Raw genomic sequence first — 115343 nt, 5'->3', positions numbered from 1 at the left:
GGAAAATATCACAATCAATGGTGTGCAATGGCCAAGTAATAGGAACAATCCAGATGGCACACGAATTATGCACCAAACTCAATTTACCCGCGGTAGAGGGCAAATGGAGGCGATACCTTTCCGTTATGCTGCAGAGTTACCTGATGAAGAATATCCACTTATTTTGACGACTGGGCGCGTGTTAGAGCAATTTCATACAGGGACTATGACGCGAAAAACTAAGGGGCTAGATAACTTAGCGGGACCTAAAGCAATGATCAGCGTATTTGATGCTGAAAGGTTAGAGTTATCAAATGGTCAGATGGTTAAGGTATCAACAAGACGCGGTCAGATAGAGATTGCTGCGTTTGTAACCAAGCGAATGCAGAAAGGAGTGATATTTATTCCGTTCCACTTTGTTGAATCACCGGTAAATAAGCTGACAACAACCGCAACGGATCCACATGCAAAGATTCCAGAGTTTAAAGTGGCAGCGGTTAGGGTTGAGGCATTACTGACGGAGTCTCAGGTTCTGTAGTCCAAGTTTCGAGTAACCAATGACCAAGTATCAGTATCATGGTTATTACATTTGGCTGTTTTACTACTTTGATAGATAAAATTAAACCGCATATCTGCCTGACTATTTCTAGTTCAAAGTGAATATGCGGCTTATTTATATTTTAGCTAACCTAGTTTTTTGTGATCTATGTACTCGGCTTACTATGCGAGTCGATTAACTACGAGATCCAGCTAGCTATGAGCCCCGAACTGTTTGGCCGCGTATGCAACGCGCTCCGTTGGTTTTGGGTAGTCGGCTGGCATTCCAAGGCCTTCAATATGCTGAAGCCTTGGTAGTAAACCAGCACCATTAGCGATCTGAATAGCAAGGCCTGGACGAGCATTGAGTTCAAGCACCATCGGTCCTTCTTCTTGGTCAAGCACCATGTCGGTACCCATATAACCAAGACCAGTCATTTCCCATGCACTAGAAGCTAATACCAGTAATTTCTCCCAGTGAGGAACCTGCAGCGTCATCAGCTCTTTTCCAGTGTCTGGGTGTTGGGTAATTGGTTGATCAAACTGTACTGCTCGTACCGCTTTGCCTGTGGCTATATCAATACCCACACCAACTGCACCTTGGTGTAAATTCGCTTTGCCATCAGAGGCGGCAGTTGATAGGCGCATCATCGCCATTACTGGGTAGCCTTTGAACACAATGATGCGAACATCCGGAACACCTTCAAAGCTGAAGCCTTCGAAGCAGCTGTCAAACTTAATCAAGTTCTCTACTACGGCTACATCGTTTTTACCACCAAGTGAGAAAAGCCCTGCCAACGCATTACTAATATGGCGCTCAACATCTTCCTCGTTGATTGTAGAACCTGATGGTTTTGTATAAACGCCATCTTTGTGAGAAACCACAACAAGAATGCCTTTACCACCACTTCCTTGTGCGGGCTTGATTACAAACCCAGGCCAGTCTTTTACCATCTTGTGAATCTTTTTGACTTCAGCTTGATGGCTAATTACACCGATAAGTTTAGGTACTGTTGCACCAGCTTGTTCAGCAATAATTTTTGTTTTTAGCTTATCATCCACTAATGGGTATTTTGAGCGGTCATTATAACGACCGATATAGCTATGGTTTCGCTTATTCATGCCCATGATGCCTTTATCACTGAGCTTGAATGGAGAGGTCAGTTGATTAAACATACCTTAATCCTCCGCTAGTGGCTTAAAGCGACGAAGCTCAGTCAAACGGTAACCAGTGTAGTTACCAAGTAGCAAAATAGTGGCAAGAATAACAAGCTGTAGACCAATGAAGTTAAACGTTAGGTGTTGAATAAATGGATTAGTCATACCTAAGTAAACCAATATGGCAGTGAATAGAGAGCCACCACCTTGTAGCATTACTTCTTTCGCACCTTCTTCTTCCCAAAGGATCGACATACGTTCCACAGTCCAAGATAGGATAATCATTGGGAAGAAAGTAATCGATAGACCTTCAGTTAAGCCAATCTTGAATGCAACAACAGTAAAGACCGAAATGATCATTATGACGGTAATTATCACCGCCGATATTCGGGCAACTAAAAGCAGGTTGAGCTTCGAAAGGTAGCTTCGAATAATAAGACCCGTACCAACAATCAACAAGAAACCAACAATACCGGTAATCAATTGTGTTTGAACAAAGGCAACCGCAATCAAAACTGGCATGAATGTACCAGAAGTTTTTAGCCCRATAATCACACGTAAAAATACAACGATGAATGCACCAATCGGGATAAGCATGATGGTCTTAAACATCGCTTGCTCTTCAAGAGGCAAACTATGGATAGAAAGGTTGAGTAGTTGATCTGCCGATACTTTACTGTTGGTCGCTGCTGAAGGAGATATCTCTTGAGCGATCATTGAGAAATGCACTTTACTGTTTTGTCCACCGACAACATCAAGTAGAGATACATTGGATTCATCCCAAATCAATAAGTTTGGCTGTGTTTGGTGCTGACTAGACTCAGGAGAAAATAGAACCCACTGTTCTTTGTCCCAAATTTGAATCATATGCTGGATAGACTGACGTCGACGTCCATCCTCTAATTCAATAACACCGACAAGCTTGTTGTGTACGTTCGCGTAAGACAGCAGCTTATGTGTCGCATTTACCTTACTCATGTTGTTCAGCAGTAAAGCCGAATTTTGGCTGTCAGGATCATTCAGTGTTTTGATTAATTCACGAGTAAAGGTGAAGTTGTCAGCAGAGCGCTGAGTTGCGCGATCGATTAAAGCAAGTGCTGCCGCTTCTTCAGGACCATTAAATGATGGTGGTGTAATTTCACCTTCAGGTGGAATGTCCGTAATTTTAGCTTGGTCATCTACAAGAAACTGTGTTTTGTAATAGATTGTTTGAGGACCTTCAGCGTGACGAATTGACCATTCAGCACGCCTGCCAGAATCCGTATTAACGTAAGAAATTCCGTAGCCAGGAGAAGATGCGGATTCACCGATCAGGGTGTAATTAGTTTGAGTGTGAGGTGCAGCTAAAGATACCTTAGCTTCTTTACCAGTAGCATTAAATTCGACTCTGGCTTCAACATCCCAAACTTGTCGGGTTTCTCCAGGAGTCCAAGGCACACCATAAGTTGTGTGTCTAAAAATACTCAATGCGATACCTGCCACCAATAGCAGAACGATCGAGATATAAAAAGGAATTCTTGACGTCATAACTAATCCTATTGTTTTTATTTATCTTCCATTTGAACGTACTTTTTACTTACATCAACAAGCGCTATGTCTTTGATAAATTCGCGCCCTAGTAGTACAGGGTGACTCATTTGAGAGCGATCTGCCAATGTAAACTGTGCTTTTTCATGGATTTTTCCAACTTTAACCCATAATTCTATCACAGCTCTACGTTCTGTTTGATCACTGGTTGATTGGCGTATTTTTACATATCTAACAACAGGTGCTTGTATCCATTTTTGCTCAGCTTCTGGAAGGGATGAGTCAGAAAGGTGAAACTTAACCCAATCTTTGCCATTTCTCTCAAATTCTTCAACGTCTATAGCATTAAGGGATGAGGTGGTTGCTCCAGTATCGACACGGGCATCAAATCTTTGGTTGATGGAATCTATGGTGACTTTTTCTATTGCGCCTAGAATTGTAGGCTGTTCAGTTGTAAAAACAGTGGTAGTAGGTACTACGATAGGGGCGGGTTCCTCTTCGATTATTTCGGCAGCTTCTTTTTCCACTGAGGATAGGTGACTATCCATTTGGTTAGATAAATATAAAACTTCAGTTTCTAAGCTTTCAATGTAGTCGCTTTGGTTACTGATTTGGAGTTCAAGGTTTTGGACTTTTGTTGCGATATTCGTTTCAGATTGCTGAATTGCTTCCATGGTTTGTTGGTGGTATTGAGCCCCGTTTGTGAGAGAACACCCTGAGAGCAGGCCAATCACCAAAACTGGCGACAATCGCTTATACATATAAAAACCTTTGTGAATAATAAAATAGTCGTGACTATCCAAGAGTTTAGCTGACAAAAAAGGATGCGTGAAGCATCCTTATGTTAGCGTCCTGTCATATTGGACTGTTGGAGTAAATTTCAGGCAAATTATGGTTCATTTTTCTGAAATCAACTGACTTTGATGTCACAAAACTAAGGTTTTGTTGCTACGAGAATAGCTCTACGTGGAGCAGGGTGACCTTCCACTGTTTTAGAAGGGTCATTTGGGTCTAGGTAATCAGGTAACGAATTGTGTGTCATCCATTCTGTTGAACGCTGCTCACCCGTTGTCGTGACATTTTCATCGACGATTTTAACATCCACAAATCCGACTTGCTCTAACCATCGTTTTAATGCGCGAGCTGAAGGGAAGAAGTAGACGTTTCTCATCTGAGCGTAACGGTCCATAGGCACTAGAACCGTGTTTTCGTCCCCTTCAATAACTAATGTTTCTAGTAGTAGTTCACCACCTGATACTAACTGATCTTTCAGTTGAATGAGGTGATCAAGAGGAGAACGACGGTGGTATAGTACGCCCATACTAAATACAGTGTCATAAGCTTCAAGCTTGGGTAGCTGTTCAATACCTAAAGGTAAAAGGTGAGCTCGTTGATCATCGCCCATTAGTTTTCGAATAGCTTCAAACTGTACTAAGAATAGGTGAGAAGGGTCGATACCAACACACAGGCGAGCGCCTTCGCCAAGCATTCTCCACATGTGGTAACCGTTACCACAGCCTACATCGAGGATTGAACGGTTTTTTAATGGTGAAAGGTGAGGGAGTACGCGGTCCCATTTCCAATCACTTCGCCATTCAGTATCAATATGAATGTCATGGACGGTATATGGACCTTTGCGCCACGGGTGAAAAGTTTTGAGTAAACTTTCAAGTTTCTTAGCTTCACCTTGAACAATTGGTGTTGTATTTGAAAGCGTCACCGAGTCTTTAAGCTCAATATTATCGGCTTTACCCGTTGGGATTTTATTCAGTGCTCGTAGCCAACGGTCAAAATCACCATGTTCTGCATTTTGCCAATCCGTAAGCTGCTGAGGAAGAACATTAAGCCAAGGTTGCAGGCGAGTGTCTTGGGCAATAAGTTGATAAAAATTAGCAAAATTGAACATGAGATATCTTAACTGTTAGTGAAAATTAATGGGGAGCGAGTGGGTATATTTACTTTATTTGGTGGCGAACATTATTTAATAGCGAACATCGAACCAAAGTTAAAGCATTGGAACCACACTTCATTACTAGAGAATCCAATCTTATCAAAACGTTCTCTATGTACAGGGATGGAGTCAGGGCGCATTACATTTTCAATAGCACTACGCTTTTGGCTGACTTCTAGCTCGCTGTATCCGTTTGCTCGTTTGAAATCGTGGTGTAAATCGATAAGTAGTTCGTTTGCGTTATCATCTTCAAACACATACTTTTCCGAAAGGATCAAAATGCCGCCAGGGCGCAACCCGGCATGAATCTTTTCAAGCAGAGCATAGCGATCTTCTGGTGACAAAAATTGAAGTGTGAAGTTCAGTACAACAATGGAAGCATCTTTAATTTCGACTTCACGAATATCGGCTTCGATGACTTCTACAGGTGTATCGCTGCGGTAAGCATTTACGTGTAATTTACAGCGTTCAACCATGGCTTCAGAATTATCTACTGCGAAGATAGTGCAGCCTTCTTGCTGAATATGGCGGCGCATGGATAGCGTAGCAGCGCCAAGAGAACAACCTAGATCATAGATGTTTGAATGCGGTTTGACAAAGCGTTCAGCCAACATGCCAATAGCAGAAATGATATTGCTATAACCAGGTACAGACCGTTGGATCATATCCGGAAAAACTTCCGCTACTCGTGCATCAAAGGTGAAATCACCGATTTTATCAATAGGTGCAGAGAAGATATTGTCTGTATTACTCATCGTATACTCTCGAAGCTGTCAGCAATTGGGTAAGTTAAAAACCTACTCAATAAAAGGGGGCGCATTTTACGTAATAAACAGGCTTATGTCACGAAAACTCAAAACATCGATAGTTGATTATCACCTTTAATAGCAGGGAAGCTTGGTAAATCAGGTAAAATCAATGTCTGCTGCAGTTCTTTATAGATAGCCAAAGCCAGTTCAGGCGCATGGTTATTATCTGGCGTATGGATCATCACATAGGGCTGTTTATTTGCTTTAATCCATTCTGGAACTTTCTTTAGCCAAGGTCTAAAAAACTCTATGTTGGTAGCTTGGTTTGGGTGCCCTATAAATCGAATCATCGGGTTATTGGCGGTCGCAATTGCATGAACAGGAACACGCGGCTTTTTCTGATGCGCATCGATTACCGCTTCTGTGGTTGGTGGTGCGGAGAAAACAGGACGGCTATCCATAATGATGCGATTGATCCCTTCTTCTATTAGCCAATGATTGAAACGTTTTTCGGCATCGCCTTTATCAAAGAAGCCAAGGTGACGAACTTCAACGCCGAGCTGCATGTCTTTTGGAAACAAGGTACAAAACTTTTGCAGGGCAGGGAGCATGCTGGGTTCGAAGCTATGGGGTAATTGAATCGTCCACTGACCAATGCGCCTATGCAGTGGCGACATAGTGAGCAGAAATTCTTTGAGTTCGGCTTGGCAATGTTTTAAGTGCTGCTGGTGGGTGATGAACTTAGGTAGCTTAAACGTAAATCTGAAATCATCATGACTTGCTGCTTTCCAATTGTTGACCGTTGAGGCGCTGGGAGTCGCATAAAAAGTCGTGTTGCCTTCAACGGTATGAAAAACTTGGGTGTATTTTTCCAAGCGTTCAGCCGGTTTCGTTCCCTTACCATAGAACTGACTTTGCCACTCAGAATGAGACCACATAGTTAATCCAAGTCTTAAAGGTAAAGTTTCCATCGTCATTACACTGTTAATCATCACGTCACTAGTCATTACAAAAGTTTTTAAGTTGAAACGAAAAACTACTGTACGAGAGTTTTGCTGATTAAGGTACTTTCAAGATATAATTAACGCAATTTTTTTGGTTTTGATGAATCTTTGTGCATTTGATGTGCTAAAAAGCAGCAAAGCCAGATAAAACACAATAAATTCGATTGCGGAAGGTCGATTTTAAACGAGTTTCCGCGTATAAATGATCCTTTGCTCTGTTGAGTGGATATACCACCAACAGCTTGGAAATTAGTAAATTATTAAGAGATTGGGAAATTCATTATGCGTACCCATTACTGTGGTAACCTGAACAAGTCCCTGGCGGGACAAACTGTAGAATTGTGCGGCTGGGTAAACCGTCGCCGTGATTTAGGCGGTCTTATCTTTATCGATATGCGAGATCGTGAAGGCGTCGTTCAGGTTGTTGTCGATCCAGATATGAAAGATATCTTCCCGATCGCTAACCAACTGCGTAATGAATTCTGTATCAAGTTTACTGGTGAAGTACGCGTTCGTCCTGACAGCCAAGTAAATAAAGACATGGCTACTGGTGAAGTAGAGCTTTACGCAACTGGTCTAGAGATCATTAACCGTTCAGAAGCGCTTCCACTAGACTTCAACCAAACGAACTCTGAAGAGCAGCGTCTTAAGTACCGTTACATCGATCTTCGTCGTCCAGAAATGAGCGATCGTATCAAGCTTCGTGCTCGTGCTTCTAGCTTCGTTCGTCGTTTCTTAGACGAGAACCTATTCCTAGATATTGAAACACCAGTACTAACTAAAGCGACGCCAGAAGGCGCTCGTGATTATCTAGTACCAAGCCGTGTTCATAAAGGTAGCTTCTACGCACTTCCTCAATCTCCTCAGCTATTTAAGCAACTGCTGATGATGTCTGGTTTTGACCGTTACTACCAAATCGTTAAATGTTTCCGTGATGAAGATTTACGTGCTGACCGTCAGCCTGAATTTACTCAGATCGATATCGAAACATCGTTCATGTCTTCTCAAGAAGTACGTAACATCACTGAAAAACTTGTTCACGATATGTGGAAAGAGCTTCTAGATGTTGAACTTGGTCAATTCCCAGTAATGCCATTTTCTGAAGCGATTCGTCGTTTCGGTTCTGATAAGCCAGATCTACGTAACCCACTAGAACTAGTAGACGTTGCTGACTTACTGAAAGATGTTGAGTTCAAAGTATTCTCTGTTCCAGCTAACGACGAAAAAGGTCGCGTAGCGGTTATTCGCGTACCAGGCGGTGCTAAGCTAACGCGTAAGCAAATCGACGGTTACGCTGAGCATGTAGGTATCTACGGCGCGAAAGGTCTTGCTTGGATGAAGGTTAACGACCGTGCTGCTGGCATGGAAGGCATTCAATCTCCAGTTGCTAAGTTCCTAAACGAAGATGTAATCAACGGTCTTCTTGAGCGTACCGAAGCCGAATCTGGTGATATCATTCTGTTCGGCGCAGACAAAGCAAGCATCGTTGCAGAAGCAATGGGTGCACTTCGTATCAAGCTAGGTGATGACTTAGAGCTAACAGATAAGAAAGCGTGGGCTCCTCTTTGGGTTATTGATTTCCCAATGTTTGAAGAAGATGGCGAAGGTAACCTTCACGCAATGCACCACCCATTCACATCTCCACTTGGTGTGAATGCGGAAGAGCTAAAAGCGAACCCAGCAGCAGCTAACTCTGATGCATACGATATGGTAATCAACGGCTACGAAGTTGGCGGTGGTTCTGTTCGTATTCACAACGCAGAAATGCAAACGGCTGTATTCGGTATTTTAGGTATCGAAGCGCAAGAGCAACAAGAGAAGTTCGGCTTCCTACTAGATGCTCTTCAGTACGGTACTCCACCACACGCGGGTCTAGCATTCGGTCTTGACCGTCTAGCAATGCTTCTTTGTGGTACAGAGAACATCCGTGACGTTATCGCATTCCCGAAAACAACAGCTGCAGCGTGTCTGTTAACAGACGCGCCAAGCCTAGCTAACCCAGCATCACTGGAAGAGTTAGCGATCGCTGTTAAATTGGCGAAGAAAGAAGACTAATCAAACGATTAAGCGAAACTGAAGCTGTGGGCTTTAATTGAGCTTTTAGTTGTCGGTTGAACTTTGAATTTTCGTTAGAACTTTAGTGTTCAAAAGAACAATGAAATGCCCGTTAATTTAACGGGCATTTTTTTTGCCTTTAGATATACTAAGCCCTCTATTAAAAGCATGTATAAATAATCAGTATTATATTGTTATGTCTATTATCTTAGGGATTGACCCTGGCTCTCGCATTACTGGCTATGGAGTAATCCGTCAAAATGGTCGCCACCTACATTATTTAGGAAGTGGCTGTATTCGTACCTCTGAAAAAGAGCTTCCTGGTCGACTCAAGCAGATCTATGCCGGGGTGAGTGAAATCATTACTCAGTTTCAACCTGACGTATTCGCTATTGAGCAAGTGTTTATGGCTAAGAATGCTGATTCAGCTTTGAAGCTGGGGCAAGCGCGAGGTAGTGCAATTGTAGCGGCTGTAAATGCCGATTTACCTGTACATGAATATGCAGCGCGATTAATCAAACAAGCAGTAACAGGAAACGGTGGTGCGGATAAGTTGATGGTTCAAAATATGGTGATGAGTATGCTTAAACTCCCGGCAAGACCTCAAGCTGATGCGGCTGATGCTCTCGGTGTTGCCATTACTCATGCCAATACCAACAAAACCTTGATAGCATTGGCTGGTAAAGCTACAGGGGCTCGTAAAGGGCGATATAAATAGTTAGCAATGCTTTACTTAAATTTTCTATTATTTCTGCAAATTGTCATTAATAGACTAACTCCAAGTTTTATGCTTTAACTGGCTATCCATCCAGTTATTTATTATCATCTGAAATCTCTTAATTTATCTCTCCAAAGGAACACCTTGTGATTGGACGCCTTCGCGGAACACTTATTGAAAAACAACCACCTGAACTATTGATTGAAGTAAGTGGCGTTGGCTATGAAGTCCAAATGCCGATGAGTTGTTTTTATGAACTGCCAGAAGTGGGTGAAGAAGCGATTATCTATACTCATTTTGTGGTTCGTGAAGATGCACAGCTACTTTATGGCTTTAATACTGTCAAAGAGCGTGCACTATTTCGTGAAGTAATAAAAGCCAATGGGGTTGGTCCTAAGCTTGGGTTAGGTATTTTATCAGGTATGACTGCTAGCCAATTTGTGCAAAGTGTCGAGCGTGAAGATATCTCTACGCTGGTGAAACTGCCGGGTGTGGGTAAAAAGACTGCCGAGCGTTTGGTTGTTGAAATGAAAGATCGCCTGAAAGGCTGGGGTGCTGGTGATTTATTTACGCCAGCGACAGACGCTGCTCCCATCGACTCAATGGCTAGTGTTTCTCATAATGCTGAAGATGAAGCTGTGAGTGCACTGTTAGCGTTAGGCTATAAACCAACAATTGCTTCAAAAGTTATCTCACAGATTGCTAAGGAAGGCATGACAAGTGAGCAGTTGATTCGAGATGCGCTTAAGTCAATGGTTTAGTAATTAGACCGCTAATACCACTGATAAACGAATGTAAGGTTCCAAATAATTATGATTGAAGCTGATCGCCTAATCGCTCCTGATAATCCAGTCTTTAAAGATGAAGACGTTATTGATCGTGCTATCAGACCAAAAGCACTTGCTGATTACCGAGGGCAAGATCACGTACGTGACCAAATGGAAATCTTTATCAAAGCAGCGCAGTTGCGTAATGAAGCATTGGATCACTTACTAATTTTTGGTCCTCCAGGCTTGGGCAAAACGACTTTAGCTAACATTGTTGCTAATGAAATGGATGTGAATATTCGTACGACTTCTGGTCCGGTCTTAGAGAAAGCGGGTGATTTAGCTGCGTTGTTGACTAACCTTGAAGAAAATGACGTGTTATTCATTGATGAAATTCATCGACTAAGCCCTGTCGTAGAAGAGGTGCTTTACCCAGCAATGGAAGATTACCAATTAGATATCATGATTGGTGAAGGTCCGGCGGCACGCTCAATCAAGATAGATTTACCCCCATTCACTTTAATTGGTGCAACAACTCGTGCTGGTTCTCTAACCTCACCATTAAGAGACCGATTTGGGATCACGCAGCGTTTAGAGTATTACAAAATCCCGGATCTACAGCATATTGTTCAACGCAGCGCTGATTGCTTAAATTTATCAATGGAATCGGAAGGCGCCTTAGAAATAGCAAGAAGAGCGCGTGGTACGCCACGAATTGCTAACCGACTACTAAGACGTGTGCGTGATTATGCAGAAGTAAAAGGTGATGGGCATATTTGCCCTGACGTGGCAGATAAGGCGTTAAATATGCTAGATGTCGATGCTAAAGGTTTCGACTATATGGATAGAAAACTATTGCTAGCGATCATGGAAAAATTTGGTGGTGGTCCTGTTGGCTTAGATAATATGGCTGCGGCGATTGGGGAAGAGAAAGATACGATTGAAGATGTGTTAGAGCCATATTTGATTCAGCAGGGATATTTGCAGCGAACCCCTCGAGGTCGAATTGCGACAGATCGAGCGTACCTTCATTTTGGTATTGAAAAGGATTAACCTCCTTAAATATTTCATGCGCACTGTTTTTTTATATGCATGATAGTTTATTAGCCTAGTTGAATATCAACTAGGCTTTTTTGTTTTACCGACAAAAAATTTGAAACAAATAGCGAAGAAGGTAAGTGATCATTAATGAAAACATAGATTGATGATTTTTGTGTGGGTCATTAAATTGCAACAAAAAATAACAAGCAATGTTAACCCTTTGGGGGTATAGGTAATAATTGTGTTACTAGGGTGCCGTAATTTTGTCACGTGTATTGTCGGTTATTATTAATAAAGTCAGCATTGCTGTGATTTTAATCATAATTGCACAAAAATACCTCTAACTGGCGACTAGAAACTTGACTCAAATCAACGCAAGAAGCCCCTATAAATCTTTTGAAACATACTGATTTTACCAGTAATATTAGCCGCAGCTATATTAGCTAGTGCTTAACAATAATCTAACTATAACGGTACATTTTTGCTACAAATTACTCAGCGTTAATAACAAGTGATCTTGTTGGTTAACAGTGACGTTTTGCAGTAAAGAATCACAAAAGTGTCAATCAGCCGACACAAAGGAGCTACCATGATTGATGTTGTTGATCTATCGCGATTGCAGTTTGCATTTACAGCGATGTATCACTTCTTATTCGTTCCATTGACTTTAGGTATGGCGTTCTTACTAGCCATCATGGAGTCTATCTATGTAATGACAGGCAAACAAATTTACAAGGACATGACTAAGTTCTGGGGTAAATTGTTTGGTATAAACTTCGCTCTAGGTGTGGCTACAGGCCTGACTATGGAGTTTCAGTTTGGTACTAACTGGTCTTACTACTCTCACTATGTTGGCGACATCTTTGGTGCCCCGCTGGCTATTGAAGCGCTTGTTGCATTCTTCCTTGAATCTACCTTTGTTGGTCTTTTCTTTTTTGGTTGGGACAGATTGTCTAAGCGTCAGCACTTGGTGGTAACTTGGTTAGTAGCACTTGGCTCTAACTTTTCAGCATTGTGGATTCTTGTCGCAAACGGATGGATGCAAAACCCTGTTGGCGCTGAATTTAACTTCGAAACCATGCGTATGGAAATGGTGAGCTTTGCTGAAGTTGTTCTAAACCCAGTAGCTCAAGTGAAGTTTGTTCATACTGTTGCATCAGGTTATACAACAGGTGCGATGTTCATTCTTGGTATCAGCTCATACTACATTCTTAAAGGTCGTGACCTTGCTTTTGCTCGTCGTTCATTCGCAATTGCCGCTTCGTTCGGTATGGCTGCTATATTGTCAGTTATCGTATTGGGTGATGAATCTGGTTACGAGCTTGGTGAAGTTCAGAAAGTGAAGCTAGCAGCGATTGAAGCTGAGTGGCACACAGAAGAAGCACCTGCCGCATTTACTGTGTTTGGTATTCCAAACCAAGAGACAATGCATACTGATTACGCGCTAAAAATCCCTTATGTAATGGGCATTATCGCGACTCGTTCTTTTGATAAAGAAGTAACGGGCTTACGTGACCTACGTGATGATCACGTAGACCGTATCCGTACTGGTATGTACGCATATGAACTTCTTGAAAAATTACGTGCAGGCGACCGTTCTGAAGAGAACAAAGCCGCATTTGATGAAGTAAAAGGTGACCTTGGTTACGGCTTACTTCTGAAGCGTTATACAGACGAAGTTGTTGATGCAACTGAAGATCAAATTCAAATGGCTGCGGATGATTCAATTCCGACTGTATGGCCGTTATTCTGGTCATTCCGCCTAATGGTAGCCTGTGGTTTCATTATGCTGTTCGTATTCGGTGCTGCGTTTATTCAAACGTGTCGTCAGAAAATTGAACAGAAGAAATGGGTTCTTAAAGCTGCATTATTCTCAATTCCACTTCCTTGGATTGCAATTGAAGCAGGTTGGTTCGTTGCTGAGTTCGGTCGTCAGCCATGGGCTGTTGGTGAAATTCTACCTGTTAATGTGGCAGCGTCAGCGCTTACGATTGAACAGCTGTGGACGTCTTTATTTGCAATTCTTGCACTGTACACAGTGTTCTTAATTGCTGAAGTTTATCTAATGCTGAAATTCGCACGTAAAGGTCCAAGCAGTTTAAAAACAGGCCGTTACCACTTTGAACAAGAAGCAAGCTCTGTCGAAGACAAAGTAAGCCGTCAAGTCGAAGTATAAGTGAGGGAATAACAAATGTTTGATTACGAAATCTTACGACTTATTTGGTGGGTTCTGATCGGTGTATTACTGGTTGGTTTCGCTGTAACTGATGGCTTTGACATGGGCGTAGGCGCGCTTGTTCCCGTTATCGGTAAAAACGACACTGAACGCCGTGTAATGATCAACACAATCGCTCCACACTGGGACGGTAACCAAGTTTGGTTAATTACAGCTGGTGGCGCACTCTTTGCTGCGTGGCCATTGGTTTATGCGACATCTTTCTCAGGCTTTTATCTAGCAATGTACGTTGCTCTTGCCGCTCTTTGGCTTCGTCCTCTTGGGCTCGATTACCGTTCGAAAATCGAAGACCCAAAATGGCGTAGCTTGTGGGATGGTGCAATTTGCTTTAGTGGTACAGTTCCACCAATCATTTTTGGTGTAGCATTTGGTAACCTATTACAAGGTGTACCATTTGATCTGAATGATCTACTTATGTCTAAATACCATGGTTCATTCTTTGGTTTGCTAAACCCGTTTGCTCTGCTTTGTGGTGTTCTAAGTTTAACGCTGTTTATTTTGCAAGGTGCAACTTGGCTGCAAATGAAAACGACTGACGATGTTAAAGCCCGCTCTCGTACTATTGCACAGGTTGCCGGCATTATTATTGCTGCATTGTTTGCTGTTGGTGGTGTTTGGGTTCAATCAATTGAAGGTTATGTGATTACAAGCACTATAGATACTATGGCTGCATCTAATCCACTAAACAAAGAAGTTGCTCGTGAAATGGGTGCTTGGATGGCAAACTTTGAAGCTTACCCTGCACTATGGGCCGCGCCAATCTTAGGCGTTGCGATGCCTGTGCTTGCTGCGATAGCTTCTCGTTTTAACCGTGGTGGATTTGCATTCTTGTTCTCAAGCCTTACAAATGCTGGCGTTATTTTAACGGCTGGTTTTGCAATGTTCCCATTTGTAATGCCTTCAAGCCTGAACCCAAACCATAGTTTGACTATGTGGGATTCAACTGCAAGTGAATTAAGCTTGAACTTGATGACTGCTGTGGCTTTCGTAATGGTGCCGGTGATCTTGGGCTATACGACATGGACATACTACAAAATGTTTGGTCGCTTAGATAAGAAACACATCGAAGATAACGACGTTTCAGCTTACTAAGCCGAAAGTTTAAATTACTTAGGAGAACGTTTATGTGGTATTTCGCATGGATTTTGGGTGTACTGCTAGCATGTGCATTCGGCATCATTAATGCTCTTTGGTTAGAGCATTCAGAAATGATGGATAAAGACAGTGAGTAGCAACACTGGGCAAGTGACTAAGATTAACGGCATAGTAAATAAGCTACATAAGCCTATGGATAAAACCCTATTAAGAGTTTTATCCTTGGTGCTTGGCTTTTTACATGTAGGTTTAGTCATGTGGGAACCTGAGGCTTATGCTAATAGCATTGGCGGTTTTAACGCTATTATTGGTCCTTTATTTATTTGGGCTGTATGCTCGAGCATGGTTTATGGCATCGGTTTTAAGCCAAGAGCTTGGTTCTGGCAGGTTTGGTTTAGCCCATACTTCTCGCTTGCAATATTGCTTTACCTAACAGTACAAAGAATGTCATAAATCTAACTGTTCGGTTTTTGCTCAAAAAAAGGTCATCTAATTCAGATGACCTTTTTTTTACCACGCAAATCAAAAAATTACTTCCATCGAACTAGCAAAGCCAACGACTTGAGTTATAGTGATACCTTTATTAGTTTCTATAGCATGGTATAAATTTGCAGGGCTTATCTAAACCTTTCACGTGGCCAATCACTATTTATTATGAAGACACTGATGCTGGTGGAGTGGTTTATCACTCGAACTACCTTAAGTTCTTTGAAAGAGCTCGAACTGAGCTACTGCGATCTATTGGTGTTCATCAGCAAGTTTTATTAGAACAAAGTATAGGTTTTGTTGTCCGACACATGGATATTGATTTTATCCAGGGTGCGCGTCTTGATGATTCATTAAAAGTGACCACAACTATTGCAGAGTTGAAACGAGCTTCACTTACATTCTGTCAGGAAATCGTAAATCCTGATGGCAAAGTATTGTGTAAAGCAATGGTTAAGGTAGCATGTATCGATAATCAAAAAATGAAACCCAAAGCTATACCAACCTTTATTCTTTCGGAGTTAAACAACAGTGACAGCTGATATTTCAATTTTAGATCTTATCCTTGATGCAAGCTTATTGGTTAAGCTCGTTATGCTTACCCTGATGGGAATGTCAGTGGCGTCATGGGCAATGATCATCAAAAGAAGCAAGGTTTTATCTCAAGCATCTAAACAGACAGATGTGTTTGAAGATAAATTTTGGTCTGGTGTTGATCTGGCAAAGCTATACCAAGAAAGTAATAAACGGAAAGATGAGCTATCCGGTACAGAGGAGATCTTCTACGCAGGATTCACTGAATTTGCTCGTCTTCGCAAATCAAATGCGGCTTCTCCTGATTTCATTATGGAAGGAACTGGACGCGCAATGCGTGTTGCAGTAGCACGTGAAGTAGATGAATTGGAAACAAATTTACCTTTCTTAGCAACAGTTGGTTCTATTAGTCCATACATTGGTTTATTTGGTACAGTTTGGGGGATCATGCATTCCTTCATTGCTCTTGGGCAAGTAAAACAAGCAACGCTAGCGATGGTCGCTCCTGGCATCGCAGAAGCTTTGATTGCAACTGCAATGGGTCTATTTGCCGCAATTCCAGCAGTAATGGCTTATAACCGATTCAGTAGTAGTGTTGGTAAGTTGGAACACAACTACGCAACTTTCTCTGAAGAATTTCATAGCATCCTTCACCGCCAAGCTATGGCCGGTAGGGAATAAAAATGGCGGGATACCAACCAAAAAAACGCAAAATGACAGCTGAGATTAACGTTGTACCTTACATCGACGTTATGCTCGTTTTGCTTATCATTTTTATGGTGACCTCTCCATTCGTTACTCAGGGTGTAGATGTTGAGCTTCCTGAGGCTTCAACCGCTCAATCTGCTAGTGAAATGATGGGAGATGAAAGTGATGGGAATTCAAGTTTCATTATTGTTGAAGTCGACAAAGAGGGGCTATTAGGTCTCAGTGTTAATGATGAAGACGTTCAACGTGGTTTATCACTTGAAGACATCATTGTTCGAGTAAAAGCTGAGCTGAGTATTAATCCTAACTCTCCAGTAGCAGTGGGTGGCGATATTTCAACACCTTACGGCGAGGTCGTCCTTCTTCTTGATGAACTAAGCCGCGCAGGTGTCCCTAAAGTGGGTCTTCTAACGGATATAAAGGAATAGCTCCGTAGCATTCATGAAAGTTAATAATAAAAATAAAGCGAGCAGCTATAGTAAGCCATTAGTGGTCTCGTTGAGTTTACACTCCGTGCTCGTTGCAGCTTTAATATTCGGAGCTGATTTTAATTCATCTGAACCAAAACCTAGTGGTCAAATGGTTCAGGCGGTAGTTATTGATCCTCAATTAGTGCGTCAGCAAGCGAATCAAATTCGTCAGCAAAGAGAAGAGGCGAGCAAGAAAGAACAGGAACGCTTAGATAAGCTGCGCAGAGAAAGTGAAAGATTAGAACGTAATCGAAAAGCTGAAGAAGAAAACATACGCAAGCTAAAGGAAAAGCAGGTTAAAGAAGCTAAAGCAGCAAGAGAAGCTGAGAAAATCCGCGTAGAGAAAGAAAAACAACGCAAAGCTGAAGAAGTTCGTTTGCAAAGTGAGAAGAAAAAAGCAGCAAAAGCTGAAGCCGAAAGAAAGAAAAAAGAAGCCGCAGTTCGTAAAGCTGAAGAGCAGCGAGTTGCCAAACAGGCTGCAATCGCCAAAGCGGAAAAAGAGCGTATAGCGAAAGAGGAAGCAGCCAAAGCTTCAGCTGAGAAAGCTCGAAAAGAAAAAGAAGCGGCAGAGCTGGCTGAGAAACAGCGCATAGCTAAAGAGAAAGAAGCGAAAGCTGCTGAGGAAAAGGCACGTAAAGCGAAAGAGGCGGCAGATAAAGCTGAAAAAGAACGCAAACTTCAAGAAGCCGCTTTGAATGATATTTTCGCTGGTCTTGAAACTGAGTCATCTCAAAATACTTCAGCAAGACAACAATTTGTAAGCTCTGAAGCGGATCGATACGGAGCTATTTACACTCAATTAATCCAGCAAAACTTGCTACTTGAAGACAGTTTTCGAGGCAAGTCTTGTAAAGTTAATTTGAAATTAATACCAACGGGAACCACTGCAATTTTAGGTAATCTTTCCATCTTAGATGGAGACAGCCGATTATGCGCAGCAACAAAACGAGCAGTTGCACAAGTAAAGTCTTATCCGTTACCGAAAGATCCGGATGTAATTAATTCACTTAAAAACATAAACTTAACTGTTTTACCAGAGTAAAAGGATGAACCCGTGTTTAAGAAACTATTACTAAGTTTAGCATTTGTAATAGCAACGAGCAGTCAGTATGCACAAGCTGCTTTAGAGCTGGTCATTACAGATGGTATAAACTCAGCTCGACCAATTGCAATTGTTCCGTTCAAATGGGAAGGAGCTAAGCCTCTACCTCATGATGTTTCAGCTGTTATCGCTTCTGATTTACAACGAAGTGGTAAATTCAGCCCTGTTGCAACGAATAAAATGCCTCAGACTCCATACAGTGAAGCTGATGTGAATTTTGATGCGTGGACAACGCTAGGTGTCGATTCACTGCTAACTGGCTCAATTAGCCAGAATGCTTCAGGTGAATACGTCATTAACTATCAGCTTATTGATATTGTACGTGGCCAACTAACAAACGGGCAAAGCCGAGCATTAAGTGATGAAGGGCAGTTAGTTTTATCTAAGGACCATGTCCTATTTAATAAACGCGCCACGATTACAGGTGAACGACTAAGAGAATATGCGCATCGAATTTCAGATTTAGTTTATCAAGAACTGACTGGAGAAAAGGGTGCCTTTTTGACTCGTATCGCTTATGTAGTCGTCAATGACAAAGATAAGTACCCGTATCAGTTACGAGTAGCTGATTACGACGGTTTTAATGAGCGTTTAGTTTTACGTTCAAAACAGCCTTTAATGTCACCAGCATGGTCACCTAATGGTCAAAAACTGGCTTATGTTAGTTTCCAAAATGGTCAAGCTGAGATATTTGTTATGAATATCTATACAGGTGAGCGAGAAAAAGTAACGTCATACCCTCGTCACAATGGTGCGCCACGATTCTCTCCTGATGGAAAAGAATTAGCTTTAGTGCTTTCGAAGACTGGCAGTTTACAAGTTTATACTCTGAATCTCCAAAGCAAAAAATTAACTCAGATTACTCGTGGACGTTCAAATAACACTGAACCATTCTGGTATCCAGATGGGAAGTCGTTAGTATTTACCTCTGATCGCGGTGGTAAACCTCAGATTTATAGGGTAAATTTGACAGACAACTCGACAACTCGTCTTACTTGGCAAGGCAGCCAAAACTTAGGTGGTCAAATAACGCCTGATGGCCGATTCCTTATCATGGTGAATCGCAGTAATTCAGGGTTTAATCTGGCTAAACAAGATTTGGAAACTGGGGCTGTTCAAGTGTTGACTAAAACACTACTGGATGAGTCTCCAAGCATTGCACCAAATGGTGGTATGGTTATCTATAGCTCCATTTATAACAAGACAAACGTGCTTTCAATGGTTTCTATTGATGGACGATTTAAAGCTAGATTACCGGCAACAAATGGGCGTGTAAGAGCGCCTGCATGGTCTCCGTTTTTATAGCGTAAATAGTTAAAAACTAAGTTTGATAACGTAAGGAAAAATAAGATGCAACTTAATAAAGTTCTTAAAGGCTTGATGATTGCACTACCAGTAATGGCAGTAACAGCATGTAGCTCAAGTGATGACGCAACTTCTTCAACTTCTGGTACTGAAACTAACCAAACAACTGGTTCAGAAGGTAACAACACTGTAGATACAACTGTTGTAACTCCAATTGACGCTAACGGTCAACTTTCAGAGCAAGAGCTAAAAGAGCAAGCACTACGCGAAACTCAAACTATTTACTTCGCTTTTGATAACTCAACTATCGCTGGTGACTACGAAGCTATGCTTTCTGCTCACGCTGCTTACCTAAGCAAAAACGTGAACATGAGCGTAACTATTGAAGGTCATGCTGATGAGCGTGGTACTCCAGAGTACAACATTGCTCTAGGCGAGCGTCGTGCTGAAGCTGTTGCAAAATACCTACAAGCGCTAGGTGTTCAAGCTGACCAAATCTCTATCGTAAGCTACGGTGAAGAGAAGCCACTTCTTCTAGGTCAATCTGAAGATGTGTACGCTAAAAACCGTCGTGCAGTACTAGTTTACTAATTTTAGTAAATTATCTAATTGAGGAAATGCCTCATGTTCAGTAACACTAAGCGAGCAGTTATGCTTACGTTACTGGCAAGTGCAGCGAACTTAGTGTTCGCTGCACCAGCTCCAGTATCAGAAATCAATAACTCCACCGCAACCTCTACAACTTCTTCTAGTCCCTCAGCTAGCGAATCTGATATTCAACGTCTTGAAAGATTATTGCAGAACCGAAATCGTGTTCAGTTGCAGATGCAACAGCAAATTGACGAGATGTCTCTTGAAATCAGCGAACTGCGCGGTCAGCTAGAACGAAATAGCTATGATATGCAGCAGATGTTGGAACGCCAACGTCAATTGTTTATCGAATTAGATCGCGTACGAAATGAAGTGAAAACTTCAGGTAAAGCGGTTGTTTCAGTTGATAACGCAGCTGAATCTGGTGATTCTACCGGTACTTTTAGTACGGATGTTGATGAGCAAACTGCTTATCAAAATGCTGTAGATATGATTTTAAAGCAACGTGACTATACTGGTGCGATTGCTGCATTTCAGCAGTTCCAAAAAGACTTTCCTGATTCGACATTTACGCCTAATTCACATTATTGGTTAGGGCAGCTTTATTTTGCTAAGAAGCAAGATAAAGAGGCAGTAAAAAGTTTTGCCGCTGTAGTTGCTTACTCTGATTCGAATAAACGAGCAGATGCTTTAGTTAAACTTGGTGATATTTCAGCTAGAAATAACAATCAAGAACAGGCTAAAAAGTATTATCAACAAGTGGTCGCTGAGTACCCGAATAGTGCTTCAGCTAAAGTCGCAAAGACTCACTTATAGTGAATAAAGGAAGAGGTGCATTTAGCGCCTCTTTTTTCATTTTAGGCCTCCCCGTAATCCTTTTTGATCCTTATGCCTCTCAGGTGTAGAATGCTCGTATTATAGGAAGTTGCATAGAGCAAGAGCAATGAGCCACATATTAGACAAAATCGAAACCGTTTATCCTTTCCCGCCAAAGCCAGTACCACTAAGTGATGCTCAAAAATTGGCGCATCTTGCAAACATTAAACAGCTATTAAAAGAAAAAGACGCTGTTTTGATTGCACACTATTACACAGATCCTGAAATTCAAGCTTTAGCTGAAGAAACCGGTGGTTTTGTTGGTGACTCTTTAGAGATGGCTAAATTTGGTAATCGTCATTCAGCAAGTACTTTAATTATTGCTGGTGTACGTTTTATGGGTGAATCTGCAAAAATTCTAACCCCAGAAAAACGTATCTTGATGCCAACTTTAGAAGCAGAGTGCTCACTAGATTTAGGCTGTCCCGCTGATAAATTCTCTGAGTTTTGTGATGCTCACCCGGACCATACAGTCGTTGTTTATGCTAATACTTCTGCTGCTGTGAAGGCTCGTGCTGACTGGGTAGTAACATCAAGTATTGCGCTTGAAATTGTAGAAAGCTTAGATGCTGAAGGTAAACCAATTATTTGGGGACCAGACCGTCATTTAGGTTCATACATTGCCAATCAAACAGGTGCGGACATGTTGCTTTGGCAAGGTGAGTGTATTGTTCATGATGAGTTTTCAGCTGATGCACTAAAGAAAATGAAATCAGTCTACCCTGAAGCCGCAATTCTTGTGCATCCTGAATCACCAGCTAGTGTGGTTGAACTTGCAGACGCTGTTGGCTCGACAAGTCAGCTGATCAAGAAAGCAAAAGAGCTACCTCATAAGCAAATGATTGTGGCGACTGATAAAGGCATTTTCTTCAAAATGCAGCAATTAGTGCCTGAAAAAGAATTGATTGAAGCGCCTACAGCAGGTGCTGGTGCTACTTGTCGTAGCTGTGCTCATTGCCCATGGATGGCTATGAACGGCTTACAAGCGATCGAAAATGCATTAAAAAATGGTGGAGAGCAGCATGAAATCTTCGTTTCTGAAGAGTTAAGAGTCAAATCTTTGATCCCTTTGAACCGCATGCTAGATTTTGCTGAACAGCTTAATCTACAGGTAAAAGGTAACGCTTAAACTTAGCTGTTTCATCTTAACAAAAACCAGCGTTCGCTGGTTTTTTTGTATCTGGTTTATATCATCCGATTATTGATGTTGAAATTGATATTACGGTGAAGCATTATGAACTAACAAGTATGCTAAAAGAGGTCTAAAAATATTTTAACATGATGATTTGGCTGCAATTAAAACGTTGGGTACAAGCGAATGTTTTTGTGCTGAATGGCAAGAATTTATTTTTAACTTTTCTAGGTTACTCAGTTCTGTCTTGGGTACTTCTAGTTGCTGCAAATGAAACAGCGTTAACTGAGTCGTTTACGACATTTGTTTATTACCTAGTCGTGACAGGCTCTACTGTTGGTTACGGTGATATGTCCCCGACAACAGATCTGGGACGCTGGATTGTAATTTTGTTTGTAATCCCCGGTGGTTTGAGTTTATTTGCTGGGATACTAGGCAAATTAGCGACAGAAGGTATTCATTATTGGCGAGCTGGTCTATTAGGAAAAAGGAGAGTACGGGTGGAAAATCATATTTTGATGTTGGGGTGGAATGAGCAAAGAACGATACACCTGATTCGTATGCTACAACATGAAGAAACAGGAAGACGACCTATTGTTTTGTGTACTCGCTCCGATATCGAAAACCCTCTACCTGGAGAAATCAGTTTCGTTAAAGTCAACAGCTATACCGATGGCAAAGAAATGGAAAAGACAGGGATAGAGAGTGCGAGCTGTATTCTCATAGATAGCCCTGAAGATGATATTACTCTTTCTGCAGCGCTATATTGTGCGAATCGAAATCCACAAGCGCATTTGCTTGTTTACTTCAAAGATGAAGCGTTAAGTGATCTTCTTCATCAGCATTGCCCTAATTCAGAGTGTATTCCTGCTGTGGGTGCTGAAATGCTGGCAAAAGCTGCAGTTGACCCAGGCTCAAGTGCGCTACATCAAGAACTTTTGAGTTCAACAAGGGGGATGACTCAATACTCGACCCATTACCCTGAAGGTTCACCAACAATCACTGTTTCACCTATTTTTTCGATGTTTAAAGCCGATTATCAGGCGACCTTAATTGCAATTGATGTTGGTAATGGAATAGAGCTGAACCCAGACCTCAACACTGTTATAACTGAAGGTACGAAGCTGTTTTATATCGCCGACGAACGAATTGATAGCTTTGACTGGAAGTCGTTAAACTCTTAGAAATCAGTTTAGTTACACTGTGTTGTGTTCGTTGATGATGTCACCAAATAGAAGGTCTCAGAAATTCTGAGACCTTCTATTTTTGTACTGGATCTAGCAATTACTGATAATCTCAGTTAATTACTTGCCTTCAACTATTACTGTTCTTCAGCTAACGCAATGCCGCGTTGAGTGATTCCGCATAGCATGACGGGCACAGCATTGAAGATCTCTTCAAATTGCTCTAAGCCTTCGATACCTTGCTCTGCTAATGTTGCAATAGAAGTTTCAGGGTCAAACAGCATACTCAATGAAAGCAATACACCACCGAGCAGAGCATTGTCTTCGCTGTCTTCTGGCATTAAAGTTTCCCAGTCATCACGAGAAATTTGCCAACCTTGAAGCAAACCTTCACAAAAGTCTCGAGCTGCACTATTCACAACTTCTTCATCGTCAAGCTGGCAAGCTTCAGGCCAAGTCCAAGTACCTTCAATTAATGCCGGTCGTGTATTGTTCCATAGCTCGATGATAACTTCGATGTAAGATTCAAGCTGTTCACCATCGCTGAATGGTGCAACCTCTTCGCCACCCCATAAGAAAGGCAACCATTCATGTGGGGTTAACACATTCGGAGCAGACGCCATTGAAGTGACAAAGCCAAGAGTTTTACTTTCTGTTAGAAGCTTTCCTTGAAGTTCAGGAAGCGCAAGAATGTCTTGTAGAGTCAAAGTTAGATACCGTAAATAAAAGAAGATATTACGTTTATGATAACAATCGTAGAAGGAACTAAAAAGCTTGAAGTAGCAGATTATTCTCGATAGTTTAAACTAAAAAGAAAACTATGAAGAATTATGTATATACGGTCGTCTTTAAAGAAAAAAAGTATGATAGCGCTTGGTTTGTATCTCGCGTTTTTTATTGCCATTATTGGTAGTGTGACTTACTTCGTTGTTGAATCTCCCGTACGAGCAAAGTTACAGCAAAATCTAGACCTTAGAACTGAATTACTCTCTTCTTTTATTTCAGAGCCACTCAATAGCTCTCAAGGCTTTTTAAATAGCATTGTTGGATTAGCTCAAACAAAACAAGCAACCCCTGATTTAGCCCTGCTATTCGCTTCTTTTCTTTCAACTAGTGATGACATTATTGTCAGCGCTGGTATTTGGCCAGAACCTTACGCTCTCAGTCCCAATCAAGTGCTTGATAGTCAATTTTTCAACAAGGCTTCCGGCGGTCAAGTTGATCAGATCTTATCCTATAATAATCCACAAGCTCTCCCTTATCATCAAGAGGGTTGGTATACCTCTGTTGTAAACCAAGCACCGGAATTCGTCTCTTGGTCTGATGTATATATCGACCCTTATACTCATATTCAAATGATCACCGCATCTATGCCTTACTACCTTCAAGGGGAGTTTTCGGGGGTGGCGACCGTTGATTTATCATTAGATGAACTGCTTATCTTTATTAAAAATCACGCTGAAGAATATGAATTAGGTATTACTTTAAAAGATCAACATGACCAGGTACTTGTCACGCATAATTTTAATCTCGTAGAAGGGATATATATAAGTCAGCACCAGTTTGGTCAGTTTGAATGGACAGTCGATGTTGTGAACTCTAAGCGACTAGTGGCTGATGAAGTTTTCCACCAAGTTATGAGTGTTGAAAGCGGTATTGTTCCATTTCTATTGCTTTGTGTAATGGCGGGTTATTACTTGCTGAACCGTTACCTGATAAGCCCGATTACCAAGATTGCAAAGAAACTGGATGATTCCAAAACAGGAGGCATCATTGATCTGACCTACACAAGTCAGGATGAAATTGCTCACCTTATCAATACATTTAATGAAAAGACCATCTATTTAGAGGCTGAAAAGGTCAAAGCCCAGGCTTCAACTAATGCCAAAACAGCCTTTCTTGCTACTCTCTCGCATGAAATACGCACGCCTATGAATGGGGTTTTAGGTACTGCGCAGATCTTACTGAAAACAGATTTGAATGAAGATCAGAAAAAACACCTAAAAAGTTTATATGATTCCGGCGATCATATGATGACTTTATTGAATGAGATTCTAGACTTTTCAAAGATAGAGCAGGGTCACTTAGATTTAGATAAAACCAGCTTCCCACTAGATTCCATTATCGGCAGTATCAATAGTGTTTATCACACATTATCGACAGAGAAAGGCTTGCAGTTCAAAGTTTATTCGGAGGTACCAGTTGAGCGGTGGTATTACTCTGATAAAGCGCGATTAAGGCAAATATTGTTTAACCTATTGAATAATGCCGTGAAGTTTACTTCACGTGGTTTTGTTGAAGTGTATTTAAAAGAAGTGCATGAAAGGAATGATACTTATTTATCAATTAATGTCCGAGATACTGGCATTGGTATAGCAAAAGATGCTCAAGACAAAATATTTAAACCATTTGAGCAAGCGGAATCTTCGACTACCCGTCGTTATGGCGGTACAGGTCTCGGTTTGGCTATTGTTAAAAAAATCACGCAGCTAATGGAAGGTGATATCACTGTCACTAGTGAGCAGGGGATTGGAACAAGTTTTGATGTTCGATTAAAAATCCAACCTTGTAAACCCGGGTCAGTTGAAAACCTGATCCATAGAAATCTCAACTTCTCTGGAATGAAAGTCCTCATCGTTGAAGATAACCGAACCAACACCATTATCATTGAAACTTTTATGAAAAATAAAGGGTTTGAGTGTAAGAGCGTTGAAAATGGAGAGCAAGCGATACAGGCAGTTGTTGCAGAGTCTTTTGATTTAATTTTAATGGATAACCACATGCCCGTTATGGATGGCGTAGAAGCAACTCTCGCCATTAGGGCTTTAGCGGGCGATGCTCGTTCAGTACTTATTTTTGGTTGTACAGCCGATGTATTTAAAGAAACAAGAGAAAGGATGTTAGGAGCGGGGGTGGACTATATTATCGCTAAACCAATTGACGAGCGTGAATTGGATGATGCACTTTATCGCCATTCAAAAAAATTGTATCAATATAGCCCGGAAAAACAGCCATCAGAACAGGTTGATGAAAGCTCGGAGGACCTTCTTGTGGCACTTTATGTAGCACTTGAAGATAGAAATAATCAAGATGCACATATTGTTCTGGAGAAACTACAAATCCTAGCGCAGCCTAAAAATGATGATTTATTAATTAGTACTATTAATGAGTCAATTCAAGCACTAACAAATTCAACATTCCCTAGTAAAGACAAAATAGACCTAATTACAGTAAAGCTCTCGGATGTATAATTTGTATTAAACTTTCAGTAATTAATTTTCAAAATGAACAAAAACTAGACTGGTGTCACTTTTTTGGTGATTCCATCTAGTTCTATACGCTTTTTTGGTTGTTAATTTACCTCTTGGTTTCATATTTGGAATGTAACACTGCAAATGTTGTGATTTAATAGCGATATTCTCTGGGTTGCTTACTAGTAGCCTTTTTATATGTTACTAAATTGCCTCTTTGGCAGTTGTATGTTTTGGTGGTAGTGAAATGAAATCTCGTGGTCCATTTTGTCTTCGCAATGCAGCAGCGGATACATTTGCTATGGTTGTTTTCTGTTTTATTTCAGGAATGATTGTTGAGATCTTCATATCAGGCATGTCATTTGAGCAATCACTAGCTTCTAGAGTGCTATCAATACCTGTGAATATTGCTATTGCGTGGCCTTACGGTGTGTTCCGTGATTGGTTTTTACGTAATGGAGCGAAACTGTCAGGAACTTCGTTGATGAAGAATATTTCTGACTTGATGGCTTATGTGCTTTTCCAGTCTCCCGTGTATGCAGGAATCTTGTTTGCTGTTGGAGCGTCTACGGATCAAATCATTACTGCTGTAACCAGTAATGCAGTGATTTCATGTGGTATGGGAGTGCTTTATGGTTACTTTCTGGATATGTGTCGTAAGTGGTTTAAAGTGCCAGGTTATTACCAACAAGCTTAAGCTTTAGTGCTCTATATCTATCTGAATTGGTTTGTTTTTGATCTAATGAGTTGTTTTGTAATCAAACAAACACAATTAAGTGACTTTTTTAGTGAAGTCGCTTGACCGCAAGACCGATAGACATTAAATTAGCACCCCGTTGAGCAGCAAGCTTAACAAACAATATGGTGAGGTGTCCGAGTGGCTGAAGGAGCACGCCTGGAAAGCGTGTATACGGCAACGTATCGAGGGTTCGAATCCCTCCCTCACCGCCATATTTAGAAAAAAGACGTCTTAGGGCGTCTTTTTTCGTATCTGAAGCGATAACATTTTGCATTAGATACAGAGCGATTTTCTTTCCTGTTCGATACACTTATCGCGCTTCTCACCTTTATGCATGAGCGTTAGCCTAGTCACCTCAAACTTAGTCTACTAGAAGCTTGTTGTATTCATTAAGAAGTATCATATTGCTCGTAATGAGAACGTCACTCTTCGCTTTTTAGATTACGAACCCAATGAAAATACTGCTGATTTTTGCTTGCCTGATTCTCCCAATTGCTTTCGTGATTGGTATGCACAACTTAATTGCCCACTTTATGATTCCAAGAGTCATGCGATCTCAAGCGAGTCGATCACTTTACTTTATTTCTGCTTTTATTGGCGTCCCTATTCATGAGTTGTCTCATGCTTTCTTTGCTGTTTTGTTCAGGCATAAAATTGACAAAATGTGTTTATTTCAGCGAGAAAGCAGCGGGCGGCTAGGCTATGTTCAGCATCGCTGGAATACTCGTTCTTTATACCAAGTTATTGGTCTGTTCTTTATTGCCATTGCTCCGCTTTTTGGTGCGGGGTTAGTTATCGTGTTGAGCAGGTATTCTTTTAATATCCCAATTGAAGGTTTTCATTACACAACTCAGAACGCCAACCTTGTTGATATGGTGAAAGTGATTTACTCAAATATGACTATTTTGACTCACTCAGCAATGGATCAGTGGCATGCTTTTGCTTGGCTTATTGCGATGTCTCTGATTAGTTTTCATTGTATTCCAAGCCGTACCGATTTTAATCATGCCCTGAAAGGGTCCTTTATTGTTCTTGCCGTTATTAGCTTGCTGCTGGTGAGTTTTGACGTTCTCAATTTTCAGAGCGCGAGCAGTATTATTTTTGTTGTTTGGTCTGTCAGTGTGACTATGTTGAGCCTTGTATTTGTTTCTTCGCTACTTTGGTGGGGTATTCTGCTTTTATTCTCATTCATACCAAGTCGCTAGTGTTATTTATATTATGGATTAAAAAAACATATCACTGATGTTTGGTATATTGGAAAGCAGATGTAGTTAAATAGAAGTGAATAGCTCAATAGAAGTGAATAGCTCAATAGAAGTGAATAGCTCAATAGAAGTGAATAGTTAAATAGATGAAACTAAGGGTAGGGAATGGAATTAGAGATATTTGTTGTTGATGCATTTTCAAAAAAGCGGTTCGGTGGCAATTCAGCTGCTGTGATTGTTGTTAATGATTGGTTAGAAGTCGCCTTAATGCAGTCGATAGCAGCTGAGAATAATTTATCTGAAACGGCGTTTGTAAAGCCATTGGGTGGCAATCGATATTTCATCCGTTGGTTTTCACCTCTGACCGAGATTGATTTTTGCGGTCATGCAACTTTAGCTTCGTCCTACGTTTTATTTAATTACTTGAATGTTCGAGAAGAGATTCATTTTGAAACCCTTGAAGTAGGGACATTGACTGTCACTCAAGAGGCTGACTCGCGAATTGTGATGAGTTTTCCAAATCAGAAACCAGAACTGGTTAACGATATTCCTAAAAATTTATTAGATGGGCTAACGATCAAACCTGTTCAGGTGCTTAAAAATCGCCAGGCTTATGTCGCTGTTCTCGCATCTGAAGATGAAGTGAAAGACATTAAATATCATACGGAGCTTTTGAAAACGTTATCGCCTTTAGATGTGGTTGTGACAGCCCAAGGAAGTGAATATGACTTTGTTTCTCGCTATTTTTGGCCAGATAACGGTGGGTTAGAAGATCCTGTTACTGGGTCTATTCACGCAGGGTTAGCGCCATACTGGACTGAGCAATTGGGCAAATCTGAGCTTGTTGCATTTCAGGCTTCAAAACGAGGAGGCGTATTGTACTGTTCGCTTGAGGAGGATCGCGTATTAGTCTCTGGATATGGAGTTTTATATCTGCGAGGCAGTATCAATATTTAATAAGCTATGAGCGAATGAATATGTGGAAAGTTGCGAGCTTCTAGCGTGTTTCATACTATCACCTTGAATATATCAGTTACCTAATACAGCGGTCATATTTAAGGTGAGAATGATGGAAACCAAATCAAAACTAGGAAGTAAAGATCAGTTAGATAGCCAAGACAAGTTACACAGTGGGGATGTGTACTTTTGTGATGACGAATCGTTAGCGCATCAACAAATGCAGTGTTTAGACATTCTATATGACTTTAATCAGACTCGACCAAGTGAAATAAAAAAGCGCGGTGACATTTTACATGCGCTGTTTGCTGAAATCGGTGATGATTGTTATGTTGAGCCGCCATTACGAGCCAACTGGGGAAAGCATACTCATCTAGGTAATAACGTGTATGCAAACTTTAATTTAACCCTAGTAGACGACACTCATATCTATATCGGCAATTCCGTCATGATTGGACCCAATGTGACGATTGCTACGGCAGGGCACCCTATAGAGCCTACTCTACGTTTAAAAGTGGCTCAGTTTAACATTCCCGTACATATTAAAGATAATGTTTGGATTGGGGCTAACTCCGTCGTATTGCCTGGGGTCACAATAGGTGAAAACTCCGTTATTGGAGCTGGTAGTGTGGTAACCCAAGATATCCCGAGTGGTGTTGTTGCAGTCGGAAACCCCTGTCGTGTCATGCGTCCTATCAATGAACGAGATCGAGAGTTCTACTACAAACAGCGAAGAATAAATCTAGCCCCAAATGTTACAGAGTAAAAAATTTCCTAATTTGCATCGCTCTTAGTTTGAGCTTTGAGCTTGCATGTCAGGGAATTTTCTTTGGTATCTAGGCAGCATTGACTCATTACCTAAAATGCCACCTTGGTGAATATACAAGATAGTTTTGGTCGGGTTCTCTTCTTGCCACTTTTCTAAGCATTGCCACATAAGAGGGTCGTAAAGTAGGTCAAACTCAACATCGGTTTCATATTCTAGATCTAACCAAGTTTGGTAATCTTTAGCGTACAGTTTTCCAAAATGGTGCTTGTAGTCGAGTGATAATATTTGCGGATGGTCAGTTTCATTGAGTTCATTGAATTGAGCCGTTAAATACTCACTCCCCCCCACACAAGGGCAGGTTAACACTGGGATATTATGTATTTTTAGATACTTATGGAGATACAGAGCAGTGCAGCCAGTCCCGGATGGAAGGGCGACAACAAAGTCATGATTAGGCTCAAACCGGGTCCAGCTCAGTACTTCCATCGCTAACTGCTTAATACCGTATTCAGATAAAGTGGAACGCCCGCCTTCAGGTAAAAATATACAGTGAGAGTCTGGTTGCCTTATTTGGGTAATGTAATCAGCAGGGTGAAGCCCAGTTTCAGTTTTACCTACTTCAATGATTGTTGCACCTAAATCTAAAGCGCCACGATAGTTCCCTAAAGGACGTTCAATTAGCCATTTGGGTATATGATCGACATAGAATTCAAATTTCCAACCACGGATTCTTGCTAAAGCCGCTAAAGAATAAAATGAGTTCGCTTGTGCAGAACCATAACTTATTAAAGTGGTTGTGTTTGGGTGGCTATCTTCTAATAGCTTCATGAACTTTCGGGCTTTGTTGCCAGAAAAATGTGAATGAAGTTGGTCGTCTCGTTTTAAGAAGAAAGTACGGTCGTTAATTTGGTGCTGAGTGATTGGGCTGTTAGTTAACTTCATAATTAGGCTAGCTAGAACGGATTATGGAATTATCTAGGAGTGGTTTTGAGCTGTAAATGGATAGCATCAAACTTTAGTGATAAATGCAGCGTTATGGAGCTGCATTTATGCAGAGACTAAGGGCTAACGAACTCATGCTTGAAAATGATTTGAGCTACACAACCACCAGTAGGCCGATTTTTTAATTCAAAATCCCACTCGAAACGGTTACACAGGTCTTCAACCACCAGTAAACCTAGCCCGTGACCATTAGGGTTATATTGCTCCTGTAGCCCCTCACCTTCATCTTCAATGCTTATCTGAGAGTCAGTTAATGTGATGTGAACTTTGCCATTAGAAGACGTTGCCGCAATAGCATTTCTTATCAAATTGCCAATCAACATATTCATAATCGCGTCAGTTGCGTGAATGTTTGGCTCACTTTCAACTTGTGTTAGTAGGCTTATCTCTTTCTCATTCGCCTGGGCAGAGTTTTGTTCAATAATGGCGTCAAGTTCATCCTTGGTAAAAACGCGAATGGGTGAATCATCGCTGTTTCTTTCATAGCGAACTAAGCCTAATAAAGCATCGACCATAGTCGACATTTGAATGATTGCGTCGTCGATTCGATCAACTTGGCGGCTTTGAAAGTCGGTCATTTCACTGCGCTGTAATAGCTTATTTGCACCTCTGACTACGGTTAATGGAGTGCGTAGTTCATGGCTGGCATATCGCGCAAAAGCTTGCTCACGTTTTACGAGCGAATTAATTTCACGGCGGTATTCATTTAATTGCTCAGTTAACTTTCTAAACTCAACTGCAGCTCCATCATTCACAGAAAACTCTTCATTGAGATCTTGTTTATTCGTCTCAAGTTGTTCTGCTAACGAGTTGAAAGGTTCAATAAGGCGTTTAGACAAGCGATATAACAAAGCCCCAAAACTGAATGATAAAATGGCGAAGAGAGTAAGGACTAATATACTCGAATAAATTAACTCATTGACGGAAAACTCCACCCTGTCAATTTCAGAGAGTAGCACCAGTGGGTGAGTTTCCCCTTTGTCGGAATATTCACCAATATAAAGCATTCTAGAGTGAGGGTCGTCGCCCACTTCCCCGATGAAGCTATCGATACCATTAATGTATTGATTATATGCCTTGGGAATAATCGAAAGGTCATTATAAGCGACAGTGAGAGAGTCAATTTGTATGACACTGTCATTGCTTGACCGAAAAAGTTCAATAGCCGCATTTCGATCGATCAGGATTCTTCGTTCACCTACTCTATCTTCAGAAATGTATAAAGCGGCATTAAAAATAACATAAATGAATCCGGCAATAATCACAGACATCAATGCAAAAAATAGAGCGAGCCGCCCCGTTAAGGTTTTTGTGCTTGATACTAGATTAAGGATCAATTGGGCTGCTCCAAGCGGAATCCAACTTTAGGTACGGTAATCAACATTTGTTTAGCGAAAGGTTTGTCTAATTGGTTACGTAGTTGGTAGATATGGCTGCGAAGTACGTCATTATTAGGTTCGTCTTCTTCCCATAATTTGTAGGAGATCTCTTCTCTAGTGACGACTTGCGGGGCGCTTTGGCATAGCATTTCTAGAATAGTGTACGTGGTTGGATTCAGAGCCAGCAATTTATCTTGGCGATAAGCTTTTCGAGTCTTTTGGTCTATGGTTAATTCGCTAAATTGAAGCTTAGTAGAAGCGACATTTCCACGGTAGCGGCGAACCAAGGCTTTCATTCTTGCTTCAAGGATATCTAAATCAAAAGGTTTAGTGAGGTAGTCGTCGGCACCGTGATCAAAGCCTTTGAGCATGTCTTCTCGGCTATCTAAAGCGGTGAGCATTAAAATGGGCGTTGCATTGCCAGCCTCACGTAATTTATTACATACCGTTAAACCATCCATCCTTGGGAGCATAAGGTCTAATATAATAATGTCAAAAGAGTTCTCTAAAGCAAGTTGTAAACCTAGCTCACCATTATCGGCATAATCTAATTCCATTCCAATGCATTCAAAGTAATCAAATAGTACGCCAGCAATCTCGCGGTTATCTTCAACTAACAAAACTCGTTTCATGGATTTCTCATGTAGTAATTGACCTTACTCATCATCCTGATTGAGCGTGAAAAATATGTCAACAACATAACTTTCATGAAGGGACCGTTATGCTATTGATAGTTTAAATAGATATAGAAGATAGCCTTATGCCGAAGTTAAAAATTAGACACAATACTATCCATAATGAGCATATAAAGCCTGCGATTTCCTTATCCATCATCGTTCCTTTTTTTAATGAAGAAGAAGTACTCGGTGAGTTTCATTCACGTTTAACTTCGGTGCTAGATGGCTTAGAAGAGAACTGTGAAATTGTTTATATCGATGATGGGAGTACCGATAAAAGCTTAGCATTGGTTGAAAGTTTTAAGTCGGTGAATAGCGCTATATCGGTTATTGGATTAAGTCGAAATTTTGGTAAAGAAGCGGCGATGAGTGCAGGTTTGGAGCACTGTCGTGGGCAAGCGATCATTTTATTGGATGCGGATCTTCAAGATCCCCCCGAGTTGATTCCTGAAATGATGGCAAAATGGCGTGAAGGCTATGATGTCGTCAATATGCAGCGTAAAGAGCGCAATGGCGAAACTTGGTTCAAAAAATTCTCAGCAGCAAGCTTTTATCGAGTAATGAATATACTCGTTAAAATAGATGTGCCGGAAAATGTGGGTGACTTTCGCTTATTAAGCCGTGAAGTTGTGGATCACATAAACCAGCTTCCAGAACGTAATCGTTACATGAAAGGCATTTTCTCTTGGCCTGGGTTTAGGCAAACCACTATTCAATTTAATCGAGATGCTCGTTTTTGTGGTGAAACTAAATGGAACTATTTGAAGTTGGTTGGCTTAGCGATGGACGGCATCACTTCTTTCTCTATTCGCCCGCTTCGTATCGCTTCTGTGGTTGGTGGCTTAGTTGCTTTAAGTGCCTTTGTTTACGGCATGTTTATCGTTTTTAAAACCATGATGTTTGGTGAAGCCATTTCTGGTTACCCTTCAATGATGGTCGTGCAATTGGCGTTAGGTGGTATTCAACTTTTAAGCATTGGGCTTTTAGGGGAATACATCGGGCGTATTTTCATTGAAACCAAAGGTCGTCCTTTGTACTTAATCCAATCCGTTGCCGACAAACCAGCATTAAAAAACAGTTTGATACTTGAGGAATCAGCATGAGCTTCAGCTTAAATAGAACTCACTTATGGAGCTTACTTGCCTTTGCTCTTTTACTTAGGCTGATCTCGTTAGCCACATACCCGTTAATGGACACAACTGAAGCACGCTACGGTGAAATGGCTCGGTTGATGGTTGAAACCGGTAATTGGCTAACACCACAATTTGATTACGGCATCCCTTTTTGGGGTAAGCCGCCATTGTTTACTTGGATGAGTGCTGTAGGCATTGAATTGTTTGGGCTAAATGAATTTGCTGTTCGTGCCCCACATTGGCTTGCAGGCGTAATGACTATTGGCATTATTGCTTATATGGCGAAAAGAACAGGGCAAAGTGCTTTGGTTGCCTGCGTGGTATTAGCAACCTGCGGAATTTTCTCGATTGCGGCAGGTGCCGTGATGACAGACATGGCGCTGACATTGGCAATGACCATGGCTATGGTTGGTTTTTACTTCTGTTGGAAAGGCGATGGTAGCGATAAAACCAATAAACTTTGGGGTTACCTTGGATTTGTTGGGCTAGCGTGTGGCTTGCTAGCTAAAGGTCCGGTAGCGGTCGTGATTATGGGCATTGCTGTTTTTCCATGGTTAGTATTGCAGCACGGTTTAATTGGCGCGTTTGTTCAGTTATGGAAGCGTTTTCCAATTGTTTCGGGCATCGTTATTATGCTGGTTATCGCATTACCTTGGTACATTATGGCTGAAGCTGCAACACCGGGCTTTATCGATTACTTTATTATAGGTGAGCACTTTAAGCGCTTTGTTGTGAGCGGTTGGGAAGGGGATTTATACGGCTCGGCTCATGATGAGACAAGAGGAATGATTTGGGTATTCTGGATTCAATCTGCAGCGCCTTGGTCTATTGTGTTACCTATCTTGGCGTTCGTGCGAAGAGATAAAGTAAAGCTGGCGAACTCAGAGCATCCCGGGCTATTTTCATTTTTGATTTGCTGGTTAATCTCGCCGCTAATTCTGTTCACTATGGCTGGCAATATTTTACCTGCTTATGTTTTACCTGGTATTCCGGCTTTAGGCTTACTGATAGCAATGTTGGTGGTAGAAAAAGATAAGAAGTGGTTCTCTAGTGTTGCTCTTATTCTGCCAGTGATATTAATGATTGCTATGTTGCTTTTGAACTTGGGCAAAGCCAACCAGAAAAGTGACCGCGTTATTTTTGAACATATTGTAGATGATGCCCCAAGCTTTTACATTGGCTCTCGTCCTTTCTCCGGACAATTTTATAGCCAAGGGCAAGCAAAGAAACTGATGGATATAAACCAACTAAACGATGTTTCAAAATACTATTTAATTGGTAAAAAATTGGAAGTTGAAGCGGGTATCCGTGACCATGCACTGACTTGTGTTTTAGAGCCAACCCCAGAAGCGAAACGTGTTCTGTTTACCTGTACGAATACTGGTGTGCAAGGTGAATTAGTGACTCAGTTAAATAAAGACGCAACCATGGCTTTGAATGAACAGTAAAATCGTTAAGTTTGCCCTTGTTGGTGCAGGTGGCTTTGTCGTCGATTGCACTGCTTTTGCCATACTGCATTACTGGATCGGTTTACCTTTGATGTGGGCAAGAGGAGGGGCATTTATTGTTGCCGCAACCAGCACTTGGTTTGGAAATCGAGTGCTGACTTTTGAATATAAAGGTAACGGTTCATGGAGAGATAACGTAAAGCAATGGCAAAAATTCATGCTGTCAGCGTCTTTTTCCGCGGTACCCAACTTAGTGTGCTTTAAAGTGGTTAGCGGACTATTACCTACTTTTACTGGTGTAATGTTTATTGCGATGGCTATCGGAGTTTTAGTCGGAATGGTGAGTAATTATCTTCTCAGCCAGTATTGGGTTTTTGCTCGCTAACTTATCTTTAATTCATTATTTGGTGGCAAGTGTGTGTGCCAAATAATGAACTTTCAAATTAATCATCAACTTGCTGAATATGAACTAATCTATAGAAAGGACAATAGTAAAGCTAAGTAGGTTAGTTGATGAATAACACCACATTGCCCATATTATTGAGATCTATTTGTGTATTGGGCATCGTTTCTTTTGTAACGCTATTCTTATGTTTTGGGGCCGTACCACAAGTTTTAGCTGCAAGCCTAACCATCGCGGTTTTAGGCGGCTTTCTTGTTACATATTTTCAAATACAACCCCGTACTTTACCTTCTGACGAACTCTATCAAGTCCTCTTTTCTGTTAATAACGTTCTACTCCCTAAACTTGTTCGACAACTTGATTATTCTTGCCAAGACTCATCCAATTCCGTCGATCAACTAGCCTCTCTTTTCAAACAACTATCCGATCAATCCAACAAAATTTGTGGGCTTTTATCATCACAAGAATTAACGGTAGAGCAATGCCAACGCGCCACAGAAAAAGTTAAAAAAATTCATAATAAAATCATCTTACTTCTTCAATTTGGAGATAGAACTCAACAAATGCAATCTGGTGTTTTAGAGGCGTTGCATTTAATCAGCAGCCAAGTTGAAGCTGTATTAGATGACCCCAGTAAAACCAATACCTATTTTGATGAAAAGAACTTACTAGAAGCGATAGATAAAATTGAATCAAGAACAAGCAGCCACGAAGAAGTACGTAGAGATGATGTAACTTTCTTTTAAAGAAACACTCAGACCATGAACTTGGGAATAAGAGGTTAAAGATGAACAAAACAATACTGATTGTCGATGATTCAGAATCACTGAGGCAAGTTGTCAGCATCGCTTTAGTTGGTGCTGGCTACAATGTGATAGAAGCTAAAGATGGGCTAGATGGTTTAGCGAAATTAGATGGTACTAAAGTTCATTTAATTATTAGTGACGTCAATATGCCGAACATGAATGGTATTGATTTTGTAGAAGCAGTTAAAGAGCTCGCCAAGTATAAATTTACCCCCATTATTATGCTCACTACTGAAAACCAACCTTATTTGATGGAGGAAAGCCGCAAAGCTGGTGCAAAAGCGTGGTTAGCGAAACCTTTCAGACCAGATCAAATGCTGCAAGCTGTATCGAAAATATTAGAGTCGTAGGGAGGGGAAATGCCAGGAAATTATACCTATATATTGCCCGACGAATTCACCATTTACGAAGCCTCGGAAGTTTATTGCAATATCAGCGAACAACTGAATACTCATGGTCAATGTCAGATTGATGGTTCAAGAGTCGAAGAAGTCGATACGGCAGGTATTCAAATCTTGTGTAAGTTTCTTCATGATAAAAGTTTGAAGAATATTTCCCTTGTGGAGCCAAGTGCACGATTGCAAAGTGCATTTTCACTGCTGGGTCTTGAGTCGATGAGTACGCCAAACCATGACGAATGAACTTCAAGCGGCGCTCAGTACATTCGTTAATGAAGCTCGTGAATTGTTGGTGGATTTAGAGCAAGCATTACTTGAAGTTGACGGGCTAGGGCAAGAACCTAAGTCGGACAAAATTAACTCGATGTTTCGCTCTATTCATACGATTAAAGGGAGCGCGGGCTTATTTGGCTTGGATGAAATAGTCGAAATCAGTCACCGATACGAAACGATTTTGGAGCAGGTTAGAGACCAAAACAGGTCTTTAACTCAAGAGCTTATCGACTTGGGTTTGAAAGTCTGTGACGTTTTAACTGATCTTATAAACTTCATTGGTAAGCCAATAGAAGGTGAAATCCAACAGCGTTATCTTAATTTATACGTAGAACTTGATAAGCATTGCCCTCGAGTCAGTTCGAATGCAAAAGCAGATTCAAACAATCAATTGAGTAGTCATCGCCCCCTTGGCACTTCCCTTCAGCTTGCACAATCTTGGCATATATCATTCAGACCCTATCCTAAAGTGTTTCAAGATGGGCTAGACCCCAAAGCTTTTGTTCGATATTTGAGTCAACTTGGTACGATTGAAGCAATCGCTGTGGTTGATGATGGTTTATTTCCATCTGCTGAACATGACGATTCTCAGTCATTAGAGTCATTTCAATCAGAAGAATTTGACCCGGAAATTTGTTATTTGGGGTTTGAAATCCAGCTAAGTACATCGGCAACTCAGCAAGAGATTGAAGATGTGTTTGAGTTCATACAGCAAGATGCTGACATTCAGATCATTCCACCAGACAGCGATGTCAAAACGTATATAGAGCTGATCAATCACCTTCCTGAATCGAATCAAAAGTTAGGTGAAATACTGGTTCATTGTGGGGCTTTGACTGCTCATGAATTGTCGCAAGGGTTAGTGCAACAAGAGAAGCATAAGGCACAAGAAACGAGTCATGAAGCTGTCGTGAATCATGAAGTTGAAGGCGGTATTGATAGTAAGTTATCTATCTCACCTTCTGAAAACATATTGACCCAAGCTGCCATTACTAATCAACACAACAAAATTCATAACAATAAAACGCTAAGAGTTGAAGCCGATAAGCTAGACAAGTTAATTGATCAAGTGGGTGAAATTGTCATTACTGGCGCCAGAACCACTTTACTAGCCCATGAAACGGGCAATGAAGACTTGATTGAAACCATCGTTCAATTGGAGCGGTTAGTTGAAAATATCAGAGATAGCTCATTACAACTGAGGATGGTTCAGGTCGGAGACACCTTTAATAAATTTAAGCGGATTGTGCGTGATGTGGCTTTATCTGTCGGAAAACAAGTGACATTGCAGATCAATGGCGCGGAGACAGAATTAGACAAAACCTTCATCGAAAAACTCAGTGACCCTTTAACCCATATTATTCGCAACGCTATCGATCACGGTATAGAACCACCAGAACAAAGAGTTCTCATGGGTAAGCCAGAAATAGGGACTATTTCATTAAATGCTTATCATGATTCGGGTTCGATTGTCATTGAAGTTCTGGATGACGGTAGAGGTTTAGATAAAGAACGGGTGATCGCTCAAGCGATTGAACAGGAGTTAATCACCAAGGCGAATCACTTAAATGAAAGAGATATATTTGCTCTCATTTTCGAACCAGGTTTTTCAACATCAGAGCAAGTGACCAATTTATCTGGTCGCGGCGTGGGCATGGATGTCGTGAAACGGAACATCGAGCAGCTTCGTGGCAATGTTGAAGTGATCAGTGAACCTAATTTAGGAACGCAAGTCACCATACGCTTGCCTCTGACTCTGTCGATTATTGACGGCTTCCTATTTGAAATAGCAGGGACAAGTTATGTCATCCCACTTGATAACGTCGTCGAATGTTTAGAGCTTCATGAAGTTGCTCCTGATGATGTGCATGAGGGGAGAAATTTCATAGACCTTCGTGGGGAAGTACTGCCTTTTTTACGGCTTCGGGAATGGTTCGGAGCTGAAGATGAGGTCAATCACTCTCAAGAATCTTTAGTCATTGTGCAATTTGGAACACTCAGAGCGGGGTTAGTTGTCGACTCATTGCTTGGTGAATTTCAAACCGTGATTAAACCACTGGGCCGTTTATTTGAAGGTCTTAAAGGCGTTAGCGGCGCCACAATTTTAGGTAATGGCGTTGTTGCCATTATTTTAGATGTATTTTCTCTCATTCAATCAGCGGTTAGCCGACAAGAGCTTGATTGCCTTGAAAAAAATATGGATAGCGACGAGCAAGGAGCATAGCAATGCTAAATAAATTATCCATCAAGAATAAAATAATTCTCGCCATGCTTACCATGGGGGCGTTATTTCTCATTATTGCGATTTCGGTTCAAGTGAAGAACCGAGCTATTGAAGGCTATGCAATAAGCGTTGGGAGCTACGACATTCCTGAGGCGATCTTATCTTTGGCAATGCTTGATGAGTTGGGAGATATGAACTCAAATGTATTGGAGTTCATCACCGGAGAAGCAGAAGAAAAAGAAGATTTTAGAGCAAATCACACCGAACTCATTACTTTTTTTGAAGAGCTTAAACAGCTTCAAACCGTTGATGCTGTCTCTATGAGACAACTCGAAGAACTTTCAGAACGGTATTTTACAGATGCACAGTCGCTGGTCTTCAATGTGTTTGACCCCACGAGAGAGCAGCAAGCCGCAGATAAATATGACTACCTGATAGAAGAGTTTGCGATTCCGTTGGAGCGCTTGCTAGATACATTAAAAGAAGAGGAAGTGGCTGATGCTGGTAGCTCAGGCAGTTTTGAGGAAGTCGTGAAAGATGATCTGCAAGGGGTGAGGTATTACCTTGAGTTAATCGATGAGCAAGGTGACATGATGTCGGCGTTAAATGCCTACATGAGAGGAGAGACGGGGGCCGTTAATCAATTTGAGCGGGAAGCGAGAAACTTTGCCGATTTCCTCAAAGAAATTAAACCGTTGGAGCGCCGCCCAGAAGAAATTCAGAGCCTCGCTGAAGTAGAAAGAATGTATGAAGAGTTGTATAGCGGAGGCCGGGATATCTTTGCGACTTATAATCCAAGAGACAAAATTAATGCCGCAATTGAAATCGATAAATTGGAGCATGAAGTCTTCAATAAATTGGAAGATATTTTAGAGAGCATCAACAACAATGCGAGTGACCAAAGTAACCAATCCTTAGATGAACTTATTACTGCGGCTCGTGACAGTATTTCTTTGGTGTGGGGGCTGTTAGTAGCTGCAGTATTGCTGGCAATTGCAACTGCTTTGTTTTTGATTAGAGGCATTGTTATGCCAATTAAAGCCTTAGCAGAAGCGGCAGAAGATTTACGTTCTGGGGAGGGGGACTTAACAAGACGAATTCCTGATTTTGGACAAGATGAAATTGGTGAAACAGCAAAAAGCTTTAATGGGTTTATTGAGCGTTTACAAAATATTTTGCTAGATATTCAAGCATCAGTTGAAGCCATTGCTCACAGTACTAATGAGGTGAGTACCACTTCTAAAATGTTGAGCTCTACCTCTAACCAACTGGCCACCAGTGTGGAAGAAACCAGTGCTTCTCTTGATCAAATGAGCTCTTCAATATCAATGAATACGGATAATTCCAAAGTAACGAATGGTATTGCAACTCAGTCGAGCGCAGAAGCTCATGACGGCGGACAAGCAGTAAATGATACGGTCAATGCAATGACGGAAATTGCGCAAAAGATTGGAATTATTGAAGATATTGCCTACAAAACTAATCTATTAGCACTGAATGCAGCTATAGAAGCGGCACGGGCTGGTGAACACGGTAAAGGCTTTGCCGTTGTGGCAGATGAAGTTAGAAAACTTGCAGAAAGAAGCCAAGTTGCAGCCCAGGAAATCAGTACATTAGCGGACAACAGTGTGAAAGTGGCACAACATGCTGGAGACATGTTGAATCGAATGGTGCCGAACATTCAAAAAACTGCAGACTTAGTTCAAGAAATCACAGCCGCATCTACAGAGCAAAGTACAAGTGTTGCTGAAATCAACCGAACAGTTTCTCAGCTTGACGATATTGCTCAACAAAATGCGTCGGCGTCTGAAGAATTGGCATCAACTGCCATCATGGTACAAGAGCAAACTGGTGAAATTCGTAAGACGGTTAATTTCTTCAAGCTTAAAAAAGCCGACCCGTATTCCCAAAGTCGACATAATCAATCTGGACCTCTTAATTACAGTCATACGCGGAACGATATTATTCAGCCAGCAGAGAAGAAAAACATGAAACATGTCGATGGTTTTATCCCATTTGATGATTAACAGCTGTGTAGGAAGTGCGCTAGATAAAGGAAATTGAGTGAGGTCCAAATGAGATTGAGTGGCTTAAGAGTAGAACCGACAGATAAGAGCACGGTTGTTGAAAGTGAGAAATACTTAGAGTTTAAAGTGGATGGAAAACTATTCGCTTATAACATTAATAAGGTCGCTGAAATTATGGAGTTTCCGGAAATTGAATCTATCCCTCTGTCTCCAGGTTTTCTCTTAGGAGCGATAAATCTAAGAGGCGATGTCATTCCAATAATCGACTTAGCGATTTGCTTGAATCGGGTCTCAACCCCAGTGACTGCGAAAACGTGTGTGGTTATATCCGATGTGGATTATCAAGGTACCGTCTATAAAGTAGGGAATAAAGTCGATATCGTCACTCGTGTTATGGATATTGAAACAGTCCAAATAGATAAAGCGCCCGATCTTGCGGGTCAATTGGAACATCGAGTTCTGGTTGGAGTTGCTAAGTTAGATAACCGACTATTATCAATCCTTAATGTCGATTCATTAATGACTCATGCTCAGCTGGATTGGTTAAAGGAATCTCAGTTCTGCGATGAACAAAATTTGGCGCAGTTACAGGCATTAGGGAGAGATGTGTGAATCAAGCTAGTTCGGAACAAGAGGTAATGGAAGATGCCCATTCAATAAGTGCCTGCTTATTAGTAGATATTGGTGGTGAAGTCTTTGGTATTTCAGTCGGCAGTGTCAAAGAAGTGATTGAATTCGAATCAATCACTACAGTACCGATGTGCTCTGGCAAAGATGGAAACGGCATTGTGAGTGGTGTCATTAACGTAAGAGGCAGCGTAGTACCTGTCATTGATGCAGGAAAGCGTTTAGGGCTACAGCATGAGAAAGCTTACGATAAATACAGCTGCATTGTCTTGTACGAAAGTTACGATGAAGCCAGTAATGTGGTGGTGACTGTAGGTATTTTAGTTAATCGAGTAAAAGCAATTGAAGGTTTAGCACAAGAGGCCTTAACCGATGCTCCCTATTTTGGTGTGCATATTCCTGCTCACTTTGTCTCAACAATGGCGCGTATAGAAGATCAGGTATTTATCATTTTAGATATGCCCGTTTTACTGAATTTATCGTCAATTAATCAAGACATCCTGTCGAATCAGAAGCAACTCTTTAACCAACTTTTGAGTTGAAGGTGCAGGTTTTACAAGCTAGTCGCTTTTTAAAAGATAGAGCGGATTATTTAAAATTAACGCAGAACATTAAAAGCTAACGCAGATCATTAAAAGCTATAAACGGATTGGTATAGCTCTATAAAGGCGATTTCACCTATGACTGAACTGAGTGATTCTGGCTTCAAGCATATTCAACGCTTATTTGAAAACCACACAGGTATTCAATTAGCGGATCATAAAAAAATGGCAGTTGCGAACCGGTTATTTGGTAGATTAAATCACTTTAATTTTGACGATTTTGGTGATTACCTGAGTTTGTTAGATCAAACATCACACCAGCGAGAACTTCAAATTTTCATCGATAAACTCACAACGCATGAAACCTATTTTTTTAGAGAAAAAGACCAATTTGATTGGTTAGAAGAACACCTTTCCCAATATAAAAATCAAGAACCATCCCATACCATATCGATTTGGAGCGCAGCATGCTCAAGCGGAGAGGAAGTCTACAGTCTAGCGATGATACTCCATGCAAACCTAGGAGGTGACGGTTGGAATGTATTTGGAAATGATATTTCAGAAGTGGCGATTCAAACCGCTCAGGTTGCTAACTACCCCATTAAAAAAGCGCAACGAATTCCTAAACCTTATCGAAATGCTTACTGTTTAAAGGGGGTGGGTGAATTCGAAGGGAAATTTACCCTGTGCGAAGAGATCAAGCGGCGTTGTATGTTCACCTCTCACAACTTACTTCAATTCGACCAAGAAACATCGATTAAATTTGACATTATCTTTCTACGGAATGTGCTCATCTATTTCACACCGATGAAACAAAAAGAAATCGTGGATAAGGTGATCGATAGGCTCAGTTTCGGCGGGCATTTATTTTTAGGGCACAGTGAAAATATTGTTCGTGACCATAGCGAACTTGAGCAGGTTGAACGCTGTATTTATAAGAAGGTCTCTCTATGACGATTAATGTTTTTATTGTTGATGATTCAGCCGTAATAAGGCAGGTATTAGGTGAAGTGGTGAATGCTGACCCTGACCTTAAATTAATAGGAGTAGCGCCAGATCCTGTTCTTGCCATTCGAAAAATGAATAAGCATATGCCAGATGTCATTTTACTTGATATCGAAATGCCAAAAATGGATGGCATAACTTTTCTTAAAAAGGTAATGACTGAGCACCCAATTCCCGTTGTTATTCTATCTGCTCTTACTGAATCTAACCCTGACTTGTGTTTAGAAGCGTTATCTTCAGGGGCGGTAGAGGTTGTGAATAAACCCTCGAGCAATTTGAGTCATTACCTTCAGTCTTCTGAAATTCAAGGGCTTTTAAGTGGAATTAAACGGGCCGCAAAAATGAAGGTTCGCCCTGTTAGATACCTTGGGGAGGCGAGTTTCAGAAAACGTTATTCAGCAGATGTGATTATTGAACAGGAGCGCCATCATCAATCGGTCAAAACTGATGAAGTGATCGTTGTTGGAGCTTCAACTGGCGGTACAGATGCGATAGAAAAGCTCCTCATGGGTATGCCAACAGGAAGTCCGCCAATAGTGATAGTGCAGCACATGCCAGGAAAGTTTACGAATGCTTTTGCTCAACGGTTAAACACAGTGCTACAGCATCGAGTTGTAGAAGCTGAAAACCGTCAGAAGCTGGTGGCAGGATCGGTCTATATTGCACCTGGTGACGTACATACTATGATTAGTAGAGTAGAGCAAACCTACTTTATTGAACTTAAGGATGGTCCTCTTGTAAGCCGTCACAAGCCTTCAGTTGATGTTCTGTTTCGTTCAGCTGCACAACATGTTGGTGAAAATTGTATTGGGGTCATTATGACAGGAATGGGGGATGACGGAGCTCAGGGAATGGTGGAGTTAAAAAGAGTAGGGGCTTACACGCTAGCTCAGAGTGAAGACAGTTGTTTGGTATTTGGGATGCCAAAAGAAGCGATAGCTAGAGGGGGCGTTGATAAAGTCTGTTCACTGCAGAACTTGCCTTACCATATTCAAAAAACGATGGTGGGCAATGCATGACATATTCTAACCAAGCAACAGAGTCACTAGGGCTCATTAATATCATTATTAATGAACAAGGTTATATCAGTGATTTGTCTGAACAGGCCGCTGAACTATTTCGAATGGAAATGGGTGACAATATATTTTCAGCTTGTCCGATAGAATTTCTCGATGAACATTACCAACCATACCCCTGCATTGATAACCTGTGCGAAAAAATTGCTAAGCAAACTAGTGAGTGCACACTTACTCCCTATGATTTTGAATGTGGGTTAAGTTACCCAGATCGCAATGTCGTTTGGCTTAAAATACACGTTGTAGTTCGAGAGTCCTCTTTGGTTTTACACTGCAGTGATATTGGAGAACTCGTTGCAGCAAGGCGTTTGAATCGTCAACTATCAATACAAGATCCGCATACAGGCCTACTGTATCGAGAAGCTTTTTTAACGAAGATTAAAGAAGAAAACCGACACGGAACCGTATGTTGTGTTCGAATATGCAATTACCAAAGGATTAATGAAATTTGGGGGGCTGCAGTTGCTAACCTAGTGTTCATGGAAATTTTAGCGCGAGCCTATACCGAAACGAATAATGCGATTTGCAGTAAGCATTCCACAGACAGCTTCATTGTGTTTGTTCCCAGTGAAGACTCCTTAGATATTGAACATTTCTATTCGTTATTGAATGAGCCTTTCCATTTTAACGGGCGTCACTTTTTCAGTAATGTTGCCCTTGGCTATTATCAAGAAAAGCCCTCAGATGAACACGAGCAAAGCTTGAATAAAGCTGAAATGGCAATCTTAGATGTATCTGCCGAAAGAATCAGGTTAGCTGAATTTCAAGAAGATCTGGCTAAGCAAATTGAACATCAAAATAACCTAGAAATGGAATTTAGGTCTGCAATTAATGATGATTTGAATAAACATTTTCATACCACTTTCCAACCTATCCACTGCTCTCAAACTGGCAAGGTTGTCGGGGGAGAGTGTCTGATTCGCTGGGTACTTAATGGCAAAATGGTGTCACCCGTCGAGTTTATTCCTATTTCGGAAAAAACTGGAGATATAGGTTTGCTGACTCAGTTTAACATTCGCCAACTAGGTGAAATGGTCAGAGAGCTGGAGAATAAAGGAATAGATACTTCGAAGTATTTGTTTGCTTTAAACATCAGCGTGGTTGAGATCCTTGACGTAGATTTTGTAGATAAGCTAACAGAATGCATAAAGCTAAATGGGTTGGTGTCGGAGCAGGTAAAGCTTGAGCTGACTGAGTCGGCATTAATTGATAATTTCAATTACGTAAATCTGGTTCTAGAACAGGTACAAGATCTCGGCTTTAGAGTCTCGATTGACGACTTTGGAACCGGTTTTTCGAGCTTAAGTTACTTATGCCGATTAAGGTTTGATGAAATCAAGATCGACCGAGAGTTTGTTACGAATGTCGTTAGTGATAGTAAGCTTCAAACCGTTTTTAACTCGATTGCGTCTTTAGCCACAAACTTGAATAAACCTGTGGTAGCGGAAGGGGTCGAGACTTTAGAGCAGCTGATTTATGCCCAAGCGAAAGGGATTGAGTATATTCAAGGGTATTATTTCAGTAAGCCTCTACAAAAAGATGACTATATTTATCACTTGATGAGTAATCAGATTTAGAGATCAGTTCAGCAAGCGAGAGTATGAATAATGCAAAATAGGCTACAAAAAAGCGCAGCTAAATAGCTGCGCTTTGCGTTTTTATGATAGCGAAATAAATTGGTTCGCTATATTAGCGTTGTGCTGCACGCTGGCGATTCTTTCCGTTACTAGCAGGTTTGCCACCTTGACCATTCCCCGCTTTGTTGCGATTTGGCTTACCATTGCCTTGAGATTGATGACCACCAGGTCCTTTCTTAATAAAACCACTTGCAGGCTTACGACTGTTACCACTATTGCTACCACCAGCGTTTTGGTTGCCGTTACCTTGATTACCACCGCCATGGTTAGCATTGCCTTGGTTACCCGCTGGCTTTTTGCCGCCCGGTTTTGGCTTATTGCCACCTGGTTTATGGTTGCGTGGGCTCTCGCCACCAAGACCTGGCTGAGACTTACTGTGTTTAGTCGCAAAACGTTGTGAGCCATGACGACCCGATTTACGGCGTTGCGCTGGCGTTTGTGCATCAAAATCTTCTTCAGGAACCAAGCAATTTGGCTTATCACCAATCAGGTGTTTTTTACCCATACTGATTAGTGCTTCACGAATGATTTTCCAGTTATCTGGATCATGGTAACGCAATAGTGCTTTGTGCAAGCGACGTTGACGGTCACCTTTAGGAACTGGTACATCTTCACGCTTCTTGTATTTCACACGCTTCAGAGGGTTTGTCTCTGAGTAATACATCGAAGTCGCGTTACACATTGGTGATGGGTAGAAGTTCTGAACTTGGTCACATTCGTAGTTATGCTTCTTCAACCACATCGCAAGGTTTAGCATATCTTCATCTTCAGTACCTGGGTGAGCCGAGATGAAGTAAGGGATCAAGTATTGCTTTTTACCCGCTTCCGCGCTGTACTTTTCAAACATTTCTTTGAAACGATCGTAAGTACCCATGCCCGGCTTCATCATTAGGTCAAGAGGACCTTTTTCAGTATGCTCAGGTGCAATCTTCAAGTAACCACCAACGTGGTGAGTAACAAGTTCACGAACGTATTCTGGTGATTGAATCGCTAAATCGTAACGAACGCCTGAAGCGATCATCACTTTTTTAACGCCTTTCACTTTGCGAGCTTCACGATACAAATCAATCGTGTGCTGGTGATCTGTGTTTAGCTTTTCACAGATTTTAGGGAAAACACAAGAAGGGCGACGACAGTTAATTTCTGCTTTTGGATCAGAACAACCTAGGCGGTACATGTTCGCAGTAGGACCGCCTAAATCAGAAATTGTGCCGGTAAACCCAGGAACTTTATCGCGAATTTCTTCTAACTCTTCAATGATCGATTCTTTAGAACGGTTTTGAATGATACGACCTTCATGTTCTGTGATAGAACAGAAAGAACAACCACCAAAACAGCCACGCATGATGTTCACTGAAGTTTTAATCATGTCGTATGCAGGGATTTTAGCTTTGCCATACATCGGGTGTGGTACGCGCGCATAAGACAAACCAAAAACATAATCCATTTCTTCCGTTGAAAGAGGGATAGGCGCTTGGTTAACCCAAAGTTCACGGTCACCGTGGCGCTGAATTAAGGCGCGACCGGAGTACGGGTTTGTTTCTAAATGCAGAATACGGCTAGCGTGAGCGTAAAGGATACGGTCATTGTTTAGCTTTTCGTAACCAGGGATACGAACGGCTGTTGTTTTTGCATCGTGACGAGAAGGGCGAATTGTAATAGGTTGCGCTTTTACTTCTTCAGCTTTTTCATCTTTCTTAGTATCGCATTGCGTTTCTACTTCGTAAGGGTTAACCGGAACATACGCTTTATTCGGCTTTTCAATACGAGAAGAGTCAATGATTTTAAAGCCTTCAGGGGCTGCTGCTATATTGATTGCAGTACCACGGATATTGGTCAGCGTTGACATATCTTCGCCGTCTGCAATTCGGTGTGCTACTTCAACCAGAGCTCGTTCAGCGTTGCCAAACAGTAGGATGTCAGCTTTTGCATCAAACAATACAGAGCGACGAACTTTATCCGACCAGTAATCGTAGTGCGCAACACGTCGTAAACTTGCTTCGATACCACCAAGAACGATTGGCGTGCCTTTGTAGGCTTCGCGACAACGTTGAGAATAAACCAGAGTTGCACGGTCAGGACGCTTACCACCTTCGTTGTTTGGCGTATAAGCATCATCGTGGCGTAATTTGCGATCAGAGGTGTAGCGGTTGATCATGGAATCCATGTTACCCGCTGTGATGCCAAAGAATAGGTTAGGTTTACCTAGCTTCATGAAGGCATCTTTATTGTCCCACTTTGGTTGAGCAATAATACCCACGCGGAAACCTTGAGCTTCTAGCAGACGACCAATAATAGCCATACCAAAGCTCGGGTGATCAACGTAAGCGTCACCAGTTACAATAATAATGTCACAGCTGTCCCATCCAAGAGCATCCATCTCCTTTCTACTGGTAGGCAAAAAAGGTGCGGTTCCGTAGCACTCGGCCCAGTATTTTTTGTGTTCATGAATAGGAGTGATATCGCTGTACATATTTCAACCTCTGATTTTTGAGGCGGGAATTATAGCGAGATGTAGTAAGACTAGCTAGCGGAACATACCCCTGAAAAGTTTACTGGCATTATTGAGCTTGAATTTTTGTTTAGAAAGCTAGTTGAATATGAGCTATTGTTAGTATACCTGCCCTATGCATTGAGGTGAGCATGGAAGCTGCCCAAGTTTTTAGCACAGATACTCCTGAGGTAATCACTGACAAGGTGGACCCACATACCCTTTTTGATTGGGATTTAAACCTTGCCAGTAAAGAGTTTGAATGTGACTTCGCATCATTAAATCTACTACTTAAACCCACTCATATCATTAAAACCTATTTTGACGTAATTAACCTGATGACCATGAGGTTCCAAAATAAATTAAAACAAGCGATGAAAAATGCCTTAAATTCGGGCGATGGTCAGTTCGTTAGTTGTTGTTTGTCTACAGAAAATGGCACGCTTACCTATGTTGAAATATATATGGAACTTGGAGCTCCTAATTGCTTGAAAGGCACAATTCGTCCCTTATTTGCTTTTACTTCTAGCAGTGAAATTGCCAATATTTTTGGTGCCCTTTTTGAAAGCTCACAATACGGTATTGTGGTTACAGATGAAGACACGCGAATTATCGCTTGTAACCAATATTATGAAAAACAGTCTGGTTATGAGTGCTCTTCACTTGTAGGGCTTAGAACGTCTATTTTTAATGCAGGAAAGCACTCCAACCAATTTTATAAGAAAATGTGGACGGCATTACACGAGCAAGGTTCTTGGTCTGGGGTTATGTTGGCGAGGAATAATTCTGGTGCGGTTTATCCACAAAATATGACAATTCAAAGAGTGGAGCCATCGGAAGGAAAAGTGTATTACGTGGCTTTTACAACCAATCTGTCTGAAAGCTTATCGTCAATTGCAGAGAAGAACTTAGGTGGTATTGATTTACTGACTCAGCTACCAACGAAAGAAAGAATGTTAACCCAGCTTGAAGCTTTGCTTGAATCAAAAGAGCAGGAGACGGGAATACTCGTATTGAGTATTAAGCCTCAGTTTGATCAAGAGTGGGTGTTTGATGATCAAAAAATCTTCTCCGACATTTTGTCGCATAATCGTGGTTCTCGTATTACAGGTTATGCGGGCAGTGGAACTTATATAGCATGTATAGAATTTGTGATATCTGATCAAAAGCAGTTCGTACAATCTCTTAATAATGCGGTTCGGTATTACTTCCTAGGGCTTAAAACCGTTGCAAGTGAAAGGTTATATGCGGCTATTTCTAAAGGACAGGTTGGGGCTTCAATTCTAGATGTTGACGCAGATAAGCCTAGTCGGCTCTTGTCACATGCGGTGCAGGCAATGATCGGTGCTAAAGAGTTTGGAGGTAAATCTATTAATTATTTCCACAGTAATACCCATAAGGAAATGGTGAAGAAGCAGCAATTGGAAATAATAGTTCAGAATGCAATAAACGATCAGCAGCTTAATGTCCACTACCAACCGATTGTAAATGCTCAAACAGGAAAGGTAATGATGTTTGAAGCATTATGCCGTTTTCCTTGTGTGGATGGTGAGACGTTTAATACACAAGTTATGGTCGAAATAGCAGAGGAATTAGGGCTGGTTGTTGATCTTGATAGAGCCATCGCAATGAAAGCTCTATCTGATCATGATGAACTTCGTCGTATTTTTGGAGAAGGTGTAGGGCTGACTTTGAATTGCTCGTTAAGAACGAAAGACAGCACGCAAAAAGCATTGGTGGATACAGCAAAATTGGTTTGCGCAAACACAGAACGCCCAGATCTGATCACGATTGAATTAACTGAAAGTGGCCAGTTCTTTAGTAAGGATGAACAAAATAGTGCAGTAGGACGTATTCGAGCGTTAGGTCTCAGTGTCGCTATTGATGACTTTGGTTCTGGATATTCTTCTATTTCATATTTAAGTGAAAGTAAGTTTAATAAGCTTAAAATTGATCGAGAGCTGATAATTGATATTCACGAAAGTACATGTAAGCAAAATATCATCGAAATGGTGACCAAATTGGCACACACATTAGGTGTCGAGGTGGTGGCAGAAGGTATTGAAAAGCCGGAAGAACTACGCATCATGCAGTTAGCAAATGTGGATTATATTCAAGGATATTTATTTGATAAACCGAGAGAGCTGAGCGAATTATTGGCAATGTACGGTGATCAAGAGGGCGTAGGTCCTTTTGAGGAAATGGCCCAAACACACGTTGATACTAAGTCAATCCTCTCTTTGTTTCGTAATGCACCACCGCAAATGAGCCCAGGTGATCCATTGTCATTGGCTGTTCAAAATTTGAAACGAGATGGGATTAAAATGGTTCCTGTCACCGTTGACAGTAAATGCGTAGGGCTGCTGGATCAGCAAATGGTGAACCTGCATATGACGCCAAGTATGGGGACGGATTTAGAATCAGCTAAAGAAGCGAAGATCTGGAGTAAGCCGATTAATCAAATTATGTCTGTCGATTTCTCTGTAATAAATGTGAACAAATCTTTAGATGAGATCCCTAGATTAATTGAAGAAGGAGTGCAATTCCCTTGGGTATTAGTCAACGACGCTGAACATTATAAAGGGATGTTAAATGAGTCTGATTTACTTAAATATTGTTTGCCTTGGAGCGGATAAACAAGATCTTTTAATAATTCTTAGTGAGTGTTTTTTCTAGTATTTGTTATTATCTGCGCAAATAATCGATTTGTAATGAATGGCTAATGATTGAATCTCTCTTAATACAATTCCCACCTATGTTGTTAGGTGCACAATTAATTCTTACCTTAGTGCTTGTAAAAGGCGACATCTGCCCAGGCCAAAGAGGTCGTGTGCATAAAATGTTGCCTTCAATCGGTGTACTTTGGTTGGCGGTAGCGTCTCTTAGAATCGAAGCCTTTCTTGTTGTATTCGCCATCTTTTACTTTTTCTCACAAGTTCAGACGAAAAAAACGCGAGATCAAGGACCTACCTGGGTCTTGTATTTGGCATGTGGTTTGGCTCTATCATTCGTAGGGATACAAGCTGCTGAACAAGTAAGTTTACCTGCCGTTATTGCTACAGTCGTACTGGTTGCTCTACTGGGCTCATCTTTTGCTCACTTATTATTGACGATAGCGCGAACACGTTTGCAAGCATTCCATAACATTTTGCCTGTAGCGGGCGTATTGAGCAGTATGTTGTTGGTGCTAGTGACTGTACTCAATGTTTACTCTATACCTGAAGCGGAGTTGGAGCTTATTACTTCAGACTTATTGTTTGGTTTTGCATTACTGATTTCAGCCGTTGTTGTGTGGTGTTGGCATCTGTTTTTTACAAAACCACCAGAAAAAGCCCAACTCTTTATTAGTTTGTTTATGTTGCTAGGGGCGATTACTGTTTTAGCTCCAACGTGGGCAATCTAAGGTTTCAGAGCTCCCTAATATCTATTGTAAAAAGAGGTTAAACCGTTCGTTTTAACTGTTAAATTGTGATCTTCTAATGAGCAAGGTTGCACTTCGCGTTCTAAACTTAAACCATGAGTGTGTTCTTAAGGAGTGCGGAATGGATTTAAGTAACGTGAGAAATTTAGATAATATTATTCTGCTAGGAATTGTGAACGAAAAGCTTCGTTTAGAGTGTGACAGCTTTGAAGATTTAGTCAGCATGTATGAGATGGATGTTGAAAATGTGGTGGGTAAACTAGATATATTGGGATACCAATATGATCCATTAACGAATCAGTTTAAATCTTATGCTCGCTAACGGCTTTATTTGGCGTTAATTATGCCTACAAATTGTTAACCCGTAGCAAGCTGTTAATGAATAGAGTGAATTGCTTGATAATAAAGCCGTAGACTTATTGGCAAGTCTGCGGCTTTTCAATTTTTCTAGTAACCATTTGCACTTTTCTAGCAGCCTGTTACTACGGATTGGGTTTCTAGAGAAACCACTTCAGAGCCTACTACTTCAAATGCATAATATGCATAGCACTTATCGGTTAAAGTATACGATTCAGGAAACAAAAACATTCCCCAACCACTAATATCATTTGAAATCCAACTGCCAGGTGTTTGATCGATGACACATAGCGGGTCGGTACACTTATAGCTTAAAACACCACTTGAGCCAAAATCTCTATATCCATTTCCCACGTGAGTAATACCGGCGACAAACAACTCACCTAAGCGCTCGTCCCAAATTTCTTGGGGAACACCAAAATAAGTATTGATCGGTACTCCTTCTACACTAACAGCAACATCTCGTTGGGTATCTAACCCTTGAAGAATGGCATTTACTCTTACATTATCAACAATATACCTAAAAGATGCCGCTATGTTTTCAACAATAGCTGTATTAGCATCTTGTTTTAAGGATAAATACCTAGGCAGAGCTACGGTCGACAAAATAGCTAAAATACTAATAACAACAATAAGCTCTATGAATGTGAAACCTTTTTTATCTTTCAAATGGCCACCAAATATATGCAAGTTCATAGCAATCTGAGCATAAAACTAACATACAACTGAAATAATCCTCTTTCACCTTTTACAAATATTGTATGTTCAAGCACAGTTTTTGCCGTAAATTCGATGATTTATGTTCAGCGCCATTAATACCGATTTCCATTAAGTGAACGAAGTGGCTTTAGACAACTTTAATGCCATCTAAATGGCTCTTACTTTGTTGACGAGCTGTACTGAAGAAAGCTTGTAGATAACGCTTATCTTTTTCCGAGTTACGAACAGCAGCAAAAAGGCGTCGAGATAATCCACTCCCTAAAGGCTTACTCGTAATCAGTCCTTGTCTCGAAAATTCACTGATAGCCCAATTAGGCAAGGCTGATGCGCCTAAACCTGCCGACACCATTTGCACTAGCATTAGCGTATTATCGGCTTGCTTCCATTTTTTTGGCTCAACACCTGCAGGCTGCAAGAAGTGCTTTACTACATCTAACCTCTGTTTTTGAACAGGGTAAGAGAGCATGGTTACGTCAGCTAAATCTTCAGGTTCAATGCAATCCTTATCAGCTAAAGGTGAGTTTGTTGCAGTGATTAGTCGCATTTCAAAATCGAATAAAGGCTCGTAATGCACTTCTGATCTTGGCTGAATATCTGATGTTATCACTAAGTCCAATTCACCAGCCATCAATGCGGGTAGTGGTTCAAAACCAAAACCTGAAGAGAAATCAAGTGTCACACTTGGCCAAGCTACCTGGTATTCCTTTAACGCAGGCATTAGCCATTGGAAACAAGAGTGGCATTCAATCGCCATGTGTAAGCGACCATTCACATCTTCTTTCAAACTTGCGAGTTCATTCTCTGCTTTTGCAAGTTTCGGTAACACTTCGTCAGCTAGTTTAAGAAGAATTTGACCTTCAGAGGTGAACTTGACTGGGCGGGTTTTACGAAGGAATAACTGCCCACCAATACGAGCTTCTAAGTCTTTGAGTTGATGAGAAAGTGCAGACTGCGTTAAATGCAGCGATGTTGCTGTTGCTGTTAACGATCCACTGTCACGTAACGTGGTTAATGTTCGCAGATGTTTGAGCTCTATCATGAGTATTCCTCATTTTCCCTAAGCCAATATAATTTTTGTTAATGATCACACCCTACTTTGTTTCATAAAACAAGTAAACGTCTAGACGTCTAAATAAAATTCGTTTAATTCATGAATAAAACGTTCAACATGAAATTTTATAATAAACAAGATGAATATTTGGAGGTTGTTCATAAACCACATTCAATAGATAGTTTAGCCATCCAGACGCCTTATCAAGCATTCAGCATGAAATAGCAGTCTGACCAAATTACTAAAAATTGAATAAGGAACAGGCTCATGACAACGACAACGCATATTCTAGGCTACCCGCGTATTGGCGAAAAAAGAGAATTAAAATTTGCGCTAGAGAAATACTGGCGTGGTGAAATCAACCAATCAGAGCTAAAAGAGCTAGGTAGTGAATTAAGAAATCGTAATTGGCAGGTGCAAGCAGACGCGAACCTAAGTTTTGCAACTGCGGGCGACTTCGCATGGTATGACCATGTATTAACTACCACTCTATTGTTGGGTCACGTGCCAAAGCGTCACGCTGGTGGCTCAGAAGATGAAAAAGACTTTCCTGATTTAGATACACTTTTCCGAGTTGGTCGTGGTCAATCACAAGAACAATCGACTTGTTGTGGTGGCAGCCATGGGTCAACGAGTGAAGGCACTGCTGCATCAGATATGACGAAGTGGTTTAATACTAACTACCATTACATCGTGCCAGAATTCAGCAAAGATGATTCATTTGAAGTCAGTTGGCCTCAGCTATTTGATGAAGTGAATGAAGCGGTTAAAGCCGGTCATAAAGTGAAACCTGTCCTATTGGGACCATTATCTTACCTTTACCTTGGCAAAGAAGTAGAAGATGGTTTTGATCGTCTAACGTTACTTCCTCGCCTACTGACGGCTTACCAAGCTATTCTGGCTAAGTTATCAAAGCTCGGAGTGGAGTGGGTGCAAATAGATGAGCCAATCCTTTCTCTTGAATTGGAAAAATCATGGGCAGATTCATTTAAGCTGGCTTACCAAGTGCTGCAAAGCGATGTAAAGCTTCTTCTTACGACTTACTTTGATTCTGTTACAGACACCCTAGATAGGATTATAGAACTGCCAGTTGATGGCCTTCACATTGACCTGTCAGCTGCGCCAGAACAATTGGATGAAGTTGTAAATAAATTGCCGAAAGATTGGGTTTTATCGGCTGGTGCTATCAATGGGCGAAATGTATGGCGTGCAGACCTTGCAACACAACTTGCTAACCTTCAACCAATCAAAGAGAAGCTAGGTGACAAGTTGTGGGTAGCAAGCTCATGTTCACTGTTACATAGCCCAGTCGATCTAGAATTAGAAGAAACGCTAAGCGAAGAAGTAAAAAGTTGGTTTGCTTTTGCGAAACAGAAAGTCACAGAAGTGAGCTTACTAGGCGCCGCGTTAGATGGTGACCACAACGCAATTTTAGCGTGTGAGACTTACAGCCAACCAATTGTGGATCGTAAAAGTGCAACGCATGTGAATAAGCCGCAAGTACAGTCTCGTTTGAATACAATCACTAAAGCATTAGCGCTACGTAGCGAACCTTATGCAGTGCGAACTGCACACCAGTCGAAGGTGTTAGGTTTGCCACTACTTCCAACCACTACTATTGGTTCATTCCCGCAAACAGGTGAAATTCGAGTTCAGCGTAGTGCATACAAAACAGGGCAATTGACTGAAGCTGAATACAATACCGCATTAAAAGGTCACATTGCAGACGCAGTTAAACGCCAAGAAGCACTTGATTTAGATGTACTTGTACATGGTGAAGCTGAACGAAATGACATGGTTGAATACTTTGCTGAAAACCTAGCGGGCTTCCAAACAACAAAATTTGGTTGGGTGCAAAGCTATGGTTCTCGTTGCGTTAAGCCAGCTATTGTTGTCGCGGATATTGAACGTGAAAAACCAATAACCGTAGAGTGGTCAACGTATGCTCAGTCTCTTACGTCAAAGCAGATGAAAGGTATGTTGACGGGACCTGTAACGATACTGTGCTGGACATTCCCACGTGAAGATATTTCTCGTAAGGAAATCGCCAATCAATTGGCTTTTGCATTACGTGATGAAGTATCAGACTTGCAAGATGCGGGGATTAATATCATTCAAATTGATGAGCCTGCGATTCGTGAAGGTTTACCACTTAAGAAGGGCGATCACGCTGAATATCTAGAGTGGGCGGTTGATGCCTTTAAAATATCTGCGGCGAGCGCGAAACCAGAAACTCAGATTCATACTCACATGTGTTACAGCGAATTTAACGAGATCATTGACTCAGTGGCTGATTTAGATGCAGATGTCATCACGATCGAAACCTCTCGTTCAAATATGGAACTATTGAAAGCATTTGAAGAGTTTAACTATCCGAACGAAATTGGTCCTGGTGTTTACGATATCCACTCACCAAATATTCCTTCAGAAGAGTGGATTATTGATCTATTGAAAAAAGCGGCAGAGAAGATTCCAGCTGAGCGATTATGGGCTAACCCAGATTGTGGTCTTAAAACTCGTAATTGGGCTGAAACAGAAGCCGCATTAGCAAACCTAGTCTCAGCAACGAAAACACTTCGTAAAGAATGGGCTGAAGCTTAAACCAATAAATTAACTGAGAGTTGGCTTTCTAGAGTTTCAGGTTCCTTTGAATATCTAGACATAAGCTAAAATTTACCTGAAAAAAACGCCAGCATTAAGCTGGCGTTTTTGTATTCACTAAAAAGCTATGTACTTCTTAAATACTTAGTTTCTTACCTTCTAACTACTTACTTGCACAAGTCTCTTTATTGATCAGTTGCTCAACGACCAGTTGACCACGGGTATTTCGTATTTTGATGTTGTACATCAAACCCATGTCAATGTTGGAACGTATATCTGAACTAGTGCAGTAGCTATTGATGCTCATTGCTAAAACGTCTGAAACAGGTCTGGCACCTTGCTCATCTTGATTGTAAATCATCATGATTTCTATGACGTTTTTCTTAGCTAGCACTCGCATTACAGATAAAGGTCCGTACTCAATCGGTAAGCCGGCAGATAACACACCAGCACGATGCTGAGCCATCATTTCTAACTGACGCTGTTCGTCTGCATTATTAGAGCTACAGCCCGAGAGTAATGCCGTTAAAGCTAAGGTACTTAAAATCCACTTTTTCACGTTAGAATACTTTTTTAAATGGTTTAACAATGACGTTTTGATAAACACCAGCTTCAATGTAAGGGTCTGAGTCAGCCCATGTTTGCGCATCTTCCAATGAATTGAACTCAGCAATAACCGTTGAACCAGTAAAACCAGCTTCACCAGGGTTATCAGAATCGATAGCTGGCATAGGCCCTGCAGTTAACAGACGACCTTCGTTTTGTAATTCTTGAAGCCTAGCTAAATGTTGCGGGCGAACACTGAGTCGCTTTTCTAAAGAATTCTCAACATCTTGAGAAAAAATCACGTACCACATATGGGATATCCTTATTGAGATTCACTACGGGTGATAGAAAGGGCATGCCGCTAATTTACGCGAACTGAAAAGGAATAAAAGGGGGAAATTTAATAAAGTGTGAAACTGTACGAAACGTGTTGTGAGTCAGGAGCCTTTGGTTACTTTAATCGTAACCAAAAGCTGAACATAAATATGTTGGGTTGATGATTCAAAAGTGTTCTTCACAGAAGCGGTTTGTGGGAAGCCCTATACAGGGTTAACAGCTCTAGGTTTGCCTTCAGTATCAACAGCTACATAGTTGAACGTAGCATCACAAACCATAAAGCGGTCTTCAACGCCATGCTCTTTTACCGGTTTAACCCACACTTCTAAGTCAATGCTCATTGATGTGCGACCGATTTTAGTACATTCCCCATAACAACAAACTACATCACCTACACGAACCGGTTTTTTAAATGTGATACTTGAAACGGAGACTGTCACTATTCGTCCTCCCGAAATTTCTTTCGCAAGTATCCCACCAGCAAGATCGAGTTGAGACATGATCCAACCGCCAAAAATGTCACCATTGGCATTGGTGTCTGCTGGCATAGCAAGAGTACGTAAAAGTAATTGGCCCTTCGGCGCATCAATAGTTTGACTCATTATAAGGATTTCCCAGAACAACAAATAAGCAAGCGGCCAATAACATGAAAGCTATTGGCCGCTGTATAGATTAATTAAGTCGATTATATCAAAAAGGTGACTTTAGGTGTCACTTTGAAACATTAGTTATCGTCTGAATTTTTATCTGTTAACTCTTGTTGTTTCTCTTTTGGGAGATTCTTGTAGATATATCCCCCAGTTAATAAGGTAAACCCAAAGGTGGCAGCCAGTAAGCCGAATACCTTGAAGTTAACCCAAGTATCAAGAGGGAGGTTAAAAGCAACATAAACATTAAGAATAGCGCAAACTGCAAAGAAGCAAGTCCAAGCCCAGTTGATTTTATTCCATACAGAGTCGGGTAGGGTGATCTCTTTTCCTAGCATGCTTTTAATTGCTGACTTACCCATTAAGTGACTTACGGTCAAACCAATCGCAAAAAGAGAATACACAATAGTGACCTTCCACTTAATGAAGTTGTCATCATGTAAGAAAATAGTCATGCCGCCAAATACCGCCACCATTAAGAAAGTGACGACCTGCATTTTTTCTACTTTTTTGTAGATAAAGTAAGTGAGGATAATTTGAATGGCTGATGCAACAATTAAAGCGCCAGTAGCTGTGTAGATGTCATACATCTTATACAAGGCAAAGAAAATAATAAGAGGAATGAAATCAAGAGTTTGCTTCATTGGAAATGAATATCCATGTAGTTGAGTTGCTGACAGTCTAACGAAAACTGTCTCGATGCTAAATAGCCCGAGACAATTGGAATTAAGTTTTTTGCCCGATACGAGATCTTAACGAAGGGTGCTAGTCTGATACCGAGGAATGAGGTTTTTGATATCTTCTAAATAGCCTTCGCTTTTTAGGTCATCAAGAGTACTTTCTAATTCTTGTTCACTCATTGCAAAGCATGTTGACTTGCCTGTCGTTAAATCAAGATATTCATGGTACTCGCGCTCTGTAAAGTGCCCAATTCTGTCCATCAGTAGGGTTTTAATTCCGTGGTGAATTAAGCCGTAGTATGTGTGTCTTTCGAGAGTCATAGCCGATCCTCCATATGCTCGCCGTAGGGGTATGAGTGGCGAATGTCCGTACTAAAACTGTTACTGATGACCCTGCAAACAAAGTGCCAAAAAATGTATCGTTCAGAGTTGCTAGTGACGAGTTCTCAAAACAATAAGGTATTTAGGTAGTTATAATTTAGAGCGAAGAAAAAATAAGTACATGCATTATGAATACGATATTGATTACTAATATGAGAGTTAATTTGCATATTAAAATCTGGCGCTTTATAAGCGATTCTTATTTTGAAAACTATTAGGCATTACTTAATCTCTGATTTTAATAACCACTCCATTAAAGTGGTAAGAGAGGTGTTTTGGCGGCTTTTAGGTTGAAGAAAGAAATATCCATTGCCTGAAAAAACGGTGTCAGGGCTAACTCTGGTTAATCGACCTAATTGCACATCTTGATCAGCTAAAGTGATATCGCCAATAGCAATGCCAAACCCTTGGATTGCTGCGTTCATTGATTGATCTAAAGTGGCGAATTGCTGATTCTTTTTACCAGCGAGTTCTTTACTACCAATAAATTCTAGCCAAAGCTTCCAATCACTCTGTTCTTTATTCGCATGTAACCAAGTGTAATCACTCAACTTGAATGGCTTAATGAAATGGTTTGACTCGGTCACTTTATGGCTTGGGTCGATAACCTGGGGATTACACACAGGTGTCAATTGTTCATTAAAAAGTAGCTGACTGATAATTGAGCTTTGCTTAGGTTTTTTGCCGTAGGTAATTACTGCATCGAAAGGGTCAAACGTTGGCTCAAATACATGCTTAATTGTAGAAGTCAGTTCTACATCAATATCTGGGTAATGCTGCTGAAAAGATAAAAGCTTAGGTAATAGCCATGAAGTAATACAGCTTGGGGCATTCAACCTGATTTTCGAAGGCGATGTGGCAATTTGACTCAAAGCAGATTGCAGTTGATCAATTGTGTCTTGAATTAAAGGGACAAGTAATTCGCCTTTAGGTGTCAAAGATAACCCACGAGCATGACGATAAAACAATTCGCAACCAACCGACTCCTCCAAAGAGAGTATCTGCCGACTCACCGCGCCTTGGGTGAGGTTTAATTCATTAGAGGCGTGGGTGAAATTTAAATGCCGAGCCGTCGAGAGAAAGGCTTGTAGTGTTTTAGTTGAAGGTAGGTTGCCATTCATAGCTTTAGTCCTTTTTTCATCATAATTTTAGTTCTGTATTTCACTAATCTCACCACAAGCCATGAAAATAAATTATGGCTATTATGTAATTATTTCGATTCATTTTCCAATGGATATTTGTTTGAATGTAAATAGTTAAGCATCATTAGTGATTCGATATTCTCTAATTAGGCATTATTTGACTAATGATGCGTATGGCATATATCTAAATTCATTGGGAAGGTAAGGGATTTGACAAGTTTAATGGAAAGGCTAGTGCCAAAGGCGGTAAAAAAATTAATACCTTACCAGTCTGCAAGAAGAATAGGTGGCAATGGACGGATATGGCTGAATGCCAATGAACTGGAAGCTTCATTGAGTTTGGATTTTAACGAGAATCCAAAGAGCTTAGATAAAAGAAGCTATAACCGTTACCCAGATTTTCTGCCGCATGACATTGCTAAGGCTTACCAAAACTATTGTAGAACGAACGCTGCTACGGTGGCGGTAAGAGGGGCTGATGAAGCGATAGATTTACTGATAAGAGCTTTCTGTCAGCCAGGTAAAGATAAAATATTAATTAGTTCCCCGACTTATGCCATGTATGAGTTTTGTGCAGATGCATTATCCATTGAAACAGTTGATGTGCCTTTGAAGTCGGACTTCAATTTAAATGTCTCTGAAATCATCTCCCAGGCAAAAAATGCCAATATCGTTTTCTTATGCTCTCCAAATAACCCAACAGGTAACGCAATACCTAAAACCGACTTGATTGAGGTTCTCGAGGGGACGAAAAACTCAGCATTAGTTGTGGTCGATGAAGCTTATATCGAGTTTGAATTGAGTTCATCTGTAGTTGACCTCATTGCTGATTACCCAAATCTGGTTGTGGTTAGAACACTCTCTAAAGCATTTGGCTTGGCGGCGGTGCGTTGCGGATTCATTTTATCTAGTGAAGAAGTGATGAGTTATGTAGCTAAATTAATTCCGCCTTACCCAATGCCTGATTGTTCAGCTGAAATAGTATTGAAAGCGTTATCAGAGGAAGGGCTAAAACTAATGAAAGCTAAAACAGCAGAGCTGATTAATACGCGAAATGAGTTTGCCCAAACACTGAGCGAGTTCGATTTTATTGAGGAGGTTTACCCATCTTCGACTAACTTTGTGCTGTTACGAGTGAATGAAAACCATGATTTATTCAATGTGTTATTGAGTGATGGCATTGTTACTCGCAACCAACATCATGAACCTGCTTTACGCCATTGCGTCCGAATCAGTATTGGCAGTGAACAAAGTATGAAAGAAGTGATCTCGTCACTGACTCAATATGAGCAAGCGACTTTACAGACGGCATAGATATTACTTATCGTAAACGCATCAACTAGGAAGATAAAAATGAAAAAAATAGCATTAGGATTCGCATGTGCCACCGCTTTGTTATGTTCAGCAGTACAAGCTAAAGAGGTGAGGTTGGCTTCTGATTTTACGTACCCTCCATTTAATTATAAAAATAGCGAAGGAACACCTGCAGGGTTTGATATCGAAATCGCAGACGCACTGTGTAAGCAAGCAAGTTTAGAGTGTACTTGGGTTGCACAAAGTTGGGATTCGTTAATTCCTAGCTTACTGGCAAGGAAGTCAGATGTGATTATGGCTTCAATGCGAATTACTGAAGAGCGTAAACGAAAAGTGCTGTTCACGAATAAGTATTACCAAACTCCCGCTGTTTTCGTGGCATCTAAAAATGCATCTTTTGAGATTGATAAATCAGGCTTAGACGGAAAAACCATTGGTGTGCAGCAAGGCACGATCCATGACCGTTATGTTACTGACAAATTTGGCAAAGTTGCGAATATTAAACGCTATACAGGGCAAGATGAAGTCTACTTGGATTTGCAAAATGGTCGTTTAGACGCAACATTTGGTAATTCAGATCAGTTGTCATTGGCGTTTTTAGATAAAAAAGAAGGCGCAGGTTTCGAATTTAAAGGAAAAGCGGTGACTGATAAAGCTTATATCGGAGAAGGGACAGCTCTTGCTCTGAGGTTACAAGACAAAAAATTAGCAAAGCAATTTAACCAAGCCATTGAAGAAATTCGAGTAAACGGTACTTACGACAAAATAGCGGCTAAGTATTTCACGTTTGATATTTACGGTAGTGATCTATAGGGGTTGCTTGTGTTCATCGCCTAGAACATCAGTTAATTCGAAGTGTAGTTACTCATTAAAAGTATTAAAAACTGATTAAAAAAGCCACTCTAGGTGAGTGGCTTTTTAATGGAGTGACTCATTAAGCTTGCTGCTTGCTCAGCTCTACTTCTTTTTCTTCATCTTTAATTAAAGAATCAACAATAACTGCACACGCTGCATCGCCAGTAATGTTCAATGCTGTACGAATCATATCGAAGATACGGTCAAGAGCGAACAATAGTGGTAGACCTTCGATTGGGATGCCAGCTGCAAGTAATACCGCAACAACCAAGAAAGAAGGACCTGGAACACCAGCTTGACCGACAGCACCTAGAGTAGACGTAATAATGATTGCAATGTAAGCACCCATTGAAAGGTCAATGTTGAACAACTGCGCGAAGAAGATAGCAACTAGACCATAGTAGATCGCGTTACCAGACATGTTGATAGTTGCGCCAAGAGGCAGAACAAATGAAGCTGTAGAGTTACGAACACCAAGTTCTTTTTCAACGGCTTCCATTGTAACTGGAAGTGTTGCCATTGAAGACGCAGTAGATAGTGCAACTGCTTGTGGTTTCTTCATTACAGTTAAGAATTTCTTTGCAGAAGTCTTAGTGAAGATTTGGATCATCAGTGGGTAAGCAACGAAACCAAAGATTAGGATTGCAGCTACGTAAACAACGAACAGTTTGAACACCACCATAAGTGCGCCAAAACCAAACGTACCTACTGCTTCAGCCATAAGACCGAATACACCAAGTGGTGCAATGATCATCACTTTGTTGATCATCCAAACCATAGCATCAACAATTGCGTTTACACCGTTGATGATAGGGTCACGTTTTTCTTTCGCTTGTTTAGAAATAGCGATACCAAAGAATAAGCAGAAAACGAGAATTTGCAGAATGTTTGCTTCATTCAATGATTGGAAAACGTTGGTTGGGATCATGCCAGTAATGGTTGCCCAGAACGTAGGAAGTTCACCTTTAGATGCATATTCAGAAGAGAACATGCCTTCAACACCTGAAACATCGATGCCACGACCAGGTTCGAAAACCTCACCCATGATTAATGCAAGCGCAACAGCTAGTGCTGAAGTCAGTGCAAAGTAACCTAGTGTCGTCACGCCAACTTTACCAGCAGAAGAGCTATTGCCCAGACCTGCAGCACCTGAAATTAGTGCAACGGCAACAAGAGGGATAACCAGCATCTTGATTAAATTGATGAAGATTGCGCCTAGTGGAGCGAACATTGTTGCGCTTTCACCCATCATTGCACCAACTGCAGTACCAATGATCATTGCAATAACGACTTGTACGCCGATGTTGCTTAGTAAACTCTTTTCTTTTAACACTTCCATAACCTCTGTGCTACTAAATGGTAAATTCCTAGAATTACCCACTAATGTACGCTGTACCAATGGATAAAAATTTCGCGGTAAGTTTTACACGGATATTTTACATTTCGCAATATGAGCCCAGATGAATGCTTATGATTACTTGCTGTTTATTGATCGATTGTTTGATTTTTACACTAATGCAAACGATTGCTATTTGCGTGAGTGTTTCTATTTATAAAATTCATTAATACTAGTGGGGGAAGTGTTTTGTTGGTGAATGAGGTTTTCGAGGTTTTTCGTAGCGTTTTGTTAACATTATCCTTTGAATGCTGGCGTGTTTGAAGTGAATTTAAAGAGAAAATGGAAAGCCCTAACTTCGCTGTTAACTAGAAGTTAGGGCTGATTTGTTACTTTTGAGTTGCAGCTTTCATTGGAATAACGAAGTTAGCTAGCTCTTTAAGCATCTGTTCTGGTTGCTCTACATGTGTTTCAATGATTTTTACAACTGCAGAACCAGAGATAGCACCCGCAGCGCCAGCTTCAATTGCTTCTTTTACTTGTGCAGGAGCTGAAATACCAAAACCAAGCAGCGCTGGTGGCGCATCAAACTTGTTCAAACGATCAAGCAATGCAGTAACAGGCATGTTTGCTTTTGTTTCTGCACCCGTTACGCCTGAGCGAGAAAGTAGGTATGTGTAACCGCCACCCAGTTCAGAGACCGATTGAAGTGTTTCATCACTTGCTGTTGGTGGAGCAATAAAGATCGGGTGAACACCAAACTTCTCAGCCGCTGCAACAAACTCACCACTTTCGTTGGTTGGTACGTCTGCAATCAGTACTGAGTCAATACCCGCATTCGCACAGCGCTCGTAGAAGTTCTCGATACCACGTGCGTACACCAAGTTTGCGTACATTAGTAAGCCGATTGGTAGTTCTGGGTATTTAGCGCGGATTTGACCAATAAGATCAAAACACACATCAGGCGTAACTTTAGAATCTAACGCGCGAATGTTTGCGCCTTGGATTGTCGGACCATCTGCAAGCGGATCAGAGAATGGAATACCAAGCTCAAGTGCATCTGCACCCGCTTCAACCAAAGTTTCCATGATCTTAAGAGACTGTTCTGGGTTAGGATCGCCAACCGTTACGAATGGTACGAATGCGCCCTGATTCTTTTCAGCTAAGCGAGTGAAGAGTGATTGATAGCGATCCATTATAATGCTCCTTTCTCTTTAAGAATGTCATGTACAGAGAAAATGTCCTTGTCACCACGACCAGATAAGTTAACAACTAATAGCTGTTCTTTTTCTGGGTCATCGTGAGCCATTTTAATTGCATGAGCCAAAGCGTGAGATGACTCTAGTGCAGCGATAATACCTTCGTTACGAGCAATAGCTTGGAAAGCTTCTAGTGCTTCGTCATCGGTTACGTTGTCGTATTCAGCACGACCAATTGCGTTTAGGTGAGCATGTTGAGGACCAACAGATGGGAAATCTAAACCTGCTGATACAGAGTAAGACTCTTCTACTTGACCGTTCTCATCTTGCATCAGTGGTGCTTTCATGCCGAAGAAGATACCCGTTTTACCGTGTTTAAGTGGCGCGCCATGTTGGTCGGTATCAATGCCTTTACCAGCAGGCTCAACACCGATTAGGCGTACAGACTCTTCTTCAATGAAATCAGCGAACATACCGATAGCGTTTGAACCACCACCTACACAAGCGATAACCGCATCAGGAAGGCGACCTTCACGAGCTAGAATTTGGTTCTTCGTTTCTTCACCAATCATGCGTTGGAAATCACGAACAATTGTTGGGAATGGGTGAGGACCCGCTGCAGTACCCAATAGGTAGTGCGCGTCTTCATAAGTTGCAGACCAGTCACGTAGTGCTTCGTTACATGCATCTTTTAGCGTTGAAGAGCCAGAATGAACAGGAATAACCTCTGCGCCCATTAGCTTCATGCGAAATACGTTCGGGCTTTGACGCTCAACGTCTTTTGCACCCATGTAAACTCGACACTTAAGACCTAATAGCGCACAAGCTAGAGCGGTTGCAACACCGTGCTGACCAGCACCAGTTTCTGCAATAATTTCCTTCTTACCCATACGTTTAGCAAGCAGTGCTTGACCAAGTACTTGGTTTGTTTTGTGCGCGCCGCCGTGAAGTAGATCTTCACGCTTAAGATACAGTTTGGTTTTTGTACCTTTTGTTAAGTTGCGCGTTAGTGTTAGCGCTGTTGGGCGGCCTGCGTATTCTTGTAGAAGCGTCATGAATTCGCTGCGGAACTCAGGATCGGCTTGTGCATCAATAAACGCTTGTTCTAGTTGATCTAGTGCTGGCACTAGGATCTGCGGTACGTATTGACCACCGTATTCACCAAAATAGGCATCGAGTTTAGCCATTGTGTTATTCCTTTAATTCTATTGATGTGTATTCACACCAAGTCATTTAATCTTGTTTGAGCTTCGCAAAAGGCAAAGCTCATAAATAAGTAGCTAGTAGTAAGGCTCGTAATTTAAAAGCTTAGTAATTACGGATCGCAGCAAAGGCGCGTTGCAGTTTGTCTGCGTCTTTTTTACCCGGAGCGGATTCAACGCCAGAGTTTAGGTCTAATCCTAAGCAGCCCAAATTAGCCGCTTGGTTAGCATTTTCTGGGTTTAGACCACCTGCCAACATGATTGCGCTTTGGTTGTTGATTAGGCTCCAATCGAACGCTTGACCTGTACCACCCGTTTGAGAACCCACTTTAGTATCTAGCAGGTGACGAGTCACGTTGCTTTCCAGTAATTCTGGTAATGCGCTCTCAGCGCCGCAAGCAACACCGTAAGCTTTCCAAACCTCAACGTTTTCATGTAGTGATTGTTTTAACTCATCTACAAATGCTTGAGACTCATCACCATGCAGCTGCACTGCAAACAAACCGAGCTCAGAAACCGTTTTCGCAACGTCAGTAACGCTATGGTTTTGGAACACACCCACGTAGTTCAGCGGAGCGCCGCTCATTGTTAAACGAGCCGCTTCGATATCCACATGACGCTTAGATGCTTCAACGAAAATCAGACCACCGAATACCGCACCAGCTTGATACGCTTTCGCTGCATCGTCAGAGTGGGTTAAACCACACACCTTGTTTTCACCGAGTGTTACTTTACGCACGGCAAGCTCTAGGTTCTTTTCAGCCATGAGAGAGCTACCGATTAGGAAGCCATCTGCAAATGTTGAAAGGTCACGAACTTGTTGATGTGTGTAGATGCCAGACTCTGAAATCACGACTGCATTTGGAGCCAGTTCGCGAATTAGCGGAGCCAGCTCTTTAGTACGGTTCAAATCCGTCGAAAGGTCACGCAGGTTACGGTTATTAATACCGATCACTTTAGCGTTTAGAGCGACTGCGCGGTGAAGTTCTTCTTCGTTACTTACTTCGGTAAGCACACCCATGTTGAGTGAGTGAGCGACTTCAGCAAGTGCTTTGTACTCTTCGTCATCCAATACCGATAGCATCAACAAGATAGCATCAGCTGAGTAATGACGAGCTAAGTACACTTGGTAGGTATCAACCATGAAGTCTTTACACAGAATAGGTTGCTTAGCAATGCTGCGAACCTTAGGTAAAAACTCAAAGTCACCTTGGAAGTACTTCTCGTCTGTCAGCACTGAAATCGCGTTTGCGTGGTTGTTGTAAACTGACGCAATGTAGTCAAGGTCAAACTCGTCACGGATTAACCCTTTTGACGGAGATGCCTTTTTACACTCAGTGATGAAAACGGTTTGTTCACTGCTAAGTGCATCATAAAAGCTGCGGTCTGTTGCGGTTAACGCAGCTTTAAACTCGCTTAATGGTTGAGTCTGCTTACGCGCTGCAACCCATTGGTATTTATCACGAACGATTTTTGCTAATACTTCCGCCATTTCAGCTTCTTTGACTGAAACGTGGGTCGACAGTTTATCGGTAGTTTGTGTCATGTTCTTTGTCTCAACTCCGTCGTTCGTTAGGCGTGCGTAGCAAGCTTTTGTACAAGCTCGTATGCTTTGCCAGAGTTCATTGCGTCAATGGCTTGCTGAGCGTTGGCTTTAAGGTCTTCGTGACCAAATAAACGCATCAGTAGAGCAACGTTGACTGCCACTGCGCCAACTTGAGCGTCAGTGCCTTTACCCGTCAGGATATCTGTTGTAATAGCTTTATTCTCTTCTGGCTCACCGCCCTTGATTGCTTCAAGGGGGTGAGTGTTCAAACCAAAGTCAGCCGGTGTCACTGTGTACTCGTGAATGGCACCATTTTTAATTTCAGCAACGATAGTTTCGCCATGAATCGCCACTTCATCAAGGCCGCTACCGTGCACAACGGCAGCGCGCTTCATGCCCATTTGCAGCATGGTTTCTGCGATAGGGCGTACTAGCTCTTTGCTGTAAACACCCATTAACTCGATGTTAGGGCGAGCAGGGTTAATCAGTGGACCAAGGATGTTGAAGATAGTGCGCGTTTTCATTGTTTGACGAACAGGCATCGCGTGACGCACGCCACCGTGGTATTGCGGGGCAAATAGGAATGCTACGCCAAGCTCATCTACAGCTGTACGTGTATCTTCTGCTGTCATCGCTAAGTTGATACCGAACGAGTCGAGTAGGTCCGAAGAACCTGACTTGCTCGATACACTGCGGTTACCGTGCTTTGCGACTTTTAAGCCACAAGCTGCTGCAACAAACGCAGACGTCGTTGAGATATTAATGGTGTTATGACCGTCACCACCGGTACCTACGATATCTGCGAAATCGTAATCAGGGCGCGGGAACGGGTTTGCATTGGCAAGCAGTGCTTTCGCCGCGCCAGCGATTTCATCAGGCGTTTCGCCTTTGATTTTTAATGCAGTCAGCGCTGAAGCCATCAAGATTGGGTCTAGTTCACCCTTGATGATGACGTCAAACAATTGTTGGCTTTCTTCTTGAGTAAGAGACTGCTGTTCGTAAAGTTTATTAATCTGTTCCATGATCTTTTCCTAGTTAGTCTTTTTATCAAGAGTAGCTGTCTGCTCAAGGGTAGAGCTTTTCTCAAGAGCCCATTCGATAGCGTTTGCTAGAAGCGTTGCACCGTAGGTCGTCATAATTGATTCAGGGTGGAATTGGAATCCACAAACCTTGTCTTGTTCTTGAACCACAGACATCACCAAATCATCGACTTCAGCTGTCACCGTTAGGCTATCGGATACATGCGTTGCCACTAAAGAGTGGTAGCGAGCGATAGCCAGTGGCGATGGTAAGCCTTGGTAAGTTGCATGATTCTGGTGTTCCATCATCGACACCTTACCATGAATGATTTCGCCAGCCCCTGCAACGGTGCCGCCGTAGGCTTCAACAATCGCTTGGTGGCCTAAGCAAATACCAATCATTGGTACTTTGCCTTTTAAAAGCTGAATCAGCTCTGGCATGCAACCCGCATCAGCCGGAGCGCCAGGACCTGGTGAAAGCAGTGCTACCGGGTTGTCTAGTTCATTGATCGCCGCTTCAACTACCTTTGCAGAAATGTTGTTACGGTAAATTTTTACGCTGTGACCTAATGAACGAAACTGGTCTACAAGGTTGTAAGTGAACGAGTCGAAGTTATCGATGAATACAATATCAGCCATGATTACGACTCCTTCTTATTTGTTAGGTTTTTAGTATGAGCTGCTTGAATCGCAGAGATGACCGCTTGAGCTTTGCCGCGAGTTTCGTCAGCTTCTGCTTGTGGGTCTGAATCGAACACCACGCCAGCACCCGCTTGTACTTGTGCTATGTCATCTTCAACGTAAGCAGAGCGAATTACGATACAAGTATCTAAAGTACCTTCGCCGGTTAGGTAACCAACTGCACCGCCGTAGCTACCACGACGTGTTTTTTCTACGTCACGAATAAGCTGCATTGCGCGGATTTTTGGCGCGCCTGTTAGCGTGCCCATGTTCATACAAGCTTGGTAAGCGTGTAGCGCATCTAAGTCTTCACGTAGCTGACCAACCACACGAGAAACCAAATGCATCACATGGCTGTAGCGGTCAACTTTCAGCAGGTCTGCTACGTGGCGAGTGCCTGCTTCGGCAATACGTGCTACATCGTTACGCGCTAGGTCGACTAGCATCATGTGTTCCGCGTTTTCTTTTTTGTCGGTACGCAGTTCAAGCTCGATGCGGCTATCTAGGTCGAAATCGATTTGACCGTCAGGGCGCTTACCACGACGACGAGTACCAGCAATTGGGTAAATCTCAATTTGGTTGGTTTCTGTCTCGTATTTCAGAGCACTTTCTGGAGATGCACCAAACAGCGTAAATAGCTCATCTTGCATGTAGAACATGTAAGGGCTTGGATTGCTTTGCTTAAGTTCTTTGTAGGCTGCCAGTGGAGCAGGGCAAGGTAGCGTAAAGCGACGTGAAGGTACCACTTGGAATACATCGCCTTTAACTACGTATTCTTTTAAATCACGAACCGTTTGGCAGAAATCTTCGTCTGAAACGCTTGGTATGGCGTCAACGTTGTCGAGCGGCGTGACTTCTGTGATGGCTTTCAGTGACTGACATTGAGTCTGAATGTCGGCTAAACGGTCAGTTAATTGCGCTTTGATGCTGTCATCTTGAGCGAACAAGCTCGCATGAAGTAGGCCTTCGTTCTCTTGGTGGTCGAAACGTAATAGTGTTTCAGCAACGTAGAAAACAAAGTCAGGGCAGTTGTTGGTTGCTTCCGCATCGCCTAGCGGTTCAAAGTTCGCTACGATGTCGTAAGCAAATAGACCAGCCATGAATAAAGCGTGCTTGTTATCCGCATCTTGTTCAAAACTGTGTTGAACCAAACGCAGTGCATCGAAAGAAGAGGCTTCTCTTAAACGTGAGTCTTCATCTAATTCGTTGCTTGGTTCTACAAAAGTGAGCGTCAATACGTTACCAGTAAGGTCAGAGTTTATCTCTGTTTTAACGTTTTGGCTTAGGTGTTCAATGAGTGCTTGGCCGTTATTGGTGAGTGCTTGAAAAGTCACTTCATGCCCACGACATACAATACGAACGGCAGAGTCAATAAGGAGTAGGCTAGTTAAGTTTTGTTTAGACTCAATTTCAGCAGATTCCAGCAGTAAGCTGTCTGTTTTGTTTTCACATAAAGTGTGGAAAACGCTGGTCGGGTCTTGCGAATAAGGAACAGAAGTATTGATGACTTCAATGGTTCCCAGCTTTTTGATTTCAATGGCCTTGTTCACAAGACCTCCTTTATGATTCTTTAAATTTCCTGCCGTACATAGTCGCATAAAGATACCGTTCGCCCAATCTAGAATATGGTCAATTCGTTGATTTGTTAGTCAGTTGAATGTGAGATGTTCGACAAATTAAAAAGCCCGCTATGAAAGCGGGCTTAGTGATAACTTTTTTATAAACAAACTGTTTAATTAGAAGTACACATTGGCCCACCAAGAACTTGTCCAAGTGCGCCACCAATTAAGCTCTGAACTTGCTTCTACTGAAGAAAGTTCTAAAACTTTATCTTTATGGTCTTGGTTAAATTCTTGTAACATGGAGAACCTTAATATGTACACTTTGTATTTGTGTACTAGTTAACTAGTTTGTTGTTTTAAAGTCAAGCCCCAAAATGGCTGTTTGGCTTAAACTTTAAAGAAATGATTTCAAATCTGAAGTTAAAGGTATTGAGATTAAAAATTAAGTGTACTAGGTGAATAAGTTCACGATGCATGAAAATACAGAGCATAGAAAATATATATGAGAATTGACCTTCACAGTCATACTACCGCATCCGATGGTAGGCTAACTCCACCAGAGCTAATTGATCGTGCTTTGGGTTTTAATATTGAAGTGTTAGCAATCACAGATCATGACACCACCGATGGTCTTTCCGTCGCACGTGATTATATCGAAGCTAATCAGTTACCTATTCAATTGATAAATGGGATTGAGATTTCGACTGTTTGGCAAAACATGGATATTCATATCGTTGGTTTGAATGTTGACCCTGAATCACCTGAGCTAAAAGCTCTGATTGAACAGCAAAAACAGCATCGAGTGGGTCGAGCTGAGATGATCGCATCTCGTTTAGAAAAAGCCACAAGAGAAGGTGTACTAGAAGAAGTGAAGGAAATTGCGGGTGACGCGCCAATCACTCGTGCCCATTTCGCTAAGTGGCTTGTAGAGAATGGCTACGCAAAAACTATGCAACAAGTATTTAAGAAGTTTTTAACGCGTAACAATCCGGGTTATGTTCCACCAACGTGGTGCTCAATGAAAGATGCGGTTACCGCTATTCACGCAGCTGGTGGTCAAGCTGTCTTGGCACATCCAGGTCGATATGGTTTGACGGCTAAGTGGGAAAAACGATTGTTAACGGCTTTCGTTGAAGCTAATGGAGACGCAATGGAAGTCGCGCAGCCTCAACAAGCTCAACAAGAAAGACGCAAGCTAGGAGACTATGCTATACAATACAAACTATTAGCTTCTCAAGGCAGTGATTTCCATTATCCATCTCCTTGGATGGAATTAGGGCGAAATCTCTGGCTGCCTGCTGGGGTAGAAGAAGTATGGAAAGATTGGGAGTTTCATCCTGTTTCGTCGGAAACTTCACAGGATGAACTAGCTCCTTCTGATGATAGAGTCGAGAGACTCGATAATGAGGAACAAAAATGAGCCAGTTTTTTTATGTACACCCAGACAACCCTCAAGCTCGACTAATTAATCAAGCTGTTGCGATCATCCGAAGCGGGGGCATTGTTGTTTACCCAACCGACTCTGGTTATGCGTTAGGTTGCCAACTTGAAAATAAACAAGCGCTAGATCGTATTTGCCAGATACGTCGCATTGACGATAAGCATAACTTCACTTTGTTATGCCGTGATTTGTCTGAGTTATCACTTTATGCAAGAGTGGATAACACTGCCTTTAGATTACTAAAATCAAATACACCAGGTCCATACACTTTCATTTTCAAAGGAACGAAAGAAGTACCCAAACGTTTGATGAATGCTAAGCGTAAAACTATTGGTATTCGTGTTCCTGATAACAAAATTGCTTTGGACTTATTGGAAGCTATGGGTGAGCCGTTAATGTCTACCTCATTGATCCTGCCTGGTAATGAAGTGACTGAATCAGACCCTGAAGAAATCAGAGACCGTTTAGAGCATGTTGTTGATGTGATTTTAAATGGCGGCTACTTAGGTGAACAGCCAACAACTGTAATTGATTTCAGTGATGATGACGCTGTAGTTCGCCGAATAGGTTCAGGTGATCCGACTCCTTTTGAAGCTTAAAACTCGCTTTAATTCAGGTGTGCGGTAATCTCGTTGATGGTATAAATAACGAGTGCTTTTTTAACTAGCATTTGCGATAATGCGCGACCGCGATCTCAGTCGCGTCAAATTCATTCGACGTCTGTGAAGACGACAATTAGGTAAAAAGAGTAAATGAGCGAAAAATTACAGAAAGTTTTAGCAAGAGCGGGTCACGGCTCTCGTCGTGAACTTGAAACTTTGATTAAATCAGGGCGCGTTAGTGTTAACGGTCAAGTTGCAAAGCTTGGTGAACGCCTTGAAGATGAAAACTCAATCATTCGTATTGATGGTCATACTGTATCAGGCAAGGCATCTGAAGAAGTTGTTTGTCGAGTTCTAGCCTACTACAAACCGGAAGGTGAGCTTTGTACTCGCCATGATCCAGAAGGTCGCCGAACTGTATTTGATCGCTTGCCTAAAATCAAAGGTTCTCGTTGGATCTCGGTTGGTCGCCTTGATGCAAACACTTCGGGTCTTTTGCTTTTCACTACAGATGGTGAACTTGCCAACCGTCTAATGCACCCAAGCCGCCAAGTTGAGCGTGAATATTTGGTTCGTGTATTTGGCGAAGTGAACGAACAGAAAGTTAAAAATGTTACTCGCGGCGTACAACTAGAAGACGGCATGGCTCGTTTCGAAGATGTTGTGTACGCGGGTGGTGAAGGTATGAACCACACTTTCTACGTAGCAATTAACGAAGGTCGTAACCGTGAGGTTCGCCGTCTTTGGGAATCACAAGAAACGACAGTAAGCCGTTTGAAGCGTGTACGTTACGGTGATATCTACTTAGACAAGAAATTGCCTCGTGGTGGTTGGAAAGAACTTGATCTTACAGAAGTAAATTACCTACGTACGTTGGTTGAGTTAAGCCCAGAGAAAGAAACTCTGCTTGATCTTGACCCATCGAATACTTCTCGTAAGCGTGAGCGTTCTCGTAGTCAAAAAATTCGTCGCGCAGTTAAGCGTCATGAAGAACGTGCGAACGCACCGAAAGGTCGCAGCAATCAAACTAAGCGTAAGAAGCCAGCAACACGTGGCACAACTACGCCAGACTCTGGTTCAGCACCACAAGCGAATAAAGGTAAGCCTCAAGCAAACCGAAGTAAGCCTAAGCTGAATAATGGTCGCCCAGCGAAACCGTCTCAGCCAAGAACTCGCAAGTAGCTTTATTGCGCAGTAACGCTGCAGAACAAATAGTTATACTGCGTAAGAATTTAAAAACCTGCCGTTGAGCAGGTTTTTTTGTGCCTATCTAGTTTTTACTTATCACGGTATGCAGCACTTCTGCAGGATTAAGTCACTTTGATATGGTTTGAGAAGTTGTCACCTTTCGCCATGCGATCATACAAAATAACATTCACAGCCGCTGCCAAATTCATGCAACCATTGGTTGGAACGTAAATGGTTTCTTGGCAAAAGTCGGTGATTTCTTTTTTTAGGGTTCCATCTTCTGGACCAAAAATATAGAAAGCTCGAGGCGGGTGTTTGTAATCAGGCAAAGGTTTTGCGCCTTCAATGAGATCCACAGCAATGGGCACACAGCCTACAGGAATGATGCTTTTAAGATCATCAACTCCAATTAAAGGAAGCTCTAAGTGCTTTTCCTTTGTGTCGGTATGGAACTGTCTTGCGTGGTCGTAACGAGTACCAGTATAGAAGACAGAGTTTGCCCCATAACAGCCTGCAGCTCTCATTACGGAACCCACATTTTCAGGCGTTTTTGGATTGACTAGCCCTACACAAGCATAGCCTTTAGATAATGTATCTGTTTTTGCTTTAGTCATAATTGAATGGGAAGTTTGAGTGAATCATCACAGGGAGTGGGTAGTAAGCAAACACTAACCAAGTTATGGCAAGGCTAGTGTTTGAGGCAGTATTAACTTGTTAAAGCACTACCACCAAAAGAAGACTGATATCCGTTGACGAATCAGTCACGCTTCCATAGCATATGACAGAATTTATGTTCTGGGTCACGGCTAATAAGCATGCGTGCAAAAACATCATCAAGCACGTCATCATCTTCATTTACAAGACCGATACGCACTTCTGCGTATACTTCTTTGTCTACGTCAAAGCCAACATGCTCAGCCCAGTCGTCACCTGTTTCAACAAGTTCTGCTGCACCGCGATCTTCAAACTGAGCGGTGAATAGAATCACATCCGCAGGTTCTAAGTTATCTGGAGCCATTTCTAAAAAGATATCGTAAGCAGTATCTATAGCGTCGTCGTAAGACAATAAATCAGTCATGTTATTCCTAGCTTGCTCGGTTCATGTATTTGCGGTCAGTTGTGTTTACTACAACTTTGTCGCCTGTTGCAATGTACTCAGGTACTTGAACAGTTAGTCCAGTAGATAGTTTTGCTGGTTTAGTACGAGCAGAAGCAGAAGCACCTTTAATTGAAGGGTCTGTTTCTTCAATAACAAGCTCTACCGTTGATGGCAATTCCAGTGTTACTGCATTTCCATCAATTAAAACAGCAAGAATGCCTTGGGTATCTTCATTGATGAATAGTAGTTCATCAGAGATGCTTTCACCGTTAAAGATAAACTGTGTGTAATCTTCGTTATCCATGAAGATATACTCGTCACCGTCAACATAAGAAAATACAACTTGGCGCTTGGTAACATCAATAGTGTCAACGATTTCGTCAGCCTTGTGGCGAACTTCAGTTTTAACGCCAGTTGCTACATCGTTACCACGGAAACGGTAGATCTTTTGGCCGCCGCGGCCGCCTGGTGTTGTTACGTCGATATCTTTAACGATCACTGTTTTGCTTTCTACTGTGATAGCAAAACCTTTTTTAATTTCACTTGCTCTAGGCATTTTGTGTTTGTCCTTATTGGGTCTATCCGCTGATTATATCTCGGAGATGCTATAAATAGGAATAGCTTGAATCATAAAGTCACCTAAGCGATCATAGAGCCACAGTTAAATCATGATTTTATTTGCCGAAACGACCTATGCAGCTACCTGTTATTGACCCAACACAGCCATTTCAACCTGAATTCCAACCAGTGGTTAACGATCTTATTACCTTCTTAAAAGGTGGGTTAGGAACGAATCTCCACAGTGTTTATATTTATGGCAGCGTAGCAAGGAAAACCGCTCAAGTTGGCAAGTCTAACCTTGATGTTGTGGTCGTTACCCCTCGTAATTTTGATGACAACAAAACAACGTTGTTAAATACCATCAAGTGGCGTTTCCAAAAAAGCTTTCCGCAAGTTACCCAAGTATCAATCAAAACTGCGTTCGTGAAAGATATCGTTGACCTTGAAAGTATTTTTACTTGGGGCTTCATGCTTAAGCATTGTGCAGTGTGCGTTCATGGTGAGGATTTGTCTGATTGTTTTGGGGATTTCGAAACCAGTTGGGAAATTGCAAAACACTGGAATATGGATGTTGAAGATTGGTTAGCGGTTTATCGAAATAAAATTGCGCGTTCAACATCGCCAGAGCAACAAGTGCAGGCTCAAGTTGTGATAGCAAAAAAGCTGTTACGAGCGAGCTATTCACTCATCATGTATCGTGACCGAGGGTGGTATGAAAACCCAATTGAATGCGGACAGCAATTCTTAAAGTATCATCCTGATAAAAAAGTTGAGGTAGAGAGGCTAGGGATCTTACTTTCAGGACGAGTAATTCCCAAACGGTCAGTGATTGGCATTCTTGATGGGTTCGGTGAGTGGCTTGTTAAGCAATACAAAAAAACGGAATTTAGAATAGGTTAAATAAATTTACTTTAGAAACTGATGACAACAAGACATGACAAGTGCTTTCTATGTGCTAACTTTTAAAAAGGTTAATAAACAAAGGGAATTGCATGCGTCTGATTGGAAAGAAGACTTTCTCAGCAGAAATAAGCTTCGATAGCATCGTCACTAAGTATTTATTACCTTCCCTTCAAGCTTTACGTGAAGGGATGATTTGGTTATTGCCCTGCTTGATGTTGTCTTCATTTGCCTTGTTTTTCGGTAGTATGGGTGAGTTTATTTATGGAAGACGAACGGCATGGGTAACCATTTTCTATGAGTTTCATGATTCGATAGCTGCCCTTTTTCCATACTTAATGACTGCTGCTTTATCTTATGTATTAGCCATGCAGTGGAAGCTTCCTCGGCCTCCCATGGCTTTGTTATCTATTGTTTACCTTGTCTCTGTTGGGGTTATTTTACCTGATGAAGGTACATTGCTTACCTTTAATATCATTATCGCCATCCTTACTCCTCTTTATTCGATTCCTTTACTCGCCTATCTCGTCACTTTCAATAGTTTGAAAATTACCCGCTCGAATAGCGGTGGAAAAATAGTTAAAGAGTCCCTTAATCTACTTCTTCCTGCACTTATTACTGGCGGTGTGGTGATTTGGTTTAATGGTTTGGTTTTTGAGCTAATTTCTTCCACCCAGATGTTGTCTGGCATGTCATTAGATTATGCTAACGAGCCATATTCATTTGGGGTTATTTTTGCGGCTCTGAACTCTGTTTTATGGTTCGTTGGTATTCATGGTTACTACGCACTTTTACCTTTAGTTGATCTTCTCCAAGAATCGAGCGACCTTAATTTTTCAACGATGCTTGCCGGGGGAACCGGCCCCTATCCTATGAACCTTTCGTTTATGGGAGCTTTTGTTTTCATTGGTGGAAGTGGTTCAACTCTGTCTTTAGTGCTTGCTTTGCTTATCTTCTCAAAGCAAAGGGCGTTGCGGGTGATAGCATTGGCTAGTATTCCCATTGGGTTGATCAACGTAAATGAAATACTGCTTTTTGGTCTACCCATTATTTTTAATCCAAGATTATTTTTACCTTTCTTAATTGTACCAATCACCAACGTTTGTGTTTCATTATTCGCAATTTCTTCAGGATGGGTGGCTTCTCCTAGCGTATCTGTTCCATTTAATAGCCCTATATTAATGAATGCTTGGATAGCAACAGATGGCGATTTCGCTGCGGTTTGTCTACAAATCTTTAATGTATTGGTAGGTGCGATTATTTACTTACCTGCGGTAAGGGGACTCAACCGTCAATATGGAAATAGAATGATTCATTTCCCATTTTTAGATACCACTTATATGCGTAGGCAAGAAGAAGCCGAAATGTTGACTGATGACCCTATTGTTTTAAGTCAACAAGCTGAAAAACATGCACTTCAAGTTGAGGAGCATTTGGAAGTAATCAGTAACAAAGAGTTTTGCGTGGAATACCAACCACAAATTTCTCACCTCACAGACAGTGTGGTCGGTTGTGAAGCATTGATAAGAGCAAAAGATGACTATGGGAATATTATTTATCCAGGGGCATTCTTACCGTGGTTTGAAAAATCAGGGCTGATGAAAGATGTGGATTTGTGGGTGTTCAAGCGGGTTGTGAGCGATATTCATGAGTGGAACAAAAAGGGGATTTATATACCTGTGAGTATCAATATCACTCCACAGTCATTAGTCGATGAAGAAGTGATGACTAAGATAGTTCACGCAATTGCTCCAGTTGCTAAGCAAATTCATATAGAAATCACAGAAGAAACATTGCTGGTGGATGAAGTAAAACTATCCGCATCCTTTAATCGATTACAAAACCTAGGGGTTAAGATACATATTGATGATTTTGGAACTGGTTATTCATCTCTGAGCTATTTAAATCGCTTTAATATCGATGCGATTAAAGTTGATAGATCGTTTGTACTCGCTTTGAACAACGATAAAGGTGAGAAAGTCTTCTCTAGTCTTCTTTCTATTGCCAATCAACTTGATTTAAAAGTCGTGGTAGAAGGAGTAGAAACAAAAGAGCAACTTGCATACATTCCTGAAATACCAGATATTTCGGTTCAAGGCTGGTATTTTTGTAAGTCTTTAAGTAAAAACAAGTACCTAGAGTATTGCAGTAGTAAGCATACTAGAGCCACCGCTAGTTAGTAGGTGGCGCAGACTTTAGACCTCGGGGGTGATTAGAATAAACCTAGTTGTTGACCGCTGAGCCTTTCAAAATCTAAGTCGACAAAAGGGAGTATTGCGTCAGCGACAGGTTTAAGTTGTTTATCAATGTAATGTTGATAATCGATAGTGTGCTTTAAATACTCTTTTGGTTCAGGACCATTTAAGGTTATCAAATACTCAATCCTACCTTTGTTTTGATATTGCAATGGACGACCTAATTGGCTGTTTATCTCGTCAGCCATACGCGCCGCTCGTACTTGAGGCGGGATGTTTTTTTGGTATTCATGCAGTTTTCGTCTCAACCTTTTTTGGTAGGTGAGCAAATGGTCATGCTCACCCGCGGCTGTCGCATCGACAAAGCTTCGAATATACTCTGACGGGTCTTGGTCATGGAAAATCATCTCATATAAGTGTTGTTGAAATTGCTGGGCAAGAGGTGTCCAATCTGTTCGGGCACTTTCTAAACCTTTAAAAATGATTCGTTCAGCATCACCTTCTCCAATCAAGCCTGCATAACGTTTCTTAGAACCCGTCTCAGAACCACGGATGGTTGGCATCAGAAATTTTCTATAGTGAGTTTCATATTCCAATTCTAAAATTGACGTTAGATTGAACTGAGTTTTTAAATGTGAAGTCCACCACTCATTAATGTAGCTAATAAGACTTTCACCTACTTGGTCGGCTTGTTTCTGGCTATAGCTTCCATTCAAAGAGACAAATGTTGAGTCAGTATCGCCATAAATGACTTGGTAGCCCTTTTCCTCTATGAGTACCTTTGTTTGCTTCATTATCTCGTGTCCACGCATGGTGATAGATGAAGCTAAACGAGTATCAAAAAACCGGCAACCTGATGAACCTAAAACCCCATAAAAGGAATTCATGATTATTTTTATCGCTTGAGAGAAAGCTTTCTCATTGTTTTTCTTTGCTATGTCTCGTGCAGCCCAAAGATCTTCGATCATCTGCGGAAGGAAATGTTTATCTCTATGAAATTGACCGCCCCTAAAACCTTGTACGGCTTTGTTTTCTTCAGGACCGACTTCCAGCTTTAATCCCTCGATTAATCCCATTGGGTCAATTAAAAAAGAGCGAATAATGGAAGGGTAGAGGCTTTTAAAATCGAGAACTAAAACCGAATCGTATAGATTCGGGATGGAATCCATTACATAACCACCAGGGCTGGCGATCCAGTTTTCCGGTGCGAGGTTAGGTGCAACATAACCAGCACGATGTATTTGTGGCAGATAAAGATTAGTAAAAGAAGCGACAGATCCTCCCACTCGATCAAGTTCCACACCTGTTAACCTTGTGCGCTCAATAGCAAAATCGAGCAGGTGTGTATGCTCGAAAATACGGTTTACTAATACGCAGTCTTGCAGGTTGTACTTTGCGAGAGAAGGCTTGTCATGTTTAAACATTCGGTTAATTTCAGCCATGCGGTCATGAACATTATGAATGTCTTTACCTTCCCCAAGAAGCTCTTGGGATACGGATTCTAGGGACCAAGAACGAAAATGGTAAGTCGCTGTTTTGAGAGTGTCGATTCCATCGAGAACCACTCTTCCTGGAATGGTTATGAAGCCTTGCTGATTCTGCGCGGACGTTCTAAAAAAACTTGGTTGGTTATCTCGACCAATTTTGAGCTTTACATTGTTCCATTCTGCACGTTTGTGTAGAAGCTGGAAGTCGAAATCAATGACGTTCCACCCAATGATGACGTCAGGGTCAAAAGTGAAAAACCAATCAACCATGGCTTCTAATAATGCTTTTTCATCTTTAACCCACTGAATGTTTGTCTCTGCAGTTTGAGCATCGCCAATCATAATCACTCGGCTATCCATTGGGCTGTCTAAACCCACAGAATAGAGAAGCCCTTTTTCTGAACACTCAATATCTAAAGAAACAATAGTCAAAGAAGGTAAGTAATTACCTGAACGGGACTTCACGTCAGAAAAGCGGGTATGCCTGCTTTTAGTTAATGGCTGTCCAGTGAATTCAATGCTGCCTTTAATGAAGCGCTCCATTAAGTATCGATCAGCAAGGCGGATATCACTCTCATAAGTCATGATATCTTCATTATGTAAGCGTTGAGATAAGGCTATGGCTGAACGATTTAACAAAAAATAACACGCTGCAAGTGGCTTTTGCTCGAAGGTTGATAGCTTAATCTCTTTGATGGATAGGTGTATGTTTTCTTCATCAGCTAACTTTCGGCAGCTTTCAATATCGCTTTGTTCAATGAAAAAAACGGGCTTTTCTTCGAGAATGGTTAGCAGAGTCGGTCCATTAGGGGTACTTAGCCAGAGGTCTATATGCGTTTTACCTGAGAAATCGCGTGCTTGCCTGGTGAGTACAAATCCTTCATGAATATTCAAATGCTGTAACCTGATGGGGGAGTGACGGCTGGATAATATCATTTCGTGTTTTGATTACACAGGTTCGAGAGACTTAAAGGCGAACTGTTTTTATTGATCTGACCTTTTAATTTTTTAGGGAAGCTTATATCAGATGCGAAAGACCATAAATTGGTATTGAAAATATCATTATCTTGTGTAATTTTAGTGCTTGTATGATTAACTAGTTGCTTATCATAAAAGCTACTTCATAGAGCTTTTATTTATAAATAAGTTCTTGCTAAAGTTTGCGTTTGGGCACATATTCAGAGTAAGCTTTTATAACAAAATAAGTTAATATATACAGCTATGCTGCGATCCACTTTTATTTTAGTTAAATAAAATACTCTGGTGGTTGCAGAGCCAATTAATAGTGTGGAGATACAAGTTTGATAAATGTTTTCCTTGTAGATGATCACGAGCTGGTTCGCACAGGGATACGACGTATTATTGAAGACGTCCGTGGAATGAACGTAGCAGGGGAAGCTGAAAGCGGTGAAGATGCAGTAAAATGGTGTCGTAGTAATCATACGGACGTCATTTTGATGGATATGAACATGCCGGGTATCGGTGGTTTAGAAGCAACGAAGAAAATTCTTCGCTTCAATCCTGATGTTAAAATCATTGTTTTAACTGTTCATACGGAAAATCCGTTTCCAACTAAAGTGATGCAAGCTGGAGCCGCTGGTTACTTAACCAAAGGCGCTGGTCCTGATGAAATGGTGAATGCGATTCGCGTCGTAAATAGTGGTCAACGCTACATATCACCGGAAATAGCGCAGCAGATGGCACTTAGCCAATTTTCTCCTGCGTCTGAAAACCCGTTTGCCGACTTGTCGGAACGTGAACTTCAAATCATGATGATGATTACAAAAGGTCAAAAGGTAACGGACATTTCAGAGCAACTCAATCTAAGCCCTAAAACAGTGAATAGCTACCGCTATAGACTGTTCAGTAAGTTAGACATCAGTGGTGATGTAGAACTTACCCATTTAGCGATTAGACACGGAATGCTAGATACTGAGACCTTGTAGTGACAACAACGTTTGACTCAGTTTCATTCCTGAAAACAGTAACAGAACAGCCTGGCGTTTATCGAATGTATAACGCCGAGGCTGTTGTTATTTATGTCGGAAAAGCTAAAGATCTCAAAAAACGCCTCTCCAGTTACTTTCGTAAAAAAGTAGATAGTGAAAAGACACGCGCACTAGTCAGTCACATTTCAAAAATTGATGTCACTGTCACTCATACAGAAACCGAAGCCCTCATTCTAGAACACAATTACATTAAGCAATATTTGCCTAAATATAATGTGTTACTTCGTGACGATAAATCTTACCCTTATATTTTTGTTAGTGGTCATAAACACCCTAGGTTGTCTATGCATCGTGGAGCTAAAAAGAAGAAAGGGGAATATTTTGGTCCGTACCCTGACTCAGGGGCAGTTCGAGAGACATTACACCTTATTCAAAAAATATTTCCTGTACGCCAGTGCGAAGACACGGTTTATGCAAATAGAACCCGACCATGTTTGATGTATCAAATTGGACGATGTGCTGCGCCTTGCGTCAGTTCTATCATCTCAGATGAGGAATACGCCGAGCTAGTTAACTATGTACGTTTGTTTTTGCAGGGCAAAGATAGCCAGGTTTTGGAAACACTTATCGAGAAGATGGATAAAGCTAGCCGTGAACTGCGTTTTGAACAAGCTGCCACTTTTCGGGATCAAATCCAAGCGATTCGTCGTGTTCAAGAACAGCAGTTTGTTTCTGAAGACACCATGGAAGATATGGATGTTTTGGGTTTTTCTCAAGAAAATGGCATTGCTTGCATTCATATTTTGATGATTAGGCAAGGCAAGGTTTTAGGTAGCCGAAGTCATTTCCCTAAAATACCGAACAATACGGTTCGAGAAGAAGTGTTCGAAAGCTTTTTAAGCCAATATTACCTGGCGCATAATGAATCTCGAACCATACCTACTCGTCTGATTCTTAATGATGGGCTTATCGATAATGTGAAGCCTCTTCAACAAGCGCTAACAGAAGTCGCAGGTCGGAAAATTCATTTTCATACCAACCCTTCAGGGACTCGTGGGCGTTATTTAAAACTCTCTAATACTAATGCTCTGACGGCAATCACAACCAAGATTAATCATAAAATGACGATTAACCAAAGGTTCAAAGAGTTGCGTCAAGTGCTGGGTATGGATTCTATTACACGTATGGAATGTTTTGATATTAGCCATACCATGGGTGAAAGCACTATCGCATCATGTGTTGTGTTTAACCAAGAAGGTCCGTTTAAACCAGAATATCGACGTTATAATATATCAGGTATTACTGGAGGCGATGACTATGCAGCTATGGGACAAGCGTTGGAGCGCAGATACTCAAAGCAGCTAGAAGTCGATAAAATTCCAGATATTATTTTTATTGATGGTGGTAAAGGGCAGCTTAATCGAGCTCATGAAATCATTTCACGCTATTGGGATGATTGGCCGAAACGACCAAGGATGATGGGTATTGCTAAAGGTGTTACACGTAAACCTGGTTTAGAAACTCTGATCACTCTAGAAGGAGAAGAGTTTAATTTGCCAAGTGATGCACCGGCTTTGCACTTAATTCAACATATCCGAGATGAAAGCCATAACCATGCAATTGCAGGTCATAGGGCCAAACGTGGAAAAACGCGTAAAACAAGTGCTTTGGAAGGTATTGAAGGCGTAGGTCCTAAACGTCGACAAGCTCTATTAAAAAATATGGGTGGTTTGCAAGAATTGAAGCGTGCAACTGTTGAAGAAATAGCCAAAGTGCCGGGCATCAGTCATTCTTTGGCAGAAAACATTTATCAAGCATTGAAACAATAGTAAAAATCCCGCACCATAAACGCGCAATGAATAAGAGCCTAATAATATGCGTTTGAATATACCGAACATTTTGTCGTTACTGAGATTATTCCTGATCCCAGTATTTGTTGTTGTTTTCTATCTTCCTTATGGGTGGGCGCCATTTGCAGCAGCAATGGTCTTCTGGGTCGCGGGTTTTACCGATTGGCTAGATGGCATGCTTGCTCGAAAGTTAGGTCAAACCTCTCGTTTTGGCGCGTTCATAGACCCTGTAGCGGATAAAGTATTAGTCGCAACGGCTCTTATTTTAGTGACTGAACACTATCACTCTATTTGGATTACCATCCCAGCAGTTACGATGATTGCTCGCGAAATTATTATTTCGGCATTACGTGAATGGATGGCTGAAATCGGTAAGCGAGCTAGCGTTGCGGTTTCTTGGGTTGGTAAGGTAAAAACAGTTTCTCAAATGTTCGCATTGTGGGTGCTTATTTGGCGCCATGATGATTGGATGATTTGGGTAGGATACGGAGCGTTATATATCGCTACTATCTTAACTTATTGGTCTATGGCGCAGTATTTAATGGCAGCCAAAGATGATTTGCTGGACGAACAACATCATTAGTGAAAAGCGAGCTTAGGCTCGCTTTTTTATTTTGGAATAAAGACTCAACGAACTCTAGTAGAAAAGTGTGATCTGTATCTATCTTGTGGCTATGTATAGAGGCTTTTCTACAAGTAAACTCACTAATTTAAGTGCTTTAGTACAAAATCCGTTCAAACGATTCGAAATGATAAAATTAGTGTTGACTCAAAGGCTCGAATCCGTAAAATGCATCCCGTACCCAAGAGGAAGGCATTAAGCAGTTTGATTGGTGTTACTAAGGCGCCTTGGCAGAGTGGCTATGCAGCGGATTGCAAATCCGTGGACCTCGGTTCGACTCCGGGAGGCGCCTCCATTATCTACTTCTTAAATTATGAGAAGTGAATAATTTGCGATACTAGCTCAGTTGGTAGAGCGCAACCTTGCCAAGGTTGAGGTCATCGGTTCGAACCCGATGTATCGCTCCAAATTTTGTAATGTTGATTGGCTTCGGCATTAAGATGGTGTTTTACTTTTCAGTAATCGGCATCGCAATAAAGAATTGCGTGCCCTGGTGGTGGAATTGGTAGACACAAGGGATTTAAAATCCCTCGGCGTTCGCGCTGTGCCGGTTCAAGTCCGGCCCGGGGCACCATCTATTAAAGTCTAAACTTGATAAGTTTAGCAATGCGATACTAGCTCAGTTGGTAGAGCGCAACCTTGCCAAGGTTGAGGTCATCGGTTCGAACCCGATGTATCGCTCCAAACATTAAACCTCGTCAGAAATGACGAGGTTTTTTTGTATCCGTGGTATCCATTTTTAATATTCCCATTTCTATGTTTTTGCTTCGTAAACTCAATAGCTCTGAGGAGCCTAGTGAATAACGACGGCGCCCTTGAGGTTTTACTACATATAGTGTCCATTGAATTTAGTAATGCATGCCTGCTGGATGGATAGCTTGACTGAATATGACATTGAAGTTCACTCCGACCCTCTATTTTTGTTTAAATAACCACCAAAAAACTTGTATTTATAAACCTGTTATTAAAAAGTATTGATCGTTCATTTCAATTTATGATATTTTCCTGCGCAATCTCGGGTAAGTTAATCACTTTCTGGGGGATACGCGTAATGACCATTCAAGCTGATTGTGACATTACGTAGGGTAGGTATCAGCTAAGCCTTTAGTTGATAGACGGGATACTTATGGTGCAGTGTCACCATGTTAATGGGAAACCCAACATTGAATTCACTAAAAACAACATTGCTAATCAGCTTTACACTTCCAGCACAGGCAGCGCTGCATAACTGCCCGATCCTTCAAAACAGTAGTATTACTGAACCTTGAAACTTCGCTAAAAATTTATCCACCACCCGGTGACTAATTTTTCGTATTAGCTCTTAGCTAATGCGCGCGTTTTGCTATTCTTCATTCTCCTGTTGTTGAGAATGGAGCGATAATTGTTCCAAGGTAAATCTATGACAACTGCCTTTGAAGTCGATAGTAATACTATCGCAAACTCTTTTTCTACTATGGTTCCAATTGTTGAAGGAACCTATGATTTAACGCCTGATGCCATTTTATTGGAGCAAGAGCGTAACGAATCTGATGTACGTTCATACCCAAGGCGCCTTCCGATCGCGATTAAGCGAGCATGTGGGGTGTTGGTGGAAGATACGCGTGGTCAGATCTTTCTCGATTGTCTTGCAGGTGCCGGTACGCTTTCATTGGGGTATAACCACCCAGAAATTAACCAAGCATTGAAAGACCAATTGGATTCAGGTCTTCCATATCAAACACTCGATATTACGACACAAGCTAAAGAAAACTTTATCCAAAAGGTAAAGGCGTTTCTTCCTAGCGACTTCTCAGAGAACTCAGTACTTCAGTTTTGTGGTCCCTCAGGTGCCGACGCTGTTGAAGCCGCAATTAAACTGGCCAAGCAGAACACTGGTCGTAATACGATGTTTGCTTTTCGTGGTGCTTACCACGGCATGACCAACGGTACTATGGGCATGATGGGCAATTTAGGTACTAAAGAGCGCCGTAGCGGATTGATGTCCGATGTGCACTTTATGCCTTTCCCGTATAATTTGCGATGCCCATTTGGTTTAGGTGGTGAAGCCGGAGCAAAAGCTAGCATCCGTTATATTGAACGCATGCTGAACGACGATGAGTCAGGCATCATGAAGCCTGCAGCGATGATTGTTGAACCAGTGCAAGGTGAGGGCGGAGTAATTCCAGCTCCAGCGTCATGGTTACAAGGTCTACGCCGTATCTGTGATGAACACGGTATTTTATTGATTTTCGACGAAATTCAATGTGGTGTTGGTAAAACAGGTTACCGATTTGCATTTGAAGAGTCGGGGATTAATCCTGATATTTTATGCTTGTCTAAAGCCATTGGTGGTGGTCTTCCAATGTCATTGCTTGTGTTCGATAAAAGCATTGATACGTGGAAAGCGGGTGAACACACAGGCACATTCCGTGGCAACCAACTGGCAATGGTATCTGGTGCTAAGGCTTTAGAGATCATTGAACGAGACAATTTGGTAGAACACGCGAATATAGCAGGTCAGTATTTGCGCCATGGATTGGAAAAAATCCAATCTCGCGTGGACTGTATTGCTGAAGTTCGTGGTAAAGGCTTAATGCTTGGTGTTGAGATTCAGCAAGTAAATGGTGAGTTGAATAAGTTTGGTGAGCCGAAATCAGACGGTGAACTTACATTAGTTATTCAGCGAGCGGCATTAGAACGCGGTTTAATGGTTGAAAAAGGTGGGCGTGATGGCTCTGTGATCCGTTTCTTACCGCCAATGATTATCTCGTTTGAACAAATAGATTTTGCATTGCGAGTAATGGAAGAAGCCATTCTTGCTGTCGGTGGTGTTTTGCAAGAAAGCACCGAATCAGGAAGTGAATGGAAGAAACATTTCATTCAGACTGGTGTAAACGGCAGCGATGAATTTGCACAGGTAATGAACCACACAACTCAAGCAATGAAGTCAGTGTTTGAGCAAGTCGATGCTCCTTACTCAGGGCTTGATCCAAAAGTGCTGGAAGCGGCAATCAATTCTGTTGATCTTGATAACAATCAAAGTTCATTAGTTGATGTCGTGGGGAATACTGCAGATCTTATCGCTAAAAATTCTATTTTCGTACAGCACCCTGACTGTATTGCCCATTTGCATACCCCTCCTTTGATGGCTTCTGTGGCTGCTGAATCTATTATTGCAGCACTAAACCAATCTATGGACTCTTGGGATCAAGCTTCTTCAGCGACGTATGTTGAACAACGTGTGGTCGATTGGATGTGCGAAAAGTACGAATTAGGTGATCAATCTGACGGCGTATTCACCAGTGGAGGTACTCAAAGCAACTTAATGGGTTTGTTACTTGCTCGGGATTGGATTGCGGACAAAGTGAGTGGTCACTCAATTCAGAAGCATGGGTTGCCTGAATATGCGAATAAATTGCGTATCCTATGCTCTAAAAAGTCTCACTTCACTGTGCAAAAATCCGCATCTTTGTTAGGATTGGGCGAAAATTCAGTATGCTGTGTTGATGCTAATCCAAATGGCACGATTAAAGCTGATTTGCTAGAAGCAGAAGTTCGTCTATTAAAAGAGCAAGGACTAATACCTTTTGCTGTAGTGGGTACTGCTGGTACAACCGATCATGGTGCTATTGATGACCTTGACGTGATTGCAGATATCGCAAATCAGCAAGACCTCTGGTTCCATGTGGATAGTGCATACGGTGGTGCGCTTATCTTAAGCAGTCACAAAGGTCGTCTAAAAGGCATCGAAAAAGCAGATTCAGTGAGTGTCGACTTCCATAAACTGTTTTTCCAAACCATCAGCTGTGGCGCTGTTCTGCTGAAAGATAAAGCTAACTTTAAGTACCTACTGCATCACGCAGATTACTTGAATCGTGAACATGATGAGTTGCCGAATCTTGTCGATAAGTCTATTGCAACGACCAAACGTTTTGATGCACTGAAAGTCTTCATGACGATGCAAAATGTAGGACCAAAGCAGTTAGGTGAGATGTATGATCACCTTCTTGAGCAAACACTGCAGGTCGCCGATCTTCTTCAGAAACATGATGATTTTGAACTGCTTGCTGAGCCGTCTCTTTCTACTGTGCTATTCCGGTTTGTACCAAGCAATGGGCAATCAGAAAGCAACGCGATTGATTTGGATAAACTGAATCAAACACTAAGACTGGAGGCGTTGACTCGTGGCGTTTCAGTACTTGGCGAAACGGTCGTTGATGGTAAAAGTGCGCTGAAATTCACTATCTTGAATCCGTGCTTAACGACATCAGATTTCAAATCTCTAATTAACAAAATTCAAACTCTAGCCATTGAGCTAGCTGAACAACAAGGGTAATTAATACTATGGCTATTCTACAAATTGGTGCAGGCGGCGTTGGTTGGGTTGTTGCACATAAAGCAGCACAAAATAACGAAGTTCTGGGTGATATTACAATCGCTTCTCGCACAATCGAGAAGTGTGAAAAAATCATTGAATCAATCAAAGGTAAAAACAACCTTAAAGATTCTACTAAGAAACTAGAAGCACGTTCAGTAGATGCTGACGATGTTGATGCACTTGTTGCTTTGATTAAAGAAGTTCAGCCAGATCTTGTGATTAACGCTGGTCCTCCTTGGGTAAACATGGGGATCATGGAAGCATGTTACCAATCAAAAGTATCTTACCTAGATACATCGGTAGCAGTTGATCTATGTTCTGAAGGTCAACAAGTGCCACAAGCTTATGATTGGCAGTGGGGCTACCGTGAGAAGTTCGCTGAAGCGGGCATCACAGGTATTCTTGGTGCTGGTTTCGATCCTGGTGTGGTATCAATCTTCGCAGCGTACGCGGTTAAGCACTTGTTCGATGAGATTGATTCAATTGATGTGATGGATGTAAATGCTGGCGACCACGGCAAGAAGTTTGCGACAAACTTTGATCCAGAAACCAACATGCTTGAGATCCAAGGCGACTCTTTCTACTGGGAAAATGAAGAGTGGAAACAAGTGCCTTGTCACTCTCGTATGCTTGAGTTTGAATTCCCAAACTGTGGCTCACACAAAGTATACTCAATGGCTCATGATGAAGTGCGTTCAATGAAAGAGTTCATCCCAGCTAAGCGTATCGAATTCTGGATGGGTTTTGGTGATGCATACCTGAACTACTTCAACTGCATGCGTGATATCGGTCTTCTAAGCCCTGATCCACTAACGCTGCACGACGGAACTGTGGTTCAGCCTCTACATGTTCTTAAAGCACTGCTACCAGATCCAACATCTCTAGCTCCGGGTTACACTGGTTTAACGTGTATCGGTACTTGGGTTCAAGGTAAGAAAGATGGTAAAGAGCGCAGTGTGTTCATCTATAATAACGCAGACCACGAAGTGGCGTATGAAGATGTAGAGCACCAAGCGATCTCTTACACAACAGGCGTGCCAGCGATTACGGCTGCACTTCAGTTCTTCCGAGGCGAATGGGCTGATAAAGGCGTATTCAACATGGAGCAGCTAAACCCAGACCCGTTCCTAGCAACCATGCCTGAGATTGGTTTGGATTGGCACGTTCAAGAGCTTGAGCCTGCACAAGGTCTACCTGTTATCAATACGTTGAAGTAATCTTCTTGTTCTTTGTCTTCATCACGTAGTTCAAAGTGTTCATTTACGCAGGTAAGTGAACATGATGTTCTAGTGACAAAGTTAAAGCCTGTGGATTAAATACAAAGCCATATGATTGGTAGCAAAGCACAATTCTGAGCCGATGCATTAGCGTCGGCTTTGTTCGATTTTAGAGTGTTGAACTCAAGGTATAGATAAAATGCAAAACGAACTAAAAACCCCGTATTTCATGATCAACGAAGATAAGTTGATTGCGAACTTAGAGAAAGCTAAGCAGCTTAAAGAGATTTCAGGTGTGAAGCTTGTATTGGCACTTAAGTGCTTCTCTACTTGGGGTGTGTTTGACATAATTAAACCTTACTTAGACGGGACAACCAGCTCTGGTCCTTACGAAGTGAAGCTTGGTCACGAAACGTTTGGTGGTGAAACGCACGCTTACAGTGTGGGCTACAGCGAAGATGATGTGAGAGAAGTCGCCGATCTTTGCGACAAGATGATCTTCAACTCACAAAGCCAGCTTGCGGCGTACCGACATATTGTTGAAGGTAAAGCCTCTCTGGGTTTACGTTTGAACCCGGGCGTGAGCTACGCAGGACAAGACTTGGCAAATCCAGCCCGTCAATATTCACGACTAGGTGTCCAAGCTGATCACATCAAGCCTGAGATCTTCAATGAGATCAATGGTGTAATGTTTCATATGAACTGTGAAAACAAAGATGTCGATGCATTTATCGGCCTGCTTGATTCCATTTCGGAACAGTTTGGTGAGCATCTGAATAAGTTGGATTGGGTGAGCATGGGCGGTGGAGTATTCTTTACATGGCCAGGCTACGATATTGAAAAACTTGGTCTTGCACTCAAAGCTTTTTCTGAAAAACACGGTGTTCAGATGTATCTAGAACCGGGTGAAGCAATCATCACAAAAACAACAGACTTAGTTGTGACCGTAGTAGATATTGTTGAGAACGTTAAGAAAACAGCGATTGTGGATTCAGCGACAGAAGCGCACCGTCTGGATACGCTGATTTATAATGAACCTGCATCAGTATTAGAAGCCTCTGAAGATGGTGACCACGATTATGTGATTGGTTCATGTTCATGTTTAGCTGGCGATCAATTCTGTGAAGCGAGTTTTGCCCAGCCTCTACAAATTGGTCAGAGACTGCACCTGCTTGATAGTGCAGGCTACACCATGGTGAAATTGAATTGGTTTAATGGTTTGAAAATGCCATCTATCTACTGCGAACGTAGTAATGGTGAGATTCAAAAATTGAATGAATTTGGTTATGACGATTTTAAACGTTCTTTATCTCAGTGGAAGGTAAGCTAAGTTAGCTGTTTTCGTTTCCGCCTGTCTAAATAAGTCAGTCACAAATAAAAAGAGCAGCGATTAAAGCTGCTCTTTTTGATTTATATATTGACTGCTACATATCCAGCATAGTTTTGACTCAATCGATTAGTTCAGCTCTTTCACTAAGCGGATAAGTGTCATCCCACTTGAGTTTGCTGTCACTTCTTGAGCTTCAGTAAAATCAATGATTAACCCGTCATGATTGCTATTTATGCCGTTATTATCAGGAGTATTTGTCCAATAAGGCGCATTAATTGTAGTAGGAAAAAAACTTAAATTGATAGCAGGTTGCGTACAACGATAATCAACAATTGAACCCAACTCTTTTATGTTTGGCAGTCTAAAACCAGTTTGAGAACCGATTGTTGTTAGTGTTGTATCAGTAGTAGCCACTAACGCGTCTTGAAAAGTACTGTAGCTCGTAGGAACGCCACTGCATAGATTAGTTTCGGCAGTGTAGGTTTCACCAAGGCTACATTTTGCCCATAGGAGATTAGTGTCAATATCTAAAATTGTGCCATCTTGACGGTCGATGAACTGACCATCATCTTGTGAAGCTGGTTGATTTACAACACAGGTTTGAGCATAGCTTGAGCCTGAAACAGTAAGTGCTGCAATAACGTAATATTTAAGTTTCATTATTCTACTACTCCACTAACTGCAATCACACCTTGATAAGTTCCTTTATTACAAAGCTTCATTTGCCCTGTTTGAGTACTCATACACCAAGCACTGCTAGTAGCTCCAACAGAAGTTGATTGTGTGTAAATCGTATCAACAGAGCTTACGTTCTTGATATATGGGAAGTAATCAACAGTCGCAGGGTCAATAGTGCCCACGTTATAGTTAATAAATGAACGAGCTTCCGCTGGGGAAGGCAAACGCCAGTTATTGACACCACATGCACCAAAGCTATTTAGGTTAGCTAAGTAACCTTCTGCATCACAGCGTCTATTGCCACCAGAGTTAGTAGAGTAAGCACACGCAGAAGAGATTGGACCGTCAGCGAGAAGCTCATCATTTTTATGTCCCGCAGAGCCGCCGTTCGTTGTGGAAACTGAATCATACCAAGTGTACAGGTATGCCGAACTGCGCCAGTAAGCTGACTCTGTCGAATAAGGGTATGGGTTTGCATCAGGATCTTCAGCGTAATCTTCCAACCATTGATCGATTACACCTTGGCTTGGTAAGTCGATGGGTTGTTGCTTGGCTTCTATATACATTCCAGTTCGTTCATCGCGAACACAAGCCCAATCTGAAGCGCTATTCGGAAGAATGTTGCCGCTATAATCTAATTTAGTGAACTTGAAGCCATGTTGCCCGTCGGTATGTTCAGCCCCATCTACAGGATCTAAACCGTATTCAGCATCTTGATTTGGGTAAGCTGGTTGTGAAACTTGGGCGTCGAAGTTAGCACCGTCAAAGTAGTTTACATAACCTGTATCATTGATTTGGTTATCACCAGGTATGTAAAAAGATAATGTGTCATTACTCGTATCGATGACAGCATTTCCACTTGCGTTCATGGTGTAGATAACAGTTTCACCACCTTCACTCAGACCGTCTTGCTTAGCAGTAATACTGATTGGAGAAGATAACTCTTCAGCATTAATTTGTATCGTCAGGCTGGTTAAGTTGCTCGTGTAGTCATCATCTGTTGCGATTCCACTTTGCTCTAAAGTGATAGTGATATCTTTGTACGAATAATGGCTCAGCTCAATTTTGGATTGTGCTGTATCACCTTCTAAAACAACTTTATTGTTATGGCTAAAGCTGACTATTGGCTCTGCATCTGCGTCGGTGATAGTGACCGTTGATATGGCATTGCTTAACTCATAGCTATCTGAACTGTCTGCGCTAATTGTATATTGTAATGTTTTGTTGGTTTCGTGCAGGTTGTTATGAAGGATGTTTAAAGGTAAAGAAGCGGATGTCGAACCTGCGGGGATCGTAATAACTTGTGAGCTAATGGAATCGTAATTCTTGAATGTTCCCTCAGAACGAGCGGTCACATCAGTGGTTGATAGTGTGAGGCTGAGTTCTGAACTAAGTGCTTCTGACAGAGTAACCGTAATGGATTCAGTGCTTGAACCAGAGGTCGGTTCTAAAAATGAGATAGTGTTTGGAATTGAAACTTGAACTGGGGTGGTTGGATCTGGATCTGTAGGAGTTCCACCACTACTTCCTTCATGACCACTTTTACACCCAGCAACGGCGAGAACCAGTAATGCTGCTGAGGTTTTATTAAGTTGCCAGTGACTTTTTTGTTTGTGCATGAAGCAGACCTAAATTATTTAGCTATACGAAAGCTAAATATTAACAAAAATAGACAAATAGAAACATAGCATGTTGCATATTTAAATTAGATATTACAGCGGTTTGCTGAAGATCTTATGAATTAAAAGAATTGAGAAGTGAGTGAAGAAAAGCTAGAGGCGGTATTAAATGAAAATGTCTCTAGCTATATATATGGTAAATTGCGTTTCTGCTCGAGAGTACTTTGTAGATATTAACTTTCTAGTATGACACGTGTATCTTCACTTAGTGTTTCTAGTTCATTCGCAACATCTGAAATTTGAACTTCCACAGGCAGTTTAAGTGCTATTTTAGCGGTAAATAAGCTAGAACTCACACCTCCCCCGCCAGCAATAAAGACTCTTTGACAATCCATATCAAGGATATTGATCCCTTGATTATCCAGTACGTGTGTTATTTCATTTACGATACCAGCGCGATCATTAGAATCGAGACGAAGTTGGAAGATAGTGTCTTGGTTATGAACAGAATGATCAGAATCGATAAATTGTACAGTGAGATCATTGTGGCTGCTAAAAGCGTCTTTAACCGTTGATTCATTGGCGGTAGGCAATTGAATTTTAATTACACCAGCGACTTGGTCTTCAATGAAATTAACTTTACTAATTAGCCACTTACCATCATTCTCATGTGTAATTGCGGCGAGTTGCTTAATTGTGGCTGGAGAAGCTTTTCCTATAAAGTTTGCGATAAACGTACTGTTCATAATTGCCCCCAAACATACTGTAATGATATGAGTATTAATAACCGTAATTAAACGGTTGAATAACTACGATAAAATCCCTTTTCATTCAGTGTAGGATGTTAGCCTGAACAATGTTTGACCTGGGTCAATTTTTGAATCTAACAAGTCGATAGAAGTTAGATAATGAAGCTTGGGGCACAAAAAAGCGGCAATGAAGCCGCCTTAGTCAATTTTCTTGTATGTTTTAGTTTTAAAAGCCAATGTCTTAAGTAAGCTAAAGAGTTATGAGCCTTAAAAACTTACTTTAAAATTCATACCAACAAATTGAGAATCGTAAGTTGCACCTGCATCATAAGCAAACTGAGCTGCATCACGGTTATTCCACCATGGGTCAGCATTGAAACTCATTTCTGCTTCACCGCCCCAGGCATCATTTACCCAGTAATGAATATGACCTACAGGGTTCAAAAAGAAGAGTGACACATCACCCATAGATTGCGAACCCATTACTTCACCACCAGAAGCGACAATATCTTGTTCAGCTTCTAGCATTAGTTCACCCACAACAGCTCCAAAAAACGGTGTGATGAAAATATCTTGCCATGATGGCACTTCAGCAAAGGCTTCTACACCATATTCCCAGAAAAAAGTCGACATTGTGAATGAGTACATGAACGATTCAAACTCGTTGTAGCCAGCATGTCTTGCTGCGGTATAGTAAACACCGCCGAAATATGGGTGCATAACGTAGTTAAGAAAGTGTTCGTCTCTATCCCAGGTTGGACCTGACGATACGTTGTCTTTCCACTTCGACCCGAGTTTACTTAAGTCTCGCTGATCATCATCCCATTTAGTTATACTTTCAGGAAGAAAAGTCATCAAACCAACAGTCGCAACACTTAGACCTAAAATGGTGTAAGTTTGCCCCATAAGGTAATCCCAATCTTTTCCATCACTAACGGTTAGGTATAGAGGTTGTTTTCCAGCTGATAGGTCATATTGGTCACTGCTTTCACTCAAGGCATAGTTTTTGCTTGTCTTGTAAGTGTACATGTTATCGTTAAAGCAGTACTCTTGGGAGCATTCAGTACGGTACGAAAGATCAACTTGCTGGTTGAAGTCATATTGACCGGCAACAGAGTTTGCTGACATAAGTATGGTAAATGCAGCTGCTACCTTCTTAAGTACTGGTGATTTGGGCACAAGGCTCTCCGTAAGAATTTAATAATGGATCAGGTTCACAATTATCTATTAAATAAGGTTTTATGGGAACTAGAAATTGATTGATTTCAGAAACTATATTTAACAAATAGTTGTCTTACTGTATGAAAATGCAGACCTATATTTTCTCTTTTATTTTCTTGAGAACGGGCTTTTCATATAAGCCGAAGACTAAATCAGGCAGCAAAGGATTAATTATGATTAAAATTGCAATGTTAAGTACTGGTGAAGAAGTGCTTCATGGAGACATTGTAGATACAAATGCAGCTTGGATGTCAGCTGAGTTTTATCAACACGGTTTTTCTCTTGCGAAACGCTCAACGGTTGGCGACCAAATGAATGCGTTGGTTGAAGAACTGTTGATGCTCAGTTTCAACAATGATGTGGTGATCGTCAATGGTGGGTTAGGTCCGACAACTGACGATATGAGTGCGGCAGCGGCAGCGGCAGCGACAGATGAGAAACTCGTACTTTTCCCGGATTGGTTGTCTCGCCTAGAAAGTATGTACGCTGAACGGGGCATGCAAATGCCAGACAGCAATTTAAAGCAAGCCATGCTCCCTGCTAGCTCTGAGGTCGTGGACAATCCTATTGGTACGGCTTGTGGTTTTAAATTGAAAATTAATGATGCTACTTTTTATTTTACTCCGGGCGTCCCAAGTGAATTTAAGCGGATGGTAACTACTCAAATCATTCCTGACTTATCTCGTAGTTATCCTCAAGTTCAAGCTTCTGAGTGCAGTAAGCTCTACACGTTTGGTCTATCTGAATCTGGAATTTCAGATGTTCTTGATCAACTGAAACTACCTGAAGGATATGAGCTAGGTTATCGATCCTACTTGCCTTTCATTGAAGTGAAATTATTCGGTCCCAAATCTGATTTAGAAACGCGAGTTAAGCTACTGCAGATGGTATATAAACTGCTTGAAGCTAATGTAGTGAGTGTTGATGAACCTATGCTTGAGCATCTAGGGCATTTGATGGTCGATAAGCATAAAACGCTCTCGGTGTCTGAACAGGCAACAAAAGGGGCATTATGTTCTTGGCTTCAGTCGGATGAAAATATTGAAAGTTGCTTTGGTCATTCTTGGATAATGGCTGATTCTAAAGGTTCAGATATTGATTATACCGATCCACTGGCGGCAACTTTTGCATTAGCGGGCGCAACCCGTGAAAAATGTTCAACTGAATTAGCATTAGTAACCGGTAAGTTAGAAGGCAAACGTTTTTCTGTTGCGCTATCCAGTGAAGCGGGTGAGTGGGGGCAGATTCTTGAATTTCATAGAGAATACAGCCGACAAGATGCGCGAAAAGTGATTGTGACAGTCGCAGCCGACATGCTTAGAAGGCATATTGAAAGTAAGCCTATATTTGGGTCTTACAGTTCGCTGAATCGAATTAAAGAAATGTTTATACCGGCAGTTGTGATCAACTAGCCATGTTTGAATATCATTGTTAATAAGAACCCAGACTAAACGACACAAATAAAAAAGCCCTTGAATGATTGAAGTTCAGGGGCTTTTTTTGATCTGACTGGCAGGCTAAAAGTATTGGATGAGGTTACTCATACATGATTATGCGCGTTTTTGCTTATTTCTATGGATAACATTACTCAGTGACAGCTCAGTCTTAGCTTTACAAATACAAGGCAGAATTTCGTTACCTTGAGTGTAAGCCATAGCAAAACCAACATACTCAACTTCACCTGAATCTAAAGTACAACGACATGCACCACAGTGGCCATCTCGGCAATTATATTCAGGCTCTAGCCCCGCTTGCTCCATTGTTTCCAATAAAGTATTTGAAGGGTTAGATTCAATAGAAACTAATTTGTTGATTTTGATAGTCGGCATTACAGTTCAAAACCTTCGAAATCGTCTGCACTTACTTCATTGTCAATCTGACCCACTAGGTAAGAGCTGATTTCAGCTTCTTGCGGAGCAACTTGCACGTTATCTGAAGATAACCAAGCATTGATCCATGGGATAGGGTTTGACGTTGCTTCTGGGTAAGCAGTACCTAGACCAACAGCTTGCATACGGATGTTAGTAATGTACTCAACATATTGGCAAAGAATATCTTTATTCAGACCGATCATAGAGCCGTCTTTGAATAGGTATTCTGCCCATTCTTTTTCTTGTTCAGCGGCTTCTTTGAATAGGTCGAAACATTCTTGCTTACATTCTTCAGCAATCTGCATGAATGCGAAGTCATCTTGACCATTACGAAGCAAGTTGATCATGTGCTGTGTGCCAGTTAGGTGAAGCGCTTCATCACGAGCAATTAGCTTGATGATTTTCGCATTACCTTCCATTAGCTCACGCTCAGCGAAAGCGAATGAACATGCAAAACTCACGTAGAAACGAATGGCTTCTAGCGCGTTTACAGACATTAGACACACGTAAAGTTTCTTCTTCAGATCATGAAGTGAAACCTTAACCTCTTCACCATTGATGCTGTGGTTGCCTTCACCGTAGCGGTGGTAATCTGCTGTTAGCTTGATTAGGTCATCGTAGTAAAATGCAATATCTTTAGCACGCTTAAGTATCTCTTCGTTTTCAACGATGTCGTCAAATACAACACCTGGATCATTTACGATGTTACGAATGATGTGTGTGTAAGAGCGAGAGTGAATCGTTTCAGAAAAAGACCATGTTTCAATCCACGTTTCTACTTCTGGTAGTGATACCAGAGGGAGCAGGGCTACGTTAGGGCTTCGACCTTGGATAGAATCGAGAAGTGTTTGGTACTTCAAGTTTGAGATGAAGATGTGCTTCTCGTGATCCGGAAGTTTGTTGTAGTCAATACGGTCGCTTGAAACATCCACTTCTTCTGGGCGCCAGAAGAAAGAAAGCTGTTTTTCGATCAACTTTTCGAAAATTTCAAACTTTTGTTGGTCGTAACGAGCAACGTTTACTGATTGACCTAAGAACATTGGCTCTTTTAATTGGTCATTCTTGTTTTGAGAAAAAGTACTGTAAGCCATGACTGCCTCAATTCCTTTAAAAACCTATTTCATGAACAGGTCTTGTTAATACTTTTACAGAAAGGAAGCCATGTTCCTTTCTGTATTTTAATTTGTCTAGATAAGTGCTTTTTAGAAAAGTAGTTTAGATCTTACAACCGCCGCCTTCACAATCTTCTTCAGGCACTTGGACTGTATCACCCTGATCATCTTTAGCACCATCACGAGTGTTGTGGTAGTAAAGCGTTTTAACACCGTACTTATATGCAGTCAGCAAGTCTTGAAGAAGTTTCTTCATAGGGACTTTACCGCTCTCGTAACCACTTGGATCATAATTTGTGTTTGCAGAGATAGCTTGGTCAACAAATTTTTGCATGATACCAACTAAATGCAGGTAACCATCGTTCGAACCAATGTTCCAAAGTAACTCGTAGTTGTCTTTTAAGTTAACGAAATCAGGAACAACCTGCTTCAAAATACCATCTTTAGAGGCTTTAATTGAAACAAAACCACGTGGTGGCTCAATACCGTTTGTTGCATTAGAAATCTGAGATGACGTCTCAGAAGGCATAAGTGCCGTTAGTGTTGAGTTACGTAGACCATGTTCCATTATCTCTTCACGAAGAGAGTCCCAATCGTAATGCAGTGGTTCATCACATACTAAATCGATATCTTTTTTGTAAGTATCGATAGGTAGTAGACCTTTAGCATAGTTGGTTTCGTTAAACGAAGGACATTTGCCTTGCTCTTTAGCTAACGCTACAGATGCTTTTAGTAAATGGTACTGAATAGCTTCAAAAGTACGGTGAGTAAGGCCGTTTGCGCTGCCATCAGAGTACTTAACACCATTCTTCGCTAGGTAGTATGCATAGTTGATTACACCAACACCTAGAGTACGACGGTTCATGGTTGACTTACGTGCCGCTGGAAGCGGGTAGTCTTGATAATCCAGTAGGGCATCAAGAGCACGAACGACCAATTCAGATAGCTCAGCTAAATCATCCAACTCGTTAATTGCACCTAGGTTAAACGCTGAAAGCGTACATAGTGCAATTTCACCTTCGTCATCTTCTACGTTCTTAAGCGGCTTCGTTGGAAGTGCAATTTCTAGACATAGGTTCGATTGACGAACAGGTGCAACTTCAGAGTCGAACGGACTGTGTGTATTACAGTGATCAACGTTCTGAATGTAGATACGACCAGTTGAAGCGCGCTCTTGCATAAGAAGAGAGAATAGCTCAACCGCTTTAACAGTCTCACGCTTAATCGACGGATCGTTTTCGTATTTAACGTATAGCGCTTCGAAACGTTCTTGGTTTTCGAAGAAAGCATCGTATAAACCAGGAACATCAGAAGGAGAGAATAGGCTGATGTTGCCACCTTGAACTAGTCGAGCATACATTAGTTTGTTCAACTGTACGCCGTAATCCATGTGACGAACACGGTTCTCTTCAACACCACGGTTATTCTTAAGTACCAGTAGAGATTGTACTTCACCGTGCCATAGTGGGTAGAACACAGTTGCTGCGCCACCACGAACACCACCTTGAGAACAGCATTTTACGGCTGTTTGGAAGTATTTGTAGAATGGAATACAACCAGTGTGGAATGCTTCACCGTTACGGATTTCAGAACCAAGCGCACGGATTCGACCAGCATTGATACCAATACCAGCACGTTGAGAAACGTAACGAACAATTGAGCTTGCTGTTGCGTTAATTGAATCTAAGCTGTCTCCACATTCAATCAGTACACATGAACTGAATTGACGCGTAGGAGTACGTACACCAGACATGATAGGCGTTGGCAGAGAAATCTTAAACGTAGAAGATGCATCGTAAAAACGTTTTATATAGTCAATACGAGTCGATTTCGGGTACTTAGCGAATAGACAAGCAGCAACTAAAATGTAAAGGAATTGAGCACTCTCATAGATCTCTTTCGTTACACGGTTTTGAACGAAGTATTTACCTTCAAGTTGTTTTACCGCGGCGTACGAAAAATCTAGGTCACGTTTATGGTCCAGATACTCATCAAGCTCTTCAAATTCAGCTTTAGTGTAATCTTCCATTAAGTGGCTATCGTATTTACCCATATCAACTAGTTTTGCAACGTGTTCATATAGAGCTGGCGGCTCGTATTGACCATACGCTTTTTTACGTAGGTGGAATACAGATAAACGAGCTGCTAAATACTGATAATCAGGAGTCTCTTCAGAGATAAGATCCGCAGCTGATTTGATGATAGTTTCATGAATATCAGTTGTGGTGATGCCATCGTAGAATTGAATGTGAGCTTTCAATTCTACTTGTGATACAGATACGTTGTGCAGGCCTTCAGCTGCCCAAGTAATCACACGGTGGATCTTTTCTAGATCAATGGTTTCTTTACGACCGTTACGCTTAGTAACAGTAAGTTGTTGGTTCATTCTGCTTTATTTCCCTAACAAATCTGATAAAAGCCGTTTTTTTGAATATTTGTGTGTAATTTTTGTAAATTACATGACGGCTTTGTGATCTTGCTCTACCCATATATTGTAGCTTAAACACTACATATAGGGGTCATTTGCTTGTTGGGTTACAAGATAGTGCTGTCAGTGATATTTTTCAAGGTACATAAATGGGAAGGCTTGTGGATAACTGCAAATTTTAAAAAAAACTGTTAGTACTTACTAACTGATGGCGTTAGCTAGGACTTGATTGTAGAAAAATAGCGTTTTGCTGCTGGTTTAAATTTGAAGGGTAATAAAAAAAAATCTCTTGATCTTTGGCTAAAAAAGGCAGTCGAATTCGGGTGGTTATTTTTAAATCACAGCTGGTTAAAATGGAATCTAGAGCACGAAAAATAGACTGAAAAAGGTCGCAGTTTTATGGTATTTGCAACCTTTTTCATTAGTCTATTTACAAATAGTTTTCGGTAATCATATTAATATCAACTAGGCAAAGTTCTGAGTATGAACGATGTAATTAACATCTACGTTACTTCCTAGGCGGTAGCTATCTGTCAGTGGGTTGTAATGAAGCCCTGTGATACCCAATTCTTGAAGAGGAGTAGAATCAATCATCTTGATTAATTCTGCAGGTCGAATGAACTTCTCATGCTCGTGAGTCCCTTCAGGAACGATCTTGAGTAGCTTTTCTGCACCAACAATCGCAAATAAATATGATTTTAAGTTGCGATTTAAAGTGGAGAAGAACACATGTCCGTTTGGTTTTACCAATTTGGCACAAGCCGTGATTACGGATTGTGGGTCTGGCACATGTTCCAACATTTCCATGCACGTGACGACATCATAAGTTTGCGGGTTTTGTTCTGCATGATCTTCAATCGTGCTTTGAATGTAATCTAGCTTGGTGCCTGTTTCTAACGCGTGCAAACGAGCAACTTCAAGAGGTTCCTTACCCATATCTAAACCTGTGACAATAGCCCCTTCAATAGCCATACTTTCGGCTAAGATTCCGCCGCCACAGCCAACATCAAGAACTTTCTTACCAAATAAGCCATCGGCTTTTTCTAGCACATAATTTAGACGTAGCGGGTTAATTTGATGAAGTGGCTTAAACTCGCCTTCGAGATCCCACCAACGTGAAGCCATGTCTTCAAACTTTTTGATTTCTGCTGGGTCTACGTTTTGCGTTTTAGTCATAATCGGCATTTCCAAGTTTAATAATGCATCCATGAAGTTGTGAGCATTATAACTTGGCTTTTCTTGCTGACCAGAAGTTCTACAAATTTGCTGATTTGTTGTCTGTAAAGTAGCCAACTATCAGCAAGATATGTTGGCAGCGTGCAATTTCTCGCCAATTGATTAGCAACAAGGCTCACAAGATGATAAAAGGAAGGGGAAAGTGATGCCTCAGTAGGTAAATTTGTGTTATATTTTTCGGTCTTATACGTATTCAAAAATACGATCTGACTATAGAGGGAAAATGGCTCTATGAGCGATCTAGCGAAAGAGATCACGCCCGTAAACATTGAAGATGAGCTAAGAGGTTCATACCTAGACTACGCGATGTCCGTCATCGTTGGTCGTGCTCTTCCAGATGTGCGTGATGGCCTAAAACCAGTACACCGCCGCGTTTTGTTCGCGATGAATGTACTTGGTAATGATTGGAACAAAGCATATAAAAAGTCTGCTCGTGTAGTAGGCGATGTAATCGGTAAATATCACCCACATGGTGATAGCGCAGTGTACGATACTATCGTACGTATGGCTCAGCCGTTCTCGCTACGCTACATGCTAGTTGATGGCCAAGGTAACTTTGGTTCTATCGATGGCGACTCAGCAGCTGCAATGCGTTATACGGAAGTCCGTATGGCGAAAATTGCGCACGAGCTTTTGGCTGACCTTGACAAAGAAACCGTGGACTATGTACCTAACTATGATGGTACAGAGCAAATTCCAGCGGTTCTGCCGACAAAAATTCCTAACCTATTGGTAAACGGTGCTTCTGGTATCGCGGTAGGTATGGCTACCAACATTCCACCTCATAACCTAGGTGAAGTCGTTGATGGCTGTTTAGCATTTATCAATAATGAAGATATCACTATTGATGAGCTAATGGACTACATCCCTGGTCCTGATTTCCCGACAGCAGCACTGATTAGTGGTCGTAAAGGCATCGTAGATGCTTATAAGACAGGTCGTGGTAAAGTTTACATGCGTTCAAAAGCGGATATTGAAGTAGAGAAAAATGGTAAAGAAACCATTATCGTTACTGAGATCCCTTACCAAGTAAACAAAGCTCGATTGATCGAAAAGATTGCTGAGCTGGTTAAAGATAAGAAAGTTGAAGGCATTAGCGCTCTACGTGACGAATCTGATAAAGATGGTATGCGTATTGTTATTGAATGTAAGCGTGATGCTGTAGGTGAAGTTGTTCTGAACAACCTTTACTCACAAACTCAACTTCAAACTACTTTCGGCATCAACATGGTTGCGTTGAATAACGGACAACCACAACTTTTCAACATTAAAGATATGTTGAAGTGTTTTGTTGATCACCGTCGTGAAGTGGTTACACGTCGTACTATCTTCGAATTGAAGAAAGCGCGCGACCGTGCACATATTTTGGAAGCTCTATCTTTAGCGCTTGCAAACATTGATGAAATCATTGAACTGATCCGAAACGCACCGACACCGGCTGAAGCGAAAGCAGGCCTTGTTGCTCGTGGTTGGGAACTGGGCAATGTTGCTGCAATGCTTGAACGTGCTGGTACTGATGCAGCTCGTCCTGATTGGCTTGAAGATCAATACGGTATCCGTGATGGTCAATACTTCCTAACGGAAACACAAGCACAAGCTATTCTAGAACTTCGCTTACACCGTTTAACCGGTCTTGAGCACGAGAAGATTCTAGACGAGTACAAAGCACTTCTAGAAGAAATCGCTGAGCTAATGCATATTCTTGCAAGCACTGAGCGTTTGATGGAAGTGATCCGTGAAGAGTTAGAAACAGTACGTGATATCTATGGCGATGAACGTCGTACAGAAATCACAGCTGCTGTTCATGATATCGACATGGAAGAGCTAATTGCTCAAGAAGACGTTGTAGTAACGCTTTCAAATGCTGGTTACGTTAAGTACCAAATCCTAAGCGACTACGAAGCTCAGCGCCGTGGTGGTAAAGGTAAGAGTGCGACTAAGATGAAAGATGAGGATTACATTGAGCGTCTGCTTGTTGCTAATACTCACGATAACATCTTATGTTTCTCTACTCGTGGTAAGACATACCGTCTGAAAGTTTATCAACTACCGCAAGCGAGCCGTACTGCTCGTGGTAAGCCTATCGTTAACATTCTTCCTCTAGAAGACGGTGAGCGTATTACGGCTATCCTGCCTGTTTCTGAATTCTCAAATGAGAAATTTATCTTCATGGCAACGGGTGACGGTACTGTTAAGAAGACATCACTGGATCAATTCGCAAACGTACGTGCTAACGGTCTAATCGCTGTTAACCTGCGTGACGATGATTCACTGATTGGCGTTGATATTACTGATGGTAATAGTGACATCATGCTGTTCTCGAAGTCGGGCAAAGTTGTTCGCTTCAACGAGGACAAAGTACGTCCAATGGGTCGTACAGCCTCTGGTGTTCGTGGTATGAAGCTTCCAGAAGACGATCAAGTGGTTTCACTGATTGTTCCTTCAAACGAAGGCGATATCCTAACTGTGACTCAAAACGGTTACGGTAAGCGTACTGAGCTGGCTGAATACCCGACGAAAGGCCGTGCAACGCAAGGTGTAGTATCTATCAAAGTCTCTGATCGTAATGGCCCAGTTGTTGGCGCTGTTCAAGTTGAGGAAGGCGATGAAATGATGATGATCACTGACGCAGGTACATTAGTACGTACTCGCGTAGCGGAAGTAAGCCAAGTTGGTCGTAATACTCAGGGTGTAACATTGATTCGTACTTCTGAAGACGAAAATGTTGTAGCTCTACAGCGAATCGATGAAGTAGAAGAAGCTGAAATACTTGATGAGGAAACTCAAGAAGGTGAACAAGCTTCAAATGAATCTACAGATGTTGATGTTAATGCAGCCGATGCAGAAGCAAAAGATGTAGAAACACCTAAAGCAGACGAGGAAGATTCAGAATAATTTTTTGGATTCTTTGTTTGTAAAAAAACCGAGCTTTTTAGCTCGGTTTTTTTATGTCCGAATTGATCGTGAATAGGATACAAACTTGAATTCTCGATTAAAATATATACTCAACAATAAGAATACTCGAACCTAATAGTTAAAGGCGAGAGCTTTTATCTTGGAGAGAAAATGGATTTTTGGCTATTGATTGCAATGATTTTAATGGGGGCATTTATATTACTTCTGACCCTCAGCTTTACTCATACCAAGAAAGTCAGGAGCTCAAACTTTAAACTTACTATTTTTGTATTGTTGGCTAGTATTGGTATATGGTTCCTTCTTAAGCAAGAACCACCTAAGTCTGAAGATATAACGGTAAGTAATTTCAACGCCACAGAATACGTAGAAGAATTACAAGATAGTTTAAGGCTCAACCCAAACCAAGCTGAATTGTGGTTTCAACTTGGCGGGACATACGTTCAAAGCGGAGATTACGACTCAGCATTAACTTGTTTCGAATATGCGATTAGATTAAGTGACGATGTAACTTCTAGTCTATACTCCGCAAAAGCATCAGCTCTTTACTATGTTAACGCACAAACTATTAACAAAGATGTAAGAGATCTGTTGGATTCTTCTTTGGCATTGGATCCATACGATCGTACTGCTTTGATCTTAATCGCAAGTGATCATTTTATCAGCTCTCGATATGAAGAAGCGATCGTAGTGTGGACCCGACTTTTAGACTCTAACCAGCAAGGCATAGACAGAGTGTCTTTGATTCATTCAATTAACCAAGCTAAACAACTCATACGTAAATAAGCGCTTTAACAAAGAGCATAGACATGGATGCATTCTATGCCAAGCCAAGCCAAGCCAAGCCAAGCCAAGCCAAGCCAAGCCAAGCTAAGTTAGTTGATATTGGTTTACTAGTTGTTCCTTAACCTTATATTGTTTGAGCAGATCTGCTTGCGATTTCTTATGATTTTGGTAGAAAAGTGCTTCTTCTTTCTTGAGTAATTCGTAGTGTTTATCAAGCATTTCTAGCACGGACTTGACCCTCTTCTTAGTGGTTGCTGTACAGCTCTTCCCACCCAAATCATCTTCAATATCAAGTACATGTGACCGGAACATTTCAGCGATATACAGTTCATTCAACGCTTCTGGCGTTTTAAGTGCTTTCTCATAGGAATATATCAACCCTTTAATGTGCTGAATTACATCAATACTTGCCGAGTTTTCTTTAAGCCATATGAGTTTCTGATTAAGTATCTTTAAGGCTTCTTCTTTAATTATTTTGAAATAAGCAATCGCGTCTTTATCGTTTAAGTTCTGGGAGCAAAGCCACCCGGATAAAAAGCGAGTCTCAAACCTTTCAAAAGATTGAAAGATTGGATCATTCATCCCGTTACTATTTAATTCATTCAATGGATCAAAGCTATACATATAACCAAAATCAAACAGAGTAATATTGTGATCATCATCTACGATTAAATTACCTTGGCTTAAATCCCACTCGAATAAACCTGTTTTTTCACAAGATAGAAGTGTTGAGAAAAGTTGAGCAATAGTGTTTCTTTCTATACGTGCTAACAGGTTACCTTCGAGCCAGTCAGACAAAATAATGCCTTGTCGATAATCGGCATAAATAGTGGAGACGATGTGTCTAAATTCGTTTGAAGTCGTAGGATCATCTTTACGTGCTTGAAGATCATGTCGGCGTTGTACTTCATTTAGAAATGAATACTTACCATCTAAGTTTTTTACTTTAGAAGTTGTTCTTTTTCTCTTAAGCGTGAAGTGGTTACCTGCAATGCTCAAGTGATACACAGTCGCGGTTAACCCGCTGTCGAAAGTTTCTATTACATAAGGCGAGTCTGATGTGATCTGAGCTAGCTGATCTGGTGGGATAGGGCAGTGGTTAGCCGAACCGACTATAAGGTTTTGCCCACTTTCATCAAACGATTTTTGTTCTAGTTGGCGATGGTTCATAAGTTAGCCTCAAATGAGTAGGGCTAAATAACATATATTATTAACTAGTGGCTTTGGCTCACCCTAAATGAATTTTATAAAGGATGAGTATTGAGGGTGAGGGAGTATTTGGAAGGGCCATTATTGATTAACTCAACAATAAAAAACCAGCCGAGGAACAGGCTGGTTTTAATCATGTGCTTATTGCTTTGTCGTTTGATAAAGCAGAGTTCTGCTATGAGAGTCGGTAAGTGATACTCATAATTTACTCATAGCTATACTTATCTTCACGCTTACTTGCTTCTTCGTCCCACTGCGGCGCAACCGTTTCTAAAAAGTGTTTCTTGTCTGCATTCATTTTGTCCATATCCATGCCTATCGCTTTTTGCGCATTAAGTTTTGTGGATATGTCAGGGATGATTACTGGCTCAGTAATCCCTTTTTTGGCAAGAAGTCGAATAAGCTTAGTACGTGCATCTGCAGCTCTATCTACCGCAGTTCCAAGTACCTCTAATGCAACTTCTGGTGCGTGCATATGTACACCATGTGAAGCGATGGCATAATCCCAGCGCCATTGAGCATGGCGAATATCTTGAAGGATTGGTTTCATTTCATCTTCAGTTGCACCGGCATCCCACGCAGCACCAGCTTCAAAATGGGCGGCAACTATTTGTTTTTCAGCCGTTAACTTCATATTCAACACTTGGGCTTTACGTGTAGAAACGATACCGCGTAATTGCTCTTTTGATTGAGTATGACATTGCGCACAAGTATCGTCGAAACGATCGAATGGGTTACCAACTTTATGGTCGGTAAATACAGTGCCATCTTCTTTGGTCACTTTTGGCATATGGCAGTCAACACAAGCAACTTTGTTCTTACCATGAATGCCTTCCCGCCATGTTTCAAATCCGGGGTGCTGAGCTTTCAACATCGGAGCTTTAGATACCTTATGTGTCCAATCTTTGAAGCCGATTCCATCATAGTACTCTTCCATTTGTTCAACTTTAGTGCCTTTATCCCAAGGGAATTTGACGCCTTTTGTTGGACCTGTGAAGTAATATTCAACGTGGCATTGAGAGCATACTGAAGACTGTTGATCTAGGCGAGATTGATGGTCGAAATTTTTGCCGATCGTATCAAATGCACGTTCTACGTAAGGACGAGTTATTTTGAGCGCCGGTTCTCCATTCTTGAAGTTGTCACTTTGAGTATCGTGGCAATCAGCACAGCCGATAGGGTTTGTTATTTCAGCCCCTAAACGTGCCCATTTACCTTCAAAGTAACCATCTTCTCCACGCTCTTCTATCACTCGCGCGACATCTGGGCTTTTACAACTCCAACATGCCATAGGCATAGGACCTGAATTTTCATCTGTAGGTGCACCGGTTCTTAGTGTTTGTCTTACATCGTCAATGGCGTAAAAGTGACCGCGAGCTTTATTATAATCTTTAGCAAAACCGTACCCCGCCCACATGATGACCATATTAGGATCTTCTTTAAGAGCATCTTCTAGATTTTCACTTTCTGATGTTTGCTTCCATGTTTGATATTGATCGGGATGGTTCTCTTCATATTGCTCATTACGAGGATCGCCAATGTCTTTTTGTTCAGATGCAGCAAAGCTGGCAGTGCTAACTAATGATGCACTTACCAATAATAATGCAGCGACTGAATTACCTATCCAATGCTTTTTCACAGTGATATCTCCAATATACTGATTCTTATACCAAGCGTTGTGAGGTTGCTATATCAAATAAGAACTGGAGAGTTCCTATTTATATTAATTCATAAATAAACACATTTTGTTACGTGTTTACTCATGCTTGTTTTAGATCAATTAATAGAAGTGACCTGGCTCACGCCTGTTCTTATATACCCCTAAAGGGTTAGTTGTGTGTATTTTAAATGATAATAATTATCAATAATAACAATGGGTTATTAATATAACCATGATTATTAAATGGTGATTATGTTCACAATTTATACCGTAAAAAGTATGCTCATTAATTGTAGGGGTATAATCTAAAGTTAGAGAGCGTTGTGGCTTTATCCTAAATAAGAATTGATATCAAATGAACGATAATAATATCGTTCAGGATACTTTTGTTTAACCAGAACCATTATTTACTTGAGAGTTAAATAACACTGGTATAAGGAAAGGATAAAATGGGCAATATCAAATTGGCCATAGTCATAATGCTTAAATCCCTTCTAGCATTTTGCCTCTATGGTTATTCCATTCATGCGCTCGCCGACTCGCCGACTGTTGACTCAGTCACCGACTCTGCAAGGCATGAAGTCGAACTCATTCGTGATAAAGACTATAAGTGTGTTCAGTGCCATAAAGATTCCAAAGATACATTATTAGGATCGCATGGCGAAAAAGCACATAAAGCTTTAGGTCGAGAAGTTAATTGCACAGAGTGCCACAACAACATTAGCCCTGATCATCGAGAAGGGGCGCCTATTGTCACCAAGTATCGTTCAGCGCAGTCCATGTTAGGTACTGACTCTGAATTACTCACCCCCGAATCTGTTTTACAAGCCAATAGTGAATGTACTGATTGTCACGAACCTCAATCTTTACAAGATTCTGATTGGACCCATGATGTTCACGCACAAAATTTAACTTGCTCTAATTGCCATGATGTTCATGCCAAGAAGTCTAAAGTGTTAGCTTTGGATAAAAAAGAAAGGATCAAGTTATGCGTGGATTGCCACTCAGATTTCAACCAACTGAAAGAAAAGGAGTAATCTATGAGTTGTTCTAGAAGAAACTTTTTAGCAGGAACTGGGGCGGTAATCTTCACTACAGGTATCGCAGCCACTGCTTCAATGACCAGTCGTAAAACCCTTGCTAACGTGGAAGAAGAAGGTGTTAAACGATACGGGATGATTCACGATGAAACGGCTTGCATTGGTTGTACTGCCTGTACTGAAGCATGCCGAGAAGTGAACAACGTACCGGAAGGGGTCTCTCGCTTAGAAATAATCAGAAGTGAACCTCAAGGTGAATATCCAAATGTTGATTACCGTTTTACACGCAACTCTTGTCAACATTGTGATAATGCACCGTGTGTTATGGTTTGCCCAACGGGTGCTGCATACAAGGATGAAAAAACTGGCATCATCGATGTCCATCAAGAGAAATGCGTAGGCTGCGGTTACTGCTTATTAGCGTGTCCTTACCAAGTCCGCTTTTTCCATCCTGAAAATAAATCGGCGGATAAATGCAATTTTTGCCGAGACACCAATCTTGCAGAAGGTAAGTTACCGGCGTGTGTAGAATCTTGCCCAACAAAGGCTTTGGTTTTTGGCGACTTAAACGATCCTACTAGTGAGATTAATCATGTGCTTAAAAATGAAGTTGTGTACAGAGATAAAGTCCATTTAGGGACGGCTCCTAAGTTATACAAAGTACCGCATCAGAAAGGGGAGATACCATCATGAGTGAATGGGAAACTGCGTTTCAATCTGGTGTGGTCGTTTGGGATTGGATCATTGCGATTTACTTATTTCTAGCAGGTATGTCTGCAGGTTCTGTGATGATCTCCATTTATCTTAAACGGAAAGTCATTGTAGGTAAGCCTTCTGAAAGTGGGATTTTAAAAGCGACGGCGTTTCTCGCACCATTTGGCATTATTGTGGGTTTAACTATTCTGGTATTCCACCTAACAAAGCCGTTAGATTTTTGGAAGATCATGATCTTTATTAACCCAACGTCGGTTATGGCAATGGGTGTCGTGTTATTTAATGTTTATATGGCGGCATTGTTTGCTTGGATAGGCATTATTTTTAGAAAGCAGATCGTTAGCTTTTTAAAAGGGCGTTTCGAAATTGTTGATAGCATTCTGGATAAATTAGAGGCGTTTGAGAATTATCTTGAACTGTTCTTGGCATTTTTAGCTTTATTACTTGCTGCCTATACCGGATTTTTATTATCGGCATTACCTACCTTCCCAATGTTGAATAACCCTGTTTTACCAATACTATTTTTATTCTCGAGTTTATCGTCTGGCGCTGCTGCGTGTTTATTAGTTGGGATACTCGTCTTTAAGGAATCACCACTTAGTGCAAGTGTGAGCTGGGTGCATGGTTTTGAACGACCAGTTGTCATGTTTGAGCTATTTGTACTCGTGGCATTTTTTACCGGTTTGATATTTGCTGGTGGTCAAAGCGAGCAAGCCGCGTGGAATGCGATTTCTGGGGGTTTTTGGGCTAGCTGGTTCTGGTGGGGGGTAATAGTAGCCGGCATGCTTCTACCATTACTGATGAATGCTTTAACACCTAAATCTATCCGACATGGTGCGTTGTACATTTTTACTGTGACGTCTTTGAGCTTAGCAGGCGTGTTGATGTTGAGGACATTCATCCTCTACGCAGGTCAATTAACCGTTGTTTAATATACCTGATGGACGAAGGTAGTATGTAAAAGCAGCAAGACGACATGTGGGTTGCATATAACTTTCATTAATATGCCAGTGGGCTTTGTTGATAACGGATGTCTTTTTCGTAGAAATAAAGCTCACTTTATTGAATTGAATTGAATTGAATTGAATTGAATTGGCTAAATGGCTCCAAAGCATCGAAGCTAATCATCGAGGTAATATGATAGGCAACTTAGGGTTACTCAGCTTAATAATGGTCGCCATACTTAGTAGTGCAGTCACGCTGGTGTATGGTTTCTCTATGGCTAAACAATATAGAACCTCAACCGCATATGCAGTATTTGATACGTATATTCGACCATTTACGTTGGGTTCAGCTTGTCTATCTATATTCTCTATTGTTTTGTTGGCAGTGGCTTTCTATCAAGATGATTTTTCTATCTTATACGTGTCTGAGCATTCAAATACGCAGCTTCCAGTTTTTTTTAAAATTGCAGCTGTCTGGGCTGGTCATGAAGGGTCATTGCTGTTTTGGGTGCTAACATTAGCATGTTGGGCGGGGGTGATTGCGCTTCAAAGCTCGTTACAAAATGATTATCAAATAAAAGTGTTATGGGTAATGAATGGATTACTTTGCGCTTTTACATGGTTTACTCTTCTCTCTTCCAACCCTTTTGAATTCAATAGCGCGTTACCTGTTGAGGGGCGAGACCTAAACCCTATGCTCCAAGATGTTGGGTTGATTTTTCACCCTCCACTTCTTTATTTAGGCTATGTTGGATTTTCTGCTGTTTTAGCGTTTGCAGTTGCGGCTTTATTAACCAAAGAAATTGAATTTGAGTGGGTAAACCACTGCCGAAAATGGAGCTTAGTCGCGTGGATATTTTTAACGGCTGGGATCGTTCTAGGATCATGGTGGGCATACTATGAATTAGGTTGGGGAGGCTGGTGGTTTTGGGACCCTGTAGAAAATGCCAGTTTGTTACCTTGGTTAACCGCGACGGCTTTATTACATTGTTTGACTATTGCGAAAGAGAAGCAACACTTATTGAAGTGGGCATTTAGTTTAGCTTTTACGACTTTCTCTTTGAGTATACTCGGTACTTTTATTGTCCGTTCAGGTGTTCTGACATCAGTACATGCATTTGCTGTTGATCCTTCTAAAGGGCTGATTCTGATATCTATATTATGCATTGTATTTACGGCTTCGTTTTCCTTACTGATCATAAGAGGGGAGTCATTTAACTCAAAAAATATAACGCACTTTTTGAGTCGAAGTTTCCTCATTCTATTAGCAATAACCTTGCTCGTTGTGGCAATGCTGGTGGTTTTATTTGGTACCTTTTACCCAATGGTTTATGAGCTCTTAGGCTTGGGAAATATATCCGTTGGGGCTCCTTATTTTAATCTATTTGCAGTACCTATAGGTTTATTGGTTTTACTGTTGATTGGTTTCTCCCCCTTAGTTGAAAAGCTACGAGAAAAACAGCTATCAGCAAAAGTGATGCTCCTCTTGTTAGCCATGTCTACTATAGTTGGTTTCCTTCTCTATTTAAGCCAACTCCAATTAAATCAATTGAGTCAACTTAGTGACTTACACTGGGTTGTGCAAATAACCTGGATAGCAGCCGCTTGGGTGTTCTTTTCGCATATCTACGCACTAGTTACCGCCTACAAAGAAACTTACTTCATACGAGTGGTCTCTATGAGCCTAGCGCATATAGGGATGGCAATGTTTGCTATAGGTGCTGCAATGAATAGCCACCATTCATTGGAATTGAATAAGAAACTAGAGCCTGGATCGGAGATTCAATTCTTTGATTGGACATTAAAGTATAATGAAACAGAGCTTTATGTCGGAAGTAATTTCACTGCAGAAAAAGCTCATCTAGAGTTAAGTAAGGATGAGGAATCATTTATCATTACTCCTGAAAGACGTTTCTATCAAGTGAGAGTGATGAACATGAGTGAGCCTGCAATGAAGTGGTTTTGGCATGGTGATGTCTATATCACACTGGGAGAAAAGATCGATAGCTCAGCCTACGCGTTCCGTATCCAATATAAGTCGTATGCCCGTTGGATCTGGGTAGGAGTATTGCTATCTGTCCTTGGTGGAATCATTGCACTATTTTCTCGTAATCAGGTAACCATTGTTAGCTTTGTCTCTAGGTTTAAATATGCGTAATAAATTGTTTTTGTTAGTGATTACTTCTCTGGCGATAGCTCTGAGTTTTAGTTTAGCGTTGGGGAGTAAGCAGCGATCATCAACGATTCAAGTGATGGACAGAGTGTTTCCCGAATTCACTGAATACGATCTTTTATTGGGCGATCAAACGATCACAAGATCGGATATTACCAAGAGTAAATACCAACTGATCAATATTTGGGCTTCATGGTGTGGGATATGTAAAACAGAGCATCCATTTCTTAATCAATTGAAAATTGAAGGGATTCCTATATATGGTATTAATTATAGAGATAATAAATTATCGGCAATTAAAGTATTAGAGAAAGTATTAGAG

General features: G+C 41.3%; 102 protein-coding genes, 5 tRNA genes and 1 other annotated feature (1 of these 108 running past the window's edge). Of the genes, 66 read left to right on the top strand and 41 right to left on the bottom strand.

The window, feature by feature from the left end; all coding sequences use genetic code 11:
• A protein-coding gene (gene fdhF, locus L4C37_RS16550; RefSeq protein ID WP_429769203.1) for a formate dehydrogenase subunit alpha crosses the window boundary here: on the top strand, positions 1-517 show its 3' end. 3725 nt of this gene lie to the left of the window's left edge; 517 of the gene's 4242 nt are visible here — the last part of the coding sequence; its start codon lies off the left edge, out of view; its stop codon occupies positions 515-517.
• A gap of 212 nt (positions 518-729) precedes the next feature.
• Here fdhF and L4C37_RS16545 read toward each other — a convergent pair whose 3' ends face one another.
• The 6 genes from L4C37_RS16545 to L4C37_RS16520 form a co-directional block, all read right to left on the bottom strand.
• On the bottom strand, positions 730-1692 hold the full coding sequence (locus L4C37_RS16545; protein ID WP_137372487.1) for an alpha-L-glutamate ligase-like protein: 963 nt from the start codon (positions 1690-1692) through the stop codon (positions 730-732).
• Positions 1693-1695: 3 nt separating this feature from the next.
• Positions 1696-3201, bottom strand: a complete 1506-nt coding sequence (locus L4C37_RS16540) for an inactive transglutaminase family protein (protein ID WP_273294169.1) — start codon at positions 3199-3201, stop codon at positions 1696-1698.
• 17 nt (positions 3202-3218) lie between these two features.
• A complete protein-coding gene (locus L4C37_RS16535; protein WP_137372489.1) occupies positions 3219-3962 on the bottom strand; it encodes an ATP-dependent zinc protease family protein in 744 nt (247 codons plus the stop codon).
• 173 nt (positions 3963-4135) lie between these two features.
• Positions 4136-5107, bottom strand: a complete 972-nt coding sequence (cmoB, locus tag L4C37_RS16530) for a tRNA 5-methoxyuridine(34)/uridine 5-oxyacetic acid(34) synthase CmoB (protein WP_137372490.1) — start codon at positions 5105-5107, stop codon at positions 4136-4138.
• 71 nt (positions 5108-5178) lie between these two features.
• A complete protein-coding gene (gene cmoA / locus L4C37_RS16525) occupies positions 5179-5907 on the bottom strand; it encodes a carboxy-S-adenosyl-L-methionine synthase CmoA (RefSeq protein ID WP_137372491.1) in 729 nt (242 codons plus the stop codon).
• Positions 5908-6005: 98 nt separating this feature from the next.
• Positions 6006-6893, bottom strand: a complete 888-nt coding sequence (locus L4C37_RS16520) for a DUF72 domain-containing protein (RefSeq protein WP_429769207.1) — start codon at positions 6891-6893, stop codon at positions 6006-6008.
• Between the two features lie 294 nt (positions 6894-7187).
• On the opposite strand from L4C37_RS16520, the gene aspS reads away from it, so the two are divergent.
• The 17 genes from aspS (at position 7188) to L4C37_RS16435 (ending at position 23205) form a co-directional block, all read left to right on the top strand.
• The gene (aspS, locus tag L4C37_RS16515) at positions 7188-8960 is read left to right on the top strand and encodes an aspartate--tRNA ligase (RefSeq protein ID WP_429769202.1); all 1773 of its coding nucleotides are present in this window, start codon (positions 7188-7190) and stop codon (positions 8958-8960) included.
• A 196-nt stretch (positions 8961-9156) separates the two neighbouring features.
• Complete coding sequence (gene ruvC / locus L4C37_RS16510; protein ID WP_137372493.1) at positions 9157-9678, top strand: crossover junction endodeoxyribonuclease RuvC; 522 nt, start codon at positions 9157-9159, stop codon at positions 9676-9678.
• 146 nt (positions 9679-9824) lie between these two features.
• A complete protein-coding gene (gene ruvA / locus L4C37_RS16505; RefSeq protein ID WP_273294300.1) occupies positions 9825-10439 on the top strand; it encodes a Holliday junction branch migration protein RuvA in 615 nt (204 codons plus the stop codon).
• 51 nt (positions 10440-10490) lie between these two features.
• Positions 10491-11498: a Holliday junction branch migration DNA helicase RuvB gene (ruvB, locus tag L4C37_RS16500; protein ID WP_137372495.1), complete on the top strand. Its 1008-nt coding sequence runs from the start codon at positions 10491-10493 to the stop codon at positions 11496-11498.
• A 577-nt stretch (positions 11499-12075) separates the two neighbouring features.
• A complete protein-coding gene (cydA, locus tag L4C37_RS16495; protein ID WP_429769201.1) occupies positions 12076-13662 on the top strand; it encodes a cytochrome ubiquinol oxidase subunit I in 1587 nt (528 codons plus the stop codon).
• A gap of 15 nt (positions 13663-13677) precedes the next feature.
• Positions 13678-14814 (top strand): cytochrome d ubiquinol oxidase subunit II, encoded by a 1137-nt coding sequence (gene cydB, locus L4C37_RS16490; RefSeq protein WP_429769200.1) that lies wholly within the window; start codon positions 13678-13680, stop codon positions 14812-14814.
• 32 nt (positions 14815-14846) lie between these two features.
• On the top strand, positions 14847-14954 hold the full coding sequence (cydX, locus tag L4C37_RS16485) for a cytochrome bd-I oxidase subunit CydX (RefSeq protein ID WP_000270284.1): 108 nt from the start codon (positions 14847-14849) through the stop codon (positions 14952-14954).
• Between the two features lie 13 nt (positions 14955-14967).
• Entirely contained in the window at positions 14968-15270 is a 303-nt protein-coding gene (gene ybgE / locus L4C37_RS16480; RefSeq protein ID WP_137372797.1) for a cyd operon protein YbgE, read from the top strand.
• A 155-nt stretch (positions 15271-15425) separates the two neighbouring features.
• On the top strand, positions 15426-15845 hold the full coding sequence (gene ybgC / locus L4C37_RS16475; RefSeq protein ID WP_137372498.1) for a tol-pal system-associated acyl-CoA thioesterase: 420 nt from the start codon (positions 15426-15428) through the stop codon (positions 15843-15845).
• Entirely contained in the window at positions 15835-16518 is a 684-nt protein-coding gene (tolQ, locus tag L4C37_RS16470) for a protein TolQ (RefSeq protein ID WP_137372499.1), read from the top strand. The genes ybgC and tolQ overlap by 11 nt, the downstream gene beginning before the upstream one ends.
• A 2-nt stretch (positions 16519-16520) precedes the next feature.
• Positions 16521-16973 carry an ExbD/TolR family protein gene (locus tag L4C37_RS16465; RefSeq protein ID WP_429769199.1) on the top strand — a complete coding sequence of 151 codons (453 nt, stop codon included), beginning with the start codon at positions 16521-16523 and terminating at the stop codon, positions 16971-16973.
• A gap of 13 nt (positions 16974-16986) precedes the next feature.
• Positions 16987-18057, top strand: a complete 1071-nt coding sequence (gene tolA, locus L4C37_RS16460; RefSeq protein WP_429769198.1) for a cell envelope integrity protein TolA — start codon at positions 16987-16989, stop codon at positions 18055-18057.
• 12 nt (positions 18058-18069) lie between these two features.
• On the top strand, positions 18070-19422 hold the full coding sequence (gene tolB / locus L4C37_RS16455) for a Tol-Pal system beta propeller repeat protein TolB (protein ID WP_429769197.1): 1353 nt from the start codon (positions 18070-18072) through the stop codon (positions 19420-19422).
• Between the two features lie 45 nt (positions 19423-19467).
• Positions 19468-20013 carry a peptidoglycan-associated lipoprotein Pal gene (pal, locus tag L4C37_RS16450; protein WP_137372503.1) on the top strand — a complete coding sequence of 182 codons (546 nt, stop codon included), beginning with the start codon at positions 19468-19470 and terminating at the stop codon, positions 20011-20013.
• A 33-nt stretch (positions 20014-20046) separates the two neighbouring features.
• The gene (gene ybgF / locus L4C37_RS16445; protein ID WP_137372504.1) at positions 20047-20829 is read left to right on the top strand and encodes a tol-pal system protein YbgF; all 783 of its coding nucleotides are present in this window, start codon (positions 20047-20049) and stop codon (positions 20827-20829) included.
• A gap of 127 nt (positions 20830-20956) precedes the next feature.
• Positions 20957-22018: a quinolinate synthase NadA gene (nadA, locus tag L4C37_RS16440; protein ID WP_429769196.1), complete on the top strand. Its 1062-nt coding sequence runs from the start codon at positions 20957-20959 to the stop codon at positions 22016-22018.
• 149 nt (positions 22019-22167) lie between these two features.
• Positions 22168-23205 (top strand): potassium channel family protein, encoded by a 1038-nt coding sequence (locus tag L4C37_RS16435; protein WP_137372506.1) that lies wholly within the window; start codon positions 22168-22170, stop codon positions 23203-23205.
• Positions 23206-23342: 137 nt separating this feature from the next.
• On the opposite strand, the gene L4C37_RS16430 is transcribed toward L4C37_RS16435, so the two are convergent.
• Entirely contained in the window at positions 23343-23912 is a 570-nt protein-coding gene (locus tag L4C37_RS16430) for a UPF0149 family protein (protein ID WP_137372507.1), read from the bottom strand.
• A gap of 123 nt (positions 23913-24035) precedes the next feature.
• On the opposite strand from L4C37_RS16430, the gene L4C37_RS16425 reads away from it, so the two are divergent.
• The 6 genes from L4C37_RS16425 to L4C37_RS16400 all read left to right on the top strand — a co-directional run bounded on the left by L4C37_RS16425 (position 24036) and on the right by L4C37_RS16400 (position 30123).
• Complete coding sequence (locus L4C37_RS16425; protein WP_489686374.1) at positions 24036-26456, top strand: hybrid sensor histidine kinase/response regulator; 2421 nt, start codon at positions 24036-24038, stop codon at positions 26454-26456.
• A 247-nt stretch (positions 26457-26703) separates the two neighbouring features.
• On the top strand, positions 26704-27153 hold the full coding sequence (locus L4C37_RS16420; RefSeq protein ID WP_273297427.1) for an L-alanine exporter AlaE: 450 nt from the start codon (positions 26704-26706) through the stop codon (positions 27151-27153).
• Positions 27154-27319: 166 nt separating this feature from the next.
• Positions 27320-27407: transfer RNA gene (locus L4C37_RS16415), tRNA-Ser, on the top strand.
• Between the two features lie 240 nt (positions 27408-27647).
• Positions 27648-28400, top strand: a complete 753-nt coding sequence (locus L4C37_RS16410; RefSeq protein ID WP_429769194.1) for a hypothetical protein — start codon at positions 27648-27650, stop codon at positions 28398-28400.
• 165 nt (positions 28401-28565) lie between these two features.
• Positions 28566-29357: a PhzF family phenazine biosynthesis protein gene (locus L4C37_RS16405; protein ID WP_429769193.1), complete on the top strand. Its 792-nt coding sequence runs from the start codon at positions 28566-28568 to the stop codon at positions 29355-29357.
• Positions 29358-29469: 112 nt separating this feature from the next.
• Positions 29470-30123 (top strand): sugar O-acetyltransferase, encoded by a 654-nt coding sequence (locus tag L4C37_RS16400; protein WP_429769192.1) that lies wholly within the window; start codon positions 29470-29472, stop codon positions 30121-30123.
• Positions 30124-30147: 24 nt separating this feature from the next.
• On the opposite strand, the gene L4C37_RS16395 is transcribed toward L4C37_RS16400, so the two are convergent.
• From L4C37_RS16395 to L4C37_RS16385, 3 genes are all read right to left on the bottom strand, one after another.
• Positions 30148-31068 carry a pyridoxal-phosphate dependent enzyme gene (locus L4C37_RS16395; RefSeq protein WP_273294084.1) on the bottom strand — a complete coding sequence of 307 codons (921 nt, stop codon included), beginning with the start codon at positions 31066-31068 and terminating at the stop codon, positions 30148-30150.
• Positions 31069-31184: 116 nt separating this feature from the next.
• The gene (locus L4C37_RS16390) at positions 31185-32465 is read right to left on the bottom strand and encodes a sensor histidine kinase (protein ID WP_273294085.1); all 1281 of its coding nucleotides are present in this window, start codon (positions 32463-32465) and stop codon (positions 31185-31187) included.
• Entirely contained in the window at positions 32462-33139 is a 678-nt protein-coding gene (locus tag L4C37_RS16385) for a response regulator transcription factor (RefSeq protein ID WP_137372514.1), read from the bottom strand. The genes L4C37_RS16390 and L4C37_RS16385 overlap by 4 nt, the downstream gene beginning before the upstream one ends.
• A 128-nt stretch (positions 33140-33267) precedes the next feature.
• On the opposite strand from L4C37_RS16385, the gene L4C37_RS16380 reads away from it, so the two are divergent.
• The 13 genes from L4C37_RS16380 to L4C37_RS16320 all read left to right on the top strand — a co-directional run bounded on the left by L4C37_RS16380 (position 33268) and on the right by L4C37_RS16320 (position 46723).
• On the top strand, positions 33268-34287 hold the full coding sequence (locus L4C37_RS16380; RefSeq protein ID WP_273294086.1) for a glycosyltransferase family 2 protein: 1020 nt from the start codon (positions 33268-33270) through the stop codon (positions 34285-34287).
• Complete coding sequence (locus L4C37_RS16375; protein WP_273294087.1) at positions 34284-35765, top strand: ArnT family glycosyltransferase; 1482 nt, start codon at positions 34284-34286, stop codon at positions 35763-35765. The genes L4C37_RS16380 and L4C37_RS16375 overlap by 4 nt, the downstream gene beginning before the upstream one ends.
• Positions 35755-36150 (top strand): GtrA family protein, encoded by a 396-nt coding sequence (locus tag L4C37_RS16370; RefSeq protein ID WP_137372517.1) that lies wholly within the window; start codon positions 35755-35757, stop codon positions 36148-36150. The genes L4C37_RS16375 and L4C37_RS16370 overlap by 11 nt, the downstream gene beginning before the upstream one ends.
• A 128-nt stretch (positions 36151-36278) precedes the next feature.
• A complete protein-coding gene (locus tag L4C37_RS16365; RefSeq protein ID WP_137372518.1) occupies positions 36279-36914 on the top strand; it encodes a hypothetical protein in 636 nt (211 codons plus the stop codon).
• 41 nt (positions 36915-36955) lie between these two features.
• The gene (locus L4C37_RS16360) at positions 36956-37324 is read left to right on the top strand and encodes a response regulator (protein ID WP_137372519.1); all 369 of its coding nucleotides are present in this window, start codon (positions 36956-36958) and stop codon (positions 37322-37324) included.
• Positions 37325-37333: 9 nt separating this feature from the next.
• A complete protein-coding gene (locus L4C37_RS16355; protein WP_429769191.1) occupies positions 37334-37615 on the top strand; it encodes an STAS domain-containing protein in 282 nt (93 codons plus the stop codon).
• The gene (locus L4C37_RS16350) at positions 37605-39869 is read left to right on the top strand and encodes a chemotaxis protein CheA (RefSeq protein ID WP_429769190.1); all 2265 of its coding nucleotides are present in this window, start codon (positions 37605-37607) and stop codon (positions 39867-39869) included. The genes L4C37_RS16355 and L4C37_RS16350 overlap by 11 nt, the downstream gene beginning before the upstream one ends.
• 2 nt (positions 39870-39871) lie before the next feature.
• Positions 39872-41896, top strand: a complete 2025-nt coding sequence (locus L4C37_RS16345) for a methyl-accepting chemotaxis protein (RefSeq protein ID WP_240701702.1) — start codon at positions 39872-39874, stop codon at positions 41894-41896.
• 48 nt (positions 41897-41944) lie between these two features.
• Positions 41945-42508 carry a chemotaxis protein CheW gene (locus tag L4C37_RS16340; RefSeq protein ID WP_429769189.1) on the top strand — a complete coding sequence of 188 codons (564 nt, stop codon included), beginning with the start codon at positions 41945-41947 and terminating at the stop codon, positions 42506-42508.
• Positions 42505-43065 (top strand): chemotaxis protein CheW, encoded by a 561-nt coding sequence (locus L4C37_RS16335; RefSeq protein ID WP_273294090.1) that lies wholly within the window; start codon positions 42505-42507, stop codon positions 43063-43065. The genes L4C37_RS16340 and L4C37_RS16335 overlap by 4 nt, the downstream gene beginning before the upstream one ends.
• Before the next feature lie 138 nt (positions 43066-43203).
• Positions 43204-44019: a CheR family methyltransferase gene (locus L4C37_RS16330; protein ID WP_137372523.1), complete on the top strand. Its 816-nt coding sequence runs from the start codon at positions 43204-43206 to the stop codon at positions 44017-44019.
• Positions 44016-45089: a protein-glutamate methylesterase/protein-glutamine glutaminase gene (locus L4C37_RS16325; RefSeq protein WP_429769188.1), complete on the top strand. Its 1074-nt coding sequence runs from the start codon at positions 44016-44018 to the stop codon at positions 45087-45089. Before L4C37_RS16330 ends, L4C37_RS16325 begins: the two co-directional genes overlap by 4 nt.
• Complete coding sequence (locus L4C37_RS16320) at positions 45086-46723, top strand: bifunctional diguanylate cyclase/phosphodiesterase (RefSeq protein ID WP_429769187.1); 1638 nt, start codon at positions 45086-45088, stop codon at positions 46721-46723. The genes L4C37_RS16325 and L4C37_RS16320 overlap by 4 nt, the downstream gene beginning before the upstream one ends.
• Positions 46724-46835: 112 nt before the next feature.
• On the opposite strand, the gene L4C37_RS16315 is transcribed toward L4C37_RS16320, so the two are convergent.
• On the bottom strand, positions 46836-49256 hold the full coding sequence (locus L4C37_RS16315; protein WP_408063448.1) for a YgiQ family radical SAM protein: 2421 nt from the start codon (positions 49254-49256) through the stop codon (positions 46836-46838).
• Between the two features lie 170 nt (positions 49257-49426).
• Here L4C37_RS16315 and L4C37_RS16310 point away from each other — a divergent pair, with 170 nt between their 5' ends.
• The 3 genes from L4C37_RS16310 to L4C37_RS16300 all read left to right on the top strand — a co-directional run bounded on the left by L4C37_RS16310 (position 49427) and on the right by L4C37_RS16300 (position 53017).
• Positions 49427-51910, top strand: a complete 2484-nt coding sequence (locus tag L4C37_RS16310; RefSeq protein WP_429769186.1) for an EAL domain-containing protein — start codon at positions 49427-49429, stop codon at positions 51908-51910.
• Positions 51911-51996: 86 nt separating this feature from the next.
• Positions 51997-52677 (top strand): hypothetical protein, encoded by a 681-nt coding sequence (locus L4C37_RS16305; RefSeq protein WP_429769185.1) that lies wholly within the window; start codon positions 51997-51999, stop codon positions 52675-52677.
• Positions 52678-52816: 139 nt separating this feature from the next.
• The gene (locus L4C37_RS16300) at positions 52817-53017 is read left to right on the top strand and encodes a DUF4250 domain-containing protein (RefSeq protein WP_137372529.1); all 201 of its coding nucleotides are present in this window, start codon (positions 52817-52819) and stop codon (positions 53015-53017) included.
• Between the two features lie 146 nt (positions 53018-53163).
• Here the strand turns inward: L4C37_RS16300 and L4C37_RS16295 are convergent, their stop codons facing one another.
• Positions 53164-53721 (bottom strand): type II secretion system protein, encoded by a 558-nt coding sequence (locus L4C37_RS16295; RefSeq protein ID WP_273295314.1) that lies wholly within the window; start codon positions 53719-53721, stop codon positions 53164-53166.
• Between the two features lie 178 nt (positions 53722-53899).
• A complete protein-coding gene (locus tag L4C37_RS16290) occupies positions 53900-54811 on the bottom strand; it encodes a LysR substrate-binding domain-containing protein (protein ID WP_137372531.1) in 912 nt (303 codons plus the stop codon).
• A gap of 279 nt (positions 54812-55090) precedes the next feature.
• On the opposite strand from L4C37_RS16290, the gene metE reads away from it, so the two are divergent.
• Positions 55091-57424, top strand: coding sequence for a 5-methyltetrahydropteroyltriglutamate--homocysteine S-methyltransferase (gene metE / locus L4C37_RS16285; RefSeq protein ID WP_429769184.1), 2334 nt, complete (start codon positions 55091-55093; stop codon positions 57422-57424).
• Between the two features lie 163 nt (positions 57425-57587).
• On the opposite strand, the gene L4C37_RS16280 is transcribed toward metE, so the two are convergent.
• The 6 genes from L4C37_RS16280 to L4C37_RS16255 form a co-directional block, all read right to left on the bottom strand.
• Positions 57588-57983: a GspS/AspS pilotin family protein gene (locus L4C37_RS16280; RefSeq protein ID WP_429769183.1), complete on the bottom strand. Its 396-nt coding sequence runs from the start codon at positions 57981-57983 to the stop codon at positions 57588-57590.
• 1 nt (position 57984) lies between these two features.
• On the bottom strand, positions 57985-58281 hold the full coding sequence (locus tag L4C37_RS16275; RefSeq protein ID WP_273295320.1) for a YciI family protein: 297 nt from the start codon (positions 58279-58281) through the stop codon (positions 57985-57987).
• Positions 58282-58509: 228 nt separating this feature from the next.
• Positions 58510-58908 carry an acyl-CoA thioester hydrolase YciA gene (gene yciA, locus L4C37_RS16270; protein WP_273295322.1) on the bottom strand — a complete coding sequence of 133 codons (399 nt, stop codon included), beginning with the start codon at positions 58906-58908 and terminating at the stop codon, positions 58510-58512.
• A 122-nt stretch (positions 58909-59030) separates the two neighbouring features.
• On the bottom strand, positions 59031-59597 hold the full coding sequence (locus L4C37_RS16265) for a septation protein A (protein WP_429769182.1): 567 nt from the start codon (positions 59595-59597) through the stop codon (positions 59031-59033).
• A gap of 108 nt (positions 59598-59705) precedes the next feature.
• Positions 59706-59954: a hypothetical protein gene (locus L4C37_RS16260; protein WP_137372537.1), complete on the bottom strand. Its 249-nt coding sequence runs from the start codon at positions 59952-59954 to the stop codon at positions 59706-59708.
• Positions 59955-60235: 281 nt separating this feature from the next.
• Positions 60236-61135 (bottom strand): LysR substrate-binding domain-containing protein, encoded by a 900-nt coding sequence (locus L4C37_RS16255; RefSeq protein ID WP_429769181.1) that lies wholly within the window; start codon positions 61133-61135, stop codon positions 60236-60238.
• Positions 61136-61366: 231 nt separating this feature from the next.
• Here L4C37_RS16255 and hisC point away from each other — a divergent pair, with 231 nt between their 5' ends.
• Together hisC and L4C37_RS16245 are read left to right on the top strand one after the other, a co-directional pair.
• Positions 61367-62470 carry a histidinol-phosphate transaminase gene (gene hisC / locus L4C37_RS16250; RefSeq protein WP_429769180.1) on the top strand — a complete coding sequence of 368 codons (1104 nt, stop codon included), beginning with the start codon at positions 61367-61369 and terminating at the stop codon, positions 62468-62470.
• Positions 62471-62509: 39 nt separating this feature from the next.
• Positions 62510-63283: an ABC transporter substrate-binding protein gene (locus L4C37_RS16245; protein WP_429769179.1), complete on the top strand. Its 774-nt coding sequence runs from the start codon at positions 62510-62512 to the stop codon at positions 63281-63283.
• A gap of 121 nt (positions 63284-63404) precedes the next feature.
• Here the strand turns inward: L4C37_RS16245 and L4C37_RS16240 are convergent, their stop codons facing one another.
• From L4C37_RS16240 to trpL2, 8 genes are all read right to left on the bottom strand, one after another.
• Complete coding sequence (locus L4C37_RS16240) at positions 63405-64664, bottom strand: dicarboxylate/amino acid:cation symporter (RefSeq protein WP_137372541.1); 1260 nt, start codon at positions 64662-64664, stop codon at positions 63405-63407.
• A gap of 386 nt (positions 64665-65050) precedes the next feature.
• A complete protein-coding gene (trpA, locus tag L4C37_RS16235; RefSeq protein ID WP_372266217.1) occupies positions 65051-65857 on the bottom strand; it encodes a tryptophan synthase subunit alpha in 807 nt (268 codons plus the stop codon).
• Entirely contained in the window at positions 65857-67047 is a 1191-nt protein-coding gene (gene trpB, locus L4C37_RS16230) for a tryptophan synthase subunit beta (RefSeq protein ID WP_137372543.1), read from the bottom strand. Before trpB ends, trpA begins: the two co-directional genes overlap by 1 nt.
• 121 nt (positions 67048-67168) lie before the next feature.
• Positions 67169-68608 carry a bifunctional indole-3-glycerol-phosphate synthase TrpC/phosphoribosylanthranilate isomerase TrpF gene (gene trpCF / locus L4C37_RS16225; protein WP_429769178.1) on the bottom strand — a complete coding sequence of 480 codons (1440 nt, stop codon included), beginning with the start codon at positions 68606-68608 and terminating at the stop codon, positions 67169-67171.
• 26 nt (positions 68609-68634) lie between these two features.
• Entirely contained in the window at positions 68635-69630 is a 996-nt protein-coding gene (gene trpD / locus L4C37_RS16220) for an anthranilate phosphoribosyltransferase (protein ID WP_429769177.1), read from the bottom strand.
• 9 nt (positions 69631-69639) lie between these two features.
• A complete protein-coding gene (locus tag L4C37_RS16215; RefSeq protein WP_429769176.1) occupies positions 69640-70266 on the bottom strand; it encodes an aminodeoxychorismate/anthranilate synthase component II in 627 nt (208 codons plus the stop codon).
• Between the two features lie 2 nt (positions 70267-70268).
• Positions 70269-71858 carry an anthranilate synthase component 1 gene (locus L4C37_RS16210; RefSeq protein WP_429769175.1) on the bottom strand — a complete coding sequence of 530 codons (1590 nt, stop codon included), beginning with the start codon at positions 71856-71858 and terminating at the stop codon, positions 70269-70271.
• A 125-nt stretch (positions 71859-71983) separates the two neighbouring features.
• Positions 71984-72098, bottom strand: a sequence feature (Trp leader region).
• Positions 72045-72170, bottom strand: a complete 126-nt coding sequence (trpL2, locus tag L4C37_RS16205) for a tryptophan operon leader peptide (protein ID WP_004741253.1) — start codon at positions 72168-72170, stop codon at positions 72045-72047. Its footprint overlaps the feature before it by 54 nt.
• A gap of 202 nt (positions 72171-72372) precedes the next feature.
• On the opposite strand from trpL2, the gene rnm reads away from it, so the two are divergent.
• From rnm to rluB, 3 genes are all read left to right on the top strand, one after another.
• Positions 72373-73290 carry an RNase RNM gene (gene rnm / locus L4C37_RS16200; protein WP_429769174.1) on the top strand — a complete coding sequence of 306 codons (918 nt, stop codon included), beginning with the start codon at positions 72373-72375 and terminating at the stop codon, positions 73288-73290.
• Positions 73287-73910: an L-threonylcarbamoyladenylate synthase gene (locus L4C37_RS16195; protein WP_273295645.1), complete on the top strand. Its 624-nt coding sequence runs from the start codon at positions 73287-73289 to the stop codon at positions 73908-73910. The genes rnm and L4C37_RS16195 overlap by 4 nt, the downstream gene beginning before the upstream one ends.
• Before the next feature lie 153 nt (positions 73911-74063).
• Positions 74064-75095, top strand: coding sequence for a 23S rRNA pseudouridine(2605) synthase RluB (gene rluB, locus L4C37_RS16190; protein WP_137372549.1), 1032 nt, complete (start codon positions 74064-74066; stop codon positions 75093-75095).
• A gap of 128 nt (positions 75096-75223) precedes the next feature.
• Here the strand turns inward: rluB and L4C37_RS16185 are convergent, their stop codons facing one another.
• The 3 genes from L4C37_RS16185 to efpL form a co-directional block, all read right to left on the bottom strand.
• Positions 75224-75715: an RNA methyltransferase gene (locus L4C37_RS16185; protein ID WP_137372550.1), complete on the bottom strand. Its 492-nt coding sequence runs from the start codon at positions 75713-75715 to the stop codon at positions 75224-75226.
• A gap of 143 nt (positions 75716-75858) precedes the next feature.
• Positions 75859-76179 (bottom strand): HI1450 family dsDNA-mimic protein, encoded by a 321-nt coding sequence (locus L4C37_RS16180; protein WP_429769173.1) that lies wholly within the window; start codon positions 76177-76179, stop codon positions 75859-75861.
• A 7-nt stretch (positions 76180-76186) separates the two neighbouring features.
• The gene (gene efpL, locus L4C37_RS16175; protein WP_372266221.1) at positions 76187-76756 is read right to left on the bottom strand and encodes an elongation factor P-like protein EfpL; all 570 of its coding nucleotides are present in this window, start codon (positions 76754-76756) and stop codon (positions 76187-76189) included.
• 137 nt (positions 76757-76893) lie between these two features.
• Here efpL and L4C37_RS16170 point away from each other — a divergent pair, with 137 nt between their 5' ends.
• Positions 76894-77661, top strand: coding sequence for a nucleotidyltransferase domain-containing protein (locus tag L4C37_RS16170; protein ID WP_429769206.1), 768 nt, complete (start codon positions 76894-76896; stop codon positions 77659-77661).
• Positions 77662-77753: 92 nt separating this feature from the next.
• Positions 77754-79841: a PTS sugar transporter subunit IIC/EAL domain-containing protein gene (locus L4C37_RS16165; protein WP_429769172.1), complete on the top strand. Its 2088-nt coding sequence runs from the start codon at positions 77754-77756 to the stop codon at positions 79839-79841.
• A gap of 32 nt (positions 79842-79873) precedes the next feature.
• On the opposite strand, the gene L4C37_RS16160 is transcribed toward L4C37_RS16165, so the two are convergent.
• Entirely contained in the window at positions 79874-82237 is a 2364-nt protein-coding gene (locus tag L4C37_RS16160) for a DNA polymerase II (protein WP_429769171.1), read from the bottom strand.
• Positions 82238-82644: 407 nt separating this feature from the next.
• Between L4C37_RS16160 and uvrY the strand changes: the two genes are divergently transcribed.
• The 10 genes from uvrY (at position 82645) to nspC (ending at position 92668) form a co-directional block, all read left to right on the top strand.
• Positions 82645-83289 carry a UvrY/SirA/GacA family response regulator transcription factor gene (uvrY, locus tag L4C37_RS16155; protein ID WP_372266224.1) on the top strand — a complete coding sequence of 215 codons (645 nt, stop codon included), beginning with the start codon at positions 82645-82647 and terminating at the stop codon, positions 83287-83289.
• A complete protein-coding gene (uvrC, locus tag L4C37_RS16150) occupies positions 83289-85121 on the top strand; it encodes an excinuclease ABC subunit UvrC (protein ID WP_273296247.1) in 1833 nt (610 codons plus the stop codon). Before uvrY ends, uvrC begins: the two co-directional genes overlap by 1 nt.
• Positions 85122-85167: 46 nt before the next feature.
• Entirely contained in the window at positions 85168-85725 is a 558-nt protein-coding gene (pgsA, locus tag L4C37_RS16145) for a CDP-diacylglycerol--glycerol-3-phosphate 3-phosphatidyltransferase (RefSeq protein ID WP_137372557.1), read from the top strand.
• A 260-nt stretch (positions 85726-85985) separates the two neighbouring features.
• Positions 85986-86059 (top strand) — tRNA-Cys (locus L4C37_RS16140).
• Positions 86060-86095: 36 nt separating this feature from the next.
• Positions 86096-86171, top strand: a tRNA-Gly gene (locus tag L4C37_RS16135).
• Between the two features lie 80 nt (positions 86172-86251).
• Positions 86252-86338, top strand: a tRNA-Leu gene (locus L4C37_RS16130).
• A 34-nt stretch (positions 86339-86372) separates the two neighbouring features.
• Positions 86373-86448 (top strand) — tRNA-Gly (locus tag L4C37_RS16125).
• Between the two features lie 715 nt (positions 86449-87163).
• The gene (locus L4C37_RS16120; RefSeq protein ID WP_429769170.1) at positions 87164-90079 is read left to right on the top strand and encodes a pyridoxal phosphate-dependent class III aminotransferase; all 2916 of its coding nucleotides are present in this window, start codon (positions 87164-87166) and stop codon (positions 90077-90079) included.
• Positions 90080-90087: 8 nt separating this feature from the next.
• Positions 90088-91338, top strand: coding sequence for a carboxynorspermidine synthase (locus L4C37_RS16115; protein ID WP_429769169.1), 1251 nt, complete (start codon positions 90088-90090; stop codon positions 91336-91338).
• 199 nt (positions 91339-91537) lie between these two features.
• Positions 91538-92668: a carboxynorspermidine decarboxylase gene (gene nspC, locus L4C37_RS16110; protein ID WP_429769168.1), complete on the top strand. Its 1131-nt coding sequence runs from the start codon at positions 91538-91540 to the stop codon at positions 92666-92668.
• Positions 92669-92794: 126 nt separating this feature from the next.
• Here nspC and L4C37_RS16105 read toward each other — a convergent pair whose 3' ends face one another.
• The 4 genes from L4C37_RS16105 to L4C37_RS16090 form a co-directional block, all read right to left on the bottom strand.
• Complete coding sequence (locus L4C37_RS16105; RefSeq protein ID WP_429769167.1) at positions 92795-93328, bottom strand: Lcl C-terminal domain-containing protein; 534 nt, start codon at positions 93326-93328, stop codon at positions 92795-92797.
• Entirely contained in the window at positions 93328-94965 is a 1638-nt protein-coding gene (locus tag L4C37_RS16100) for an Lcl C-terminal domain-containing protein (protein ID WP_429769166.1), read from the bottom strand. Before L4C37_RS16100 ends, L4C37_RS16105 begins: the two co-directional genes overlap by 1 nt.
• Positions 94966-95198: 233 nt before the next feature.
• On the bottom strand, positions 95199-95711 hold the full coding sequence (locus L4C37_RS16095; RefSeq protein WP_137372563.1) for a glycine cleavage system transcriptional repressor: 513 nt from the start codon (positions 95709-95711) through the stop codon (positions 95199-95201).
• A 270-nt stretch (positions 95712-95981) separates the two neighbouring features.
• On the bottom strand, positions 95982-96893 hold the full coding sequence (locus L4C37_RS16090) for a DUF3943 domain-containing protein (RefSeq protein WP_137372564.1): 912 nt from the start codon (positions 96891-96893) through the stop codon (positions 95982-95984).
• A gap of 215 nt (positions 96894-97108) precedes the next feature.
• Between L4C37_RS16090 and L4C37_RS16085 the strand changes: the two genes are divergently transcribed.
• Positions 97109-98347, top strand: coding sequence for a CinA family nicotinamide mononucleotide deamidase-related protein (locus L4C37_RS16085; RefSeq protein WP_429769165.1), 1239 nt, complete (start codon positions 97109-97111; stop codon positions 98345-98347).
• Positions 98348-98485: 138 nt separating this feature from the next.
• Here the strand turns inward: L4C37_RS16085 and yfaE are convergent, their stop codons facing one another.
• The 4 genes from yfaE to ubiG form a co-directional block, all read right to left on the bottom strand.
• A complete protein-coding gene (gene yfaE / locus L4C37_RS16080; protein WP_171737462.1) occupies positions 98486-98764 on the bottom strand; it encodes a class I ribonucleotide reductase maintenance protein YfaE in 279 nt (92 codons plus the stop codon).
• Positions 98764-99897, bottom strand: a complete 1134-nt coding sequence (gene nrdB, locus L4C37_RS16075) for a class Ia ribonucleoside-diphosphate reductase subunit beta (RefSeq protein ID WP_137372567.1) — start codon at positions 99895-99897, stop codon at positions 98764-98766. The genes yfaE and nrdB overlap by 1 nt, the downstream gene beginning before the upstream one ends.
• Positions 99898-100021: 124 nt before the next feature.
• Positions 100022-102304, bottom strand: a complete 2283-nt coding sequence (gene nrdA / locus L4C37_RS16070; protein ID WP_429769164.1) for a class 1a ribonucleoside-diphosphate reductase subunit alpha — start codon at positions 102302-102304, stop codon at positions 100022-100024.
• A 507-nt stretch (positions 102305-102811) separates the two neighbouring features.
• A complete protein-coding gene (ubiG, locus tag L4C37_RS16065; RefSeq protein WP_273294436.1) occupies positions 102812-103555 on the bottom strand; it encodes a bifunctional 2-polyprenyl-6-hydroxyphenol methylase/3-demethylubiquinol 3-O-methyltransferase UbiG in 744 nt (247 codons plus the stop codon).
• Between the two features lie 258 nt (positions 103556-103813).
• Between ubiG and gyrA the strand changes: the two genes are divergently transcribed.
• Together gyrA and L4C37_RS16055 are read left to right on the top strand one after the other, a co-directional pair.
• Positions 103814-106477 carry a DNA topoisomerase (ATP-hydrolyzing) subunit A gene (gyrA, locus tag L4C37_RS16060; RefSeq protein WP_273294435.1) on the top strand — a complete coding sequence of 888 codons (2664 nt, stop codon included), beginning with the start codon at positions 103814-103816 and terminating at the stop codon, positions 106475-106477.
• 171 nt (positions 106478-106648) lie between these two features.
• Positions 106649-107281: a TPR domain-containing protein gene (locus tag L4C37_RS16055; protein ID WP_429769163.1), complete on the top strand. Its 633-nt coding sequence runs from the start codon at positions 106649-106651 to the stop codon at positions 107279-107281.
• A gap of 84 nt (positions 107282-107365) precedes the next feature.
• On the opposite strand, the gene L4C37_RS16050 is transcribed toward L4C37_RS16055, so the two are convergent.
• Positions 107366-108451, bottom strand: coding sequence for a protein kinase family protein (locus L4C37_RS16050; RefSeq protein ID WP_429769162.1), 1086 nt, complete (start codon positions 108449-108451; stop codon positions 107366-107368).
• 244 nt (positions 108452-108695) lie between these two features.
• A complete protein-coding gene (gene nrfA / locus L4C37_RS16045; RefSeq protein WP_273294430.1) occupies positions 108696-110129 on the bottom strand; it encodes an ammonia-forming nitrite reductase cytochrome c552 subunit in 1434 nt (477 codons plus the stop codon).
• A 470-nt stretch (positions 110130-110599) separates the two neighbouring features.
• Here nrfA and nrfB point away from each other — a divergent pair, with 470 nt between their 5' ends.
• The 5 genes from nrfB to L4C37_RS16020 all read left to right on the top strand — a co-directional run.
• Positions 110600-111187: a cytochrome c nitrite reductase pentaheme subunit gene (nrfB, locus tag L4C37_RS16040; RefSeq protein WP_273294429.1), complete on the top strand. Its 588-nt coding sequence runs from the start codon at positions 110600-110602 to the stop codon at positions 111185-111187.
• Positions 111188-111190: 3 nt separating this feature from the next.
• Positions 111191-111883 carry a cytochrome c nitrite reductase Fe-S protein gene (gene nrfC / locus L4C37_RS16035; protein ID WP_273294427.1) on the top strand — a complete coding sequence of 231 codons (693 nt, stop codon included), beginning with the start codon at positions 111191-111193 and terminating at the stop codon, positions 111881-111883.
• Complete coding sequence (gene nrfD, locus L4C37_RS16030; RefSeq protein ID WP_273294425.1) at positions 111880-112836, top strand: cytochrome c nitrite reductase subunit NrfD; 957 nt, start codon at positions 111880-111882, stop codon at positions 112834-112836. Before nrfC ends, nrfD begins: the two co-directional genes overlap by 4 nt.
• A 205-nt stretch (positions 112837-113041) precedes the next feature.
• Positions 113042-115006, top strand: a complete 1965-nt coding sequence (locus L4C37_RS16025) for a heme lyase CcmF/NrfE family subunit (protein WP_429769161.1) — start codon at positions 113042-113044, stop codon at positions 115004-115006.
• The coding region (locus L4C37_RS16020; RefSeq protein WP_429769160.1) for a redoxin family protein at positions 114999-115343 on the top strand (345 nt) is incomplete at its 3' end. The genes L4C37_RS16025 and L4C37_RS16020, both read left to right, overlap by 8 nt.

It is taken from the genome of Vibrio kagoshimensis (assembly GCF_050337535.1).
Classification (GTDB): Bacteria; Pseudomonadota; Gammaproteobacteria; order Enterobacterales; family Vibrionaceae; genus Vibrio; species Vibrio gallaecicus.
This window is presented reverse-complemented; position numbering and strand designations above follow the sequence as displayed.

Bases quoted from the DNA above. Each gene is read 5' to 3' on its own strand.
- gyrA (WP_273294435.1), top strand. From the start codon at position 103,814: ATGAGCGATCTAGCGAAAGAGATCACGCCCGTAAACATTGAAGATGAG.
- L4C37_RS16545 (WP_137372487.1), bottom strand. From the start codon at position 1,692: ATGTTTAATCAACTGACCTCTCCATTCAAGCTCAGTGATAAAGGCATC.
- trpL2 (WP_004741253.1), bottom strand. From the start codon at position 72,170: ATGTTACAAGAATTTAACCAAGACCATAAAGATAAAGTTTTAGAACTT.
- L4C37_RS16095 (WP_137372563.1), bottom strand. From the start codon at position 95,711: ATGAACAGTACGTTTATCGCAAACTTTATAGGAAAAGCTTCTCCAGCC.
- L4C37_RS16395 (WP_273294084.1), bottom strand. From the start codon at position 31,068: ATGAAGTTAACTAACAGCCCAATCACTCAGCACCAAATTAACGACCGT.
- L4C37_RS16025 (WP_429769161.1), top strand. From the start codon at position 113,042: ATGATAGGCAACTTAGGGTTACTCAGCTTAATAATGGTCGCCATACTT.
- L4C37_RS16520 (WP_429769207.1), bottom strand. From the start codon at position 6,893: ATGATTAACAGTGTAATGACGATGGAAACTTTACCTTTAAGACTTGGA.
- L4C37_RS16085 (WP_429769165.1), top strand. From the start codon at position 97,109: ATGATTAAAATTGCAATGTTAAGTACTGGTGAAGAAGTGCTTCATGGA.
- L4C37_RS16195 (WP_273295645.1), top strand. From the start codon at position 73,287: ATGAGCCAGTTTTTTTATGTACACCCAGACAACCCTCAAGCTCGACTA.
- nrfD (WP_273294425.1), top strand. From the start codon at position 111,880: ATGAGTGAATGGGAAACTGCGTTTCAATCTGGTGTGGTCGTTTGGGAT.
- L4C37_RS16435 (WP_137372506.1), top strand. From the start codon at position 22,168: ATGATGATTTGGCTGCAATTAAAACGTTGGGTACAAGCGAATGTTTTT.
- cmoB (WP_137372490.1), bottom strand. From the start codon at position 5,107: ATGTTCAATTTTGCTAATTTTTATCAACTTATTGCCCAAGACACTCGC.
- L4C37_RS16410 (WP_429769194.1), top strand. From the start codon at position 27,648: ATGAAAATACTGCTGATTTTTGCTTGCCTGATTCTCCCAATTGCTTTC.
- nspC (WP_429769168.1), top strand. From the start codon at position 91,538: ATGCAAAACGAACTAAAAACCCCGTATTTCATGATCAACGAAGATAAG.
- L4C37_RS16385 (WP_137372514.1), bottom strand. From the start codon at position 33,139: ATGAAACGAGTTTTGTTAGTTGAAGATAACCGCGAGATTGCTGGCGTA.
- efpL (WP_372266221.1), bottom strand. From the start codon at position 76,756: ATGCCTAGAGCAAGTGAAATTAAAAAAGGTTTTGCTATCACAGTAGAA.
- cydA (WP_429769201.1), top strand. From the start codon at position 12,076: ATGATTGATGTTGTTGATCTATCGCGATTGCAGTTTGCATTTACAGCG.
- cmoA (WP_137372491.1), bottom strand. From the start codon at position 5,907: ATGAGTAATACAGACAATATCTTCTCTGCACCTATTGATAAAATCGGT.
- L4C37_RS16260 (WP_137372537.1), bottom strand. From the start codon at position 59,954: ATGACTCTCGAAAGACACACATACTACGGCTTAATTCACCACGGAATT.
- L4C37_RS16425 (WP_489686374.1), top strand. From the start codon at position 24,036: ATGTATATACGGTCGTCTTTAAAGAAAAAAAGTATGATAGCGCTTGGT.
- L4C37_RS16360 (WP_137372519.1), top strand. From the start codon at position 36,956: ATGAACAAAACAATACTGATTGTCGATGATTCAGAATCACTGAGGCAA.
- metE (WP_429769184.1), top strand. From the start codon at position 55,091: ATGACAACGACAACGCATATTCTAGGCTACCCGCGTATTGGCGAAAAA.
- L4C37_RS16355 (WP_429769191.1), top strand. From the start codon at position 37,334: ATGCCAGGAAATTATACCTATATATTGCCCGACGAATTCACCATTTAC.
- L4C37_RS16050 (WP_429769162.1), bottom strand. From the start codon at position 108,451: ATGAACCATCGCCAACTAGAACAAAAATCGTTTGATGAAAGTGGGCAA.
- L4C37_RS16340 (WP_429769189.1), top strand. From the start codon at position 41,945: ATGAGATTGAGTGGCTTAAGAGTAGAACCGACAGATAAGAGCACGGTT.
- L4C37_RS16275 (WP_273295320.1), bottom strand. From the start codon at position 58,281: ATGTGGTACGTGATTTTTTCTCAAGATGTTGAGAATTCTTTAGAAAAG.
- L4C37_RS16315 (WP_408063448.1), bottom strand. From the start codon at position 49,256: ATGTACAGCGATATCACTCCTATTCATGAACACAAAAAATACTGGGCC.
- aspS (WP_429769202.1), top strand. From the start codon at position 7,188: ATGCGTACCCATTACTGTGGTAACCTGAACAAGTCCCTGGCGGGACAA.
- nadA (WP_429769196.1), top strand. From the start codon at position 20,957: ATGAGCCACATATTAGACAAAATCGAAACCGTTTATCCTTTCCCGCCA.
- trpCF (WP_429769178.1), bottom strand. From the start codon at position 68,608: ATGACACAAACTACCGATAAACTGTCGACCCACGTTTCAGTCAAAGAA.
- L4C37_RS16245 (WP_429769179.1), top strand. From the start codon at position 62,510: ATGAAAAAAATAGCATTAGGATTCGCATGTGCCACCGCTTTGTTATGT.
- nrfC (WP_273294427.1), top strand. From the start codon at position 111,191: ATGAGTTGTTCTAGAAGAAACTTTTTAGCAGGAACTGGGGCGGTAATC.
- rluB (WP_137372549.1), top strand. From the start codon at position 74,064: ATGAGCGAAAAATTACAGAAAGTTTTAGCAAGAGCGGGTCACGGCTCT.
- L4C37_RS16400 (WP_429769192.1), top strand. From the start codon at position 29,470: ATGGAAACCAAATCAAAACTAGGAAGTAAAGATCAGTTAGATAGCCAA.
- L4C37_RS16420 (WP_273297427.1), top strand. From the start codon at position 26,704: ATGAAATCTCGTGGTCCATTTTGTCTTCGCAATGCAGCAGCGGATACA.
- L4C37_RS16365 (WP_137372518.1), top strand. From the start codon at position 36,279: ATGAATAACACCACATTGCCCATATTATTGAGATCTATTTGTGTATTG.
- ubiG (WP_273294436.1), bottom strand. From the start codon at position 103,555: ATGGATGCATTATTAAACTTGGAAATGCCGATTATGACTAAAACGCAA.
- nrdA (WP_429769164.1), bottom strand. From the start codon at position 102,304: ATGAACCAACAACTTACTGTTACTAAGCGTAACGGTCGTAAAGAAACC.
- L4C37_RS16370 (WP_137372517.1), top strand. From the start codon at position 35,755: ATGAACAGTAAAATCGTTAAGTTTGCCCTTGTTGGTGCAGGTGGCTTT.
- L4C37_RS16265 (WP_429769182.1), bottom strand. From the start codon at position 59,597: ATGAAGCAAACTCTTGATTTCATTCCTCTTATTATTTTCTTTGCCTTG.
- yfaE (WP_171737462.1), bottom strand. From the start codon at position 98,764: ATGCCGACTATCAAAATCAACAAATTAGTTTCTATTGAATCTAACCCT.
- tolA (WP_429769198.1), top strand. From the start codon at position 16,987: ATGAAAGTTAATAATAAAAATAAAGCGAGCAGCTATAGTAAGCCATTA.
- trpD (WP_429769177.1), bottom strand. From the start codon at position 69,630: ATGGAACAGATTAATAAACTTTACGAACAGCAGTCTCTTACTCAAGAA.
- L4C37_RS16320 (WP_429769187.1), top strand. From the start codon at position 45,086: ATGACATATTCTAACCAAGCAACAGAGTCACTAGGGCTCATTAATATC.
- L4C37_RS16215 (WP_429769176.1), bottom strand. From the start codon at position 70,266: ATGGCTGATATTGTATTCATCGATAACTTCGACTCGTTCACTTACAAC.
- rnm (WP_429769174.1), top strand. From the start codon at position 72,373: ATGAGAATTGACCTTCACAGTCATACTACCGCATCCGATGGTAGGCTA.
- L4C37_RS16310 (WP_429769186.1), top strand. From the start codon at position 49,427: ATGGAAGCTGCCCAAGTTTTTAGCACAGATACTCCTGAGGTAATCACT.
- ruvB (WP_137372495.1), top strand. From the start codon at position 10,491: ATGATTGAAGCTGATCGCCTAATCGCTCCTGATAATCCAGTCTTTAAA.
- L4C37_RS16405 (WP_429769193.1), top strand. From the start codon at position 28,566: ATGGAATTAGAGATATTTGTTGTTGATGCATTTTCAAAAAAGCGGTTC.
- nrdB (WP_137372567.1), bottom strand. From the start codon at position 99,897: ATGGCTTACAGTACTTTTTCTCAAAACAAGAATGACCAATTAAAAGAG.
- L4C37_RS16185 (WP_137372550.1), bottom strand. From the start codon at position 75,715: ATGACTAAAGCAAAAACAGATACATTATCTAAAGGCTATGCTTGTGTA.
- L4C37_RS16345 (WP_240701702.1), top strand. From the start codon at position 39,872: ATGCTAAATAAATTATCCATCAAGAATAAAATAATTCTCGCCATGCTT.
- L4C37_RS16290 (WP_137372531.1), bottom strand. From the start codon at position 54,811: ATGATAGAGCTCAAACATCTGCGAACATTAACCACGTTACGTGACAGT.
- L4C37_RS16120 (WP_429769170.1), top strand. From the start codon at position 87,164: ATGACAACTGCCTTTGAAGTCGATAGTAATACTATCGCAAACTCTTTT.
- L4C37_RS16105 (WP_429769167.1), bottom strand. From the start codon at position 93,328: ATGAAACTTAAATATTACGTTATTGCAGCACTTACTGTTTCAGGCTCA.
- L4C37_RS16375 (WP_273294087.1), top strand. From the start codon at position 34,284: ATGAGCTTCAGCTTAAATAGAACTCACTTATGGAGCTTACTTGCCTTT.
- L4C37_RS16305 (WP_429769185.1), top strand. From the start codon at position 51,997: ATGATTGAATCTCTCTTAATACAATTCCCACCTATGTTGTTAGGTGCA.
- cydB (WP_429769200.1), top strand. From the start codon at position 13,678: ATGTTTGATTACGAAATCTTACGACTTATTTGGTGGGTTCTGATCGGT.
- L4C37_RS16465 (WP_429769199.1), top strand. From the start codon at position 16,521: ATGGCGGGATACCAACCAAAAAAACGCAAAATGACAGCTGAGATTAAC.
- L4C37_RS16300 (WP_137372529.1), top strand. From the start codon at position 52,817: ATGGATTTAAGTAACGTGAGAAATTTAGATAATATTATTCTGCTAGGA.
- L4C37_RS16330 (WP_137372523.1), top strand. From the start codon at position 43,204: ATGACTGAACTGAGTGATTCTGGCTTCAAGCATATTCAACGCTTATTT.
- L4C37_RS16255 (WP_429769181.1), bottom strand. From the start codon at position 61,135: ATGAATGGCAACCTACCTTCAACTAAAACACTACAAGCCTTTCTCTCG.
- yciA (WP_273295322.1), bottom strand. From the start codon at position 58,908: ATGAGTCAAACTATTGATGCGCCGAAGGGCCAATTACTTTTACGTACT.
- L4C37_RS16055 (WP_429769163.1), top strand. From the start codon at position 106,649: ATGGATTTTTGGCTATTGATTGCAATGATTTTAATGGGGGCATTTATA.
- ybgF (WP_137372504.1), top strand. From the start codon at position 20,047: ATGTTCAGTAACACTAAGCGAGCAGTTATGCTTACGTTACTGGCAAGT.
- nrfB (WP_273294429.1), top strand. From the start codon at position 110,600: ATGGGCAATATCAAATTGGCCATAGTCATAATGCTTAAATCCCTTCTA.
- L4C37_RS16170 (WP_429769206.1), top strand. From the start codon at position 76,894: ATGCAGCTACCTGTTATTGACCCAACACAGCCATTTCAACCTGAATTC.
- L4C37_RS16165 (WP_429769172.1), top strand. From the start codon at position 77,754: ATGCGTCTGATTGGAAAGAAGACTTTCTCAGCAGAAATAAGCTTCGAT.
- L4C37_RS16350 (WP_429769190.1), top strand. From the start codon at position 37,605: ATGACGAATGAACTTCAAGCGGCGCTCAGTACATTCGTTAATGAAGCT.
- L4C37_RS16325 (WP_429769188.1), top strand. From the start codon at position 44,016: ATGACGATTAATGTTTTTATTGTTGATGATTCAGCCGTAATAAGGCAG.
- L4C37_RS16240 (WP_137372541.1), bottom strand. From the start codon at position 64,664: ATGGAAGTGTTAAAAGAAAAGAGTTTACTAAGCAACATCGGCGTACAA.
- L4C37_RS16380 (WP_273294086.1), top strand. From the start codon at position 33,268: ATGCCGAAGTTAAAAATTAGACACAATACTATCCATAATGAGCATATA.
- pal (WP_137372503.1), top strand. From the start codon at position 19,468: ATGCAACTTAATAAAGTTCTTAAAGGCTTGATGATTGCACTACCAGTA.
- L4C37_RS16180 (WP_429769173.1), bottom strand. From the start codon at position 76,179: ATGACTGATTTATTGTCTTACGACGACGCTATAGATACTGCTTACGAT.
- trpB (WP_137372543.1), bottom strand. From the start codon at position 67,047: ATGGCTAAACTCGATGCCTATTTTGGTGAATACGGTGGTCAATACGTA.
- cydX (WP_000270284.1), top strand. From the start codon at position 14,847: ATGTGGTATTTCGCATGGATTTTGGGTGTACTGCTAGCATGTGCATTC.
- L4C37_RS16115 (WP_429769169.1), top strand. From the start codon at position 90,088: ATGGCTATTCTACAAATTGGTGCAGGCGGCGTTGGTTGGGTTGTTGCA.
- pgsA (WP_137372557.1), top strand. From the start codon at position 85,168: ATGCGTTTGAATATACCGAACATTTTGTCGTTACTGAGATTATTCCTG.
- L4C37_RS16535 (WP_137372489.1), bottom strand. From the start codon at position 3,962: ATGTATAAGCGATTGTCGCCAGTTTTGGTGATTGGCCTGCTCTCAGGG.
- L4C37_RS16100 (WP_429769166.1), bottom strand. From the start codon at position 94,965: ATGCACAAACAAAAAAGTCACTGGCAACTTAATAAAACCTCAGCAGCA.
- ruvC (WP_137372493.1), top strand. From the start codon at position 9,157: ATGTCTATTATCTTAGGGATTGACCCTGGCTCTCGCATTACTGGCTAT.
- trpA (WP_372266217.1), bottom strand. From the start codon at position 65,857: ATGGATCGCTATCAATCACTCTTCACTCGCTTAGCTGAAAAGAATCAG.